General features: G+C 69.7%; 108 protein-coding genes, 1 pseudogene and 1 riboswitch (2 of these 110 only partly in view). Of the genes and pseudogenes, 70 read left to right on the top strand and 39 right to left on the bottom strand.

Annotated elements, in window-relative coordinates:
- Positions 1-553: the 3' portion of a pyridoxamine 5'-phosphate oxidase gene (gene pdxH / locus HDA39_RS23020; RefSeq protein WP_184806458.1), read on the top strand. It extends 71 nt beyond the left edge of the window; the window shows 553 of its 624 coding nt (coding positions 72-624); its start codon lies beyond the left edge, outside the window; its stop codon occupies positions 551-553.
- A gap of 12 nt (positions 554-565) precedes the next feature.
- On the opposite strand, the gene HDA39_RS23015 is transcribed toward pdxH, so the two are convergent.
- Together HDA39_RS23015 and HDA39_RS23010 are read right to left on the bottom strand one after the other, a co-directional pair.
- On the bottom strand, positions 566-1,435 hold the full coding sequence (locus tag HDA39_RS23015; RefSeq protein WP_184798284.1) for a poly(ethylene terephthalate) hydrolase family protein: 870 nt from the start codon (positions 1,433-1,435) through the stop codon (positions 566-568).
- A 115-nt stretch (positions 1,436-1,550) separates the two neighbouring features.
- Positions 1,551-3,716, bottom strand: coding sequence for an MMPL family transporter (locus tag HDA39_RS23010; protein ID WP_184798282.1), 2,166 nt, complete (start codon positions 3,714-3,716; stop codon positions 1,551-1,553).
- Between the two features lie 95 nt (positions 3,717-3,811).
- Here HDA39_RS23010 and HDA39_RS23005 point away from each other — a divergent pair, with 95 nt between their 5' ends.
- The 4 genes from HDA39_RS23005 (at position 3,812) to HDA39_RS22990 (ending at position 6,651) form a co-directional block, all read left to right on the top strand.
- Positions 3,812-4,516, top strand: a complete 705-nt coding sequence (locus HDA39_RS23005) for a TetR/AcrR family transcriptional regulator (protein ID WP_337925855.1) — start codon at positions 3,812-3,814, stop codon at positions 4,514-4,516.
- Positions 4,517-4,779: 263 nt separating this feature from the next.
- Positions 4,780-5,073 (top strand): hypothetical protein, encoded by a 294-nt coding sequence (locus HDA39_RS23000; RefSeq protein WP_184798278.1) that lies wholly within the window; start codon positions 4,780-4,782, stop codon positions 5,071-5,073.
- Entirely contained in the window at positions 5,073-6,023 is a 951-nt protein-coding gene (locus tag HDA39_RS22995) for an SPFH domain-containing protein (RefSeq protein ID WP_184798276.1), read from the top strand. Before HDA39_RS23000 ends, HDA39_RS22995 begins: the two co-directional genes overlap by 1 nt.
- A 4-nt stretch (positions 6,024-6,027) precedes the next feature.
- A complete protein-coding gene (locus tag HDA39_RS22990) occupies positions 6,028-6,651 on the top strand; it encodes a CGNR zinc finger domain-containing protein (protein ID WP_184798274.1) in 624 nt (207 codons plus the stop codon).
- On the opposite strand, the gene HDA39_RS22985 is transcribed toward HDA39_RS22990, so the two are convergent.
- The gene (locus HDA39_RS22985; protein ID WP_184798272.1) at positions 6,648-8,066 is read right to left on the bottom strand and encodes a dihydrolipoyl dehydrogenase family protein; all 1,419 of its coding nucleotides are present in this window, start codon (positions 8,064-8,066) and stop codon (positions 6,648-6,650) included. The two genes, HDA39_RS22990 and HDA39_RS22985, sit on opposite strands and share 4 nt — an antisense overlap.
- 126 nt (positions 8,067-8,192) lie before the next feature.
- On the opposite strand from HDA39_RS22985, the gene HDA39_RS22980 reads away from it, so the two are divergent.
- Positions 8,193-9,062, top strand: a complete 870-nt coding sequence (locus HDA39_RS22980) for a hypothetical protein (protein ID WP_184798270.1) — start codon at positions 8,193-8,195, stop codon at positions 9,060-9,062.
- Here HDA39_RS22980 and HDA39_RS22975 read toward each other — a convergent pair.
- On the bottom strand, positions 9,059-9,790 hold the full coding sequence (locus HDA39_RS22975; protein WP_184798268.1) for a hypothetical protein: 732 nt from the start codon (positions 9,788-9,790) through the stop codon (positions 9,059-9,061). The two genes, HDA39_RS22980 and HDA39_RS22975, sit on opposite strands and share 4 nt — an antisense overlap.
- A gap of 226 nt (positions 9,791-10,016) precedes the next feature.
- Between HDA39_RS22975 and HDA39_RS22970 the strand changes: the two genes are divergently transcribed.
- From HDA39_RS22970 to HDA39_RS22950, 5 genes are all read left to right on the top strand, one after another.
- Positions 10,017-10,646 (top strand): TetR family transcriptional regulator, encoded by a 630-nt coding sequence (locus HDA39_RS22970; RefSeq protein ID WP_184798266.1) that lies wholly within the window; start codon positions 10,017-10,019, stop codon positions 10,644-10,646.
- Positions 10,647-10,773: 127 nt separating this feature from the next.
- Entirely contained in the window at positions 10,774-11,727 is a 954-nt protein-coding gene (locus HDA39_RS22965; RefSeq protein ID WP_337925854.1) for an ROK family protein, read from the top strand.
- Positions 11,724-12,911, top strand: a complete 1,188-nt coding sequence (nagA, locus tag HDA39_RS22960) for an N-acetylglucosamine-6-phosphate deacetylase (protein WP_184798264.1) — start codon at positions 11,724-11,726, stop codon at positions 12,909-12,911. The genes HDA39_RS22965 and nagA overlap by 4 nt, the downstream gene beginning before the upstream one ends.
- Positions 12,908-13,816, top strand: coding sequence for a 1-phosphofructokinase family hexose kinase (locus HDA39_RS22955; protein WP_184798262.1), 909 nt, complete (start codon positions 12,908-12,910; stop codon positions 13,814-13,816). Before nagA ends, HDA39_RS22955 begins: the two co-directional genes overlap by 4 nt.
- 9 nt (positions 13,817-13,825) lie before the next feature.
- Entirely contained in the window at positions 13,826-14,662 is an 837-nt protein-coding gene (locus HDA39_RS22950; protein WP_184798260.1) for a class II fructose-bisphosphate aldolase, read from the top strand.
- On the opposite strand, the gene HDA39_RS22945 is transcribed toward HDA39_RS22950, so the two are convergent.
- The 4 genes from HDA39_RS22945 to HDA39_RS22930 form a co-directional block, all read right to left on the bottom strand.
- Positions 14,659-15,711 (bottom strand): ABC transporter permease, encoded by a 1,053-nt coding sequence (locus HDA39_RS22945; RefSeq protein ID WP_184798258.1) that lies wholly within the window; start codon positions 15,709-15,711, stop codon positions 14,659-14,661. The genes HDA39_RS22950 and HDA39_RS22945 overlap by 4 nt on opposite strands.
- Entirely contained in the window at positions 15,708-16,604 is an 897-nt protein-coding gene (locus HDA39_RS22940; protein ID WP_184798256.1) for an ABC transporter ATP-binding protein, read from the bottom strand. Before HDA39_RS22940 ends, HDA39_RS22945 begins: the two co-directional genes overlap by 4 nt.
- Positions 16,601-16,993 (bottom strand): GntR family transcriptional regulator, encoded by a 393-nt coding sequence (locus HDA39_RS22935; protein ID WP_184798254.1) that lies wholly within the window; start codon positions 16,991-16,993, stop codon positions 16,601-16,603. The genes HDA39_RS22940 and HDA39_RS22935 overlap by 4 nt, the downstream gene beginning before the upstream one ends.
- 71 nt (positions 16,994-17,064) lie before the next feature.
- The gene (locus tag HDA39_RS22930; RefSeq protein WP_202893102.1) at positions 17,065-18,378 is read right to left on the bottom strand and encodes a cryptochrome/photolyase family protein; all 1,314 of its coding nucleotides are present in this window, start codon (positions 18,376-18,378) and stop codon (positions 17,065-17,067) included.
- Between the two features lie 99 nt (positions 18,379-18,477).
- Here HDA39_RS22930 and HDA39_RS22925 point away from each other — a divergent pair, with 99 nt between their 5' ends.
- The 12 genes from HDA39_RS22925 (at position 18,478) to HDA39_RS22870 (ending at position 28,096) form a co-directional block, all read left to right on the top strand.
- Complete coding sequence (locus HDA39_RS22925; RefSeq protein WP_184798252.1) at positions 18,478-19,191, top strand: iron-dependent transcriptional repressor DtxR; 714 nt, start codon at positions 18,478-18,480, stop codon at positions 19,189-19,191.
- Positions 19,192-19,278: 87 nt separating this feature from the next.
- Complete coding sequence (locus HDA39_RS22920; protein WP_184798250.1) at positions 19,279-20,052, top strand: class I SAM-dependent methyltransferase; 774 nt, start codon at positions 19,279-19,281, stop codon at positions 20,050-20,052.
- Between the two features lie 42 nt (positions 20,053-20,094).
- A complete protein-coding gene (gene pabB, locus HDA39_RS22915) occupies positions 20,095-21,453 on the top strand; it encodes an aminodeoxychorismate synthase component I (RefSeq protein ID WP_184798248.1) in 1,359 nt (452 codons plus the stop codon).
- Positions 21,450-22,154, top strand: coding sequence for an aminotransferase class IV (locus HDA39_RS22910; RefSeq protein WP_184798246.1), 705 nt, complete (start codon positions 21,450-21,452; stop codon positions 22,152-22,154). The genes pabB and HDA39_RS22910 overlap by 4 nt, the downstream gene beginning before the upstream one ends.
- Positions 22,155-22,414: 260 nt before the next feature.
- A complete protein-coding gene (locus tag HDA39_RS22905; protein ID WP_238356126.1) occupies positions 22,415-23,332 on the top strand; it encodes an SPFH domain-containing protein in 918 nt (305 codons plus the stop codon).
- 5 nt (positions 23,333-23,337) lie between these two features.
- The gene (locus HDA39_RS22900) at positions 23,338-23,541 is read left to right on the top strand and encodes a type II toxin-antitoxin system antitoxin (RefSeq protein WP_184798244.1); all 204 of its coding nucleotides are present in this window, start codon (positions 23,338-23,340) and stop codon (positions 23,539-23,541) included.
- Positions 23,538-24,230 (top strand): GOLPH3/VPS74 family protein, encoded by a 693-nt coding sequence (locus HDA39_RS22895; protein WP_184798242.1) that lies wholly within the window; start codon positions 23,538-23,540, stop codon positions 24,228-24,230. Before HDA39_RS22900 ends, HDA39_RS22895 begins: the two co-directional genes overlap by 4 nt.
- Before the next feature lie 118 nt (positions 24,231-24,348).
- Positions 24,349-24,705: a GntR family transcriptional regulator gene (locus HDA39_RS22890; protein ID WP_184798240.1), complete on the top strand. Its 357-nt coding sequence runs from the start codon at positions 24,349-24,351 to the stop codon at positions 24,703-24,705.
- Positions 24,702-25,610, top strand: coding sequence for an ATP-binding cassette domain-containing protein (locus HDA39_RS22885; RefSeq protein WP_184798238.1), 909 nt, complete (start codon positions 24,702-24,704; stop codon positions 25,608-25,610). Before HDA39_RS22890 ends, HDA39_RS22885 begins: the two co-directional genes overlap by 4 nt.
- Positions 25,607-26,377 (top strand): hypothetical protein, encoded by a 771-nt coding sequence (locus HDA39_RS22880; protein WP_184798236.1) that lies wholly within the window; start codon positions 25,607-25,609, stop codon positions 26,375-26,377. The genes HDA39_RS22885 and HDA39_RS22880 overlap by 4 nt, the downstream gene beginning before the upstream one ends.
- Before the next feature lie 52 nt (positions 26,378-26,429).
- Complete coding sequence (locus HDA39_RS22875; RefSeq protein WP_184798234.1) at positions 26,430-27,365, top strand: ABC transporter ATP-binding protein; 936 nt, start codon at positions 26,430-26,432, stop codon at positions 27,363-27,365.
- Positions 27,365-28,096 (top strand): ABC transporter permease, encoded by a 732-nt coding sequence (locus tag HDA39_RS22870; RefSeq protein WP_184798232.1) that lies wholly within the window; start codon positions 27,365-27,367, stop codon positions 28,094-28,096. The genes HDA39_RS22875 and HDA39_RS22870 overlap by 1 nt, the downstream gene beginning before the upstream one ends.
- A 323-nt stretch (positions 28,097-28,419) precedes the next feature.
- Here HDA39_RS22870 and HDA39_RS22865 read toward each other — a convergent pair whose 3' ends face one another.
- From HDA39_RS22865 to HDA39_RS43795, 3 genes are all read right to left on the bottom strand, one after another.
- Positions 28,420-30,768: a glucosidase family protein gene (locus tag HDA39_RS22865; RefSeq protein WP_238356125.1), complete on the bottom strand. Its 2,349-nt coding sequence runs from the start codon at positions 30,766-30,768 to the stop codon at positions 28,420-28,422.
- A 415-nt stretch (positions 30,769-31,183) separates the two neighbouring features.
- On the bottom strand, positions 31,184-32,194 hold the full coding sequence (locus tag HDA39_RS22860; protein ID WP_184798228.1) for a substrate-binding domain-containing protein: 1,011 nt from the start codon (positions 32,192-32,194) through the stop codon (positions 31,184-31,186).
- Positions 32,195-32,282: 88 nt separating this feature from the next.
- Positions 32,283-32,837, bottom strand: coding sequence for an SbtR family transcriptional regulator (locus HDA39_RS43795; protein ID WP_184798226.1), 555 nt, complete (start codon positions 32,835-32,837; stop codon positions 32,283-32,285).
- A 93-nt stretch (positions 32,838-32,930) separates the two neighbouring features.
- On the opposite strand from HDA39_RS43795, the gene HDA39_RS22850 reads away from it, so the two are divergent.
- Positions 32,931-33,671, top strand: a complete 741-nt coding sequence (locus tag HDA39_RS22850; protein WP_184798224.1) for an SDR family oxidoreductase — start codon at positions 32,931-32,933, stop codon at positions 33,669-33,671.
- Between the two features lie 7 nt (positions 33,672-33,678).
- Here HDA39_RS22850 and HDA39_RS22845 read toward each other — a convergent pair whose 3' ends face one another.
- Genes HDA39_RS22845 through HDA39_RS22835 form a run of 3 tightly spaced genes read right to left on the bottom strand, consistent with a single transcriptional unit; the run spans position 33,679 to position 35,784 of the window.
- Complete coding sequence (locus tag HDA39_RS22845; protein ID WP_184798222.1) at positions 33,679-34,209, bottom strand: AAA family ATPase; 531 nt, start codon at positions 34,207-34,209, stop codon at positions 33,679-33,681.
- Position 34,210: 1 nt separating this feature from the next.
- The gene (locus HDA39_RS22840; protein WP_184798220.1) at positions 34,211-34,996 is read right to left on the bottom strand and encodes an LLM class flavin-dependent oxidoreductase; all 786 of its coding nucleotides are present in this window, start codon (positions 34,994-34,996) and stop codon (positions 34,211-34,213) included.
- A gap of 47 nt (positions 34,997-35,043) precedes the next feature.
- Entirely contained in the window at positions 35,044-35,784 is a 741-nt protein-coding gene (locus HDA39_RS22835) for an SDR family NAD(P)-dependent oxidoreductase (protein WP_184798218.1), read from the bottom strand.
- A gap of 198 nt (positions 35,785-35,982) precedes the next feature.
- On the opposite strand from HDA39_RS22835, the gene HDA39_RS22830 reads away from it, so the two are divergent.
- Genes HDA39_RS22830 through HDA39_RS22820 form a run of 3 tightly spaced genes read left to right on the top strand, consistent with a single transcriptional unit; the run spans position 35,983 to position 38,456 of the window.
- On the top strand, positions 35,983-37,431 hold the full coding sequence (locus tag HDA39_RS22830; RefSeq protein WP_337925852.1) for an AlkA N-terminal domain-containing protein: 1,449 nt from the start codon (positions 35,983-35,985) through the stop codon (positions 37,429-37,431).
- A 1-nt stretch (position 37,432) separates the two neighbouring features.
- Entirely contained in the window at positions 37,433-37,969 is a 537-nt protein-coding gene (locus HDA39_RS22825; RefSeq protein WP_184798214.1) for a GNAT family N-acetyltransferase, read from the top strand.
- A 1-nt stretch (position 37,970) separates the two neighbouring features.
- Entirely contained in the window at positions 37,971-38,456 is a 486-nt protein-coding gene (locus HDA39_RS22820; protein ID WP_184798212.1) for a methylated-DNA--[protein]-cysteine S-methyltransferase, read from the top strand.
- Here the strand turns inward: HDA39_RS22820 and HDA39_RS22815 are convergent.
- Entirely contained in the window at positions 38,453-39,094 is a 642-nt protein-coding gene (locus HDA39_RS22815; RefSeq protein ID WP_184798210.1) for a hypothetical protein, read from the bottom strand. The genes HDA39_RS22820 and HDA39_RS22815 overlap by 4 nt on opposite strands.
- Positions 39,095-39,185: 91 nt before the next feature.
- Between HDA39_RS22815 and HDA39_RS22810 the strand changes: the two genes are divergently transcribed.
- Complete coding sequence (locus HDA39_RS22810; protein ID WP_184798208.1) at positions 39,186-39,794, top strand: YdeI/OmpD-associated family protein; 609 nt, start codon at positions 39,186-39,188, stop codon at positions 39,792-39,794.
- Positions 39,795-39,873: 79 nt separating this feature from the next.
- Here the strand turns inward: HDA39_RS22810 and HDA39_RS22805 are convergent, their stop codons facing one another.
- Together HDA39_RS22805 and HDA39_RS22800 are read right to left on the bottom strand one after the other, a co-directional pair.
- Complete coding sequence (locus tag HDA39_RS22805; RefSeq protein WP_202894005.1) at positions 39,874-41,094, bottom strand: cation:proton antiporter; 1,221 nt, start codon at positions 41,092-41,094, stop codon at positions 39,874-39,876.
- Positions 41,095-41,104: 10 nt separating this feature from the next.
- The gene (locus HDA39_RS22800; protein ID WP_184798204.1) at positions 41,105-41,587 is read right to left on the bottom strand and encodes a cation:proton antiporter regulatory subunit; all 483 of its coding nucleotides are present in this window, start codon (positions 41,585-41,587) and stop codon (positions 41,105-41,107) included.
- 144 nt (positions 41,588-41,731) lie between these two features.
- On the opposite strand from HDA39_RS22800, the gene HDA39_RS22795 reads away from it, so the two are divergent.
- From HDA39_RS22795 to HDA39_RS22765, 8 genes are all read left to right on the top strand, one after another.
- The gene (locus HDA39_RS22795; protein WP_184798202.1) at positions 41,732-42,277 is read left to right on the top strand and encodes a PadR family transcriptional regulator; all 546 of its coding nucleotides are present in this window, start codon (positions 41,732-41,734) and stop codon (positions 42,275-42,277) included.
- The gene (locus HDA39_RS22790) at positions 42,274-44,298 is read left to right on the top strand and encodes an NADPH-dependent 2,4-dienoyl-CoA reductase (RefSeq protein WP_184798200.1); all 2,025 of its coding nucleotides are present in this window, start codon (positions 42,274-42,276) and stop codon (positions 44,296-44,298) included. Before HDA39_RS22795 ends, HDA39_RS22790 begins: the two co-directional genes overlap by 4 nt.
- Positions 44,299-44,451: 153 nt before the next feature.
- Positions 44,452-44,601, top strand: a complete 150-nt coding sequence (locus HDA39_RS41870; RefSeq protein ID WP_202893101.1) for a hypothetical protein — start codon at positions 44,452-44,454, stop codon at positions 44,599-44,601.
- Positions 44,602-44,735: 134 nt separating this feature from the next.
- Positions 44,736-45,080, top strand: a complete 345-nt coding sequence (locus HDA39_RS41865; protein WP_202893100.1) for a VOC family protein — start codon at positions 44,736-44,738, stop codon at positions 45,078-45,080.
- A 98-nt stretch (positions 45,081-45,178) separates the two neighbouring features.
- Positions 45,179-46,015, top strand: coding sequence for an ABC transporter ATP-binding protein (locus tag HDA39_RS22780; protein WP_184798198.1), 837 nt, complete (start codon positions 45,179-45,181; stop codon positions 46,013-46,015).
- 7 nt (positions 46,016-46,022) lie between these two features.
- On the top strand, positions 46,023-46,994 hold the full coding sequence (locus HDA39_RS22775) for an ABC transporter substrate-binding protein (protein ID WP_184798196.1): 972 nt from the start codon (positions 46,023-46,025) through the stop codon (positions 46,992-46,994).
- On the top strand, positions 46,991-49,081 hold the full coding sequence (locus HDA39_RS22770; RefSeq protein WP_184798193.1) for an iron ABC transporter permease: 2,091 nt from the start codon (positions 46,991-46,993) through the stop codon (positions 49,079-49,081). Before HDA39_RS22775 ends, HDA39_RS22770 begins: the two co-directional genes overlap by 4 nt.
- A 15-nt stretch (positions 49,082-49,096) precedes the next feature.
- Entirely contained in the window at positions 49,097-49,483 is a 387-nt protein-coding gene (locus HDA39_RS22765; RefSeq protein WP_184798191.1) for a hypothetical protein, read from the top strand.
- Positions 49,484-49,499: 16 nt separating this feature from the next.
- Here the strand turns inward: HDA39_RS22765 and HDA39_RS22760 are convergent, their stop codons facing one another.
- Entirely contained in the window at positions 49,500-50,066 is a 567-nt protein-coding gene (locus HDA39_RS22760; RefSeq protein WP_184798189.1) for an HhH-GPD-type base excision DNA repair protein, read from the bottom strand.
- An 802-nt stretch (positions 50,067-50,868) separates the two neighbouring features.
- Here HDA39_RS22760 and HDA39_RS22755 point away from each other — a divergent pair.
- The gene (locus HDA39_RS22755; protein ID WP_184798187.1) at positions 50,869-51,459 is read left to right on the top strand and encodes a TIGR03086 family metal-binding protein; all 591 of its coding nucleotides are present in this window, start codon (positions 50,869-50,871) and stop codon (positions 51,457-51,459) included.
- Here HDA39_RS22755 and HDA39_RS22750 read toward each other — a convergent pair.
- Entirely contained in the window at positions 51,445-52,671 is a 1,227-nt protein-coding gene (locus HDA39_RS22750) for an FAD-dependent monooxygenase (protein ID WP_184798185.1), read from the bottom strand. The genes HDA39_RS22755 and HDA39_RS22750 overlap by 15 nt on opposite strands.
- Positions 52,672-52,771: 100 nt before the next feature.
- On the opposite strand from HDA39_RS22750, the gene HDA39_RS22745 reads away from it, so the two are divergent.
- The 3 genes from HDA39_RS22745 to HDA39_RS22735 all read left to right on the top strand — a co-directional run bounded on the left by HDA39_RS22745 (position 52,772) and on the right by HDA39_RS22735 (position 55,329).
- On the top strand, positions 52,772-53,677 hold the full coding sequence (locus HDA39_RS22745) for a GntR family transcriptional regulator (protein ID WP_184798183.1): 906 nt from the start codon (positions 52,772-52,774) through the stop codon (positions 53,675-53,677).
- A gap of 27 nt (positions 53,678-53,704) precedes the next feature.
- Positions 53,705-54,580, top strand: coding sequence for a hypothetical protein (locus HDA39_RS22740; RefSeq protein ID WP_202893099.1), 876 nt, complete (start codon positions 53,705-53,707; stop codon positions 54,578-54,580).
- 74 nt (positions 54,581-54,654) lie between these two features.
- Positions 54,655-55,329, top strand: a complete 675-nt coding sequence (locus HDA39_RS22735) for an SDR family NAD(P)-dependent oxidoreductase (RefSeq protein WP_184798179.1) — start codon at positions 54,655-54,657, stop codon at positions 55,327-55,329.
- Here the strand turns inward: HDA39_RS22735 and HDA39_RS22730 are convergent.
- On the bottom strand, positions 55,326-56,090 hold the full coding sequence (locus tag HDA39_RS22730; RefSeq protein WP_184798177.1) for a TetR/AcrR family transcriptional regulator C-terminal domain-containing protein: 765 nt from the start codon (positions 56,088-56,090) through the stop codon (positions 55,326-55,328). The two genes, HDA39_RS22735 and HDA39_RS22730, sit on opposite strands and share 4 nt — an antisense overlap.
- A 101-nt stretch (positions 56,091-56,191) precedes the next feature.
- Here HDA39_RS22730 and HDA39_RS22725 point away from each other — a divergent pair, with 101 nt between their 5' ends.
- The 3 genes from HDA39_RS22725 (at position 56,192) to HDA39_RS22715 (ending at position 59,598) form a co-directional block, all read left to right on the top strand.
- Entirely contained in the window at positions 56,192-57,145 is a 954-nt protein-coding gene (locus HDA39_RS22725; protein WP_184798175.1) for an ATP-binding cassette domain-containing protein, read from the top strand.
- On the top strand, positions 57,142-57,924 hold the full coding sequence (locus HDA39_RS22720; RefSeq protein WP_184798173.1) for an ABC transporter permease: 783 nt from the start codon (positions 57,142-57,144) through the stop codon (positions 57,922-57,924). Before HDA39_RS22725 ends, HDA39_RS22720 begins: the two co-directional genes overlap by 4 nt.
- A gap of 210 nt (positions 57,925-58,134) precedes the next feature.
- Positions 58,135-59,598, top strand: a complete 1,464-nt coding sequence (locus HDA39_RS22715; protein ID WP_337925851.1) for an LCP family protein — start codon at positions 58,135-58,137, stop codon at positions 59,596-59,598.
- On the opposite strand, the gene HDA39_RS22710 is transcribed toward HDA39_RS22715, so the two are convergent.
- The gene (locus tag HDA39_RS22710; protein WP_184798169.1) at positions 59,595-60,179 is read right to left on the bottom strand and encodes a TetR/AcrR family transcriptional regulator; all 585 of its coding nucleotides are present in this window, start codon (positions 60,177-60,179) and stop codon (positions 59,595-59,597) included. The two genes, HDA39_RS22715 and HDA39_RS22710, sit on opposite strands and share 4 nt — an antisense overlap.
- A 103-nt stretch (positions 60,180-60,282) precedes the next feature.
- On the opposite strand from HDA39_RS22710, the gene HDA39_RS22705 reads away from it, so the two are divergent.
- A complete protein-coding gene (locus HDA39_RS22705) occupies positions 60,283-61,104 on the top strand; it encodes an SDR family NAD(P)-dependent oxidoreductase (RefSeq protein ID WP_184798167.1) in 822 nt (273 codons plus the stop codon).
- Between the two features lie 15 nt (positions 61,105-61,119).
- Here HDA39_RS22705 and HDA39_RS22700 read toward each other — a convergent pair whose 3' ends face one another.
- Positions 61,120-61,494: a YciI family protein gene (locus HDA39_RS22700; RefSeq protein WP_184798164.1), complete on the bottom strand. Its 375-nt coding sequence runs from the start codon at positions 61,492-61,494 to the stop codon at positions 61,120-61,122.
- 948 nt (positions 61,495-62,442) lie between these two features.
- On the opposite strand from HDA39_RS22700, the gene HDA39_RS22695 reads away from it, so the two are divergent.
- The 3 genes from HDA39_RS22695 to HDA39_RS22685 all read left to right on the top strand — a co-directional run bounded on the left by HDA39_RS22695 (position 62,443) and on the right by HDA39_RS22685 (position 65,013).
- Entirely contained in the window at positions 62,443-63,699 is a 1,257-nt protein-coding gene (locus HDA39_RS22695) for a sigma-70 family RNA polymerase sigma factor (protein WP_184798162.1), read from the top strand.
- A gap of 94 nt (positions 63,700-63,793) precedes the next feature.
- Complete coding sequence (locus HDA39_RS22690) at positions 63,794-64,570, top strand: alpha/beta fold hydrolase (RefSeq protein WP_184798160.1); 777 nt, start codon at positions 63,794-63,796, stop codon at positions 64,568-64,570.
- Positions 64,567-65,013 carry a YdeI/OmpD-associated family protein gene (locus HDA39_RS22685; RefSeq protein WP_184798158.1) on the top strand — a complete coding sequence of 149 codons (447 nt, stop codon included), beginning with the start codon at positions 64,567-64,569 and terminating at the stop codon, positions 65,011-65,013. Before HDA39_RS22690 ends, HDA39_RS22685 begins: the two co-directional genes overlap by 4 nt.
- Before the next feature lie 51 nt (positions 65,014-65,064).
- Here the strand turns inward: HDA39_RS22685 and HDA39_RS22680 are convergent, their stop codons facing one another.
- From HDA39_RS22680 to HDA39_RS22670, 3 genes are all read right to left on the bottom strand, one after another.
- Positions 65,065-65,691, bottom strand: a complete 627-nt coding sequence (locus HDA39_RS22680; protein WP_184798156.1) for a superoxide dismutase — start codon at positions 65,689-65,691, stop codon at positions 65,065-65,067.
- A gap of 176 nt (positions 65,692-65,867) precedes the next feature.
- The gene (locus HDA39_RS22675; RefSeq protein ID WP_184798155.1) at positions 65,868-67,181 is read right to left on the bottom strand and encodes an MFS transporter; all 1,314 of its coding nucleotides are present in this window, start codon (positions 67,179-67,181) and stop codon (positions 65,868-65,870) included.
- A gap of 516 nt (positions 67,182-67,697) precedes the next feature.
- Positions 67,698-68,711, bottom strand: coding sequence for a methyltransferase (locus HDA39_RS22670; protein ID WP_184798153.1), 1,014 nt, complete (start codon positions 68,709-68,711; stop codon positions 67,698-67,700).
- A 327-nt stretch (positions 68,712-69,038) separates the two neighbouring features.
- Here HDA39_RS22670 and HDA39_RS22665 point away from each other — a divergent pair, with 327 nt between their 5' ends.
- Entirely contained in the window at positions 69,039-72,017 is a 2,979-nt protein-coding gene (locus tag HDA39_RS22665) for a glycine--tRNA ligase (protein ID WP_202894003.1), read from the top strand.
- A 141-nt stretch (positions 72,018-72,158) separates the two neighbouring features.
- Here HDA39_RS22665 and HDA39_RS22660 read toward each other — a convergent pair whose 3' ends face one another.
- On the bottom strand, positions 72,159-73,121 hold the full coding sequence (locus HDA39_RS22660; protein WP_184798149.1) for a 2-dehydropantoate 2-reductase N-terminal domain-containing protein: 963 nt from the start codon (positions 73,119-73,121) through the stop codon (positions 72,159-72,161).
- A gap of 88 nt (positions 73,122-73,209) precedes the next feature.
- On the opposite strand from HDA39_RS22660, the gene HDA39_RS22655 reads away from it, so the two are divergent.
- Both HDA39_RS22655 and HDA39_RS22650 read left to right on the top strand, forming a co-directional pair.
- Complete coding sequence (locus HDA39_RS22655) at positions 73,210-73,779, top strand: TetR/AcrR family transcriptional regulator (protein WP_184798147.1); 570 nt, start codon at positions 73,210-73,212, stop codon at positions 73,777-73,779.
- 175 nt (positions 73,780-73,954) lie between these two features.
- Entirely contained in the window at positions 73,955-74,809 is an 855-nt protein-coding gene (locus HDA39_RS22650; protein WP_184798145.1) for an alpha/beta fold hydrolase, read from the top strand.
- Here the strand turns inward: HDA39_RS22650 and HDA39_RS22645 are convergent.
- Together HDA39_RS22645 and HDA39_RS22640 are read right to left on the bottom strand one after the other, a co-directional pair.
- Positions 74,793-75,791, bottom strand: coding sequence for a GDSL-type esterase/lipase family protein (locus HDA39_RS22645; protein WP_184798143.1), 999 nt, complete (start codon positions 75,789-75,791; stop codon positions 74,793-74,795). The two genes, HDA39_RS22650 and HDA39_RS22645, sit on opposite strands and share 17 nt — an antisense overlap.
- Positions 75,784-76,467: a GntR family transcriptional regulator gene (locus tag HDA39_RS22640; RefSeq protein ID WP_184798141.1), complete on the bottom strand. Its 684-nt coding sequence runs from the start codon at positions 76,465-76,467 to the stop codon at positions 75,784-75,786. The genes HDA39_RS22645 and HDA39_RS22640 overlap by 8 nt, the downstream gene beginning before the upstream one ends.
- Positions 76,468-76,644: 177 nt before the next feature.
- On the opposite strand from HDA39_RS22640, the gene HDA39_RS22635 reads away from it, so the two are divergent.
- The 9 genes from HDA39_RS22635 to HDA39_RS22595 all read left to right on the top strand — a co-directional run bounded on the left by HDA39_RS22635 (position 76,645) and on the right by HDA39_RS22595 (position 88,548).
- Positions 76,645-77,715, top strand: coding sequence for an isocitrate/isopropylmalate family dehydrogenase (locus HDA39_RS22635; protein ID WP_184798139.1), 1,071 nt, complete (start codon positions 76,645-76,647; stop codon positions 77,713-77,715).
- Positions 77,712-80,138 (top strand): aconitate hydratase, encoded by a 2,427-nt coding sequence (locus HDA39_RS22630; RefSeq protein WP_184798137.1) that lies wholly within the window; start codon positions 77,712-77,714, stop codon positions 80,136-80,138. The genes HDA39_RS22635 and HDA39_RS22630 overlap by 4 nt, the downstream gene beginning before the upstream one ends.
- A 1-nt stretch (position 80,139) precedes the next feature.
- A complete protein-coding gene (locus HDA39_RS22625; RefSeq protein WP_184798135.1) occupies positions 80,140-81,933 on the top strand; it encodes an aldehyde dehydrogenase family protein in 1,794 nt (597 codons plus the stop codon).
- 67 nt (positions 81,934-82,000) lie between these two features.
- On the top strand, positions 82,001-83,170 hold the full coding sequence (locus tag HDA39_RS22620) for a C45 family autoproteolytic acyltransferase/hydrolase (RefSeq protein ID WP_184798133.1): 1,170 nt from the start codon (positions 82,001-82,003) through the stop codon (positions 83,168-83,170).
- Between the two features lie 25 nt (positions 83,171-83,195).
- Positions 83,196-84,176 (top strand): threonine/serine dehydratase, encoded by a 981-nt coding sequence (locus HDA39_RS22615; RefSeq protein ID WP_184798130.1) that lies wholly within the window; start codon positions 83,196-83,198, stop codon positions 84,174-84,176.
- The gene (locus HDA39_RS22610) at positions 84,176-84,862 is read left to right on the top strand and encodes an MBL fold metallo-hydrolase (protein ID WP_184798128.1); all 687 of its coding nucleotides are present in this window, start codon (positions 84,176-84,178) and stop codon (positions 84,860-84,862) included. Before HDA39_RS22615 ends, HDA39_RS22610 begins: the two co-directional genes overlap by 1 nt.
- A gap of 2 nt (positions 84,863-84,864) precedes the next feature.
- Positions 84,865-87,153: an aminotransferase class III-fold pyridoxal phosphate-dependent enzyme gene (locus tag HDA39_RS22605; protein WP_184798126.1), complete on the top strand. Its 2,289-nt coding sequence runs from the start codon at positions 84,865-84,867 to the stop codon at positions 87,151-87,153.
- A gap of 4 nt (positions 87,154-87,157) precedes the next feature.
- Positions 87,158-88,066 carry a ribonuclease Z gene (locus HDA39_RS22600; protein WP_184798124.1) on the top strand — a complete coding sequence of 303 codons (909 nt, stop codon included), beginning with the start codon at positions 87,158-87,160 and terminating at the stop codon, positions 88,064-88,066.
- Between the two features lie 65 nt (positions 88,067-88,131).
- A complete protein-coding gene (locus tag HDA39_RS22595) occupies positions 88,132-88,548 on the top strand; it encodes a nitroreductase family deazaflavin-dependent oxidoreductase (protein ID WP_184798122.1) in 417 nt (138 codons plus the stop codon).
- Here HDA39_RS22595 and HDA39_RS22590 read toward each other — a convergent pair.
- Complete coding sequence (locus tag HDA39_RS22590; RefSeq protein ID WP_184798120.1) at positions 88,529-89,680, bottom strand: epoxide hydrolase family protein; 1,152 nt, start codon at positions 89,678-89,680, stop codon at positions 88,529-88,531. The two genes, HDA39_RS22595 and HDA39_RS22590, sit on opposite strands and share 20 nt — an antisense overlap.
- 63 nt (positions 89,681-89,743) lie before the next feature.
- Here HDA39_RS22590 and HDA39_RS22585 point away from each other — a divergent pair, with 63 nt between their 5' ends.
- Together HDA39_RS22585 and HDA39_RS22580 are read left to right on the top strand one after the other, a co-directional pair.
- Complete coding sequence (locus HDA39_RS22585; protein ID WP_184798118.1) at positions 89,744-90,670, top strand: helix-turn-helix transcriptional regulator; 927 nt, start codon at positions 89,744-89,746, stop codon at positions 90,668-90,670.
- 10 nt (positions 90,671-90,680) lie between these two features.
- Entirely contained in the window at positions 90,681-91,484 is an 804-nt protein-coding gene (locus HDA39_RS22580; protein ID WP_184798116.1) for an alpha/beta fold hydrolase, read from the top strand.
- A gap of 103 nt (positions 91,485-91,587) precedes the next feature.
- On the opposite strand, the pseudogene HDA39_RS42475 reads toward HDA39_RS22580, so the two are convergent.
- A pseudogene (locus HDA39_RS42475) lies at positions 91,588-91,710 on the bottom strand (hypothetical protein); the annotation flags it as partial.
- Between the two features lie 589 nt (positions 91,711-92,299).
- Between HDA39_RS42475 and HDA39_RS22565 the strand changes: the two are divergent.
- The gene (locus HDA39_RS22565; RefSeq protein ID WP_184798112.1) at positions 92,300-93,649 is read left to right on the top strand and encodes a S1C family serine protease; all 1,350 of its coding nucleotides are present in this window, start codon (positions 92,300-92,302) and stop codon (positions 93,647-93,649) included.
- 57 nt (positions 93,650-93,706) lie between these two features.
- On the opposite strand, the gene HDA39_RS22560 is transcribed toward HDA39_RS22565, so the two are convergent.
- Together HDA39_RS22560 and HDA39_RS22555 are read right to left on the bottom strand one after the other, a co-directional pair.
- The gene (locus HDA39_RS22560; protein WP_184798110.1) at positions 93,707-94,570 is read right to left on the bottom strand and encodes an NAD(P)H-binding protein; all 864 of its coding nucleotides are present in this window, start codon (positions 94,568-94,570) and stop codon (positions 93,707-93,709) included.
- 111 nt (positions 94,571-94,681) lie between these two features.
- Complete coding sequence (locus HDA39_RS22555) at positions 94,682-95,065, bottom strand: cupin domain-containing protein (RefSeq protein WP_337925850.1); 384 nt, start codon at positions 95,063-95,065, stop codon at positions 94,682-94,684.
- Positions 95,066-95,210: 145 nt separating this feature from the next.
- Here HDA39_RS22555 and HDA39_RS22550 point away from each other — a divergent pair, with 145 nt between their 5' ends.
- The 4 genes from HDA39_RS22550 (at position 95,211) to HDA39_RS22535 (ending at position 101,442) form a co-directional block, all read left to right on the top strand.
- Positions 95,211-96,635: an MFS transporter gene (locus HDA39_RS22550; RefSeq protein ID WP_202893096.1), complete on the top strand. Its 1,425-nt coding sequence runs from the start codon at positions 95,211-95,213 to the stop codon at positions 96,633-96,635.
- Positions 96,632-97,186 (top strand): TetR/AcrR family transcriptional regulator, encoded by a 555-nt coding sequence (locus HDA39_RS22545; protein ID WP_184798107.1) that lies wholly within the window; start codon positions 96,632-96,634, stop codon positions 97,184-97,186. The genes HDA39_RS22550 and HDA39_RS22545 overlap by 4 nt, the downstream gene beginning before the upstream one ends.
- A 50-nt stretch (positions 97,187-97,236) precedes the next feature.
- Positions 97,237-97,313: riboswitch (S-adenosyl-L-homocysteine riboswitch) on the top strand.
- Positions 97,314-97,330: 17 nt separating this feature from the next.
- Positions 97,331-100,933 carry a methionine synthase gene (metH, locus tag HDA39_RS22540; protein WP_184798105.1) on the top strand — a complete coding sequence of 1,201 codons (3,603 nt, stop codon included), beginning with the start codon at positions 97,331-97,333 and terminating at the stop codon, positions 100,931-100,933.
- A 17-nt stretch (positions 100,934-100,950) separates the two neighbouring features.
- Positions 100,951-101,442, top strand: coding sequence for a GNAT family N-acetyltransferase (locus HDA39_RS22535; RefSeq protein WP_184798103.1), 492 nt, complete (start codon positions 100,951-100,953; stop codon positions 101,440-101,442).
- On the opposite strand, the gene HDA39_RS22530 is transcribed toward HDA39_RS22535, so the two are convergent.
- From HDA39_RS22530 to HDA39_RS22520, 3 genes are all read right to left on the bottom strand, one after another.
- Complete coding sequence (locus HDA39_RS22530; protein WP_184798101.1) at positions 101,433-103,664, bottom strand: UvrD-helicase domain-containing protein; 2,232 nt, start codon at positions 103,662-103,664, stop codon at positions 101,433-101,435. The two genes, HDA39_RS22535 and HDA39_RS22530, sit on opposite strands and share 10 nt — an antisense overlap.
- A gap of 26 nt (positions 103,665-103,690) precedes the next feature.
- A complete protein-coding gene (locus tag HDA39_RS22525; protein ID WP_184798100.1) occupies positions 103,691-104,533 on the bottom strand; it encodes a hypothetical protein in 843 nt (280 codons plus the stop codon).
- 199 nt (positions 104,534-104,732) lie between these two features.
- Positions 104,733-105,962, bottom strand: a complete 1,230-nt coding sequence (locus tag HDA39_RS22520; protein WP_184798098.1) for an MFS transporter — start codon at positions 105,960-105,962, stop codon at positions 104,733-104,735.
- Positions 105,963-106,103: 141 nt separating this feature from the next.
- Between HDA39_RS22520 and HDA39_RS22515 the strand changes: the two genes are divergently transcribed.
- Positions 106,104-106,943 (top strand): HAD family acid phosphatase, encoded by an 840-nt coding sequence (locus HDA39_RS22515; RefSeq protein WP_184798096.1) that lies wholly within the window; start codon positions 106,104-106,106, stop codon positions 106,941-106,943.
- On the opposite strand, the gene HDA39_RS22510 is transcribed toward HDA39_RS22515, so the two are convergent.
- Positions 106,909-107,598 carry a TetR/AcrR family transcriptional regulator gene (locus HDA39_RS22510; RefSeq protein ID WP_184798094.1) on the bottom strand — a complete coding sequence of 230 codons (690 nt, stop codon included), beginning with the start codon at positions 107,596-107,598 and terminating at the stop codon, positions 106,909-106,911. The two genes, HDA39_RS22515 and HDA39_RS22510, sit on opposite strands and share 35 nt — an antisense overlap.
- 94 nt (positions 107,599-107,692) lie before the next feature.
- Here HDA39_RS22510 and HDA39_RS22505 point away from each other — a divergent pair, with 94 nt between their 5' ends.
- Both HDA39_RS22505 and HDA39_RS22500 read left to right on the top strand, forming a co-directional pair.
- Positions 107,693-108,616, top strand: coding sequence for an SDR family oxidoreductase (locus HDA39_RS22505; RefSeq protein ID WP_184798092.1), 924 nt, complete (start codon positions 107,693-107,695; stop codon positions 108,614-108,616).
- Between the two features lie 9 nt (positions 108,617-108,625).
- A complete protein-coding gene (locus HDA39_RS22500; protein ID WP_184798090.1) occupies positions 108,626-109,390 on the top strand; it encodes a class I SAM-dependent methyltransferase in 765 nt (254 codons plus the stop codon).
- On the opposite strand, the gene HDA39_RS22495 is transcribed toward HDA39_RS22500, so the two are convergent.
- Positions 109,380-109,910 (bottom strand): GNAT family N-acetyltransferase, encoded by a 531-nt coding sequence (locus HDA39_RS22495; RefSeq protein ID WP_184798088.1) that lies wholly within the window; start codon positions 109,908-109,910, stop codon positions 109,380-109,382. The two genes, HDA39_RS22500 and HDA39_RS22495, sit on opposite strands and share 11 nt — an antisense overlap.
- A gap of 74 nt (positions 109,911-109,984) precedes the next feature.
- On the opposite strand from HDA39_RS22495, the gene HDA39_RS22490 reads away from it, so the two are divergent.
- Positions 109,985-110,278, top strand: a complete 294-nt coding sequence (locus HDA39_RS22490; protein ID WP_184798086.1) for a YciI family protein — start codon at positions 109,985-109,987, stop codon at positions 110,276-110,278.
- On the opposite strand, the gene HDA39_RS22485 is transcribed toward HDA39_RS22490, so the two are convergent.
- A complete protein-coding gene (locus tag HDA39_RS22485) occupies positions 110,265-110,798 on the bottom strand; it encodes a dihydrofolate reductase family protein (protein ID WP_184798084.1) in 534 nt (177 codons plus the stop codon). The two genes, HDA39_RS22490 and HDA39_RS22485, sit on opposite strands and share 14 nt — an antisense overlap.
- A gap of 63 nt (positions 110,799-110,861) precedes the next feature.
- A protein-coding gene (locus HDA39_RS22480) for a polysaccharide lyase 6 family protein (RefSeq protein WP_184798081.1) crosses the window boundary here: on the bottom strand, positions 110,862-112,098 show its 3' portion. 191 nt of this gene lie beyond the right edge of the window; 1,237 of the gene's 1,428 nt are visible here — the last part of the coding sequence; its start codon lies off the right edge, out of view; the stop codon is at positions 110,862-110,864.

The following is a 112,098-nucleotide window of genomic DNA, read 5'->3' as shown; positions in this document are numbered from 1 at the left end:
GCTCTGGCTCGCGCAGGCGACCGAGGCCGGGCTGACCGAGCCCAACGCGATGGTGCTCGCCACCGTCGACGCCGACGGCAGACCCTCGGCCCGGACCGTGCTGCTGAAGGGCCTGGACGAGCGCGGCTTCGCCTTCTACACCAACCAGCAGTCCCGCAAGGCCGACGACCTCGCCGCCAACCCGGCGTGCGCGCTCGTCTTCCCGTGGCACGCGATGGAACGCCAGGTCCGCGTCGAGGGCACCGCGACCAAGCTCCCCACCGAAGAGGTCGACGCGTACTTCGCCAGCCGCCCGCGCGGCTCGCAGCTGGGTGCCTGGGCCTCGCAGCAGTCCCAGCCGGTCGAGTCCCGCGAGGAGCTGGACCTGCAGTACACGTCGTACGAACGGCAGTGGCCCGAGGGCACCGAGATCGCCACGCCGTACTTCTGGGGCGGCTACCGGATCGAGCCGACCGCCTTCGAGTTCTGGCAAGGCCGGACCGGTCGCCTGCACGACCGGCTGGCCTACCGCCGCGAGGGCCAGGACTGGAAGCTCGTCCGCCTCCAGCCCTGAGCTCCAAAGGGATCAGAACGGGCAGGTCGAGCGGTATTCCTCGACTGCGGTGCTCGGGCCCGGCCCGGGGCAGATGAACTGCTCGTAGCGGGTGTCGTTGTCGATGAAGCGCTTCAGCCAGGAAATGCTGTACTTCGCGACCGTCGTGTTGGGCGACGTCGGTGCGGAGTGGCTGGCGTTGTTCAGCTCCAGGTAGGCCTTGTCCAGCGTGGCCGGCAGGCTGGTGTAGAACGGCTCGGAGTGGCTGCTGACCGGCGCGATGGTGTCGCTCTCGGCGCCCACCACCAGAGTCGGCACGGAGACCTGGGACCAGTTCTTCGTCGTGTTGTAGCCGGCCAGCGGGACGATCGCCTGGAGCGCGGGCCGGTCCTTGGCCGCTTCGAGCGAGCCGCCGCCGCCCATCGAGTGGCCCATCGCACCGAGCCGGGAGGCGTCGATCCGGGTGCGGACCGAGCTGCTGGTGGTGAGGTAGTCCAGCGCGGCCAGCAACTGGTCACCGCGACTGGCCGGCGAGTCGTAGCGGGACAAGGTGTCGATGGTGATGATCACGAACCCCTGCGAGGCCAGCCGTGGTCCGAGCCAGGCGACACTCGACTGGGTCGCGGTGAAGCCGGGCGAGATGGCAACCGCTCCGAAGGTCCCTTCGCTGGTGCTGGTCGGGTAGTAGATGGTTCCGCCACCGAAGCCCCGGACAGCCGACGCCGGGACGGTCACCCGCGCGGTGGCGAAAGGTCCTTGCGGTGCTTCGACACTCGCGGTGGTCGGGGCCGGACCACGCTCGTACGGGTTGGCGGCGGCCTGGCTGGTGGCTGGGGTCAGTACGGCGGTGGCGAACAGCGTCGCCAGGAGGATCTGCAGCGGACGTCGACGAAAACCGCGCACGGCAACTCCTTGAGAGGGGGCGGGGAACCGGCCGAACCAACGTGGCTCAGCAGCTCAGGCCGCCAAAGTAATCGCTCCACTACGTTGCGTCAACGCCAGCTTCCTGCTTGGCCGACTACTGGTTGGCGAACTCCAGATGAACCGGCTCGACGGCTTCCTCCCGGAAGCCGTGGCGCTGCCACCACCTTGCCAGCGGTGCCGGCGCCCACCAGTTCGCCTTGCCCAGCAGGCGCATCGTCGCCGGCACCAGCAACGCCCGTACGACGGTAGCGTCCAGCAGGATCGCGATCACCAGCCCGACGCCGATCATCTTCACGAACACGATGCCCGACGTCGCGAACGCCCCGACCACGATGATCAGCAGCAACGCGGCGCTCGTGATGATCCCGCCGGTTCGCTGCAGCCCGAGCGCGACCGCCTGCGTGTTGTCGCCGGTCCGGTCGTACTCCTCGCGGATCCGGCTGAGCAGGAACACCTCGTAGTCCATCGACAACCCGAACAGTACGGCGAACAGCAGCACCGGGTTGGTCGCGTCGAGGAACCCGGCCGGGGTGAAGTCGAGCAGCCCCGACAGGTTGCCGTCCTGGAAGATCCAGACCATCGCCCCGAACGACGCCGACAGCGACAGCACGTTCATCAGCAGCGCCTTGGCCGGCAGCACCAAGGAGCCGAAGGCAACGAACAGCAGCACGAACGTGACCAGCACGATGAACCCGGCCATCCACGGCGCCCGTTCGGCCAGTACGTCGAGCAGATCCACCAGCGCGGCCGTCTCCCCACCGACCTCCACCGAGGTCCCGGCCGGCGCGGCCACAGCACGAACCCCGTGGACCACGTCCCGCGCCGGCAACTCCTGCGCCGTGTAGTGCGTGTGCACGACCACCGACGCGACCCCGTCCGCGTACCCGCCGACCCGGACGCTCTCCACAGCATCGACCCGCTGCAACGAGGCCACGTACCCGGCCAGAGCCGAAGCAGGATCAGCCGGCGGCGACGCGAACCGCACAGCCACCAGTACGTCGGACCCGCCCGCCCCCGCGAAGTCGCTCTGCAGCGTCTCCGTCACCTCGCGGCTCGACGCCCCGTCCGGCAGCGCCCGGTGATCCACCCCGCCCAGTTGCGCCTGCAGGAAGGGAATCCCGAGCACCAGCATCAACGGCACCAGCACCACGACGTACCGAACGGGACGCCGCATCACGTTCTGGGCCAGCCGGTACCAGGCGCCGTGATCCGATCCACTAAAACGACGACGGAAGACCGGCAGCCGCAGCTTGTTGACCCGGTGCCCGAGTACGCCGAGCAGAGCAGGCAACGCGGTGAGCGCGGCCAGCATCGCGACCGCGACGGCCGCCGCGCCGCCGTACGCCATCGAGCGCAGGAACATCACCGGGAACAGCACCAGGCTCGAGATCGCCACTCCCACGGTGATCCCGGAGAACGCGACCGTCCGCCCGGCCGTGCCCATCGTCCGGACCAGCGCGGCCTCGACGTCGTCGCCGGCCGCGAGCTGCTCGCGGAACCGCGTCACCACGAACAACGCGTAGTCGATCGCGAGCCCGAAGCCGATCATCGTCACGATGTTGATCGAGAACACCGACACGTCGGTGACCAGGCTCAGCCCGCGCAGTACGACGAACGCGCCGAGGATCGACAGCCCGCCGACGAACAGCGGCAGGCTCGCCGCGACCAGGCCGCCGAAGACCACTACGAGCAGCACCAGCACGATCGGCAGCGAGATGGTCTCGGCCTGGACGATGTCGTGCTCGGTCTGCGTGTTCACCTCGTCGAAGACCGCGGTCTCGCCGCCGACCTGCACCTCCAGCCCGGCCGGTGCCGTCCGGACCGCGTCGGCGATCGTGTGGAACGACTCCAGCCGCCGCTCGGGATCCGCCCCGGCCAGCGTCAGTACGGCGTACGTCGTGCGTTGGTCCGAAGCCACAAAGGCCGGCGAGCGAGTCGACCAGTACGTCGCACTGCTGACCACGTCCTCGCGCGGCAACCCGTTCAGGTGCTTCTCGACGCTCTCCCGGTACGCCGGATCGGCCACCGTCAGCTCAGAACTCCGGTAGAGCACGATCACGTCGGTCCCGGTCCGCCCGACGGTCTGCTCGATGGTCTTCACCGCCCGGGCGGCCTCGGTGTTCGGGGCCTCGAACCCGCCGTTGGCCAGCGCGCCGAAGACGCCGGTGCCCCAGACCAGGGCGGCCAGCACGAACACCCCGGTCAGGGCGAGGATCAGGCGGCGGCGCCGATACGTGAACCGTCCGAGCGTCTCGAACACAGGACCCCTCCCGAGGGCGTACATTGAACAGTGGTCGCGATGGTGAACACCGTTAACTGTTAACGGTGTTCACCGTGTTGTCAAGGAAGGTGAGTGTGGACACGAGACGGGATCGCCGGCGCGCCGCGACGGTCGCCGAGATCAAGGCGGCGGCCCGCAAGCTCCTGGTCGCCGGCGGCGCGAGCGCGGTCGGCCTGCGCGCGGTCGCGCGTGAGCTCGGCATCAGCGCGCCGGCCCTCTACCGCTACTTCGCCGGCCACGAGGACCTGATCTCCGCCGTCGTCGCCGACCTGTACGACGAACTGACGGCGTACCTGATCGCCGAACGCGACACGAGCGGCGACCTGGGCGAGCAGCTGTTCCTGGTCGCGGGCGGACTCCGGACCTGGGCGCTCGAGCACCCGGCCGAGTTCGGGCTGCTGTTCGGAGCGCCGGTCCCCAACCCGGGCGCCGACGACCACGAGCTGACGCCGAGCCATCAGGCGGCGATGCGGTTCGGGGCCGTGTTCAAGGACCTGGTCGCGAAGGTCTACCGGCAGCAGCCGTTCCCCAGTCCGTCCGAGGAGCTGCTCGGCCCCGAGCTGGTCGAGCAGCTGTGCCAGAAGTCGGAGTTCTTCGACGGGATGCCCCCGGGCGCGGTCTACCTGTCGCTGACCTACTGGACCAGGCTCTACGGCCTGATCTGCATGGAGGTCTTCGGCCAGCTGCACTGGGCCCTGGACGACGCGGGCGCGTACTTCGACGCGCAGCTGCGGGAGATCGGCGAAGCGCTGGGGCTCGACTGCCCGCCGGCAGAATAAAAAAGACCCGCAGACACTTCCAGCGACACGACCGGGTGGCCGAGCGATGGGCCAGGCGGACTTTCCTGGCTGCCTGCGGATCCGGTGGCAGGCGTTGAATTGCCTGACCACATAGCCCACGTGCTGCTAGTGGTTGACGGTCAGACCGCCGCCACCTCACGAGTCCGGTTGCACATCATGCAAGGACCACCTCCCTTCGCGTGTACTGAGAACCTACGTCGCGAAAGAGCACCGTTCAACCAGTTTTCGTGATCCCATAAGGCATGGTTCTCAGGCTCGGACTGCCGGTACTGATCCTGCTCGTCGGAACCGCCTGGTTCGCCTGGTCGTCGTACCGCCGGGCCACCCTCGCGGAGCGGTCCGTGATCGAGCTGACCGGCGAGACCAAGGCGCTGGTGCAGGAGGTCCGGACCCTCGAGAAGGCGGTCGCGGCGGCGGAGCAGGGCCTGCGTACGCTCAGCTCCCACCCGTCGGTGCCGCGCGATGTCGCGGTCACCGCAGACCTGACGCTCGCCGACATCCGGCGGCTGACCGAACGCAAGGAGCTCGACACCTGATGGCCAAGCTGGGGACCACCACCGTCGCGAAGAAGGGCGGCGTCGCGGGCAAGCTGATCGGCGGAGGCGTCGTCCTCGTGCTGCTGATCATCGTGCTGGCCAACCTGTTCAACTTCGCCGACACCGACGCGAACAAGATCGGCCTGCACTACGGCGGCGGCGTGGTCGAGGACAAGAAGTTCAAGTCGATCATCCCGCCGGGCGCGACGAACAAGCTGATCGGTCCCGGTGACACGGTCTACAGCTACCCGATCGACCAGCGCTCGTACATTATCGGCGGCGCCGGAGCCGACACCGACAACGCCGACGAGGTGACGGTGGTCAGCAAGGACAACGTCCGGCTCGGCGTCCGGGTCCAGGTCTACTTCACGCTGAACCGCCAGGAGGCCGTGCTGCAGTCGTTCCACGAGCGGATCGGCCTGAAGACCGAGGCGTACGAGGACCGCGGCTGGAACGACATGCTGCAGTCCTACTTCCGCCCGCAGATCGACCGGGCGCTGGCCGCGGTCGGGACGAACTACAACTGGGCCGAGCTCTACAACAACGAGGCGAAGAAGTCCGCCTTCCAGACCGCGGCGGCCAAGGAGTTCACCCGGCTGCTGCCGGCCGCTGTCGGTGGCGATTACTTCTGCGGCCCGTCGTACACCGGCAACAACGCGTGCGGCGAGCTGTCGTTCACGATCCAGAAGCCGAACCCGCTGGACAAGGGCATCATCGACGGGCTCGAGGCCAAGCAGCGCGCCGAGCTGGCCAAGCAGGCCCAGGAGCAGAAGAACCAGCAGGTCAACGTCGAGCTGCAGTCGGTCCGGCAGCAGGTCGCGATGCTCGGATCGAACGGTTACCTGCTGAAAACGGCGATCGAGTCGGGCAAGATCCAGTTCATGGTGATCCCGCAGAACGGCAACATCAGCCTCCCGGTGCCGACGCCGACCACGACCACCCCGCGCTGACCCGATGTCCGCGCTGCCGTCCCACCTCGAGCTCGTCCAGGGCGTCGTGCTGCCGAAACCGGTCGGCGCGGATCCCGTCCTGGACTTCCTCAACACCCGGTCGGACTGGACCGACCGCGGGCCGGCCCGCACGGAGTGGCTGACCAGCTTCGAGACGCTGGTGATCTGGACCGGGTACGTCGGCCTGCTCTCCGACGCCGGAGTCTTCCGGCTGATCGAGCAGGCCGCCGGCCGCCCGACCGACGCGGCCCGGCGGTTCGAGGCGGCGCTGGAGTTCAGGGCCGACCTGTACGACGTACTGACCGACTCCACCGCGACGTCGTCGTTCGCCGCGGTGGAGCGGGTGATCGCCCGCGCCACCGCGCACCGGCGGCTGCTGCCGATGCCGACCCTGCACGGCCTCAGCGCGAACTGGGACCTCCCGGAGGATCTCAACCTCCCGCTGGACCACCTGGCCCTGCTGGCCGCCGACCTGCTCACCGGCTCGTCGCGCGTCCACGTCCGGCGCTGCCCGGGCGACGCCTGCGGCTGGCTCTTCCTCGACGCCCGCGGTCGCCGTCGCTGGTGCTCGATGGCGACCTGCGGCAACCGCGCCAAGGTCCGGGCCCACGCCGCCCGCACCCGCTAGGGACGGCCGTAGGTCTCCAGCAGGCGCAGCCAGATCTCGTTCACCGTCGGGTACGCCGGGACGGCGTGCCACAGCCGGTCCAGCGGGATCTCGCCGACCACCGCGAGCGTCGCGGCCTGCAGCAGGTCGCTGACCTCGGGCCCGACGAACGTGACACCGAGGATCACCTTGCGGTCCTCGTCCACGATCATCCGTGCCTTGCCTTTGTACCCGTCCTGCCGGACGCTCGCGCCGGCCACGTTGCCGAGCTCGTAGTCGACGGTCCGCGTGTTGTAGCCGGCCTCGCGGGCGGTCTTCTCGGTGTGCCCGATCGAGGCGACCTCGGGATCGGTGAACGTCACCTGCGGCACGGCCTCGTGGTCGGCCGTCGCGACGTGCGTGCCCCACGGCTTGTCCGCCACCGGCTTGCCGTTCGCGCGAGCGGCGATCACGTCACCGGCCGCGCGGGCCTGGTACTTGCCCTGGTGCGTCAGCAGCGCCCGGTTCGTCACGTCGCCGACCGCGTAGAGCCAGTCGAACCCCTCGACCAGCATCGTGTCGTCGGTCGGCAGCCAGTCGCCGGGCGTCAGGCCGATCGTGTCGAGGCCCAGGTCGTCGGTCCGCGGCTTGCGGCCGGTCGCGACGACGATCTCGTCGGCCTCGATCGTCTGCCCGTCCGCGGTCTCCACCGACACCGTGCCGCCGGAGCGGGTGACCGTGGTGGTCGCGGTGTCGAGCAGCACGGTCGCGCCGAACTCCCGCAGCGACTCCACGACCAGCTCGCCCGCGAACGGCTCCAGCTGCGACAGCACCTTCCCGCGCACGATCACCGTCACCTCGGAGCCGAACCCGGCGTACGCCGTGGCCATCTCGACCGCGACCGTTCCGCCGCCGATGATCACCAGCCGGCCCGGTACCGACTTCGCGCTGGTGATCTCGCGGCTGGCCCACGGGTTCGCCTCGGCCAGACCCTCGATGCCCGGGATCACCGGGTCGGAGCCGGTCGCGACCGTGACCGCGTGCCGGGCCGTGAGCACCGTCGTACCGCCGTCCGGTCCGGTGACCGTGACCTGCTTCGGCCCGCTGAACCGCGCGTGGCCGCGGACCAGCGTGATGCCGGCGCCCTCGACCCACTTGACCTGCCCGGCGTCGTCCCAGTTGCTCGCGAACGAGTTCCGCCGGTCGAGCACGGCCTGGACGTCGAGCTTGCCGGTCACGGCCTGGGCCGCGCCCGCGACGTTCTGCGCGGCGCGCAACGCCTGGCCCGGCCGGAGCAGCGCCTTCGACGGCATGCAGGCCCAGTAAGAGCACTCGCCGCCGACCAGCTCGCTCTCGACCAGCGCGACCGTCAGCCCACCCTGCACGGCGCGGTCCGCCACGTTCTCGCCGACAGCTCCGGCGCCCAGCACGATCAGGTCGTAGTCCGTCGTCTCCATGCTCCCTTGCATATCACCCGTCCGCGGCGCCGATCGGTAACTTCCGCCTGCCCGCCCGCATCTAGTTCGTAACCGGTAATCAGTGGGAGGTGGGTCCTGTGCGCAGAGTCGCGCTGACAGTGGCGGGTGCGCCGAACCAGTCGACGACCGGTCTCCGAGTTCCTCGCGAGCACGTCGGTGCGGATGTCGGTGTACGTCACCTCGTCCGGAGCCTCGACCACCAGCCCGGCCGCGCTGTCCGCGCCCTTCGACACCCTGCAGCGCGGGGTGATCGCGATCGACCAGTTGGCCGCCGTACCGGGCAGCAAGACCTTCACGATGACCTGGCACTCCGGGCCCGACCCGGTCGACCCGAACCCGGGTGACGCGCTCGACCTCCCGGTAGGTCCGCACCGCTACCAGGTGTTCGCGAGCAAGCCGAACTACGTCGAGTGGACCGCCGTCTCCCAGACCGGACCGGCGACCACAGCGACCTTCACCACGCCGGACGCACCACCGATCAACGTCGGCGTCCGGGACTACAACGAGTGGTCCGGCGCACCGGCGTGGACCAGCCTCGACATCGACGGCGGAGCACTGCCCAGCGTCACGATCCCGGCCAGTACGACGTACGGGCAGGCGACGGTGATCAGCGGATCGTTCGTGCGGACCGGGCGCAGGTGCGACCTGGACGGCTGCTCGCCGGGGCCTGTCGGTCAGCAGCCCCGGCCGGTCGCGCTGCAGGCACGGGCGAACGCGGCGTCGCCCTGGTACGTCGTCGGTACGGTCCAGATCGCCGGTGCGTTCCGGTTCGCGCCGGTTGCGTGGGGGACCAGGGAGTACCGGGTCGTCGTACCGGATCGCTTCGCTGACGGCGGCCTCGGGCTGGGAGCGATCAGCAAGTCGGTGACGACGCTGACCCGGCCGCGGGTGGTCGCGTCGTTCGCGGCCCCGCTTCACGTACGCCGGCCGCCCGCTCGCCTGGCAGGTCTCACCGAACTTCGTGCTGACCGCTAGTTGAACAGGCTCGGGTCGACGGCGATCCAGGTGTGCCGGGCGCGGGCCAGGATGCGGCCGTCGGAGTCGTACAGCGTGGTGGCGGTGAAGGTCTTGCGGCCGGACTCGCCGAGGTTGCGGCCCATGATCACGCAGGGCTCGTCGACCTGCGGCCGGGCGTCGACGCAGGCGGTCATCTGGCCGAGCACCGAGGGCCGCCCGTCCAGGTCGATGCTCCAGCCGCCGGGGCAGTCGAGCGCCGCCCACAGATGGACCGGCGCGACCAGGTCACGCTTGCCGGCCAGCTCGGCCGCGGGCGTCCAGGTGCAGGCGGTCCGGGCGTCGCCGAGCAGTCCGGGCCGCAGGTGCAGGCCGTGTTTGTTGTCCGGGCCGCAGGCGTAGCAACCAGGGAAGGGGTGGTTCTGCAGACCCCGGTACGACGCTTCGGCGGCGAGCGCTTCGTCGTACTGGACCGGGTCGATCACCGCGTCGCCGAGGACGTCGGCGGGCACGAGCTCCGCCTCCGCGACCACGGTGTCGCCAGGTGCGCGCAGGAACGCGCTGTCCTCGGAGACGGTCAGGTCGAGGTCGGTCTTGAGCGGCGGCGGCATCCGCAGGGTCACCTGCGGGACGGTGTCGTCGGACGCGCCCAGGCGGGTCCCGACCAGACCGGCCGTGTAGCCGCCGTTCGCGGACTTGTCCGGCCCCCGGAACCGCCGTTCGATCCGCAGCACCTCGTGCGCACTCATGCCCACCGACCTTAATCGGATGTCCGATCTGTGGGACGGGCGGTCCCGGAACGGCCCGAATCCGGCCCGTGGATCTGCAAAGTGAAGGGTTTTCCCGCGTTCGGGAAGATTTACTGGTCCGACCACTCTCATTCAAACGTCCGTTTGAACTATGCTGACTGCAGGCTACGGCGCGTGAGCAGGTGGGGTGCCTGGGCGAGCGGTGGCCGGGGGGAAGGAGAACTCTGTGGACACACCACCCGTGGAATCGACCCGGGAACGGTTGCTCAACATCGCCGAGCAGCGGTTCGGCGAGGGCGGCTACGAAGGAACGTCACTGCGCGCGATCACGGTCGCCGCGGCGGCGAACATCGCGGCGGTGAACTACCACTTCGGCTCGAAGGAGGCCCTGCTGCGGGCCGCGGTGGCGCGCGCGATGGCACCGGTCAACACCGAACGGCGTCGCCGGCTCGACCAGCTGGAGGCGACCGGGCAGCCGTCCGCCGAGCAGCTGATCCGGGCCTTCATCGAACCCGGGCTGGACCTCGTCCTGCGCCGGGGGGAGCGCGGCGCGATCGTGGCCCGGTTCATCGGGCGGGTCGCGTTCGACCCGAGCCGGCGGATCCGGGAGCTGTACGCCGCGGAGGCGGACCCGGTCGAGGCCCGCTACCTGGCGGCCCTGCAGCAGGCGCTGCCGCGCGCGGCGCCGGAGTCGGTCGCGTTCGGCTACGTCAACATGCTCGGTCTGCTCGCGCTGCACCAGTCGCAGGCGCTGTCGCGGGCCCCGGGCACCGAGGACGTCGACGACGCCAGTAGGTTGGCCGAGAACCTGATCGCCTTCCTGGTGGCCGCCTTCGACCGCGGCCTGCGCGCCTGACCCGTACGACGGGCCCGTCGTAGCGCTGGAAAGCGGCGGGCCAGTAGGCCAAGTGGTCCGGCGAATACTGTCCATCAACTGCTCACGGATGTTCGAACCCCTGGGTAACGCTGCATAATGGCGCTCCGTGGAGCCCTGTGAAGTCGTGGTTGCCGTCGATCTCGGTGGAACCCGGATGAAGTGTGGCCTGGTCGCCGCCGACGGTGCCGTGCTGCACCGGGAGACCAGGACGACACCCCGGGACGCTGGTGCTCGTGCCGTGCTCGACGCGCTGCTGGAAACCGTCGTCGAGCTGAGCCAGAAGGCCGCCGCCGACGGGCACCACGTGCGCGCGGTCGGCGTCGTCGTACCGGGCATCATCGACGCCGGGCACGGCACGGTCAGCGCCGAGAACCTGCTCTGGGTGAACACCCCGGTCCGCGCCGAGATCCAGGCCGCGCTCGGGCCCGACCACCAGGTGCACCTCGCCCACGACGTCCGCGCCGGCGGCTACGCCGAGCTGCGCCAGGGCGCCCTCCGAGGCACCACGAACTCGCTCTTCCTCCCGCTCGGCACCGGCATTGCCGCCGCGATGGTCGTCGACGGCTCCCTGGTCAGCGGCGACGGGTACGCCGGTGAGCTCGGCCACACCCGGTTCGTGCACGGCGAGGCCGCCGAGCTGTGCGCCTGCGGCCAGTACGGCTGCCTGGAGACGGTCGCCTCGGCGGCCGCCCTCGCTCGCCGGTACGGCGCGCGCACGGGTCGCGTCGTCGACGGGGCCCGCGAGGTCCTGGAGCTCCTGGCCGATGGCGACGCCGACGCCGCGATCGTGTGGGCGGAGGCGCAGGCCGCGCTGATCGACGCGCTCGTGCTCTACACGACACTGGTGGCGCCGACCCGGATCGCGATCGGCGGCGGGCTGGTCGGAGCGGGCGAGACCCTGCTCGCGCCGCTGCGGGCCGGGGTGCACGAGCGGCTGACGTTCCAGCGCGAGCCGGAGATCGTCGCCGCGGAGCTCGGTGAAGAGGCCGGCTGCCTCGGTGCCGCGCTGCTGGCCTGGGACCGTGTGACTGTGGACGAGAGCGGAGAACCGACCGAATGACGACGTACAAGGTGGGCCGGCTGGTGACGCCGGACGACGTCCTGGAGAGTGCCTGGATCCAGATCGAGGACGGCGACATCCTCGCCTTCGGCCGCCGGTCCGAGGGGATGCCGGCCGACGGGCTGCGGCCGCAGGACCTCGGCGACACCACGGTCGTGCCGGGGTTCGTCGACATCCACACCCACGGTGGTGGCGGCTCGACGTACTCGACGACCGATCCGGAGCAGGCGCGCAAGGTCGCCGCCTACCACGCCGGGCACGGGACCACGACGACGATGGCCAGCCTGGTCACCGGCCCGCTCGACGAGCTCGTGTCGCAGACCGCCTGCCTGGCCGACCTGGTCACCGACGGCGTGATCGCGGGCGTTCACCTGGAGGGCCCGTTCCTGTCCGCGGCGCGTTGCGGCGCGCACGAGCCGACCCTGCTGCGCGACCCGGTCGAGGGTGACGTCGCCAAGGTGCTCAGCGACGCGGTGAAGATGGTGACGATCGCGCCGGAGCTGGAGCACGGGCTGGACGCGATCCGCCAGGTCGTCGACGCCGGTGTGGTCGCCGCGCTCGGGCACACCGACGCGACGTACGAGCAGATGATCGCCGGGGCGGACGCCGGGGCGACGGTCGCGACCCACCTGTTCAACGGGATGCGGCCGTTCCACCACCGCGACCCCGGACCGGTCGGTGCCGCGCTCAACGATCCGCGGCTGCTGCTCGAGGTGATCAACGACGGCATGCACCTGGATCCGCAGGTGGTCCGCGTCGCGCTGGCCGCGGCCGGGGTGAACCGGATCGCGCTGATCACCGACGCGATGGTCGCCACCGGCATGCCCAACGGGCGCTACCAGCTGGGCAGCCTCGAGGTCGACGTGAAGGACGGGCTGGCCACGCTGGCGCACGGCGCGCACTCGATCGCGGGCAGTACGCTGACGATGGACGTTGCCTACCACAACGCCGTGAACGCCGGGGTCTCGCTGGTGGACGCGTCGCGGATGGCGTCGACGACGCCGGCCGAGGCGTTCGGCTGGTACAACGTCGGCGGGATCGAGACCGGCAAGAACGCCGACCTGGTCGTGCTCGACGACGACTACGCCGTCCAGAAGGTGATGCGTCGCGGTGAGTGGCTCAACCGCGAGCCCGCGGACGCTTCCCGGCCCGCCGACGCCGGCGCGGCCGGCGAGACCGCATGATCGGGACCGTCACCCTCAACCTCGCGCTCGACGTCACGTACGCCGTCGACGAGCTCGTGGTCGGCGGCAGCCACCGCGTCGGCGACGTCCGGATGCGGGCCGGAGGCAAGGGTGTGAACGTGGCCCGCGTCGCCGCGGCGCTCGGCCACCAGGTGCTGGTGCTCGGCTTCGTCGGTGGAGTCACCGGGGAGCAGGTCGCCGAGGAACTCTTCGACGCCGGGCTGACCTCGCTGCTCACGCCGATCAAGGGCGAGACCCGGCGGACCGTTGCCATTGTCAACGGTGTCGACGGCGACGCCACGATCTTCAACGAGTCCGGGCCGTCGGTCGCCGCCGACGAGTGGCGGGCGCTGACCGAGCGGATGCCGTGGCAGCGCCTCGGCGTACTGGCGTGCTCGGGCAGCCTTCCGCCGGGGCTGCCGGCCAACGCGTACTCCGAGCTGGCCACGCTCGCCTGGCAACGCGACGTACGGACGGTCATCGACACCGGCGGCAAGGCCCTGCTCGCGGCGGCCGAGGCGGGCGCGGTCGTTCGCTCGAACGCGGCCGAGCTGCGCGAAGCCCTCGGCGACGACATGTCCGTAGAGGACGGCGCCCGCCGGCTGGTCGACTTCGGAGCCACCGCCGCCGTGATCACCGACGGCCCGCGCGGCATGGTCGCCGCGAGCCGGACCGGTGTCTGGCGGGCGGACCCGGTCGAGCGCGTGGCCGGAAACCCCACTGGTGCAGGGGATGCGTGCACCGCCGTCGTCGCCGCCGCGATCGCCGAGTCGGCCCAGCCCGACTGGCCGACGGTCCTCCAGTCCGCGGTGGCCGCGTCGGCCGCCGCCGTCCTCACACCGGTCGCCGGTGACCTCGACCTCGCGGCGTACCAGCGGTGGCAGCCGCGGGTCGTCGTCCGATAGGAGAAGCTCATGCCGTTGGTGTCCGGAGCCGAGGTCGTGCTGGCCGCGGCCCAAGCAGGCCGTGGAGTCGGCGCGTTCAACGTGATCCAGCTGGAGCACGCGACCGCGCTGATCGCCGGGGCCGAGCAGGTCGGTGCGCCGGTGATCCTGCAGATCAGCGAGAACGCCGTGAAGTACCACGGCGCGCTCAAGCCGATCGGGGTCGCCACCCTGGCCGCCGCGGCCGCGGCGAGCGTGCCGGTCGTCGTGCACCTCGACCACGCGATGGACCGCGACCTGGTCACCGAGGCGGTGTCGCTCGGCTTCACGTCGGTGATGTTCGACGCGTCCAAGCTCGAGTACGCCGACAACGTCGCCGCGACCAGCGAGGTGACGGCGTTCTGCCACGAGCACGGGGTGTTCGTCGAGGCCGAGATCGGTGAGGTCGGCGGCAAGGACGGCGTGCACGCGCCGGGCGCGCGGACGCGGCCGGACGAGGCGCTCGCCTTCGCCGAGGCGACCGGTGTCGACGCGCTCGCGGTGGCGGTCGGGTCGTCGCACGCGATGACCGAGCGGACCGCGGAGCTGGACTTCGCGCTGATCGGTGAGCTGCGGGCCGCCGTACCGGTTCCTCTGGTGCTGCACGGTTCGTCGGGCGTCGCGGACGGCGACCTGACCCGCGCGGTCGAGGCCGGGATGACGAAGGTCAACATCGCGACCCACCTGAACAACGTCTTCACCGGGGTCGTCCGCGAGATCCTGGCCGAGCAGCCGAAGCTCGTCGACACCCGCAAGTACCTCGGCCCCGCCCGCAGTGCGGTCGGAGCCGAGGTCGCTCGCTTGCTGACGGTCCTGAAGGCCGTCTAGGTCAGGTCACGCCGGATCCTCCAGAAGGAGAAGCCGGTCAGGCCGAGCGCGAGCAGCAGGAACAGGCCGAACTCCCGCCACTGCAGACCCCAGAAGTGGTTGGGCGGGTGGTAGCTGATCTGCTGCTTGTACCCGTCGTCGGCCAGCCGCTGGAAGCAGGCGCTCATCGGCTGCTGGTTCCTGGTCTCCTCGGCGGTCGCGTTCGGCCGGGGCGGGCCGCACTCGGCGACGTAGCCCGGCAAGGTCTTCTGGACCTGGCCGGCCGAGTTCACCGTGTTCTCGGACAGCTTCCAGTTGCCCTCGCCCGGGAGCTTCGCCTCGACCCGCAGCACGGTCGGGTTCACCTCCGGACCGGACAGCTGGAGCCCCCGCATGTTCTCGGCGGTCACCACGACGGTCGTGTCGACCGGCGTCATCAGGTGCGGCCGGATCAGGATCGGCGTCAGGATCTGGAGCGCGATCACGCCGGCCAGGGTGATCGCGATCGCGACCACACTGCGCCGGACGAGCAGCCCGACGGCGACCCCGAGCGCGAAGGCGAACGCCGCGTAGCCGATCGGCACGACCCCTCGCGCGCCGAAGACCGCGGGCAGCAGGCGGGGCACGTTGAAGATTCCGGCCGCCTGACCCGAGTCGATCGCGTCGTCGATCGGGTCGGACCACCAGGTCACCGCGAGGCTGAGCAGGCCGGTGACGACCATCGCGCCGAGTCCGGTGACGGCCAGCTTCGTGACCAGCCAGCGGGTCCGGGTGATGCTCTGGTTCCAGACCAGCCGGTGCGTTCCCGCCTCCAGCTCGCGGGCGATCAGGGGCGCGCCCCAGAAGGCGCCGATCACCGGGGGAGCGGCGTACACGAGCGCCTGTCCGGCGACGTACAGGTACTGGTTGATCCGGTCGAACTGGATCTGCTTGAGGAACTCCTCCGGCCGGAGCTTGTACGTGTCCAGCAGGCCGGGGCCGGTCACGGCCAGGAAGACGCCGAGCAGCACGATCGCGCCGACGACCACCAGCGCCTGCAGGCGGAACTGCCGCCAGGTCAGCCAGATCATCGCTGCACCTCCAGGACAGGCCGGTCGTTGGACTTGGGCTTCGTCGACGCCGAGCGGCCCATGTAGGCGAGCACGACGTCCTCGAGCGTGAGCTGCGAGACCGACCAGGCCGGGTCGAGCACCGGCTCGTCGGTACGGATCAGGAACGTGGACTGGCGGTCGGTGTGGCTGGCCGAGATCACGTACTGGTTCTGTGGCATCGACTTCTCGTCGCGCCGCGGGCCGACCAGCCGGTAGTGCGTCGCCAGCAGCGTCTCGATGTCACCGCTGATCTGGACCCGCGAGTCGACCAGGACGACCAGGTAGTCGCAGGACCGTTCGACGTCGGAGACCAGGTGCGAGGACAGGACGACGCTCAGCTCCTGCTCGGTGACGGCCTCCATCAGGTCCTGGAGGAACTCGCGCCGGGCGAGCGGGTCGAGCGCCGCGACGGGCTCGTCCAGGATCAGCAGCTCGGGCCGTTTCGCGACGCCCAGCGTCAGCGCGAGCTGCGCGCGCTGACCGCCGGACAGCCGGCCGGCGCGTTGCTTCGGGTCGAGACCGAGGCGCTGGATCCTTGCCTGGGCCAGGGAATCGTCCCAGCCCGGGTTGAGATGCGCGCCGAGCTTGAGGTGGTCGGCGACCGACAACCTGCTGTACGTCGGGGTGTCCTGCGCGACGAACCCGATCTTCGCGAGCTGCGGCCCGCCGGCCGGTGCGTCCAGGACCTCGATGCTGCCGCTGGTCGGCGTCAGCATGCCGACGGCCAGGTTCAGCAGGGTGCTCTTGCCGGCGCCGTTCGGGCCGACCAGGCCGACGACGCGGCCGGCCGGGAGGTCGAGCGTGCAGTCGGTCAGCGCCCAGCGCCGGCCGTACTTCTTGCCCAGTCCCTGGGCTCGGAGGGCGGCGGTCATGCTATGTCCTCCTGAGCGGCGGACCGAAACGTCGCCTTGAACAGCGCCTCGATGCTCTCGTCGTCCAGTCCCGCTTTACGGGCCTTGGACAACCATCGCCGCAGGTCCGCGCGCAGCGGTCCGTGCGCGGCGAGACTGTGGTCGGTCAGCGTCCGGGTCACGAACGTCCCGCGTCCCGGCCGCGCCGCCACCAGCCCTTCGTGCTCCAGCTCGCGGTAGGCCTTCAGCACCGTGTTCGGGTTGATGGCGAGGCTCGCCACCACGTCCTTCACGGTCGGCAGCTGATCGCCTTCGCGCAGCAGGCCGAGCCGCAACGCGTTGCGGACCTGCTGCACGACCTGCTGGTACGGCGAGACCCCCGACCGCCCGTCCAGGTGGAACTCAATCATCTGTCACCCCATTGATCTAGTTACCTAGTACTATAGGGGCAGAGAAGATCCCGCGGTCAAGGCCTGGTCGGCTACTTGATCGCGGCGTAGCGGCGCAGGGACTCCTGCCGGGCCTCGGCGTGGTCGACGATCGGCGCCGGGTAGTCCTCGGGCGGGTCGGGCAGCAGCCAGGGCTCGTGGACCTTCTTGCCGTCGAGGCCGGCCAGCTCCGGAACCCAGCGGCGGACGTAGGCGCCGTCGGGGTCGAACTTCTTGCCCTGCGTGATCGGGTTGAAGATCCGGAAGTACGGCGACGCGTCGGCGCCGCAGCCGGCGACCCACTGCCAGTTCAGGCTGTTCGAGGCCAGGTCGCCGTCCCGCAGCGTCTTCATGAACCACCGCGCGCCGTACTTCCAGTGGACGTGCAGATCCTTGACCAGGAAGGAAGCGACGACCATCCGGATCCGGTTGTGCATGAAGCCGGACTCGGCCAACTGGCGCATCCCCGCGTCGACGACCGGGTAGCCGGTCTTCCCTTCGCACCACGCGGTGAACGCGTCGTCCGGCTCGTCGTAGTCCATCTTCTCGAACTCGGACCGCAGCGGCTTCCACGCCGCGTGCGGGTTCCGGTGCAGCAGATCGGCGCAGAACTCGCGCCACGCCAGCTCGCGCCGGTACGCCTCGGCGCCCTTGCTGCGCAGGCGGGCGAGATCGGCGAGCATCGTGCGGGGATGGACTTCGCCGTACTTCAGCGGGACCGACATCCGCGACGTGCTGTCCAGGTCGGGCCGGTCGCGCTCGTCGTCGTAGTCCGCGACGGTCTCCAGCCAGTTCTGCCAGTGCGCGCGCGCCGCTCGCTCACCGGCGTCGTCCACCGGCTCGCTCTTCGGCAGCGCGTCGCCCTGTTTGCCGATCCACTCGACGTCGTCCGGTGCGTCGACGGGCTGCCGCCAGCCGTGCTCGAGCCAGGCGCGGAAGTACGGCGTGAACACCTGGTACGACCGGCCGGACCCGTTCAGCACTCGTCCGGGTGCGATCGCGTACGCCGAACCGGTGGTCACCAGCGGACAGTCGAGCGCCTTCTCCACCGCGTCGTCGCGGCGTCCGCCGTACGGGCCGTAGTCCGCAGCGATGTGCACACTGTCCGCGCCGAGATCGGCCGCCAGGTCGGGAACGATCTTCGCCGGATCGCCACGCCGGACCACGAGCTTGCCGTCCATCGAGTCCCGCAGGCTCTTCAGCGAGCTGATCAGGTGGTCGCGTCGCGGATCACCGGCCGCGTCCCAGAGGGCCGCGTCGAGCACGAAGAGCCCACACACCTGCCCGTTCCCGGCCCGCACCGCCTCCAGCAGAGCCGGGTTGTCCGTCAGCCTCAGATCACGCCTGAACCACATCAATGCAGTCATCAGGGCCAGTCTTGCCGATGAACAACTTTGAAGTGAGCTTGAACCTTCAATGACCGGATCCGCCCGCCGATTGGGTAAGGCTTGCCTGGGTAGGCGAGAATGGTTGTCGTGAGCGAGCTGATCGATACCACCGAGATGTACCTGCGGACCATCTACGAGCTGGAAGAAGAGGGCATCCTGCCCCTGCGCGCGCGGATCGCCGAGCGCCTGCACCAGTCCGGACCAACGGTCAGCCAGACGGTGGCGCGGATGGAGCGCGACGGTCTGGTCACGGTCGAGGGCGACCGGCACCTGGAGCTCACCGACGTGGGCCGCATGCAGGCCACCCGGGTGATGCGCAAGCACCGGCTGGCCGAGCGGCTGCTGGTCGACGTGATCGGCCTCGAGTGGGAGGACGTGCACGCCGAGGCCTGCCGCTGGGAGCACGTGATGAGCGACGCCGTCGAGCTCCGGCTGATGAAGATCCTCGACAACCCGACCGAGTCGCCGTACGGCAACCCGATCCCGGGCCTGGAGGAGCTGCACAAGGAGAGCCTCGCGACGCCGATCGGCGAGTTCCGCGACGGCGTCGAGCCGCTGGACAAGGTGCTCGACCAGGCGACCGGTGCGGCCGTCCGGGTGCTGGTCCGGCGGATCGCCGAGCCGGTGCAGACCGACGACTTCGCGATGGCCGTGCTGCGCCGGGCCGGCGCGCTGCCGGGCCGCGAGGTCGACTCGATGCTGGACGCCGAGGGTGTCCTGGTCGGCAGCCGGGACGCCGGCGGTGTGATCAGCGACGAGACCGCGGGGCACATCTTCGTCTCGCTGGTCTGAGTTCTGGTCAGTTCCGTGTCAAGAAAGTGGCCACTGCCTGCGCTCGATGATGTACAGGCTGTGGCCACGGGGTAACGTCTGTCCGCGATGTCAGAGAACCAGATCGACTGGCCCGGGTATCTGCGGGAGTTCCACTCCGCCACCCCGGGCAGTACGGAAGCCCTGCTGTCCCGGGCGGTAGCAGGCGACCACACGCCGTACCGCTGGCTCGTCCGCGCTGTGTCGGGGGAGGCCAGGCGGGTCCTGGACCTCGCCTGCGGCAACGGCCCGGTCGCCCGTGAGCTGTACGGGCGCTGGGTGGTGGGCGTCGACAGCAACGCGATCCAGCTCGACGGCGCACCCGGTCCGAAGGTGCAGGCGGACGCGCTGCACCTGCCGTTCGCGAACGAGGCCTTCGACGTCGTCACCTGCTCGATGGGCCTGATGGTGCTGCAGCCGCTGCCCGACGTACTGGCCGAGGCTGCGCGCGTGCTGCGGCGTGGGGGAGTGCTCGCCGCGACGATCCCGGCGGTGCGGCCGCTGCGCCGCGGTGACCTGCGGACGCTGACCGGACTGACGACCCGGCTGCGGTCGCGGCCGCAGTTCCCGGCCGGCGGGGAGATCACCGGGCTGAAGGAGCAACTGCGCGAGGCCGGCTTCATCGTGATGGAGAGCCAGCGCGAGCGGTACGTCTACACGGTCCGCAGCATCGACGACGCCCGGCGGATGGTCGGCGCGCTCTACCTGCCCGGTACGTCGCAGAAGCGGCGCGAGCAGACCGCGGCCTGGATGGCCCAGCGCGCCCACGACCGGGACGGTCTCGAGATCGCGATCCCGATCCGCCGCATCACCGCGATGCGGACCACGCTGGCTCTCGGCTGAGACCACTCACTGCTGGGCCTGACCAGTAGGTACCGTTCTGCTGTGCCCGCTCTGACCTGGTCCGTTCGCTCGGTCGATCACGCTTTCGGTGGCGAGTCGGTCTACCGGGAGCTGTTCGCCGCCGAGCCGGTCGCGTTCTGGCTCGACGGCAGCCTCACCGACCGGTCGCCGCGGCGGATCTCCGTGCTCGGGACGAGCGCCGGGCCGGACGCCGAGGTGATCGTCCGGGACGTCGCCGACGGGGACGTCTTCGCCGAGCTGCAGGCCCGCCTCGCCGACCGCCTGACCGACGGCCCGGCCGAGCTTTCCCAGGTCTTCAACGGTGGGTACGTCGGGTATTTCGGCTACGAGCTCAAGTCGCTGACCGGCGGCGTCGCGGCGTACGAAGCGCAGACTCCGGACGCCCTGTGGATCTGGGCCAACCGGTTCGTCGTCATCGACCACGACCGGGATCGCTCGTACCTGGTTGCGGTCCACGCGCCGGACGACGCCGCCGCTGTGGCCTGGCTCGATCAGGCTTCATCGGCCGCGGCCTCGTGGTGGATGGGCTGGGTCGACCCACCGGCGATCTCGCTGCTCGACGTCGAGCAGCACCTGGAGCAGGACCGCGCGACGTACCTGGCCGGGATCGACGCCTGCATGGCCGCGCTCGAGGCCGGCGAGACCTACGAGGTCTGCCTGACCAACCGCGTCCGCCTCCCACCCGTCCCCGAGCCGCTCGACTTCTACCTGTGGCAGCGCGCGACCAACCCGGCGCCGTACTCGGCCTTCCTCCGGTACGGCGAGCTCGCGATCGCCAGTTCGTCGCCGGAGCGGTTCCTCGCGGTCGACGGCGACGGGTGGGCCGAGTGCCGGCCGATCAAGGGCACCGCGCCCCGGTCGGACGACCCGGCGTACGACAAGCTGGTCGCGAAGGCGCTGGCCGAGGACGAGAAGACCCGCGCCGAGAACCTGATGATCGTCGACCTGATCCGCAACGACCTCGGCCGGGTCAGCGAACCGGGCACGGTCCAGGTCCCGCAGCTGATGGTTGTCGAGAGCTACCAAACCGTGCACCAGCTCGTCACCACCGTCCGCGGCAAGCTGCGCGACGGCGTGGACGCGGTGGCCGCCGTACGGGCCTGCTTCCCGCCGGGATCGATGACCGGGGCACCGAAGATCCGCACGATGGAGATCCTCGACGGGCTGGAGTCGAGTGCGCGCGGGGTGTACTCCGGCGCGCTCGGTTACCTGACCGTCGACGGGCGGGCCGACCTGAGCGTGGTGATCCGGACCGCCGTCCTGACCCCGCACGAGACCGTGATCGGCGCGGGCGGGGCGATCGTGCTCGACTCCGATCCGGCCGACGAGTACGACGAGATGGTGCTGAAAGCCGCCGCAACGCTGGGAAGGTCGGGGTGAACTCCGTGCTGGTCGCCGATTCGTTTCTCGTGCACAACGGGCAGGTCCGGGGACTGGACCTGCACCGCGAGCGGTTCGCCACGTCGTGTGCCGCGCTGGGGGAGTCCGGGGCGGGAGCGTTCTTCGACGACCAGGTCGGCCGGTTCCCCGCCTTCGGCCGGTGGTTCCCCCGCTTCGAGCTGTCCGCGGCGGGACTGGCCGTTCAGTTGCGTCCGGCCCCTACCCAGGGCGGCCGCATCCGGATCGCCGTCCACAGCGGCGCCGATCCGCGGACCCAGCCGTTGGTCAAAGGCCCCGACCTCGAAGCGCTCGGCGCCCTGAAGGCCGAGGCCGCCGCCGACTGCGGCGCCGACGAGGTCCTCCTGATGGACCCCGACGGCATCGCCGTCGAAGCGGCGTACTCCGCCCTTGCCTGGTGGGAAGGCGACACCCTCCACTTCCCGCCGTCCGACCGCCCGTTCCTCCCGTCGGTCACCGCCCACCTGGTCCGGGACCTGGCGATCGCTCGAGGCGTCGAGGTCGCCGAGACCGCCCGCCGCCCCGAGGACCTCGCCGAGGTCGACGAGCTCTGGCTCCTCAACGCCCTCCACGGCATCCGCCCCGTCCACGCCTGGCACGACGGCCCGATCGACCCGCTCCCCGCCTCCGCAGCCACCAACTGGCAACAAGCCCTCACCGCCCTGGCCCGCCCCATCAACTGACAGCCCATCAGCCACCCCCGGCTACCCCCCGAAGCCCACCAAATACCAGCCCCCGACCCCCTCCACCTTCTCCCCCATCCCCCCGCCCTCCCCTCCTTTCCTTCCCTGTCTTTCCCTTTGACCCATTCCCCCCCCGCCCTCCCCTCCTTTCCTTCCCTGTCCTTCCCTTAGACCCATTCCCCACCACCCCCCACCAGCCCCCTTCCAAAAACTGATATCACTATGCTACCTTCGAGACATCGAACCCCGGAGGAGTGTGGATGATGACTGCTGACGTCGACGTGATGGTGGAAATGCCCAAGCCCAAGGTGACCGAACGCTCAGCACGCGACCTGAACGGCTGGCCGGTCCTCGGCCTCTCGCTCGTGCTGGTGATCGCCGCGGTGGTGCTCTTCATCGTGGGGATCAGCGGAGAGAACCTGGCACTGATCATCGTGTCCTCCGTGCTGTTCGTGGCCGGCGTGATCCTGGCCGCCGGCCTGACACCGGTGTCGCCCGGCCGGGCGCGAGTGCTGCAGATCCTCGGCCGGTACGCCGGGACGATCCGCACCGACGGCCTGCGCTGGGTGAACCCGATCTCGGTCCGGCAGCCGGTCTCGACCCGGATCCGCAACCACGAGACGGCCGTTGCCAAGGTCAACGATGCCGACGGCAACCCGATCGAGATCGCCGCGGTGGTGGTCTGGCAGGTCGAGGACACCGCGCAGGCGCTGTTCGAGGTGGACGACTTCGTCGAGTTCGTCGCGATCCAGACCGAGACCGCGGTCCGGCACATCGCCAACTCCTACCCGTACGACGTGCACACCGAGGAAGGCGGCCTGTCGCTGCGCGACAGCACCGACGAGATCACCGAGACCTTGTCGACCGAGATCGGCGTCCGCGTCCAGGCGGCCGGCGTGCACGTGATCGAGTCCCGGATCACCCACCTGGCGTACGCGCCGGAGATCGCCCAGGCGATGCTGCGCCGCCAGCAGGCCGGCGCGATCGTGGCGGCCCGGGCCCGGATCGTCGAGGGCGCGGTCGGCATGGTCGAGCTCGCGCTGGACCGGCTGTCGGAGAACAACGTGGTCGACCTCGACGAGGAGCGCAAGGCGACCATGGTCAGCAACCTGCTGGTGGTGCTGTGCGGCGACCGTGATGCCCAGCCGGTCGTGAACACCGGCTCGCTGTACCAGTAGTCCCGATGGCGACCGAACGCAAGAAGATCCTGCTCCGGCTGGATCCTGTGGTGCACGACGCGCTGGCTCGTTGGGCCTCCGACGAGCTGCGCAGCACCAACGCCCAGATCGAGTTCCTGCTCCGGCGCGCACTCGCCGACGCCGGCCGGCTGCCCGGAGACGTCGGCACCATGCGCCGCCCAGGCCGCCCCCGCAAGGAGGAATCATGAACGCTCGTTCGATCCGTAAGCCGGAGCGTCCACAGCAAGTAGTTGCCACCGACAAGAGCACGCACCCCGCCCTCCCGGAACGCCTTTATCTGTTGGCGTTCAACCCGACCACCGCCAAGCTCACCAACAAGTCCCGCCTCGGCCTGATGCTCCGCGCCGCAGCCCTGATCGACCTCCACCTCGACGGCCGCCTCGCCGACCAGGACGGCCGGGCGGTCGCCACCCACGGAGCGACGGCCGATCCGCTCGCCGCCCACGTCCTCACCCAGATCGAGTCCGGCGGGCGCAAGCGCTGGAAGTACTGGGTCGAGCGCAAGGCCCGCCAGGCCGTGCCGATGGTTCGCGACGAGCTCGAGCGCCGTCACCTGATCAAGGTCGAGCACTATCGCCGCTTCGGTCTCTTCCCCGCCGAGCGGATCTCCCTCCGCCAGCCCCTCGTCCGCCGGCAGCTGCTGCAGTCGGCGACGGACACGCTGTGGCCCGCCCGCCTGGTCAGCCGCGTCGACCCGCGCGACGCGGCACTCGTCGTACTGGCGTCCACCGGCGAGCTCAAGCATGTGCTGTCCCGGGCGCAGCGCAAGCAGCACAAGGACCGCCTCGCCCAGCTCGCCGTCCTGGCGGGTCCGCCCGCCCCGGCCCTGCGGAAGGCGATCCAGGCGCAGAACGCGGCATCCGGCGGGGCCGGCTAGCAGAAGGGGCTTGACGTCCGGGGGTTCGTCGGTGCTACGGTTCATTAGTCAAGTAATGAACCTACGAACCACGCTACCCTGACGACGCCACGACCCGGAGAAAGAAGAGGCGACCACGATGTTCGACGATCGCAGCCCGATCTATCTCCAGATCGCGGAGCAGATCAAGAACGACATCGTCACGGGTGCTCTCGCCGAGGACGAGCAGGTCATGTCGACGAACCAGTACGCCGCCTTCTACCGGATCAACCCCGCCACCGCCGCCAAGGGCTTCGCCCAGCTGGTCGACGAGGGCGTGCTCTACAAGAAGCGCGGGATCGGGATGTTCGTCAGTCCGAACGCCCGCGACCTGCTGCGTGGCGGCCGCCGGGAGGCGTTCTTCTCCGGCGTGGTCGACCCGATGATCGCCGAGGCCAAGGCGATCGGCGTCCCGCTCACCGAGATCGTCCAGCACATCCAGAAGGAGGAGCAGTGAACGCCCTGGAAGTGCGGACCGAGAACCTGACCGTCCGGTTCGGCGGCGTCCCCGCCGTCGACGGACTCGACCTCCGGCTGGCGCCGGGCAAGATCCACGGCCTGCTGGGCCGCAACGGATCCGGCAAGAGCACGCTGGCCGCCCTCCTGGCCGGCTTCCGCAAACCCGACGAGGGCCGGGTCCTGATCGGCGGCGGCGACCTCGGAGCGGCGCGTACGCCGTACGAGGACGCGGTCGTGACCAGCCGGATCTGCCTGATCCGGGAGTCCGGCGACCTGTACGACCAGGCGCCGGTCAAGCGGGTCCTCGAGTACGCCGCGAGCCTGCGGCCGTACTGGGACCAGGATCTCGCCGGTGAGCTGCTCGACAAGTTCGAGGTGCCGACCGGTAAGAAGGTCCAGAAGCTCTCCCGGGGCAAGCGGTCCGCTCTGGGGGTGATCCTCGGGATGGCCGGCCGGGCGCCGCTGACGATCTTCGACGAGAGCTACCTGGGGATGGACGTCCCGTCCCGCGAGCTGTTCTACGACGTACTGCTGGCCGACTACACCGAGGTGCCGCGCACGATCCTGCTGTCCACTCACCTGGTCAGCGAGGTCAGCGCCCTGCTCGAAGAGGTCGTCATTCTCGACCAGGGCAAGCTCGTCACCCAGTCGCCGGTGGATGCGCTGCGCGGCCGGGGAGCCTCCCTGGTCGGACCGGCGGCCGCTGTCGACGAGCTGACCGCCGGCCTCGCCGTACTGGCCCAGCAGCGGCTCGGCGGGACCAAGTCGGTGACCGTGCTCGGCGACCTCGACGACGCCCTGCTGGCCAAGGCCCGCTCGGCCGGGCTCGAGGTCGGCCCGGTCGGCCTGCAGGAACTGTTCGTCCACCTGACCGCACCGTCCCCGAAGGAGGGGAACCGATGACCGCCACCACGACCAGCCCGGCCGCGACCTTGCCGAACGGCGTCACCTCGGGACAGCGGCTGCTGCGGGTGCTGCACGCGATGCGGGTCGGCATGACCCCGATGCTGGGCGGCTACTGGATCATCATGGTTCTGGCGTTCCTGGTGGTCGGCCTGTTCGTCCAGGTGGTCAGCGACGGCGACAGCCACTCGATCTGGGACTACGGCACCCAGTCGCCGAAGTACTTCTCGCTGGCGGTGGGCATCACCGTGGGCCCGGCGTTCTTCACGCTGATGGTCTCGCTCGGCATCACCCGCCGGATGTTCTCGGTGGCGGCGAGCATCTTCCTGGCCGGCGCGGCGGCCGGCACGGCGGTGCTCTGGGTGGTCATCTACCAGATCGAGCACGTGATCTACGCCTGGCAGGGCTGGACGCAGGCCCTGGCCAACCCGCACCTGTTCACCAAGACCTCGCAGGTCGGACTGATCTTCCTCGAGTTCTTCCTGCTGGTCCTGTCGCACGAGGTCGCCGGCTGGCTGACCGGCATCAGCTTCCTGCGCTTCGGTGTCTGGAAGGGTCTCCTGCTGCTGCCGGTGACCTTGGTCCCGGCCGCGGCGGCGGAGTTCCTGCTGGTTGCCCAGTGGCTGGCCGAGGCGATCGCCGACACCGGCTACCACCGGCCGTCGCTCGCGGTCGCCGTACCGGGTGTCCTGGCGGTCAGCGCCCTGGGCCTGTACTTCGGCTACCTGATGATCCGCTCGTTCGGCGTCCGGCCGACCAAGGGCTGATCCCCGCTCCACCCTTCACTTCACCTCCACCTGTCCGACGGAAGGCTTCGCCATGCCCGAAAACACCCTCGACGACCTGGTCGTCGTGAAGAACCTGCGCAAGACGTACGGCGCGACCGTCGCCGTCGACGACGTGTCGCTGACCGTCCACCCCGGTGAGATCTTCGGCATCCTCGGCCCGAACGGCGCCGGCAAGACCACCACGGTCGAGTCGATCGCCGGGCTGCGGACTCCCGACGGCGGCAGCGTCCGCGTCGCCGGCCTCGACCCGCACACCAGCCGCGGTGAGATCACCTCGCTGATCGGCGTCCAGCTGCAGTCGAGCGAGCTGCCCGACAAGATCAAGGCCCGCGAGGCGCTCGAGCTGTACGCGTCGTTCTACCCGGCACCGCGGGACCCGGAGGAGCTGCTCGCGGAGCTCGGCCTGACGAAGGTGCAGAACACCGCCTTCGCCAAACTGTCCGGCGGCCAGAAGCAGCGGCTGTCGATCGCGCTCGCGCTGGTCGGCAACCCGAAGGTCGCGATCCTCGACGAGCTCACCACCGGCCTCGACCCGCAGGCCCGGCGCGACACCTGGGAGCTGGTCCGCAAGATCCGCGACACCGGCGTGACGATCATCCTGGTCACGCACTTCATGGAGGAGGCCGAGCACCTCTGCGACCGGATCGCCATCATCGACGGCGGTCGCGTGGTCGCCCTGGACACCCCGGCCGGCCTGGTCGAGGCGGCCCGCTCCGAGCAGCGGATCAGCTTCCGGCTGCCCGCGCCGCTGGCCGACGACACCGTGCTGACCTCGCTGCCCGCGGTCAAGACCGTCGCCGTCGACCACGACCGGTTCGTTGTCACCGGCAACGACGACGTCCTGGTGGCCGTGGTCACCGAACTGGCCGCCCGCGGCCTGGCCCCGATCGACCTGCACACCGAACAGACCACGCTGGACGACGCCTTCCTGCTGCTCGCCGGCAAGAACTTCGAAGGAGCGAACTGATGAGCCAGACCCTGACCCTGACCCGGATCGAGACCAAGCTGTTCGTTCGCGACTGGGCGAGCCTGTTCTTCGTCTTCGTGCTGCCGCTCGGGCTGCTGACGATCTTCTCGCTGATCGGTGGTGACGACCCGACCGCCGAGGACGGGATCCCGGTCAGCTTCCTGCCCACGATGGCGATCGGGATCGGCATCGGCCTGCTCGGGTTCGCGACGCTGCCGATGATCCTGGCCGCCTACCGAGAGAAGGGCGTCCTGCGGCGGATGTCGACCACGCCGGTCAAGCCGGTCAAGCTCCTGGTCGCGCAACTGCTGCTGCACCTGGTCGCCGCGGCGCTGGTGATCGTGCTGATCCTCGGCGCCGGAGCGCTGTTCTTCGACGCCGCGCTGCCGAGTGCGCCGTTGCCCTTCGTGGTCGCCGCGCTGCTCTACTCGGTCGCTCAGTTGAGCATCGGACTGTTGATCGCCGGACTGATTCCGACCGCGAAGGCGGCGAGCATCGTCGGCAACCTGCTGCTCTTCCCGAGCATGTTCTTCGCCGGCGTCTGGACGCCCGGCGACCTGATGCCGGAGTCGATCCGCTGGCTGCGTGACGTCACGCCGATGGGCGCCGGGATGACCAGCATGCAGGACGCGTGGTCCGGGCAGTGGCCGGGCACGGTCAGCCTGATCGCTCTGCTGGTCGCGATCGTCGCCAGTGTCGCGGTGGCCGCCCGCTTCTTCCGCTGGGAGTGACTTATGCACAGGGGGTGTGCATAACCGCGACGGTTTCTGTGGACGGGCGAGCACACACTGTGGACGACACGCATGACCTTTCGGGAAAGGCTTGTGTGGCACGGGCTCCCGGCGGTAGAACAGACGACACGCTGTTCCAACCGGGACGGCGGGTCGAAGGGAAACCGAGCCCCCTTGCGGTGGGGATCCCCACCGAGTAGACCGGTGACGGGGTCTGCCGGGCGCAACGGCCTGCTTCGGGAAGCTGGAGACGTCACTGTCCCTTCAGCTGTGCTGGGCCCCTCCGACTCATACTCTGAGGGGCCCAGCGCTTCGTCCGCTCGCTACTTCAGCGTGATCCTCACACTGGTCGAGGATCCACGCGCCGCGGTGTGAACCTCGGTCCCGCGACTGGTCGTCACCAACTGGTACGAAGTGCTCCGGCCGTCGACCGAAACCTTCGCCACCTTCGCCCCGGCCGGCAGCACCGCACCGATCGTCACGGCGGCGCGCACGCCCTTGACCTTCACGTCGGTCCGCAACTCCTTGTTTTCAAGGCGTGCGGACACGTCGACCGCACCGCGACCGACCTTGATGTTGCTCCCGGCCACCTTGTGCTGACCGCCCGGGATCTGCGGTACGACGGCCAGTTGGCCGTGACCGAGATCCGGGTCGACACCGAGCTGCTGGTGCACGACCGGCCAGAGTACGCCGTACGCGCCCCACGCCTGCAGTGCCATCGAGCGGTCGGTGAACGGCCGGTCGATGTTCGCCGGCGCGTCCGGTGACGGGGCGATCTCCGGCATCGCTCCGGGGGTCTCCCAGACCTTCGGGTCGAGCTGGATCCGGGCGTTGCCGGTGGTGTAGACCTGCTGCTGGTTCTGGCCCAGCCGCCCGAAGTTGCCCTCGGCAACGGCCATGATGGAGGTGTTGAGCGAGAAGATCGCGCGCTCGCTCTTCACCGCCGAGACCACGCTGTCGCACGAGGCGCCGGGGTTGCCGGCCGCGTCCGCGGTCGGGCCGGTGCCGGTGTGGAACAGGCCGAACTCGCCGGTGTAGCAGGCCTTCTCGCGCTGGTCGAGCGCGATCTTCGCGTGCTCGGGCGAGGCCAGGGGAGCGTCCGGCTTGCCGGGGCGGGTGAGCACGGCCTCCATCGGGGTGACGCCGGTCCAGTGCCGCTGGAAGATCGGCTTGTTGTCGTTCGCGGGATCCGCCGGGTCGTCGACCGAGTCGGCGTACCCGAAGGCCTGCTGGACCCACCACTGGGTCTCGAAGCGCTTCTCCAGGTCGTCGGCCTTCGCGGTCGCCCACCGCTGGGTCTGCCGGTCGCGCTTCGAAGCGGCGAGATCGGCGAGGTCACGCAGTCCGCGGGCCAGGTACACCGTGCTGTCCAGCTTCTCGGAGCCCATGCCGTTGCGCTCGACGTTGGCCAGTCCTTCGAGCCAGCCGTCGTTGTCCTTGTCGAGCTCGCGGTACACGTACTTCAGGTTGCGTACGCTGAAGTCGTACAGCCGGTCGCGGAACCGGTCGTCGCCGGTCCAGCGCCACAGCAGCGCGACGATGCTCGGGAACTTCACCGTCTCGTCGGTGTTGCCCGCGCTCTGGTTGGAGCCGAAGTAGACGTCGCCGGTCGGCACGATCTCGTGCGCGACCTTGCCGCTGCGGTTGTTCAGCAGATCGCTGATCTCCTGCAGGGACTCGAGGTGCTCCTTGGCCGTGTCGAACTGACCGGCCGCGACCGCGGCGTACGACGTGTACTCGCCGTCGGTCGCGAAGATCCACGGGTAGTCGGGGAACCCGGCGCCGAACCAGCGGGCGCTGTCGACCGTGCCGGCCGGCTTCGGGTAGTCCTTGCCTTCGTTGACGTCGCGGATCTGCAGGTCGCGGGCCTCCTGCACGGAGTCGGCGAGGTTCTGCTTGCTCCACTCGACGCTCTGCTGCAGCAGCTTGTCGCCGGGCAGGTCGACCGCGGACTGCCGGGCGATCTGCTCCCGCGCGTTGGTCTTTGCCTTCAGCAACTTCTCGGGGTTGCCGATCGCCTTCCGGTACTCGCGCTCGGCGGCCGGCTTCCCTTCGTCCGACCCGGCCACGGCGAACCAGACCGTGGTCTCCTGGTTGGCCTTCAGCTTCACGCTGTACGTCAGGCGCCCGCCGGTGCCCTTGCCGACCGCCGAGTCGTCACAGTGCGCCGGGGGAGTGCCGTCCATCGGGCACACGACCGTCGGGTCCTGCGGGCCGCGATGATCGGCGCCCAGTGCGTGCCCGGTCGGACGCAGCGACGAGCCGACGACCGCGTTGTAGTCGTGCTTGGTCGCGTTGGTGATGGGCGAGGTCCCCTGATCGCGGAACCTCAGCACCCCGTCGCCGTACGAGCCGGTGTCCTGGAGGTTCGCCTGCCCGGCGCTGGGCGTGGTCCCACCCCACGGGTAAGCCGGCATCAGCTCGGAGTGCGCGTCGACATCGAGCTTGACGGTCTTGGCCTGCTTCGCCTTGAAGGTGAGCCCGACCACGGTCGCCCGGACCCCGTCCGGCACGAAGTCCGTCCGCTGAACCCCGTTGCCGTAGTCGATCCGCTGGTAGCCGTGGCCGCTGGTGTACTTGCTCGCCGGTACTTGCTTCCCGAGCCAGCCCCCGTCCACCCCGAACCAGATCCCGTCCAGAAGCTTGATGGGCTGAGACCAGATCCCACCCATCTCCCCCCGCGTGTGCCAACCGGTCGCGGGGTAAAGACCGGTCTCATCTCCCATCGCGTAGGCCCGATCCCCAACCACCAGAGACCGCCGGTCGGAAAGCCGAGTGGTTTCAGAGAGTTCAGCACCGGTGGCGCCCTGCGCGCCAGCGCGGCTCTCCGCCCCGCTTGCGGTGGCGTCGGGGGCGCCAGGCCCACCCGTCCCCTTCCCCGCGCTCTCCGCGCGCAGCGCGGAGAGCGCGGGGTCTGCGGTGGGTGGTGCGCCAGAGGCTTGCGTCGCCACAGTCACCAGGAGAGCTGCGGCGATCAGTCCGGCGCCCGCCGTACGGGTTCGGCGGCGACCGGGTGGTTGGGAGGTTGTCGGGCGGGGTGTCATGACAGGATTCCTCCTTCTCGCGGCACTCTCGCGCGCCGCGTCATCAGCCGGGGGCTGAGCTGCCCCTGACGATCAGTTCGGGTTGCAGCAGGCGTTCGACCGGCTCCTCGGACAGGTCCGGGCCGGTCAGGATGTCGATCAGTTCGTTGGCGATCAGGTCGATCGGCTGGCGCAACGTGGTCAGCGCCGGCGAGACGACCGACGCCAGCGGCGAGTCGTCGAACCCGGTCAGCGCGACCTCGGTCCCGGCGGCCAGCCCGCGCCGGTTGAGCTCGCGCAGCGCGCCCAGGGCCAGTACGTCGCTCAAGGCAACAATCGCGTCGACCGGTTCGGGTGCGTCGAGCAACGAAGCGGCACCCCGCGCACCCTCGTCGAAGGTGTCCTCGACGCAGTGCACCGCGAGTCCGTCCACCGGCAGCCCCAGCTCGACGCAGGCATCACGCCATCCGGCGAGCCGGTCCTCCGCCAGCCCCGACGACCGCGGCCACCCGAGGAACCCGATCCGCCGCCGCCCACCGTCGTACAGGTGCCGTGTCGCCATCGCGCACCCACCGGCACCGTCGACATCGACGTACGGCCCGGGCTGGGTCGACTCCTTCCACACCCGCCCGAACGACACGAACGGGATCCGCTGGTCCTTCAACCACCCGTGCCGCGGATCGTGCGTCTCGGTCTGCGACAGCACGAACCCGTCGACCAGCCGCCGCGCGTGCAGGTCGTCGTACACCGACATCCCGTCCGCACCGGCCGGTGCCGTGAACAACAAGATGTGCCGCCCGGTCGTCTCTGCCGCCGCGCACAACGCGTGCAGGAACTGGTCCATCACCAGGTGCGCCTGCCCACCGTGCCAGCTGGGCACGCAGTACCCGATCAGCTCGACCGCACTGGTCCGCAACGATCGGGCGTTACGATTGGGCCGGTAGTTGAGCAACTCGATCGACCGGGTCACGCGCTCGAGGGTGTCCGGCCGCAACCGGTGCGGAGCGTTCAGCGCATTGGAAACGGTCTGCACGGAAACATCGGCATGTGCCGCGACCTGCTTGAGCGTAGCCACCGAACCCCCTCACCAGCCGGGCGTTTGAACGTTAAAATTCCCCCGCAGTCTCACCCCCGGCAAGCTGCGTTGTCAACAGTCGGAGCGCCTACTGCTCTCTGTGACGAACCCCGTCGAGCACGATGCGCATCAGCGGGCGGGCGCGAGCGTCCCACTCCTCCTGGTCGAGGCGGCTGAGGTAGGCGATGAGCAGGATGACGTCCCGGGCGTCGACGTCCTGGCGGAAGTCCCCGGACCTCTTGCCGGCGTCGAGCAGCACGGTGAGGGCGTCGGCGATCGGGCCTTGACTGTGGTTGAAGAGGTCCTGGGAGGCGGCTGATTCGAGCGCGGCCAGGACTCCGCGCTTGACCTCGGCGTAGTCGACCACCCGGTCGAGCCAAGCGGCCAGTGCGCTCACCGGTTCGCGCTCGGCCAGCAGTGCCGGCGCGGCGGACACGAGTTCGTCCACGTCACGCCGATAGACCTCGGCGAGCAGCGCTTCGCGGGTCGGGAAGTGCCGGTAGAGCGTGCCCTGGCCGATCCCGGCGCGCTTGGCGATCGCGTTCAGCCGGACGTCGTCGGACTCCGCGAGCGCGGCCCGGGCGACCTCGATGATCCGGGCCCGGTTCGCGGTGGCGTCGGACCGGCGCGGGGTGGTGCTCACACACGGCTCCTGGCGGTTCGGGTTGTAAACGGACACGTGTCCGCTACGCTGGAGAAGAAACGGACACGTGTCCACTCTATCGGGAGGTCCTGAATGTCCACCCTCGACGGCACCGTCGTGGCCATCACCGGCGCGAGCAGCGGCATCGGCGAAGCGACTGCCCGGCTGCTCGCCGGCCGCGGCGCCGCGGTCGTGCTCGCGGCCCGGCGTACCGATCGCATCGACACGATCGCGCAGGAGATCCGGGACGCGGGCGGTCACGCGCTCAGCTGTCCGGTCGATGTCACGCGGGCCGAGGACCTGCACCGGCTGGTCGGTACGACGGTCGACGGGTTCGGCCGGCTCGACGTCCTGGTGAGCAACGCCGGGATCGCCCCGATCAGCCAGGTCGCCGACCTCGACACCGACGGCTGGACGGCGATGATCGACGTCAACCTCCGCGGTGTCCTGAACGGCATCGCCGCCGCGCTGCCGGTGTTCCGCGAACAGGGCCGAGGCCATCTGGTGACGACCGTCTCGACCGCCGGCCTGAAGATCACCCCCACGATGGCGGTCTACGCGGCGACGAAGAACGCCGTCCGTACGCTGCTCGAGGGCCTGCGCCAGGAGTCCACCGACGGCGTCCTGCGCACTACCGCGATCTCACCGGGGTACGTGCGCACCAACCTCGCGGACTCGATGCCGGATGCAACTATCCGCGAACGGATCCGTGACAACATGCGGGAGTCCGCCCTGCCTCCGGAGGCTGTCGCCCGCGCGATCGCCTTCGCCGTCGAGCAGCCTGACGACGTCGAGATCGGCGAGCTCAGCATCCGCCCGACCGCCCAGGGCTGACCTTCAGCTAGACGAAGCGGTCCGGGTCGAGGGCTTGTTGCGGAGCGGTGACCGGGCCGATCCCGTCGAGCAGTACGGCGAGGACCTCTGGTAAGCCGGGCGACCCGTCGACGGTGATCTCGCCCTCGACACCCAGCAGGTCGAGCCGGTGGTACCACTCGCGCAGCTTGCTCGCGGGGACCGTCATCGGTTTCAGCTCGTGCCGCCGCAGCGTCTCGTCCAGCGGAACGTCCAGGTAGAAGACGTGGGTCGTACCCGGGTGCTCCGCAAGCAACCTGCGCAGCATCGTGCCGTAGTGCGGGGAGTAGAGGATGCCTTCGAGGATCGTGGTGTAGCCGAGGCGGAGGCAGGAACGCACGGCGTCGGCGATGAAGGTGATGTTGTCGCCGTCGGGGACGTCGTGCTCGCGGAGGATCACCCGGCGGAGGTGGTCCTGGCCGACGTTCGCCGTACCGGGGCCGAGGGCGCGCTGGAGCTCCAGGGCGAGGGTGGACTTTCCGGAGGCGGAGTTGCCTCGGAGGATGATCAGGTCGGGCATGTCAGAGCTTCGGCGGGCCGGCTCGGAGGATCTGTTCGGCTTCGGCGCGAGGGCCGGGGGCGATCCAGCGGCCCCACCAAGTGGCGCCGGCTGCGGCGAAGGCGCTCGGGTCGCCGCCGCTGACTTTGAGGTCGAAGTCGTTGCCTCGTTCGGCTCTCAGGGCGCTGACGTCCTCGGGGAGGATCGGAAGGGAGGCCGTGGTCGGGCCTTTGTAGGCACAGGAGCCGTCCCACCGGAGGATTCGTCGGCGTACGGCGGGGACGAGCAGGTTGCCGCCGATCCAGATCGGGATGCGGGGGTGCTGGAGCGGGCGCGCGGTCAGTTGGGCGCCGTCGAGCTGGTAGTGCTTTCCCTGGTGGTGAACAGGCTCGCCGGACCACAGCGCGTCGATCACCGCCAGGCCCTCGTCGAGCATCTCCGCCAGCACGCGCGGATCGCTCACCCCGTCGAGGAACGGATCCGCCGGATCCCCGATCCCGACGCCGAGGATCATCCGCCCACCTGACAGGTGATCCAGCGCCACCGCCTCGGCCGCGACCTTCCACGGCCGCCGCCGCGGCAGCGGCGTCACCGTCGTACCCAACCGCACCGAGCTTGTCGCACACGCCATCGCCGCCAGACAGATCCACGGGTCGTACGTCGGCAGCGAGGTGTCGCCCTGGTACGCGAGATAGTCCTCCAGGAACACCCCGTCCCACCCCGACTCCTCGGCGATCCGGGCGAGCTCCGCCAGCCCGCGCGGATCCCGCCCGTCACCCACAGCCCCGAACGTCACCGAGAACTTCATCCGGTCACCGTAGAGGCCCCCACCGACAGTGGCGCCGCCCCGCCCACTCAGGCGGCGTGGCCGCCGTCGATCGTCAGCTCGGTGCCCGTGATGTACGCCGCGGTCGGCCCGGCGAGGTAGACGATCAGCGCCGCCACCTCGTCGGTCGTCCCGAAGCGGTCGAGGGCGAGCGCGCCGCGCTGCGCCTCGGCGTACGGGCCGTCGGCCGGGTTCATCGCCGTGTCGGTCGGCCCGGGCTGTACGACGTTCGACGTGATCCCCCGCGGACCGAGGTCCCGCGCGAGTCCCTTGCTCATCCCGACCACCGCCGACTTGCTCAGCGCGTACAGCGTCATCCCCGGTCCCGCGTTCCGTGAAGCGATCGTGCTGCCGACGTGGATCATCCGCCCACCGTCCGACAACCGCGCAGCGGCCGCCCGCGCAGCGACGTACGCCCCACGCACGTTCACCGCGAGAACCCGGTCGACCTCCTCCAACGCGACGTCCGAGATCATCCCGCTCGACCCGACGCCGGCGTTGTTGACCAGCACATCGAGCCCACCCAGCGCGTCGACCGCCCGTGCGACCGTCTCCTCCACGGCAGTCGCGTCGGCAGCATCCGCCTGGAACGCGAACCCCCGCCGCCCAGCCGCCTCGATCTGCTTCACCACCTGCGCCGCCTCGTCGGCCGCGCTCTGGTAGGTGATCGCCACATCGGCACCCGCCACTGCCAGCGCGATCGCGGAAGCGGCGCCGATGCCACGGCTCCCGCCGGTCACGAGTACCAGCTTGCCCGTAAGGTCGTTCATCATCATCAACTTCCTGGTTGTCCGTCGCTTCCCCTCCAGTTCAGCCGCCGCGGCACCCAGAAGCTGGCGGGTTCGCGCCGCCGGATCCTGCCGTCGTTTTCCTGCTACCCGACCGGTCACCTTGATGGCGCAAAACCGCTAGGAGTTGTCGGCGCGACCAGCGATGCTGGGGAGGTGTACGAATGTGTCGAGCGGTGCGTGCGAGCGGTCCAGTCCAAGGACGCGCGGTTCGACGGCTGGTTCTTCACCGCGGTCCTGACCACGAAGATCTACTGCCGGCCGAGCTGCCCGGTGGTCCCGCCGAAGGTCCAGAACATGCGGTTCTACCCGAGCGCGGCCGCGGCCCAGCAGGCCGGCTTCCGCGCCTGCAAACGCTGCCGCCCCGACGCCAGCCCGGGGTCCCCGGAGTGGAACGACCGCGCCGACCTGGTCGCCCGCGCGATGCGGCTGATCAGCGACGGCGTCGTCGACCGCGACGGCGTACCGGGCCTCGCGACCCAGCTGGGGTACAGCGTCCGCCAGGTCCAGCGCCAGCTCCACGCCGAGCTCGGCGCCGGCCCGCTCGCCCTCGCGCGGGCGCAGCGCGCGCAGACCGCGCGGATGCTGATCGAGACCAGCGACCTGCAGATGGCCGACGTCGCGTTCGCGTCCGGCTTCTCCAGCGTGCGTACGTTCAACGAGACCGTCCAGGAAGTCTTCGCACTCTCGCCGAGTGAGCTGCGCGGCCGGGCCAAGCGCGGCTCGCACCCGACCGCCCCCGGCACGATCTCGCTGCGGCTCCCGTTCCGCGCGCCGCTCACCCCGGACAACCTGTTCGGCCACCTGATCGCCACCGGCGTACCGGGTGTCGAGGAGTGGTACACCGGCGCCTACCGCCGCACCCTCCGGCTCCCGCACGGCCACGGCGTCGTCTCGCTGAGCCCGATGCCCGACCACATCGCCTGCCAGCTGTCGCTGACCGACCAGCGCGACCTCGCGATCGCGATCAGCCGCTGCCGCCGGATGCTCGACCTGGACGCCGACCCGATCGCCGTCGACGAGCTGCTCGCCGAGGACCCGTTCCTCGCACCGCTGATCGCGAAGGCGCCCGGCCGGCGCGTGCCGCGGACGGTCGACGGCGAGGAGTTCGCCGTCCGGGCCGTGCTCGGTCAGCAGGTGTCGACGGCCGCCGCGCGGACGCACGCGAGCCGTCTCGTCCAGGCGTACGGCGAACCGATCGACGACCCGGCCGGCGGGCTGACGCACCTGTTCCCGACGATGCAGGCGCTGGCCGGGCTCGATCCGGAGACGCTGGCGTTCCCGAAGTCCCGCCGTACGACGTTGACCACGCTGATCGCGACCCTCGCGGCCGGCGAGATCGACCTCGGCGCCGGCAGCGACTGGGACCAGGCCCGGGCACAGCTCGCCGAACTGCCCGGGATCGGCCCGTGGACGGTCGAGTCGATCGCGATGCGCGCGCTCGGCGACCCGGACGCCTTCGTGGCCAGCGATCTGGGCATCCGGTACGCCGCCCGCGACCTCGGGTTGCCCGAGGCCCCCAAACCGCTGATCGAGCACGCCCGGGCCTGGCGGCCGTGGCGTGCGTACGCCGTCCAGTACCTGTGGGCGACCGGAGACCATGCCATCAACAAGATCCCGACGGAGTGAGATGACCGAGTTGCGGACCGAGCGGCTGCTGCTGCGCCAGTGGACCGAGGCCGACAAGGAGCCGTTCGCGGCCCTGAACGCGGACCCGGCGGTGATGGAGCACTTCCCGGCGATGCTGACCCGCGAGCAGAGCGACGAGATGGTCGACCGGACCGCCCGGGCCGTCGTCGAGCGAGGGTTCGGCTGGTGGGCGGTGGAGGTGCTCGAGACGGGCCGGTTCATCGGCTTCACCGGGCTGTCGGTCGCGAGTTTCGAGGCGCCCTTCACCCCGGCCGTCGAGATCGGCTGGCGGCTCTCGAAGGATGCCTGGGGCAACGGCTATGCGACCGAGGGGGCCCGGGCCGCACTGGCGTACGGGTTCGGACCGCTCGGGCTGGACGAGATCGTCTCGTTCACCGCGACCACCAACCTGCCGTCCCAGCGCGTCATGCAACGCATCGGCATGACGCACGACGAGGCGGACGACTTCGACCACTCACGACTGGAGCCCGGCCACCGCCTGCGGCGTCACGTCCTCTACCGCATCGCCCGCCCCTGACATGCCGTACGCCGTACTCGAGAGCCCGATCGGCGATCTCACCCTCGTCGGCTCACCCGACGACGAACTGACCGGCCTCTACATGGAGCAGCACCGCCACCGCCCGCCCATCGAAGCCTTCGGCGCCCGCGACGACTCGATCCTGCCCAAGGTCGTCGACCAGCTGGCGGAGTACTTCGCCGGCGAGCGCACCACCTTCGACGTCCCGCTCGCGCCGGCCGGAACGCCATTCCAGCAAGAGGTCTGGACCGGCCTGCTCGCCATCCCGTACGGCACCACCACGACGTACGGCGAACTGGCCGTTGCCCTCGGCAAGCCACTGACCGCGTCGCGAGCCGTCGGCCTGGCCAACGGCAAGAACCCGATCAGCATCATCGTCCCGTGCCACCGGGTGATCGGCGCGTCCGGCAGTCTCACCGGGTACGGCGGCGGCCTGCCCCGCAAACAGCAACTCCTCGACCTGGAACGCGGCGACGCCCTGTTCTAGCCCCAGGACTCGCTGAACAACAGCGTTCCTTCGGGGACGGCGACCTCCTCGACGATTGCCTCGGGGGAGAAGCCGTCCTCGTCCTCGTCGCCCGGAATCGCGTAGTCCTCCGGTTCGACGTAGAGACGGGTCGCCGCCAGCAGGCCGGTCCCCGGCAGCTCGAGCCACGGCTCACCCGCCTCGTGCAGCAGCGCGTACACCGCCTGCGCCTCGTCGCCGATCGCGACGAGCGCGTCCGCCTCGCTCTCCTCCGGCTGAAGCCGCCGGTGCGCCGCCCGCCCGGCGTTCAGCAACTCGGCGGTGTCGCGCACGCCCAGATCGACCCGCGTCACCAGCGTCAGCACGCCGACGGGGCCGCCGTCCTCCTCGTCCTCCTCGTCAGCGAGAACGTCGTCGTCGTACCCGCCGGACGGCACCACGGTCCCGGTGTGGTCGAGCACGGCGTCGTCCCACGCACCGAGCAGTTTCCCGAGCGCTTCGTTCTCGGTGAACAGGTCCTCCCGCTCGGCGCTACCGCCGCGCAGACCGACCAGCACCTCGGCGTGCGCGCGCAGGCCCTCGATCAACTCGTCGGTACGCAGGCGGAGCGCCGCGCGGCTCTCGTCGGAGTACTGCTCGATGTCCGGTGTCTCGTCCATGAACCCGATCATCCTCCACAATAAGTGCTCATTGGGTGAGCACTTATCTGCGGGAGAGTGGGATCAGACGGCAAGCGAGAGGACCCCGGAGATGAGCAGCACGGTGGCGAAGACGGAGATGTCGGACGCGTTGGCGGTCCGGCCGGCGGATGTGGCGGAGTGGCGCGCCTGGCTCGCGGCCAACGGGGAGACCGAGCGGGCCGTGTGGCTGGTGGTGGGCCGAGGCGCCGAGGACGTCGTGGATTACGTCGCGGCGGTCGAGCACGCGTTGTGCTTCGGGTGGGTGGACAGCAAGACGATCCGGCGCGACGACTCCACGACGTACCAGTGCTTCACCCCGCGGAACCCGCGCAGCACCTGGAGCAAGGTGAACCGCGAGCGTGTCGCCCGGCTGACGGCCGATGGGCTGATGGCGCCGGCAGGGATCGCCGTGATCGAGCGGGCCCAGAAGACCGGAGTGTGGGACGTGCTCGCCGAGGCCCAGGACCTGATCGTCCCGGCCGACCTCCAGACGGAGCTCGACCGGAACGAGCAAGCAGGCCGGCACTTCGCGAAGTTCCCGCCGTCGTCCAAGCGCGTCATCCTCGAGTGGATCGCCCTCGCCAAGCGCCCCGAGACGCGCACCCGGCGAATCCAGCAGACGGTCGAGCTCGCCGAGGTCAACCAGCGAGCCAACCACCGGACGCCCACCACTCACTAACCTCCGCGAAGCCGCCGCGATCGCCTTGCTCTGAGCGTGAGCGACGACCGCGGCCGTGGGGTTAGTGAGTGGTGGGCGTTCAGCTCCCGGTGTTGGCCGGGTCGTCGAGGCGCTCCTCGGCGGGTCCGCCGGCGGGGAGTGCCGGGGGAGCGGTCTTGCGCAGCCCCGACAACTTCTTCGCGACCGGCTCCGTGTACCGCGCGGCGATCGGCCCGATGATCACCAGGATCAGCACGTACGCCGTCGCCAGCGGCCCCAGCCGCGGCTCGACGCCAACGGCCAACCCCGCGATCACGATCGAGAACTCCCCGCGCGCGACCAGCGTCCCACCGGCGCGCCACCGCCCGGCCGGCTTGATCCCCGCGCGCCTGGCGGCGTACCAGCCGGTGAGAATCTTCGTCAGTCCAGTGAACACCGCGAGCGCCAGCGCGACGCCGAGCACCGGCGGGATGTCGGCCGGATCCGTGCTCAGTCCGAAGAACACGAAGAACACCGCCGCGAACAGATCCCGCAACGGGCTCAGCAGGTTCCGCGCACCGTGCGCGACCTCGCCCGACAACGCGATCCCGACCAGGAACGCGCCGACCGCCGCCGACACCTGCAGCTTCGCCGCGATGCCCGCGACCAGCAGTGTCAGACCGAGGACAACGAGCAGCAGCATCTCCGGGTTGTCCGACGAGACGGCCCGGCTGATCACCCGCCCGTACCGGAGGGCGACGAACAGCACGATGCTCACCGTGCCCAGCGAGATCAGCAGCGTGATGCTCCCACCGGCCAGCCCGACGCCGGCCAGCAGCGCGGTCAGGATCGGCAGGTAGACCGCCATCGACAGGTCCTCGAGCACCAGGATCCCGAGGATCACGGGCGTCTCGCGGTTACCCAACCGCCCGAGATCCCCGACCACCTTCGCGATCACGCCCGACGACGAGATCCAGGTGACACCGGCCAGCGCGACCGCCGCGACCGGACCCCAACCGAGCATCAAGGCAACGGCCGCACCCGGCAGAGCGTTCAGGACGAAGTCGACGACACCGGACAGGTACTGCGTCTTCAGCGTGCTGACCAGGTCGGCCGCCGTGTACTCCAGCCCGAGCAGCAACAGCAGCAGGATGACGCCGATCTCGGCGCCGGTGGCAACGAACTCCTCGCTCGCGTCGAGCGGCAGCAGCCCGCCGTGCCCGAAGGCGAGCCCGGCCAGCAGGTACAGCGGGATCGGCGAGAAGCCGACCCGGCCGGCGATCCGGCCGAGGATGCCCAGGGCAAGGATCACCGCGCCGAGCTCGATCAGCAGCATCGTCATGTCGTGCACGTCAGCCTCCCGAGATCAGGTCGGCGACAGCGTCCACACCTTCGCGGGTACCGACCACGACCAGCGTGTCGCCGATCGTGAACCGGAAGTCCGGGGCCGGCGACGGCGTCGCGCCGGTCCGCCGCAGGACGGCCACGATCGAGGCGCCGGTCAGCGACCGGGCCTGGGTGTCGCCGAGCGTCCGGCCCGAGTACGGCGAACGGCTGGTGATCGGGATCTGCTCGGTGACCAGGTCGATCTCGAGGTCGTTGCGCAGCGGGTCGATCGGCGTCGGGACCAGCAGTTGGGCCAGCGCGCCGGCCTCGGCCGGGTCCAGGGGGACCGAGTTCGTGCAGTTGTCGTCGTCGTCGGGATCGTGAAAGCCCAGGAACCGGCGCCCGTCCTCGTGGACGACGATCGACACGTGCTTGCCGCCCTCGGTGACGAGGTCGTAGCGGGTGCCGATGCCGGGCAGCGTGGTCCGGGTCGGGTGGGCGTGGTCCATCGGAAGTCCTTCGGCTCGAAAACAGCAATCAGTTCCAGCAACCATTCTCCCGTACGGGGTGTTCCCTCGCTGTGACCTGTGATGCAATCAGGTGCACTGCAATCAGTTGCATAGGTACGCTGGCCGCATCAGGAGGTGGTCGTGATGGCGCTCGAGCACGCGTTGCTGGTCTCACTCAGTGAGCGGGAGGGATCGGGGTACGAGCTGGCCCGCCGGTTCGACCGGTCGATCGGGTTCTTCTGGGCGGCGACGCATCAGCAGATCTACCGAGTGCTGCGGCGGATGGAAGAGGCCGGCTGGGTCACCCACACCGACGTCGCGCAGGAGGGCCGGCCGGACAAGAAGGTCTACCGGGTCGCCGACGCGGGGCGTGCCGAACTCACCCGCTGGCTGGCCGAGCCGATCGAGCCGACCGTGCTGCGCGACGAGCTGGGCGTGAAGCTGCGCGGAGCGTCCCTCGGCGATCTCGACGCCGTACGGCGTGAGGTCGAGCGGCACCGCGACGAGCACGCCGCGCGGCTGGCGGCGTACCAGGCGATCGAGCACCGTGACTTCCCGAAGCCTTCGACGCTGTCGGGACGTGAACTGCACCAGTACCTCGTACTCCGCGGCGGCGTCCGCGCCGAGCAGTCGTTCACCGACTGGTGCGACGAGGTCCTCCAGGCCCTGCGACCGGAAGGCCCCCGATGACTTCCCCGTACCCGACCTTGCTTGCACCACTGGATCTCGGCCACGTCACGCTGCCCAACCGGGTGATCATGGGCTCGATGCACACCGGTCTCGAGGACCGGGCGCGCGACCTGCCGAAGCTCGCGGCGTACTTCGCCGAGCGCGCCCGCGGCGGCGTCGGCCTGATCGTCACCGGCGGCTACGCGCCGAACCGCACCGGCTGGCTCACGCCGTTCGGCTCCCGCCTCACCTCGCGCCGGCAAGCGCGGAAGCACCGGATCGTCACCGACGCCGTGCACGCCGAGGGCGGCCGGATCGCGCTACAGATCCTGCACGCCGGGCGGTACTCGTACCACCCCTTCAGTGTTTCGGCCTCGCGGCTGAAGGCGCCGATCAACCCGTTCCGCCCCCGCGCCCTGTCCGACCGAGGCGTCCGCCGGCAGATCGACGCGTACGTCGAGTGCGCCGCGCTCGCGCAGCAGGCCGGGTACGACGGCGTCGAGATCATGGGCTCCGAGGGCTACTTCATCAACCAGTTCCTTGCCGAGCGCACCAACCGCCGTACCGACCAGTGGGGCGGTACGCCGGAGAACCGCCGCCGCCTCGCCGTCGAGATCGTCCGCCGGACCCGCGAACGCGTCGGCCCGTCGTTCCTGATCATCTACCGGCTCTCGATGGCCGACCTCGTCGAAGGCGGCCAGACCTGGGACGAGGTGATTGCCCTAGGCAAGGAGATCGAAGCGGCCGGCGCGTCGATCATCAACACCGGCATCGGCTGGCACGAAGCGCGCGTCCCGACGATCGTCACGTCGGTCCCGCGCGCCGCCTTCACCTCCGTCACCGCCGCCTTCCGGCCGCACGTGAACATCCCCGTCGTCACCTCGAACCGGATCAACCTGCCCCAGGTCGCCGAGGAGGTCCTCGCCCGCGGCGACGCCGACCTGGTCAGCCTGGCGCGGCCGTTCCTGGCCGACCCCGAGTGGGTGCTCAAGGCAAGCGATGCGCGGGCCGACGAGATCAACGTCTGCATCGCCTGCAACCAGGCCTGCCTGGACCACGTCTTCGCGAAGAAGCCGGCCAGCTGCATGGTCAACCCCCGCGCCGCCCGCGAGACCGAACTGGTGCTGCTGCCCACCCGCCGTACGAAGAAGGTCGCGGTCGTCGGCGCCGGCCCCGCCGGACTGTCCGCCGCGGTCACGGCCGCCGAGCGCGGCCACGAGGTCGAACTCTTCGAGGCCGACCAGGAGATCGGCGGCCAGTTCGGCATCGCCCGCCGGATCCCCGGCAAGGAGGAGTTCGCCGAGACGATCCGCTACTACCGCCGCCGCCTCGACCTGACCGGCGTCAAACTCCACCTCGGCCACCGCGCCACACCCGAGGACCTGACGGCGTTCGACGAGGTCATCATCGCCACCGGCGTGGTCCCGCGCATCCCGTCCATCCCCGGGATCGACCACCCGAGCGTCCTCTCGTACGCCGAACTCGTCCGCGACTCGCGCCCGGTCGGCCGCGCGGTCGCCGTCATCGGCGCCGGCGGCATCGGCGTCGACGTCACCGAGTACCTCACCACCGCCGCGTCACCCACCCTCGACCTGGCGCTGTGGAAATCCGAATGGGGCGTAGGCAACCCGGTCGAAGACCGTGCCGGCCTGGTCGAACCCCACCCCGACCCCTCCCCGCGAGAGGTCTACCTCCTCCAACGCAAACCGGGCAAGATCGGCAGCGACCTGGGCAAAACCACCGGCTGGGTCCACCGAGCCGCCCTCAAGAACAAGCAGGTCACCCAACTCCGCTCCGTCAACTACGAACGCATCGACGACCAGGGCCTCCACCTCACCTTCGGCCCCAGCCACGAGAACCCCCGCACCCTCGAAGTCGACAACGTCATCATCTGCGCCGGCCAGGAGCCCGTGAACGACCTCGCCGAAACCCTCCGCGCCCAAGGCCAATCAGTCCACGTCATCGGCGGCGCCGACGTAGCCGCCGAACTCGACGCCAAACGAGCCATAGCCCAAGGCACCCGCCTGGCCGCCGAACTGTAGAAGGGCAAACGTGCTCTGGTTTCTCCTGGCCGGCAAAGGGCGTTGTGATAATCTCGGCGTCGCAGGCGCGGGTTCGAACCCGGTCGTAGGGCGCAACGGCACAGCAGCCGAAAGGGCGAGGCCCACCTACTTCATGAACGAAGAGGGAGCGCCATGCCCAAGCTCGAAACGTACAAGAAGCAGGCGAAACTGCTCGTTCGCTGGCACCGCGACGGGAACTTCTCGATCGGCGGCCGCATCCGGCAGCTCGCGCGGTATCGCACGTTGTCCGACCGCGAAGCACTCGCGCTGAAGTTCCCCTGACCGAAGCCCAGGAGATCATCGCCCTCGAAGCGGGCTGCGCCAGCTGGGCCGAACTCAAGGCGAGGACGGAAGCGGCGCCGCCGACCAGTGAGCAGCCGGAGTCTCAGGACACGGCAGTCGCGAGTGCCAAGCCGGTGTTGTACGTCGCCGACGTCGACGCCTCGGCCACGTTCTACCGGGACCGGCTCGGCTTCCGGATCGGCTTCTTGCACGGCAACCCGCCGTTCTACGGATCGGTGTCGCGCGACGGCGCGACCTTGCACCTGAAGCTGGTGCACGAGCCGGTGTTCGCGGCCGGTGTCGTGGAACGGGAAGGGCTCATCATGGCGTTCGTCGAGACGCCGGACGTCCGCGAGCTCTACACGGAGTATCTGGCCGCTGAGGCCGAGATCGTGCAGAAGCTGACCAAACAGGCGTGGGGTGGCACCGACTTCATCGTGCGCGACCTGGACGGCAACGCGATCGCGTTCGTCGGCTGAGGATGATCGGTGGCCGTCAGTCGACGCGCCTTGCTGTGAAGGGATGATCACCGTCTGCGAAGCTGACATGGGTGGTTAGGTAAGGCTATCCTGCGGCCATGCGAGAGTCGGTGGGGCTGACGGGCGCCGGGTTGCGGCTGGGGTACCACGGGCGGTTGGTCGTGGACGAGGCCGGGCTGGGGATCGAGCCGGCGGGGGTGACCGCGCTGGTCGGGCCCAACGGGAGCGGGAAGTCGACGCTGCTGCGGGCGATGGCGCGGTTGCACAAGCCGGACGCGGGGACCGTGTGCTTCGCCGACGGCGAGGACGCGCTGGCGCTGTCGCAGAAGGACTTCGCACGGAAGGTGACCTTGCTCTCGCAGTCGCGCCCGACGCCGAACGGCGTGAGCGTGCGGGACGTGGTCGGCTACGGCCGGCACCCGTACCGCGGGCGCTGGCGCAACGACGACCCGGACGGCAACGCCGCGATCGAGCACGCGATGGACGTCACCGGCGTCACGAGCATGGCCGAGCGGGCCGTCGACGAACTGTCCGGTGGTGAGCTGCAGCGCGTCTGGCTGGCCACCTGTCTGGCGCAGGACACCGGCGTCCTGCTGCTCGACGAGCCGACCACCTTCCTCGACCTGCGCTACCAGATCGAGATCCTCGACCTGATGCGCGACCTGGCCGACGAGCACGGCGTTGCCGTCGGCGTCGTACTGCACGACCTGAACCAGGCGGCCGACGTGGCCGACCGGATCGTCCTGCTCGACCAAGGGCGGGTCCGGTCCACCGGTACGCCGGGCGAGGTCCTGCAGGCGGACGCGTTGACCGAGACCTACGGGATCCGGATCGACGTCAGCACCGACCCGGTCACCGGGCGGATCAGCACCCAGCCGGTCGGCAGGCACCTGCACCGGCACGTCCTTCAAAACCACTGCCTTCAAGACATCTGAGGACCCGATGAGAAGAGTCACCGTCCTGGCCGCGAGCCTCCTGCTCGCGCTGACCGCCTGCGGCACCAGCGAGCCGACCGAGCCGCAGGCGAACGAGTCCGCCGCCGCCCAGCCGGTCTCCGTCACCGACGCGCGCAACAAGAAGGTCGATCTGCCCAAGCCCGCGACCAAGGTCGTCGGCCTGGAGTGGGGCGTGATCGAGAACCTGATCACCCTCGGCGTCCAGCCGGTCGGCGTCGCCGACGTGAAGGGCTACACCACCTGGGTGACCGCGGCGAAACTCGATGCCGGGGTCAAGGACGTCGGTACCCGCGGCGAGGCCAGTGTCGACGCGATCGTTGCCCTGAACCCCGATCTGATCATCACCACCACCGACGAGGCCGCGAACACGATCACGCAGCTGGAGAAGGCCGCGCCGGTGCTCGTCGTCCGGGGTGCGGACGCGAAGAACGCGATCCCGCAGATGAAGAAGAACCTGGAGCTGGTCGGCGCCGCGATCGGCAAGTCGAAGGAGGCCACCGAGGCGAACGCCGCGTTCGACCAGGCCGTTGCCGATGGCAAGAAGAAGATCGCCGACGCGGGCAAGGCCGGCGAGGGCTTCACGATGGCCGACGGGTACAAGGAAGGCAGCACGATCTCGATCCGGATGTTCACCAGCGGCTCGCTGCTCGGTGCGGTCGCCGGCGAGCTCGGCCTGAAGAACAACTGGACCGGCGCGGGCGACCCCGACTACGGCCTGGCGCAGACCGACATCGAGGGCCTGACCAAGCTCGGCGACGGCAGCTTCCTGTACATCGCCTCGACGGCCGACGGCGGTGACGTGTTCGGCGGCGACCTGTCGAAGAACGCGATCTGGAAGAACCTGCCGTTCGTGAAGGCCGGCAGCGTGCACCGCCTGTCCGACGGGATCTGGATGTTCGGCGGACCGAAGTCGACCGAGCAGTTCATCGACGCCACGGTGCAGGCAGTCACCTCTTGACCCAGGTCACCGCCGAGCGGCCCCAGGTCGCCGAGGCCCTCCAGCCGGTACGGCGGATCCGCGTCGCCGGGGTGTTCGTGATCACCCTGGCCGCGGTCGTCGTCCTGGCCGGCGTACACCTGACGCAGGGGACCTCGTCGGTCGGCGCCGGGGACCTGCTCCGGCTGGTGATCGGCCAGGGCACCGACAACTCGGCCAACATCCTGGTCGCGTCGCGGCTGCCGCGGCTGCTCGCCGGCGTACTGGTCGGCCTCGCGCTCGGCGTCGCCGGCGCGGGGCTGCAGTCGCTCGCGCGCAACCCGCTCGCGTCGCCGGACACGCTCGGCGTCAACGCGGGCGCGTACCTGGCCGTCGTGGTCGTCGCCGCGTTCGGGATCAACCTGCCGGTGCTGCCGGCGGGCGGGGTCGCGTTCGCGGGCGGGCTGGCGGCCGCCGTACTGGTGCTGGCGTTGTCGGCTGGTGGGACGTCGGGCCCGACCCGGTTGATCCTCGCCGGATCCGCGGTGGCGATGGCGTTGTCCGGCGTGACGACGTTGCTGATGCTGCTGCGGCGCGAGGAGACGGTCGGGACCTTCGCGTGGGGGAGCGGGACGCTCGTCCAGACCGATCTCGACGCCGTCGGTCAGATGGCGCCGATCGTCGCGATCAGTCTGGTCGCGGCGTTGTGGCTCGCGTCGCGGCTCGACATCCTCTCGCTGGGCGACGACACCGCGGCGGTCCTCGGCGTGCGCGTACGGCGTACGCGGGTGCTCATCACGCTCGTCACGGTGATGCTGTCCGCGGCCGCTGTGACGGTGGCCGGGCCGGTCGGGTTCGTGGGGCTGGTGGCGCCGGTGCTCGTTCGGCTGGTGGCGCCGTTGGTGCCGGGGCTGATGCGGCACCGCGTGCTGCTGCCGCTGTCCGGGCTGTCGGGCATCCTCGTGGTGCTCGCGGCGGACGTCGTACTGCGGGCTGTGCTCGGTGGGCAGGCCGGCGTGGAGATTCCGACCGGCATCATGACGATGCTCGTCGGCGCGATCGTGCTGGTGTGGCTGGCGCGGCGCTACCGCGACTCAGGACCGAGCCGTACGCCGTCCGGCGCGTCGTCCGGGCTGCGGAGCCTGCGGACGTTCTGGATCGTCGTGGGTGTGCTCGGTGTACTGCTGGTCGGTGCGCTGGTGTTCGCGATGCTGGCCGGGGACGCGTTCCTTCGGACCGGCGACATCGCGAACTGGGTCAACGGGCAGTCCGGGCGGGCGATCACGTACGTCCTGGACCAGCGCTTCCCGCGGGTGCTGTCGGCCGTGTTGTGTGGTGCGGCGCTGGCGATCGCCGGCGCGACCGTTCAGGCCGTGTGCCGCAATCCCCTTGCTGAGCCGGGCATTCTCGGCATCACCGGCGGTGCCGGCGTCGGTGCCGTCGTCACGCTGATGCTGGCGCCCGCGGCCGGCATCTGGCTCCTGTCCGGCGTCGCCTCCGCGGCCGCGCTGGGCACCTTCGCGCTGGTCTACCTGGTCTCCTGGAGGGGTGGGCTCAGTTCGGACCGGCTGGTGCTGATCGGGGTCGGCGTCAGCTCGGCGACGACCGCGATCATCACCTTCGTCATCGTCTACACCAACCCGTGGAACATCACGATGGCGATGACGTGGCTCTCCGGCAGTACGTACGGACGGACGCTGCCGCAGGTCATCCCGGTCACCGCGGCGCTCCTCGTGCTGACTCCGGTCGTCGTACTGGCCCGGCGCGAACTCGACCTGCTGTCGCTGGACGACGACGTACCGCGCATCCTCGGCGTACGCCTCGAACGCACGCGTTTGCTGGCGTTGGCAGCCTCCGCGCTGCTCACCTCGGCCGCGGTCTCGGCCATCGGTGTCGTCGGCTTCGTGGGCCTGGTCGCTCCGCATGCTGCCCGGGCTCTGGTCGGCGGGCGCCACTCGCGTCTGCTTCCCGTGGCTGCTCTGCTGGGCGCCGTGCTGGTCTCGGTCGCCGACAGCCTGGGGCGCACGCTGCTGGCTCCCGCCCAGATCCCGGCCGGTCTGCTCACCGCGATGATCGGCGCGCCGTACTTCGTGTACCTGCTGTGGCGGACCCGTACGACGAAGCTCTGAACCTAGAGTGACGGCGTGGAGATTTCTCTGGCGGATGCGTTGGGGCTGGTGGTTCGGGACCTGGAGCGGACGGGTGGGTTGACGCTGCGGGTCCTGGACGAGCCGGTGGACAACTCGTACGACTACGAATCGGTATGGATGATGTCGGCAGCCGCGCCTGGGCGGACCGGGCTGATGGCGCCACGCTGGTTCGGGGACGCCGAGCGGGTGGTGCATGTGGCAGACCAGGTGCAGGAGTTCATCCTGGAGGAGCTGTGGGGTCTGGGACGGTCCGCTACCTGGCCTGAGTGCGCGGAGCATCCGGGATCGCACCCGCTGGAGGCTCGACTCACCGACGACGGGCCCGGGTGGGTGTGCCCGAAGTCAGGGCGCACCGGTGCGAGGATCGGCGAACTCGGGTGAGCGACGTACGAGCAGATCAGCCAGCGGCTTTGGCGGCGGCCTTCTTGGCCTGCTTGTACTCGCGGACCTTCAGCAGGGAGTCGGCGTCGATGACGTCGGCGACCGAGCGGTAGCCGTCGAGGGCGTAGTCGCCCGCGGCGGCCTCCCAGCCCTGCGGCTTGACGCCGAGTTGCTTGGCGAGCAGGGCCACAAAGATCTGGGCCTTCTGCTTACCGAAGCCTGGGAGCTCCTGGACTCGTTTGAGCAGTTCCTTGCCGGTGTCGGGCTCGGTCCACAGACGGGTGACGTCGCCGTCGTACTTGGACTCGACCAGAGCCGCCAGTTCCTGGAGGCGCGCGGACATGGAGCCCGGGAAGCGGTGGATCGCGGGCGGCGTACTGCAGAGCGCCTTGAACTCGTCGGGCTCAGCAGCGGCGATCGCGGCCGGATCGAGGTTGCCGAACCGGCTCAGCACCTTCCAGCCCCCGCGGAACGCGTGCTCCATGCCGTACTGCTGGTCCAGCATCATCCCGACGAGCACGGCGAACGGGTACTGGTCGAGGACACGGTCGGCCTCGGGTTCGTTGGCGATCTGGAAGCCCATGGGGACCATCGTAGAACCTCTCCCGGGTGGACCCGATCCGCCTCGAGGACACCGTCACTTCCGTCCCAGGCACGCCCACCGCCGACCCGGACGGCGGCCGCAACATAGACCAGGACCTCGCCGTGGGCGTCCGCGACCTGGGCTGAGTTTTCTGTACGGCGTACTCGCGCGTCGTACGGGGGGCGTGCCCCCTGGAGGTCGGCGGTGATGCGGCCGGGGAGGTTGCTGGGGGCTGGGACCGCTGCGGCCGGAAGTGCGTGGGGTGTGGTTCGCGGTGTTCGCGGGTGGTGGGGCGAGCAACGGCGTGGTGCCGGGAGGTCGGCCGGCGGCGCTCGGCGAGAGGTCGGGCGGTAGCGGTTGGTGTTGGTGGTCGGCGAGCGGGGCGTGGTGCGGGTGGCAGCTCGGGCGGCGGCGTGCTGATGGGAGGTCGGCGGTGATGCGGCCGGGGAGGTCGCTGGGAGCTGAGGTCGCTGCGGCCGGAAATGGGTGGGGTGTGATCGCGGTGGAAGCGGCTGGTGAGGCGAGCGGGGCGTGGTGCGGGTGGCAGCTCGGGCGGCGGCGTGCTGATGGGAGGTCGGCGGTGATGCGGCCGGGGAGGTTGCTGGGGGCTGGGCCGCTGCGGCCGGAAGTGCATTGGAGTGGATCGCCGGGCGGAGGGGGCGGGGAGCGGAGGTTCCGCGTCGGCGGGTGTTGCGGTGGCGTGGTGTGTGCGGGTTATCCCGTGGATCCGTGTCGGGTTTCTCGCGGGGGTGTGGGGGCGGGCCTATGCTCGGGCAAGGCGGGTCGACTGGAGGGAGCGCGGATGGACATCCGGGATCTGGATCGGCGGGCCGGGGCGGTGCTCGGCGAGGTGGTGATGCAGGTTCGGGCGGAGCACATGTGGTTTCCGACGCCTTGCCCGGACTGGACGGTGCGGGGGCTTCTGCGGCACATCGTGAGTGACAACGAGGGGTTCGCGGCCGCGGCGGCGAACGGGTCGGCTCCTGTGCAGACCTGGAACGGTGGGCGGCTGGGGGACAACCCGGCGGGTGCCTACCGGCGGTCCAACGTGAAGGTCGCGGAGGCGTTCGCCGATGGTGGCGCGCTGGACCGGCCGATCGAGGTGCGCGAGTTCGGGACGTTTCCGCGGCGGGTCGCGCTGACCTTCCACCAGCTCGACTGCGTGGTGCACGCGTGGGACCTGGCGCGGGCGATCGACGTACCGTACGAGCCGCCGATCGACATGGTCGAGATGGCGCTCAGCCTGGCCCGCCGGATCCCCGACACCGAGAGCAGCCGCGGCCCGGGGGCCGCCTTCGAACGCTCGGTCAAGGTCCCCGGCGACGCCGACGACTTCGAAACCCTGCTCGCCCTCCTCGGCCGCAGCCCCGACTGGGTCTCACCACTCGACTGACCTCAGGGAGACACTCCGCTGGTGCGGAAGCCCGGCGTAGTCCTCGAGTTCGATCGCATCCGGCTGGGCCGCGGCGGCTTTCGCCAGTACGCCGCGGAGCGGCCTGGACGTCATGGTCGCGGTCATCAGGTCCCGCGCCCGGATGCCGATCGCCGTCCGGGGCATCGCCAGCTTGATCCCGCCCGGCGGCAGGGCGCTGCGCTGGACGACGTACTCCCGCATCACCCGCTGGTACGCCGCGAACGCGCGCCGATGGTCGCCGGAGGCAACCAACTCTCCAGCCAGGACGTACGCCCCGACCAGCGACATCGCCGTTCCGTAGCCGGCCAACGGCGACGCGCAGTACCCCGCGTCCCCGAGCAGCACGACCCGTCCGCGCGACCACTCCGGTACGACGACCCGGCTGGTGCTGTCGAAGTAGAAGTCGTCAGCGGCAACCATCCCGTCGAGGATCTCCCGCGTGTGCCAGCCGACACCCCGGAACGTCCTGCGCAGCAAGGCCTTCTGCTCAGACACGTCCCGCCGGTTGTAGCGGATCACGGGAGAGCGAAAGCTCAACAACCCCCGAGCGAAGCGCGGATCATGATCAGGCCGCAGGCCGACCCACCGGCCGCCGGGCGCGGTGTGGATCTTCATCCAGCCGTCGAGCTCCTCGGGCGCCGGGATCGTGAAATACGACCCGTAGCCCCCGAGGTGGTGCACGAACTCCGACTCCGGCCCGAAGGCGAGCGCGCGAACCCGTGAGTGCACGCCGTCGGCGCCGACGACGAGATCGAACTCCCGCGTCGTACCGCCCGCGAACGAAACCCACACCCCCTCGTCGCTCTGGGACAAAGCGCTGATCGAGTCCCCGTACAGGTACTCGACGTCCGGCGTCGCCGCGAGCAGCACCTCCGACAGGTCGCCGCGCAGGATCTCGATCTCGGCGACCGGCCCGGCGCCGTCGAGCAGTTCGGCGGGCAACGCGGCCGCGCGCTTGCCGTTGGCGCGCACGTACGCGAGCCCTTTCTCGTGCAGCTGCCGAGCCTTGATCGCCGGCATCACGCCCATCCGCTCGACGACGTCCCGCGCGACGCCGCGGATATCGACGGTCTGCCCGCCGGGCCGAGGCCCCGGCGCCAACTCGACGACGGTCGGAGTGAAGCCCGCGCGCTGCAGCCAGTACGCGAGCGCCGGTCCGGCGATGCCGGCTCCGCTGATCAGGACCTTCATGGTGATCTCCCAAGGGGTAGTGCGCTGTACGGTGTACGCAGCACGATGCCTGAGCAGCTCGACCCCAGTCCACGTGCACTAGGGCACCCAGGGAGGCCGCATGACAGCGCCGTACCAGCAGATCGCCGCCGGGATCCGGGCGCGGATCAGCACCGGTGAGCTCGGTCAGGGCGAACGCGTGCCGTCGACGCGTGAGCTGATGCGCGAGTACGGCGTCGCGATGGCGACCGCGACGAAGGCCCTGACGACCCTGCAGCAGGAGGGCCTCGTGCACTCGCGGCCCGGGGTCGGCACGGTCGTCGGTCCTGCTCGCCGTACGCCGGTCCGGGACGGCGAGCCGGCGCTCGGCCGGGACGAGGTGGTCCGGGTCGCGATCGCGCTCGCCGACGCGGAAGGGCTGGCCGCGCTGTCGATGCGGCGGATCGCCAGCGAGCTGGGGGTGTCGACGATGGGCCTCTACCGGCACGTCGGCGGCAAGGACGCGCTGGTGCTGCAGATGGTCGACCGGGCGATCGCGGACTTCCCGTTCCCGCCGGACGAACCGGCCGGCTGGCGCGAGGGGATCGAGACCGCCGCGCGCCTGCAGTGGGCGGCGTACCGGCGGCACCTGTGGTTGCCGGGCGCGGTCACGATCGGGCGGCCGCAGCTGCTGCCGAGTCTGCTGTCGCACACGGACGCCGTACTGCGGGCGGTCGGTCGCTTCGGCGTCGATCCGAGTACGGCGATGTACGCGGCGATCACGGTGTTCGGATACGTGCGCGGCGTCGCGCTCAACCTCGAGTCGGAGGCACTGGCCGAGCAGGACACCGGGATGACCGCCGACGAGTGGGCCGGCGAGCAGGCGGACCGGCTCGCCGTCCTGGCCGGCGAGCTGCCGGGGTTCCGCGGGCTGGGGGAGGGGTTCGATTTCGACTTCGACCTGGACCAGTTGTTCGAGTTCGGGTTGCAACTGGTACTCGACGGGCTGGGTGTCCGCCTCGAACCGGTGCGCTCGCGGCTACGCTGAGTTCCGTCCGAAGGCTGGGAGGTGGCGATGGATCCGGTGTTCGCGCCGGGTGTGCCGAACGAGGTACGCCGGTTGTTCGAGCGCAGGCCCGAGCTGTTCGTGCCCGCCGGTCAGGCGCGGCCGAAGCGGCGGACGTCGTGGTCGGAGGCGCCCGGCAACACCTTCGGCACGATGCTGGTCTGGCTCGCGGTCTGCGTCGGCGGGTGGATCCTCGCGGTGATCGTCATGGCGATCACGTTGCCGACCGCGGTCGCGGCGTGGGCGGCGGTCGCGCTGGCCGTGGTCGCGGTGGTCGCGACCGGTGGGATCGCGGTCCGGTCGGCGGTCGAGGACCGTGGGCGCAAACTGGTCCGGATGCAGCACGGGAAGTACCTGCTGGCCGAGGACTTCGACGAGCCGTCCGGGAAGCTGCTGGGCCGGGCGCAGCGCGCGGTGAAAACGGTGCTTGAGGCAACAGTTACCCGGCGTGGGCTGCTCGACGAGATGCAGAACGAGCTGGTCCTGCCCGAGCAGTTGTGGGACATCGGTCAGGTCCTGCACGAGCAGTCGGTGCTCCGGGCGCGTCAGCAGGAGGTCGCGCGCGGGATGGCGACGGCCGAGCTGGACGCCGTACTGGGTCCCCAGCGGCGTGCGCTGTCCCGCTCGGTCGACGCGATCCGGCGGAAGGTCGAGCTGCTCGAGCAGTACGCCGACCGCGTGCGCTCCGCCGACGCCGCTCTCCGCGCGGAGGCGGCGCTGGAGGACGGCGACCGCTACATCGAGCTGCTCGCTCGCACTGAGCCGGCCGGTGATACCGCGGTGGTCCAGGGCTTCGCCGACGAGGCCGCGGCGCTCAAGGACACCTTCACCAGATCCATCAAGGCAGCCCGAGACGCCGGTCGCACACTCGCGCTGCCGGAGTAACGGCCCGCCCTCCAAGTCCCCGCCCCGATCGGCCGTGAACGGCGCGACCGGGGTGCGCGTACTACGCTGCTGTGGTGAAGCAGACCGTGATTGTTGCCGGGGGCACCGGTGGGTTGGGTGGAGCTGTCACTGCCGAGCTGCTCGAAGGTGGCTGGCGGGTCGTCGTACCAGGTCGCAGCGAGGAGTCACTGGCCGCGCTCGGCGCTCACGAGTCCTTGGCGCCGGTGCTCGCCGATCTGTCCGATCCGGCGGGAGCCGCGGACGTCGTCGCCTTGGCGACGTCCGACGACAGCGCTCCGCTGCACGCGCTCGTGAACCTCGTCGGCGGCTTCGACGCCGGCGGGCGGGTCCACGAGACGCCGGTCGAGGACTTCGAGCGGCAGCTGTCGATCAACCTCCGCCCGCTCTACCTGATCACCCAGGCAGCACTCCCGCACCTGATCGCCAACGGCGGCGGCGCGATCGTCTGTACGTCGAGCCAGACCGCGCTCAAACCGTTCCCTGGTGCGGCCGGTTACATCACGTCGAAGGCCGGCGTGATCGCCTTCGCCGACGCCCTCGCCGTCGAGTACGCCGCCGACCACATCCGGGTCAACACGATCCTCCCCGGCACCATCGACACCCCCACCAACCGCCAGGCCCGGCCGAACGCCGACACCACCCACTGGACCCCACCGGCCAGGATCGCCACCGCCATCCGCTTCCTGATCGACTCCGACGCCATCACCGGAGCCCACCTGCCGGTTTAACGCTGGTCCATCAACAGTTGGATCCCGTCCAGGATCCGGTCCAGCCCAAAGCGGAACGAGTGGTCGGCGTCCATCGCCGCCTGGAACTGCTCGCCCGCCGCCGTCCCCACGCGCCCGGCCACCGGGAACCGATCAGCCAGCCCGGCCATGTACCGATCGAGTAGCGGGCCCGTCGTGAGCCACCACTCCTGATCCGTCAGCCCGCTCTCGCGCTGGGTCCGCAGGTGCTCGGCCGCCGCCCGCGCGGTCCCCAGCACATGGGTCAGGATCAGCGCGAGCGCCGAGTCCATCTCCACGTCGCTCAGTCCACGCCCGTCCAGCGGCCGCAGCTCCGCCTCGTACTTGAGCGTGACGTTCGGCCCGAGCGCGCTCCGCACCGCCGGCACTTCGTGGATCCAGGGGTGCGCCATCAGCACCTCCCAGTTCCGCCGGGCGACGAACTCCATCCCGGCCCGCCACCCGTCCTGCCGCGCCGGCTCGTCCACGTCGGCGTACAGCTCGGCGTACACGGTGTCGAACATCAGGTCGGTCAGCTCGCCCTTGCCTGGGACGTGCGTGTAGAGCGACATCGTCCCCGCCTTCAGTTGCTCCGCGATCTGGCGCATCGAGACCGACTCCAGCCCGTCGGCGTCGGCGAGCTGGATCGCCGTGTCGACGATCGCCCGGACGGTCAGCCCGGAGCGGCCGGGCTTGCTGTGACTGCCCCAGAGCAGGGCCAGACTGCGCGCCGGATCGGGCGCCGCGGACTTCTTTCCACTCACCGGGAACAAACTCCAACCGCTCGTCGTTGACCCGATCGTACCCGAATCGTACGGTGTACGGTACGCCGTACCGAACCAACGGAACGAAGAACGAGGTGGAAGTGACTGCAGAACGCGTGATCGTCGCGGACGACGTGCGCAAGAACTACCCCGGCGGCACCGAGGGGGCGGGCCTGAACGGGTTCGACCTCGAGGTGGCGGCCGGGTCGGTGGTGGGACTGCTCGGCCCGAACGGCGCCGGTAAGACCACCGCGGTCCGGATCCTGTCCACCCTGCTCGACCTGGACTCCGGCCGGGCGAGCGTCGCGGGGTACGACGTCAGCCGGCAGGGCCAGGAGGTGAGGAAGCGGATCGGGCTGGTCGGCCAGTACGCCGCGGTCGACGAGATCCTCACCGGCCGGCAGAACCTGGTGCTGTTCGGCCGGCTCAACCACCTGCCGCGCAAGGCGGCCCAGAGCCGCGCCGACGAGCTGCTCGAACGGTTCTCCCTGCACGGCGCCGCAGACCAGGCGGCGAGCAAGTACTCCGGAGGCATGCGCCGAAGGCTGGATCTGGCCGCCAGCCTGATCGTTGCCCCGGCACTGCTGTTCGTCGACGAACCGACCACCGGGCTGGATCCCGCGGGCCGGCGCGAGGTCTGGTCCGCGGTCCGCGACCTCGTGAAGTCCGGTACGACGGTGCTGCTGACCACGCAGTACCTGGAAGAAGCCGACCAGCTCGCCGACCGGATCTCGATGCTCAAGGAGGGCCGAGTCGTTGCCGAAGGCACCCCTGACCAGCTGAAGGCGCGGCTCGGCGGCGACTGGCTGGACCTCGTCCTGGCCGACCCGGCCGACGTACCGAAGGTCCAGGCGCTGGTCGAGCGGTACGCCGACGGCGAGGTCCGGGTCGAGGACCTGACCGTCAGCGTCCCGGTCCGGGACCGCACGAAGGCGCTGGTGGAAGTCGCCACCGCGCTGCACGACGTACAGATCGAACCGGAGGACATCACGCTGAGACGACCGACGCTGGACGAAGTGTTCCTGCACCTGACCGGATCGGGGGTGGCCGCATGAGGTGGGCCCTGGTCGACGGCTGGACGATCGCGCAGCGCACGTTGCTGCACTGGCGGATGCAGCCCGGTTTGGTGATCTTCGGGTGGTTGTTCCCGGTGCTGATGCTGCTGATGTTCGGGGCGCTGCTCGGCGGAGCGATGGAGATGCCGGGCGGGACGTCGTACTACGAACTGCTGGTGCCGGGGATCTTCGCGCTGTCGATGCTCTTCGGGCTGGAGGGCACGATGACCGCGATCACGACCGACGCGGCGAAGGGGGTGACGGACCGGTTCCGGTCGCTGCCGATGAGCTCGGCGGCGGTCGTCCTGGGCCGGTGCATCGCGGACATGCTCGACTCGGTGGTCACGCTGGTCGTGCTGGCCGCGACCGGGCTCGCGCTCGGCTGGCGGTGGCACGGGTCGCTGCTGGAGGCGCTGGCGGCGTTCGGGCTGCTCCTGCTGCTCCGGTTCGCGCTGCTCTGGGTCGGGATCTTCATCGGGTTGTCGGTCCGCAACGCGCAGTCGGTGACCGTGATCCAGGTGGCGATCTGGCCGATCGGGTTCCTGTCGAGCGCGTTCGTGAACACCTCGACGATGCCGGACTGGCTCGGCGCGGTCGCGCAGTGGAACCCGATGTCGTCGACGGCGACCGCGGCCCGGGCGCTGTTCGGCAACCCGGGCGGATCGGCGGGGTCGTGGATCGGTGAGCACGCCCTGGCCGGAGCGGTGATCTGGCCGCTACTCATGGTGGTCGTCTTCCTGCCTTTGTCGGCCCGCAGGTTCCGAAACCTGTCCCGCTAGAACCGGCGCGATTGGCGCGTGAACGAGTAGACTTTCCACCGAGGTAAACCGATCGATCCCGCCCAGCGTCTGACAAGTGTGCGGCCTGGGTACCGGCTTTCCAGGCCACAGGGCATCGACAGGGGAACCATGGGTCGTCGTTCACGCGCCACCCGCGCGGAGGGGACAGGAACCGGCACGCCGGACAGGCGGCACAGCCGGGCCAGAACCGTGCCGCAATCACTCGGTCTGACCCTGATCAGCGCCCTCCTGCCCGGAAGCGGGCTGATTCTCGGCGGACGCCGCCGGATCGGTGCGGTCGTGCTCACGCTCACCCTCGGGCTGATCGGCTTCGGCCTGTACGTCGGGTTCTGGCGCCGCGACGACGTCGTCCAGTCCAGCGTCGTGCCGAACCGGCTGGTCGGGGTCGCGATCGCGATCGGCGCGCTGGCCCTCGGCTGGGTGATCGTCGTTGTCGCCTCGCACCGGTTGTTGCGCCCGGCAACGGGTGGGCCCGGCGGGCGGGCGGCCGGCGCGGTCTTCGTCGGGCTGCTCTGCTTCGCGATCAGCGCGCCGGCGGCGGTCGGCGTCCAGAGTGTGCTCGCGCAGCGCGACCTGGTCACCAACGTGTTCGTCTCGCAGGGCGAGAGCAAGAGCGCGACCCGGCCGCAGACGGTGAACGTGAAGGACCCGTGGGAGGACAAGCCGCGGGTCAACCTCCTGCTGCTCGGCGGGGACGACGGCAAGGGACGGATCGGCGTCCGGACCGACACCGTGATCGTCGCGAGCATCGACACCAAGACCGGGGACACCGCGCTGATCTCGCTGCCGCGGCAGCTGATGTTCATGCCGTTCCCGAAGGAATCGCCGCTGCACAAGATCTACCCGAACGGTTTCGGCAAGGAAGGGCTCAGCCTGACCGGCCGGCTGGAGTGGATGCTGACGGCGATGTACCAGAACATCCCCGCGGCGCACCCCGGCATCCTCGGCCCGTCCGACAACGAGGGCGCCGACGTCCTCAAGCAGTCCGTCGGCGAGGCGACCGGGCTGCCCATCGACTACTACCTCCAGGTCAACCTGCAGGGCTTCGACCAGATCGTCGACGCGCTCGGCGGCATCACCGTGAACGTCAACGAGCGGGTCGCGATGGGCGGCATCAGCAGCTCGCACATTCCACCCGGCCAGTGGATCGAGCCCGGCCCGAACCAGCACCTGGACGGCTTCAAGGCGCTGTGGTTCGCCCGCGGCCGGTACGGCGCCGACGACGACCAGCGCCAGATCCGCCAGCGCTGCGCGATCAAGGGCATCGTCGACGCGGCCGACCCGAAGACCCTGGCCACGAAGTACCAGGCGATCGCACGGGCCGGCAAGAACCTGCTCCGCACCGACATCCCGCAGGAGATCCTCCCGGCGCTCGTCCAGCTCGCGCTGAGGGTGAAGTCGGGCACGGTCTCCAACGTCGCCCTGGACCAGTCGAAGCTGAAGCTGAAGTACCTGCACCCCGACTACGACGGTCTGCGCGAAACCATCGAGAAGGCCCTCGACCACGAGCCGGTCACCACGACGCAGGCCCCGCCGACGACACCGCCTCCCGGCAAACTCAACCGTCCGGGGCAGCCGACCACGCCGCCCGCCGGTCCGACCGAAGATCTTCGCGACGCCTGCGCGTATCAGCCGCCGGGTGAGACGCCTTAATCCTCGGCAGGGACCGGGATCGGGCGGCCGAAGAGGGCCTCGCCGACGGTGGCCAGGTGGGGCATCAGGTCCTGCTCGGTGGCCTTGGTGAGGGTGGGGGTGCCGACGGCGGTGCGGAGGATGCCGATGCCGAGCAGCCAGGCCGCGAACAGCTCGGTGCGGAGGTCGGCGTCGTCGTTGCCGTCGGCAAGCTCTTTCAGGACGCCGAGATAGCCGTTGCAGACCTGTTCGCGGACGCGGTCGCGCATGTCCTCGTGGCCGGCTGAGCGGAGCATCGCGATGAGCGGGTGCTCGCCGGCGTACTCGGCCCAGTCCTCGAAGACGAGGTCGCGCAGGAGCTTCGCGGGGAGTTTGTCGAGCGGGCCGTCGGGCAGGACGACGGGTTCGCTCGAGGTGGCCATCGCCTCGGTGAACAGCTGCGACTTCGAGCCGAAGTAGCGGAACACCAGTGCCGGGTCGACGCCGACGTCCCCGGCGACGTCGCGCACGCTCGCGCCGTCGTACCCGTCTCTGGCGAAGCGGACGCGAGCGCAGTCCAGCAGCCGCGCGCGGGTCGCCTCGCGATCGCGTTTGTGCGCCATCCGGTCCTCCCGTGGGTCAAGTCATCGATCGTTGACATGGTAGCGCGGCGATGCTTAGTCTCTAAGTAAGTCATCGATCGATGACTTAGGGACGGAGGCTGGGATGAAGAACGTCGTGGTGGCCGGTGGTACGACCGGGATGGGCCGGGTGATCGCGCTGTACCACCTGCGGCAGGGCGCCCGGGTGACGGTGATCGGCAGTACGCCGGCGCGCGGCGAGCAGTTCCTCGCCGACGCGGCCGCGCTCGGTGCGGGGGAGCGGGCCGGCTTCGTACGCGCGGACCTGCGTTCGGTCGCGGAGAACCACCGGGTCGTCGCCGAGATCGAGGCGCGGCACGAGGCGCTGGACGGTTTGGTGCTGACGCAGCTGATGCCGTTCGTGAAGCGGTACGAGACGGTCGACGGGTTCGAGGGGGTCTTCTCGCTGTACTACGTGAGCCGGTTCGTCCTGAGCTATCGGTTGACCGGTCTGCTCGAACGCGGTGACATGCCGCTCGTGGTCAGCGTCGGTGCGACCGGCATCACGAAGGGGGCGGTGAACTGGGGAGATCCGCAGTTCGCTGCGTCGTACGGGATGGTGAAGGCGATGGTCAGCGCCGGGCGGGCGAATGATCTGCTGGGGGTGCATTACGTGCAGAACCATCCGGACGGGCGGACGAAGTATCTGCAGTTGCGGCCGTGGTACACCGACAGCGGCACCAACCATTTGCCGCAGCCTCATCGGACGGTGGCTCGTGCGTTGGGGAAGGTGTTCGCGAAGTCCCCCGAGGAGAGCATCCGCGGGACCATCGCTTTGATGGACGACCAGCCCGCCGAGCGCCTGATCCTGCGAGCCCTCGACAAGCCGGTCGATCCTTCGCTGCGGACGTTCAACCCCGCGGACGCCCAGCGGCTCTACGAGTTGACCAAGGGAGTCCTCAGGTGAGCGCCCGGCAGACCTTCAGTTGAACAGGTCGGAGTCCGGGCCGAAGTCGGCCTCGTCGACGACCCGGCGGACCTCGACCTCCTGGTCCAGCGCCTCGGCCAGCCGCGCGGCCCACTCGATCGCCTCGTCGGCGTTGCGGACCTCGACGACGATGATCCCGCCGATCAGCTCCTTGGTCTCGGCGAACGGCCCATCGGTCACGGTCCGCTTGCCGTTGGACACCTTCACCCGAGCACCCAGCGCACTCCGGTGCACCCCCTCGGCCACCAGCAGCACACCAGCCTTCGACAGATCGTCGACCAGCGCCCCGACGTTCGCCGCGACCTCGTCACTCACCTGCACCCCAGCCTCGGTCGCCTCATCGGCCTTGTTGATGATCATGTAACGCATCTGCTGCCCACTCCCTCGCTCATCGGTCGATCACTTACTCTCACGTCGACCGGCTAACTACCAGATCGACACACCCCCAAAGATTTCTCGGTACGCCGGTACGCCCGCCGCCGCCGGCCGCCCGCCGCCGCCGGCCGCCCGCCGCCGCCGGCCGCACGCCGCTGCCGCCCGGCGATCCGGCACGCCGCCATCCATCCATCCATCGCGGACCTACTCCAACTACTTCCCGGCCGCAGCGACCTCACCCCCGCCGACCTTCCCGGCCGCATCGCCGCCGACCTCAGCCGGACGCGGCACCCGCCGCCCACCCCTCCCGCGGCCCACGCATCCGGCACCCGCCGCCATCCGCCCGCCCGGCGCCCACCCGCCACCGATCCGGCACGCCGCCATCCATCCATCGCGGACCTACTCCACCTACTTCCCGGCCGCAGCGACCTCACCCCCGCCGACCTCCCCGGCCGCGTCGCCGACCACCCCAGCCGGGATGCGGGTTACCGGGGAGGGCACCCGGGGGGAGGGCGAGTCCGCCGGCGAGTCCGGCCAACGGGGAGGGGTGCCGGTCTGCGTCCAGGCCGGAAGCCGACCGCTCGCCTGGCGAGGCTTCTGCCGACCGCCCCGGCGGCATCGCCGACCACCCGACCGGGATGCGGAGTCACCGGGGGAGTCACGCGGGGCACCCGGGCACAGGCCGGCGACGTACAGCGTTTGCCGGTCCGCGGTCCCCGGGGCGGAGAGCCCGATCGGTAGCACGGCTGGGGCCGGTCCAGAGACGGCCGGTAGGGCGGGAGCCGGTACAGAGACGGCCGGCAGGGCGGGAGCCGGTTCGGAGACGGCTGGTACGGCGGGCGCCCTCGCCACGAACCGCCTCCCCGTCGTACCGGCTCCCCATCCCCCCACTCCCGTCGTACCAGCTTGCTCTGACCCCGTGTGTGCTGTTCTATCGGTCGGGTGACGGTGACGGACACGCACGGGGCGATCGACGCGGTCTGGCGGATCGAGTCGGCCAGGATCGTGGCCGGGGTGGCGCGGATCGTCCGCGACGTCGGCCTTGCCGAGGAACTCGCACAGGACGCCCTGGTCGCGGCGCTCGAGCAGTGGCCGGAGTCCGGCGTCCCAAGGAATCCCGGCGCCTGGCTGATGGCGATCGCCAAGCGGCGGGCGATCGACCTGATCCGGCGCAAGGAGACCTACCAGCGCAAGCTCGCCGAGATGGGGCACGAGCTGGAGATCGACGGGGACTCGGTCGAGGACGACGTCCAGGCGATCCTCGAGGACACCATCGAGGACGATCTCCTGCGGCTCGTGTTCACCGCGTGCCATCCGGTGATCACCACCGACGCGCGGGTCAGCCTGACGCTGAGGCTGCTCGGTGGGCTGAAGACCGACGAGATCGCCCGCGCGTTCCTGGCGCCCGAGGCAACGATCGCGCAGCGGATCGTCCGCGCGAAGAAGAACCTCGCGAAGGCCGAGGTCGGCTTCGAGGTCCCGACCGGGGACGAGCTGCTGAGTCGCCTCGGGTCGGTGCTCGAGGTCGTCTACCTGATCTACAACGAGGGCTACTCGGCGACCGCGGGCGACGACTGGATGCGCCCGACGCTCTGCAACGAGGCGATCCGGCTCGGCCGCCTGCTCGCCCAGCTGATGCCGCAGGAGCCCGAGGTGCACGGCCTGCTCGCGCTGATGGAGCTGCAGTCGTCGCGCGCGAAGGCCCGGGTCGGCCCGACGGGCGAGCCGGTGCTGCTGCTCGACCAGGACCGCCGCCGCTGGGATCGCCTGCTGATCCGCCGCGGTCTCGAGAGCATCGACCGCGCCTGGGCGCTGGAGGGTGAGCCCGGTCCGTACCTGCTGCAGGCCGCCATCGCCGCGTGTCACGCGCGAGCGGCCGAGGCCGACGACACCGATTGGGCGCGGATCGCAGGCCTGTACGCCGTACTGGCTGCTGTCGTGCCCTCGCCGGTGGTCGAGTTGAACCGCGCGGTCGCGATCTCGATGGCGTTCGGCCCGGAGAACGGGCTGGTCGCGGTCGACGCACTGCTCGAGGAGCCGGCGCTGAAGGACTACCACCTGCTGCCGAGCGTCCGGGGCGATCTGCTGTTCAAGCTCGGACGGCTGGACGAAGCGCGCGCGGAGTTCGAGCGCGCCGCTTCACTCACCCGTAACGAGCGGGAACGAGCGCTGCTCTTGGACCGCGCTGCCGCCTGCTGAAACTTTCTCCCCAGCGGTGTCGATCCACGGCCGAGGTGTTCGACGCAGTGGTGTGAGGCCGGGATCGCGGCCCCTGAACGCTAGGAGAACACCCATGGACAAGGTCACCTCGGCCGACGGTACGACGATCGCCTACGACCGGCTCGGCGCGGGACCCGCCGTCGTCCTGGTCTGCGGCGGCTCGGTCGACCGGATGTCGAACGCGCCGCTGGCCGCGCTGCTGGCGGAGCACTTCACCGTCTACAACTACGACCGCCGCGGCCGCGGCGACTCCGGCGACGCCGCCGAGTACGCCGTCGAGCGGGAGTTCGAGGACCTCGACGCGATCTTCGCGGCGGCCGGCGGATCGGCCTGCTTGTACGGTACGTCGTCCGGCGCGGCGCTGGCGTTGCTCGCGACGGCGTCCGGGCGGCCCGTCTCGCGCCTGGCGCTCTGGGAGCCGCCGTACATCCTGGACGGCGGCCGGCCGCGGCCGCCGGCGAACACGGCCGACATCTTCCGGGACTTCGTCGCGGCCGGCCGGCGGGACGCGGCGGCGGAGTACTTCATGGCGGAGGTCGTGGGGCTGCCGCCGGAGTTCGTCGCGATGGCGAAGGCCTCGCCGTGGTGGCCGGCGCAGGAGGCGATCGCGCACACGCTTGCGTACGACGCGACGGTGATGGGCGACTACTCGGTACCGGTCGATGCCGTCGGCAAGGTGAGCGTGCCGACCCGGGTGCTCACCGGCGGCGCGTCGTGGCAGTGGATGGTCGACGGGAACCAGGCGGTCGTCGCCGGGCTGTCCGACGGGAGTCACCGTACGCTCGACGGCCAGGAGCACAACGTCGACCCGGCCGTGATGGCCGCCGCGCTGAAGGAGTTCTTCGGATGAAGTTCCGGACCGTCCTGATCGGGACGACGAAGGTCGGCTTCGAGGTGCCGCCGGAGATCGTCGAGTCCTTCGGCGCCGGCAAGAAGCCCGCCGTACGAGTGACCATCGGCAGCCACACCTACCGCAGTACGGTCGCGGTGATGGGCGGGGTCTTCATGGTCGGCGTCAGCGCGGAGAATCGCGCGGCCGCCGGTGTCGCGGGAGGCGACGAGGTCGAGATCACGCTCGAACTCGACACGGCGCCGCGGGAGGTCGCCGTACCAGCTGACTTCGCTGAGGCCCTGGCAGCCAACTCCACAGCGAAGGACTTCTACGAGACCCTCTCCTACAGTCAGCGCCGCTGGTTCGTCCTGGGCATCGAAGAGGCGAAGAAGCCCGAGACCCGCAGGAACCGGATCGAGAAGGCAGTCGAAAGACTGGCCTCAGGCCGCGGCCAGCGCTGACGACCTGCGGTGCGTCCGGAGCGAGTGCTCCGGACGCTGCAGGTACTTCTACTAACCGACGGTGATCAGACCGCCGGCGTTGGTGCGGGCGGCGTCGAAGCGGGCCTGGGCGTCGGCCCAGTTCACCACGTTCCACCACGCCTTGACGTAGTCCGGCTTGACGTTCTTGTACTGCAGGTAGAAGGCGTGCTCCCACATGTCCAGCATCACCAGCGGGATCTGGCCGGCCGGCAGCTGGCCCTGCTGGTCGTACAGCTGGTGGATCAGCAGTCCGCCGCCCAGCGCGTCCCAGCCGAGGATGGCCCAGCCGGACCCCTGGATGGTGGTCGCCGCCGCGGTGAAGTGCGCCTGGAACGCGTCGAACGAGCCGAACGACTCGTCGATCGCGGCCGCCAGCTCACCGTCGGGCTTGTCGCCACCCTCCGGGGACAGGTTCTTCCAGAAGATCGAGTGGTTGACGTGCCCGCCCAGGTTGAAGGCGAGGGTCTTCTCCAGCCCGACGATCGAACCGAAGTCGCCGCTCTCGCGGGCCGCGGCCAGCTTCTCGAGCGTGTCGTTGAGACCCTTCACGTAGGTGGCGTGGTGCTTGGAGTGGTGCAGCTCCATGATCTCCCCGGCGATGTGCGGCGCCAGTGCGCCGTAGTCGTAGGAAAGCTCGGGAAGCGTGTACGTGGTCAACTCTGCTCCTTCGTCAGGGCCCGCGCGGGGGCCGGTATCTCCGATGTCCTGTCTCAGCTACACCAGCTTGAAACTTCAACCACGGTTGAGGTCAAGTCACCCCGCGGGGCGGCGTGGTTCCTAACCTGTTCCCGGTCCGTCGCCGTTCACACAGGACGCGCCGGTCGCCTCCAGCTTCACATACTCCGGCCCCGCACCCACGCCGGAGGTCTCCCAGTCTCATCACAGCCCTCCGCGTCAGAGCCGCCACCTCTCGAACCACCCTCCGCAGCCCGGTCCCCGGCTACCAGACACCGAGCCAGTACGACGGGAGCCGCGCCCGCCACCACCACCGCGAGCACCCCCGGGATCAGCAAGGCCACCGGAAGCCCCGCCTGCCCGGCGACGGCCCCGATCAGCGCCGGCCCGACCAGCCCACCGCCGTAGCTGATCGTCGTCACCATCGACAGCCGCCGCCCGGACGCCCCGGAGGCCCCGAGCGCGCTCACGACCACCGGCCACACGACGGCCATCCCCGCACCGGCCAGGATCCACCCGGCCATCGCCGTACCGACGCGGGCCGTCTCGATCACACTCGACAACAGCACCAGTCCGTACCCGGCGGTCGCCGTCGCCCCGGCGTACCGGATGGTCGCTGTTGCCCCGAGCCGCGCCCGCACCGGATCCCCGACGAACCGGACGACCGTCATCGCGACGAAGAACGCGGTGTAGACGAGCGACCCGACCGCCGGATCCGCGCCCAGCACCCGGGTCGCATGGACACCGGCCCAGTCGGTCGCAGCCCCCTCGGTCAGAAACGCCGCCGCCCCGACGAGGCCCAGCCCCACGACCAGTCCCATTTGCCGCTCGTCGCCGGACGGCTGCCAGCCGGGCCGAGCCCCGGCCGACGGATCCCCGCCGGGCCGCTCTCCGCTGTCGGCGCCCGCCCCGTGCCTGTCCGCGCCGTGCTGATCGGCCGGGGTCGGAAGGTTCCTGGTGATCGCAAACCCCGCGACCACCAGCACGCCCGCGAAGAGCACCAGCACCAACTGCACCCCCAGACCCAACCGCAGCCCCGCCGTGGCCAGCGCCCCACCCAGCACCGCCCCCAACGTCCACGTCCCGTGCATCCCACCCATCACCGGCCGCCCAAGCGCCCGCTCGACCGCCACCGCCTGCAAACTCAGCGCCACGTTCAGCCCACCCGACAGCACCCCGAACCCCATCGCGGCAGCTATCAGCACCTCACCCGAAGGTGCCAGCGCCACCAAAAGCGGCGCGGGCGCCGCCGCCCGCAGCGTCCACCCGAGCAACCGCCGCCCATCCCACCGATCAGCCACCCGCCCGGCAATCGGCATCGCCACCAGCGCCCCGACGGCCAGCGCCATCAGCAGTACGCCGAGCCGCCCAACCCCCAGATCGAGCCGGGCGTCCGTCGCCGGCAACGTCGCACCCCACACGGCATTCAGCACGCCGGTCAGCCCGTAACAGATCGCGATGTGAACTCTCATACCCCGACCATCAGCCACCCCAGGCCCCGGACTCCAACACCTGTTCGGTGCTCATTCACGCACCCACGGTGTTAGTCGATCGCACCGAGCACCAACCAGGCGCCCCTTGACGAAGCCGCCGAATCTCCACCACTCACTAACCTCGTCACAGACCGACCTGCCACGCTCGCTCCCACCCGAAAAACAGCCGATCGACCTCGTTGATGAGTGGTGCGCGTCCGCCCTCTGCCCCAACGGACGCCACCGCAAGCCGCCAAGCCGCCGACCTCGCCGAGCTGCCGAGCCCCTGAGCCACCCCCAGCCGCCCCCGAGCCACCGAGCGGCGTCGCTCGTGCCGGGCACCGCGCGCCGTCGCCGGGCTGGTCGGCTCGTGCTCCCGCTGGGGCCGAGCTCCAGCTCAACGAGGTGGCACCAACGTGCACCACTGATCAACACGACCGCCGGCTGCCCGGCCACGCTCAGCCCCGGCCCCGAACACGGCGAATCGTCCCGTTGATCAGTGGTGCACGTCGGTTCTCAGGTCCCGACGAGTCGCCAGAGCGTGGTGACCTCCTTGGCGCGAGCATCCGCCAGCGGATCCGACAAGCCTCGCCGGGCTGCTTGAGCCCTCGGCTGCGCTGGTACGACGTCCGCCCCGCCGGCGATCTCCAGGCCGGCCCGGCCGATCAGCTCCGGCAGGTCCGCCCGAGAGCGCAGACCAAGGTGCTCAGCCAGGTCGGACAGGATCAGCCAGATCTCGCCGCGGGGCTGCAGGTGCTTCCGCGCGCCCAGCAGGAACCGGCTCAGCAGCTCGCCGTCCTCGTCGTATACCGCGTGATCGAGCGTGGTGATCGGCCGGGCCGGGATCCATGGTGGGTTGCAGACGATCAAGTCGGCCCGCCCGGGCGGGAACAGGTCCGCGCGGAGGACCTCGACGGGCAGGCCGAGCCGCGCCAGGTTGTCGCGCGCGCAGACCACCGCACTAGGGCTGATGTCGGTGGCGGTGACTGCGAGTCCACGCCGGGCGATTACGGCTGCCAGCACTCCGGTGCCGGTACCGATGTCGAAGGCTGTTCGACCCGGCAGGGGTGCGTCGGCCACCAGGTCGACGTACTCGGAGCGCGTCGGGGCGAAGACTCCGTAGTACGGATGGATCCGGGCGTCCAACGCCGGGATGAACACCCCGCGGCGACGGAGCTGGTGAGCCCCGATCACGCCCAGGAGTTCCTGCAGCGGCACCAACCGATCGGTGGACGGTTCGCCGTACGCCTGCAAACACGCCTGATGGACGTCGGGCGCTCGCCGGGCTCCGATCGAGTAGGTGGAGTCGAGGGGGACGAGCACGGCGTTGACCGCCTGGACCTGCCGGGCGCGTTGTCGGCGGTAGGTCTCGAAGTCGGAACCACCCGGTCTGAGGCGCCGCTTGATCGCGGCAATCACCTGCCTGCCGTTGTGCCAGTCGCCCTGCCAGAGCAGGTGGGAGCCTTGGTCGATCGCTCGGAGTACACGCGACGCGGACCACGCGTCGTCGATGACGAGAAGTGTGTTCATCAGCCGTTCCTGCTGCGGAGAAGGTGTCCAGAGGGCAGCGCGGCTCACCCGGCCGCCGAACGGCGCCGGGGAGCGGAACGGATCGATCAGTGAACGACAGGCGCGTGCACAGGTCTGGTCACCCCGCCACGCTAATCCACCCCGTCGAAGCGCCCCGAGCAGCCCCAGCCCACCCGCCCGGATTGGCCCCCGAGCACCCCGTCAGCGACGGGTGGCGCGAGCACTCGGTGGGGGCTAATAGACTTCGGAGGTCGATCCCGGTGGCTTGCCCGGCTGTCAGGGTCTTGAGATCCCCATACCGAACCCGAGGTTGTTGTCGTGCTCACCATGCAGGACGCGCTGCTCGCGCTGACGAAGTACTGGACCGACCGGGGCTGCATGGTGGTGCAGCCGTTCAACACCGAGGTGGGTGCCGGCACGCTGAACCCGGCCACCATCCTGCGGGTGCTGGGTCCCGAGCCGTGGCGGGTCGCGTACGTCGAGCCGAGTGTGCGCCCCGACGACAGCCGCTACGGCGAGAACCCGAACCGGCTGCAGACGCACACCCAGTTCCAGGTGGTGCTCAAGCCGGACCCGGGCAACCCGCAGGAACTGTTCCTGGCCAGCCTGGAAGTGCTCGGCATCGACATCCACGCCCACGACGTGCGCTTCGTCGAGGACAACTGGGCCAACCCCGCGACCGGTTCCTGGGGACTCGGCTGGGAGGTCTGGCTGGACGGGCTGGAGATCACCCAGTTCACCTACTTCCAGCAGGCCGGCGGCATGACGCTCGACCCGGTGTCGGTGGAGATCACCTACGGCATCGAGCGGATCATGATGGCGCTGCAGGGCGTCTCGCACTTCAAGGACATCGCGTACGCGCCGGGCATCTCGTACGGCGAGGCGTTCGGCCAGGCCGAGTACGAGATGAGCCGGTACTACCTCGACGACGCCGACGTGGAGAGCCAGAAGCGGCTCTTCGAGGAGTACGCCGCCGAGGCGCGCCGGATGCTGGACGCGCGCCTGCCGGTCCCGGCGCACGTCAACGTGCTGCGCTGCTCGCACACCTTCAACGTGCTCGACTCCCGCGGCGCGGTCAGTACGACGGAACGCGCGAAGGCGTTCGGCCGGATGCGCACGCTGGCTCGTGAGGTCGCGCAGCTGTGGGCCGAGCGGCGGACCGAGCTGGAGTACCCGCTGGGCAAGGCCGAGCTGCCGCCCGCGGCGCCGGAGCCGACCGAGTTCCCGAAGGTCAGTGGGACCCGTCAGCTGCTGTTCGAGATCGGTACCGAGGAGATGCCGCCGTCGGAGGTCGCGAAGACCGCCGAGTCGGTGCGCAAGGCCCTCACCGAGAAGCTGGCCGCGACGCGGCTCGGCCACGGCAAGGTGACGACGTACGCGACCCCGCGCCGGGTGGTTGCCTTCGTCACCGAGGTGCAGGCGTTCGAGCCGGACGCGGAGAAGGTTGCCCGAGGCCCCAAGAAGGCCGCGGCGTTCGATGCCGACGGCAACATCACGAAGGCCGCCGCCGGGTTCGCCCGCGGTCAGGGTGTCGACCCGTCCGAGCTGCACGACCTGGACGTCGGCGGTGTGGTCCATGTCGCGGTGACCAAGCCCGACCCGGGGCGCGGTGCCGCCGAGGTGCTGAGCGGCGTACTGAGCGAGATCGTCACCGGCCTGCGCTCGGACAAGAACATGCGCTGGAACGACGCCAAGCTGTCCTTCACCCGCCCGGTGCGCTGGCTGGTCGCGCTGCTCGGTGACCAGGTCGTCCCGGTCGCCGCGTCGACGCTGACCGCCGGCCGGATCACCCGCGTGCACCGGACGGCGGCCCAGCCGACCGTCGAGATCGCGGCCGCCGAGGGGTACCTCGACCTGCTCCGGATCCACGGCATCGAGGCCGACCCGGCCAAGCGTCGTACACAGATCGTCGAAGCGGCGCAGGAGCTGGCGGCCACGGTCGGCGGCAGCGTCGACGTCGAGGGCGAGTCCGCGCTGATCGACCAGATCGTCAACCTGGTCGAGGAACCGACCGCGATCCTGGGTGGCTTCGAGCCGGCGTACCTGGACCTGCCGGGCGAGATCCTGACCACGGTGATGCGCAAGCACCAGCGGTACCTGCCGGTGCGTTCAGCGGACGGGAAGCTGCTTCCGCACTTCGTTGCCGTGGCCAACGGTGCGGTCAAGCCGGACGTCGTCCGTGGCGGCAACGAGGGCGTGCTGCGGGCGCGGTACGAGGATGCCAGCTTCTTCTGGCGGGCCGATCTGCAGACCTCGCCGGAGACGATGAAGGGCGAGCTGGACAAACTGGCCTTCGAGCAGAAGCTCGGCTCGATGGCCCAGCGGGCCGGCCGGATCGGGCGGATCGCGCAGTCGCTCGGCAAGACCGTCGACCTCGACGGCGACGACCTGACCACGCTGAACCGGGCCGCCGAGCTGGCGAAGTTCGACCTCGGTTCGCAGATGGTCGTCGAGCTGACCAGCCTGGCCGGGACGATGGCGCGCGAGTACGCGCGTCGCGCCGGCGAGACCGAAGCGGTCGCCCAGGCCCTGTTCGACATGGAGCTGCCGCGCTCGGCCGGCGATCCGGTGCCGGCGACGATCCCGGGCGCGCTGCTCGCGCTGGCCGACCGGTTCGATCTGCTCGCCGGGCTGTTCGCGATCGGCGCGAAGCCGACCGGTTCGTCGGATCCGTTCGCCCTGCGGCGGGCCGCGGCTGGTGTGGTCGCGATCCTGCGCGAGCACCCGTCGTTGCGGGCGATCACGCTCCCCGTCGGCCTCGCCGCGGCCGCCGAGCAGATCGGTGCCCAGGGCATCGACGTACCGGCCGAGTCGCTGGCCGAGGTGTCCGAGTTCTCCGTACGCCGCTACGAGCAGCAGCTGATCGACCGCGGCGACGACCACCTCCAGGTGGCGGCGGTCCTCCCGCTCGCCGAGGCCCCGGCCCTCGCCGACGAGACCCTGGCCGAGCTCCAGCGCCAGGTCGAGACGGACGGCTTCGCCGAGCTCGTCGCCGTACTCCAGCGCGCCCGCCGGATCGTCCCGCCGGACACCGCCCCGACGTACGACGCCAGCAAGCTGACCGAGCCCGCCGAGGTCGTCCTCCACGAGGCCGTCCAGAAGGTCACCCCCGCACCGACGACCCTCGCCGAGTTCGTCCCCGCGGCATCGGTCCTGGTCGAGCCCATCACCACGTTCTTCGAGGAGATCCTGGTCATGGCCGAAGACCCGGAGGTCAAGGCCGCCCGCCTGGGCCTGCTCGCCACCATCCGCGACCTGGCCGCCCCGGTCCTCGACTGGCAGGCCCTCGGCACCAGCCTGAACTGACAAGCATCAACCACCTGCGAATGGGGTGTCCCGCCACACGGCGAGACACCCCATTCGCACGAGAACAGAGAGAAGAACAGCTCGATGGTTGCGATGGGTTGTTCTGGCTGAGGAGAGCCGCGGCCGACAACCTCGGTGGATTCAGACTCGGCCCGTGCCCTCCCGGGCGAAGTGTGGTTCCGCCGCTTCCAAGCGCGGTACCGAGACGCCCAACCTCCGCGCTTCGGCCAGGGTGTCCCGGCAGACCTCACGCGGCTCCTCGGCGTCGGGGTCGGAGTGCGCCGTGAGACTCACGCGCGCGAGCGCGAAGTGAGCGGTCAGCCAGGCGAGAACGGGGGCCGTCAGCCAGGGCGTCCGGAACGGCAGCACGGCGACGCGGTGACGGCGCAGGTCGAGGCCACGCGCCTCGAGAAGCGGCAGCAGTTCGCGGCCGGTCAGCAGCCCCTCCCGCAGGGCGGTCGTCGAGCCGGCCAGCCGGGACAGGGATCCCCGCCGCAGCCCCTGGGAGAGAAGACCCGCGTCCGACACGAAATGGACCCACAGCCAGCCGCGGAAGTCGGTCCGCTCCTTGATCCGGAGCCCGGCTTCGCGAAACGCCTGGCGCACGGCCCGCTCCCGGTCGGTCGGGGGCTGGCCGAGAGTGCCGAAGACGACCGAGGGCAGCAGCATCCCGCGGAGCACGCCGTCCGCGTCGAAGCCGCCACCGGCCTGGGGAAAGCCCCAGGCGATCCGGTCGAGGGGAAGTGCGCCGATCGCGGCTGTCGGCTCGGTCCAGAGGTTGCCGAAGACCAGCACCGTGGCCTGGCCGACGCGCGGGGCCAGGAAGGCCGCCGCCTCGGTGAGGCGGTGGTGCGGCACGCTGAGCACGATCAGGTCGAAGCCGTGGTCCGGCTCCAGCGCCTCGCGGTAGCGCACCGGCCACTTCTCGACGACGCGCTGCCCCCACACCCGGCGCCGCGTATCGAGCAGGTCGAGATCCACCGTGTCCCCGTACGTCGCCGCGCGGCCCGGCCGGACGGAGAACTCGACGTCGTGGCCCGCCTGGTGCAGGGCCCAGCCGTAAATGGTGGCGATCACGCCTCGGCCGACCATCAGGATCTTCACGCAGCACCTCGTGGGGTAGCATCGATCTGGAGATCATCTCCACTTTCAAGATATGGAGATCATCTCCATTTGTCAACGGAGGGAGCGCATGACCGCCGACAAGCCACTGCGGGCTGACGCCCAGCGCAAGCGCGAGGCCCTGCTCGCCACAGCCCGGGAGGTCTTCGACGCCGGAGGCTTCTTCGACCTGCGCTTCGATGACTTCGCCCGCCTGGCCGGGGTGGGCACCGGCACGCTGTACCGCCACTTCCCCACCCGGGAGGCACTGGCCGAGGCGGTCTACCACGGGGAGGTCGCCACGCTGTGCGACCGCGCCCGCCAGCTACAGGCCACGCTGCCCGCGGCGGAGGCTTTGGCGACTTTCCTGCGCGGCATGGTCGACCACATCGATGCCCACGAAGGCCTGGCCCGGACGCTGGCCACGCTCATGACCACCCGCTCGGGTGCCCTCACCGAAGGCAGCCGGGCGCTGGAGCAGGCTGTCACCGACCTGGTGGCCGCCGCCGTACAGGACGGCACCGTTCGCGACGACGTGGATGCCGGGGCCGTGATGATGGCGCTGCACGGCATCGGCGCGGCCCATGACCGCCCCCACTGGCGAGCCGAAGCCGACGATGTCATCACCCTCGTGCTGGACGGGCTGCGCCGCCCGCGATGACTCGGCGCTGCGCTGAACCGAGGCCGTCAGATCCTGGAACCCCTGTCTGCCTGGACTTGCCTTGCTGGGTCTGGGGTTCCCTCGTGGTGCGAGAAGTTGATGACGAGCCGCGCACGGTGGCGAGCGCAAGAAGGTGGACGCGGCTTCGACTGGGGAGTGTTCGAGTGTCCTAGGTGTGGAGGTTGTCGTGCGGAGTGATGTGTTGGCGGTTCCCGGCGCGCAGTTGTACTACGAGGTGCGTGGCGCGGGGCCTGTGCTGTTGTTGATCTGTGGGGGCGTGTACGACGCTGAGGCCTATGCGCCGTTGGCCGAGGCGTTTGCCGGGCGGTACACGGTGGTGACTTATGACCGGCGGGGGAACTCCCGGAGTCCGTTGGAGGGGGAGCCCTCGGCGCAGGAGATCTCGACGCATGCTGAGGATGCTCGGCGGTTGTTGGAGGTGGTGTCTCCGGGGGCGCCGGCTGAGGTGTTCGGGAACAGTTCGGGGGCGATCATCGCGCTGGAGCTGGCGGCTCGGTGTCCGGAGGTGGTGGGGACTGTGGTGGCGCATGAGCCGCCGTTGTTTCACCTGTTGCCGGATCGGGCTCACTGGAGCCAGTTGATGGATGACGTGGAGGAGACGTTCCGGGCGGGTGGGCCTTGGGCTGCGTTGGAGGTGTTCAACGCGGGGTTCGCCGGGGGCGAGGAGGCTGAGGCGCCTGCTGGGGAGGACGAGCTGGGGCCGGGGTCCATTCCTGAGCCGAGTGGTGAGGTTCAGGAGCGGATGCAGCGGAACTTCGGGTTCTTCATCGGGTACGAGGTGCCGTCGTTCGGGCGGTACCGGGTGGAGTTGGAGCAGTTGGACGGCGTGCGGGTGGTGGCGGGGGTGGGGGAGCTGTCCGCCGAGGAGCCGCCGGGGCGGGCGGCGAGTGCTTTGGCTGAAGGGATGGGGCAGACGGCCTCCGTGTTCCCGGGGGACCACGGAGGATTCGGGAGTGCGGCCGAGGGGTTTGCGGTGGTGCTGGACCGGGTGCTCAGAGAGGGAGCGTGAGCAGCGGGGCGAGGCGGTCGGCGATCAGGCGGTAGCCGTCGGGGCCGGGGTGGAGGTCGTCGGCGTACAGGGCCTTGGCTTCTTCGGGGGTGAGGATCGTGCGGCCGTCGATGAGTTGGAGGTCGGGGTCGGCGAGTGAGCGGGCGCCGAGCTCGATGCAGGCGCGGACGTCGTCGAGGGTGAGGCCGACCTCGTTGGGCTTGCCCTCGTGCTCCGGCGCGACGAGCGGGGTGATCAGGACGATCGGCGTGTGCGGGTGGCCGTCGCGGACCGTGTGCAGGAAGGACTCGACCTGGCCGGGGAGCGTGCGGCCGCTGAAGGTGGCGCCGCCGTAGATGTTGATGCCCAGGCAGAGGGAGATGAGTCTGGCCGGGGTGTCGCGGATCGTCCGGGCGGCGATGGGGTCGAGGTGGCACTCGCCGGAGAAGCCCATGGCGGTGAGGTCCCAGCCGTGGCGGCGGGCAACGAGGGCCGGCCAGGTTTCGGACGGGCCGTAGGCGCCGGTGCACTGGGTGATCGAGCTGCCGTACGTGAGCCAGCGGGGGCCGGTCGGTGGGGAGGGGATCGCGTCGCCGGTGAAACTCGTCGTTCGTACGGCGATCGCGCCGGCCTGGGGGAGCCAGATGGTCAGGTCGACGTCGTCGCCGGGGAGGTCGACGACGAGTTGCTGCTCGCCGATCTCCAGCTCGTGTCGCCGGTAGAGCTCGCCGTTGACGAGGAAGTCGACGGGCGCGAGCTTGGTGTAGATGTCGAGGGCGGCGCGGAGCTCGAGGCGTACTTCGGTGGCTGTCGTGCGCCAGGAGGCTCGTACGCCGGCCGGCGTTGCGGCCCGGGACCAGAGGCGATGGCCGGGACGGTCGGCGCGTCCGTGCCAATCGTGGAGGCCGGTCGCCTGGCCGCGGGGGTCGAGGCGCCAGAAGGTCGACCAGCCGTCGGCGTCGACCTCGCGGAAGCGGTAGCCGGTCCAGAGGGCATCAGGCATGAGCGTTGTCGCCTTCGTGCAGGTGGGTGGCGGCTCGGGCGCCGAGGCTGGCGTTAACGTGGGCGAGCATGACGGCGGCCGCGGTTTCGCTGTCGCGGGTGGCGATGGCTTCGACCAAGGCCAGGTGGTCCGCGCGGGTGCGTTCCAAGTCTTCCTCCGAGCGGCCGGTCTCCAGCGCGAGGCGGCGGTAGCGGTCGGCCTTGTCCCACAGGGCGTCGAGCGACTGGATCAGCAGGTGGTTGTGGGACGCCTGGTAGATCGCGGAGTGAAAGCGGCGGTGCGTGGCCAGCTCGTACGACGCCGGGTCGGCGCGCAGGGGGAGCAGCTCGGTCGCGGTGGCTCGGATCGTGTCCAGCTCGGCCCGCGTACGGCGCTCGGCGGCTAGGCCTGCGGCCAATGGGTCGAGTGAGCGACGGATCTCCAGCAGGTCGCGCGCTTCCTCGGCGGTCAGTGAGGTCACCCGGGCGTCGCGATGGGCGTCCAGCTCGACGAGGCCGTCGCTCATCAAGCGGCGCAGCGCCTCGCGCAGGGGCGTCGTACTGATGCCCAGGTCGCGGGCCAGCGGGCCTTGCTGGATCACCGCGCCGGCGACCAGTTCGCCGCTCAGGATCCGGGCGCGGACCAGCCCGTACGCCGCCTCCGCCTTGGTCGGGCGGTTCCCGTTCTGCTCGTCCATCGCACCTCCCTCCGGCCGGGGCTCAAACTTATCGCAAGCCCGATGCTTCAGTGCGTTATAACCATGAATTTGAGGATAACTGCTGATTTCAACGCGTGAGACCGTGAGGCGAGACCACTTGACGCATCAGGTTATAACGAAGCACAGTAGTCGCCACCACCCCGGAGAGGAACCAGCGTGAACCCCACCCCCCGCAGCTACCGGCTCGGCATCCTGCTCGGCGACGGCATCGGCCCGGAGATCGTCCCGGCCGCGGTCGAGGTGATGGACGCGGCCGTCGTCGCGGCCGGTGCGGCGCCGATCGAGTGGGTCCCGCTGCCGCTGGGCGCCGCGGCGATCGAGACGCACGGCAGCGCGCTGCCGGCCGCGACGCTGGAGACGCTCGGTGAGCTCGATGGTTGGCTGCTCGGCCCGCACGACAGCGCGGCGTACCCGGAACCGCATCGCTCGGAGCTCAATCCGAGTGGCGCGATCCGCAAGCACTTCGACCTGTACGCGAACATCCGGCCGGCTCGGTCCTTCGACGATCGCGGGACCGATCTGGTGGTGGTGCGGGAGAACACCGAGGGGTTCTACGCCGACCGGAACACGTTCGCCGGCACGGGGGAGTACATGCCGACGAAGGACGTCGCGATCGCGATGGGCGTGTTCACGCGCCCGGCGATCGAGCGGATCGCGCGGGAGGCGTTCGAGCTGGCCAGGCGGCGGCGCAGGCACCTGACGGTCGTGCACAAGGCGAACGTGCTGCGGGTGTCGACCGGGATGTTCCTGGCGATCTGCCGGGAGATCGCCGCGGACTATCCCGAGGTCGAGGTCGACGACTTCCACATCGACGCGATGACCGTGCACCTGGTACGCCGGGCCGCCGACTTCGACGTCGTGGTGACGGAGAACATGTTCGGCGACATCCTGTCCGATCTGGCGGGTGAGCTGGCCGGGTCGCTCGGGATCGCGCCGTCGGTGAACGCGTCGGCCGAGCGGGCGATGGCACAGGCGGCGCATGGTTCGGCGCCGGACATCGCGGGGCGCGACCTGGCGAACCCGACGGCGATGATCGGCTCCGGTGGGATGCTGCTGGATTGGCTGGGGCGCCGGTGCGATGACCCGGCAGCGAGCAAGGCGGCCCAGTTGGTCGACGACGCGTTGTTCGCGACGATCCGCGCGGGGGTCAGCACGAGGGACCTGGGCGGCACGGCCGGTACGGCGGAGTTCGGTTCCGCTGTAGCCAAGGCGATTGCGTCGGCATGATCGGACCTGACTACCAACCTCTGCGGTGGATTGCTCCTGAGCATCTGCCCCGGACGTTGCGGATCTTGCTGGAGAACGCTCTGAGGCACGGGACAGCGAGCGACGTACTGGCGAATTGGGTGCCCGGGGCAACGGGTGAGATCGAGGTGTACCCGTCGCGGGTGTTTCTGCACGACACCAACGGCGTACCGGTGCTGGCTGATCTGGCGGCGATGCGAGACGCGATGGTCGAGCTGGGCGGGGATCCGGCGCGGGTCGATCCGTTGGTGCCGGCGGAGCTGGTGGTCGATCACTCGGTGATTGCCGATGTGTTCGGGCGGCCCGACGCCATGCAGCGGAACGTCGAGCTGGAGTACCGGCGGAACGGGGAACGCTACAGGTTCCTGCGCTGGGGGCAGCAGGCGTTCGAGCAGTTGAAGGTGGTGCCGCCGGGGGCGGGGATCATGCATCAGGTCAACCTGGAGAAGCTCGCGCGGGTGGTCGAGGTGCGCGACGGGAAGGCGTTCCCGGATCTTTGTCTGGGGACGGACTCGCACACGACGATGGTGAACGGGCTCGGCGTACTGGGCTGGGGGATCGGCGGGATCGAGGCCGAGGCCGCGCTGCTCGGGCAGTCGGTCTCGATGGTGATCCCGAAGGTGGTCGGCGTCCGGCTGGTCGGTGCGCTGCCGGCTGGGTCGACGGCGACGGATCTGGTGCTGACGATCACCGAGCGGCTGCGGGCGCACGGGGTGGTCGGGAAGCTCGTGGAGTTCCACGGTCCGGCGCTGGCCGACCTGCCGGTGCCCGATCGCGCGACGATCGCGAACATGAGCCCGGAATTCGGGTCGACGGTGGCGTGGTTCCCGATCGACGAGCGGACGCTGGACTACCTGCGCTTCACCGGGCGGGACCACGTCGACCTGGTCGAGAACTACGCCAAAGAACAAGGTCTCTGGCACGACACCACGAAGATCCTGTACGACGAGGAGCTGGTGATCGACCTGGCGGAGGTGGTCCCGTCGATCGCAGGGCCGAACCGGCCGAACCAACGTATCGCGCTGACGGAGGTGGCCCACGACAAGTCTTCAGGAGAAGGACTTTCTGATGACTCTGTGGTGATCGCGGCGATCACATCCTGTACTAACACCTCCAACCCCAGCGTGATGGTCGCCGCCGGGCTGGTGGCGAAGAAGGCGGTCGAGCTCGGGCTGGAGACCAAGCCCTGGGTGAAGACGACGCTCTCGCCCGGCTCGAAAGTGGTGATGGACTACTACGCCGCGGCCGGGCTCACGCCGTACCTGGAGAAGCTCGGGTTCCATCTGGCCGGCTTCGGGTGCATGACGTGCATCGGGGCGTCCGGCGGGCTGGCCGACGGGGTTACTGAAGTTGTCAAAAGCAACAACTTGTCCGTGGCCGCAGTGCTGTCCGGGAACAGGAACTTCGAGAGCCGGATCCAGCCTGACGTGCGGCAGAACTACCTGGCCTCGCCGCCGCTGGTGGTCGCGTACGCGCTGGCCGGGCGGCTCGGGATCGATCTGACCGCGGAGCCGATCGCCGACGGCGTTTACCTGAAGGACCTCTGGCCGACCCAGGCCGAGATTGACGCAGTGATCCAGAGCGCGCTCAGGCCGGAGATGTTCACCGCAGCGTACGCCGACGTGTTCGCCGGGGACGCGCGGTGGCGAGGGCTCGAGGTCGACGACAGCACCACCTACCCGTGGGAAGACGACTCGACCTACCTGCGGCGGCCGCCATACCTGGAAGCGAAAGTGCCGAGCGATCTGAAGAACGCACGGGCCCTCGTGCGGCTGGGGGACTCGGTGACCACCGATCATCTGTCGCCGGCCGGGGCGATCCCGCCGGACAGCATGGCCGGGCGGTACCTGCGCGAGTTGGGTGTGAAGGAGCTCAACACGTATGCATCTCGGCGGGGGAACCACTTGGTGATGATGCGGGGTGCGTTCGCCAATCTGAGGCTCCGCAATCAGCTGGTCGACAGAGAGGGCGGATACACGACCAAGGACGGGGAACTGATGTCGGTGTACGACGCCGCCGAGGCCTACAAGTCACAGAACACTCCGGTGGTTGTTGTTGCGGGCAAGGACTACGGGACCGGCTCGTCGAGGGACTGGGCGGCCAAAGGCCCCGCGCTACTCGGCGTACGGGCCGTGCTCGCGCAGTCGTTCGAGCGGATCCACCGCTCCAACCTGGTCGGCATGGGCATCCTCCCGCTGGAGTTCGCGGCCAGTGAGGGCGACGACCTGACCGGCGAGCACCCGATCGACATCACCCTTGGCGACGACGGGTTCGCGACCGTCGAGTCCGGCGGCCGCCGCTACCGGCTGCGGATCCGCCTGGACACCCCGCGGGAGTCCGAGTACTACCGGCACGGCGGCGTCCTGCCCTACGTGCTGCAGCGTCTGAAGGCAGGAGACCTCTGAGATGATCCGTTCCGTCAACCCGGCCACCGGCGAGCAGTTGGCCACGTTCGAGCCCGACTCCGAGCAGTCGGTCGACGAGCGCCTGACCGCGGCCGTCGAAGCACAGCAGAGATACCGCGGGACCGCGCCGAGCGAGCGCACCGCCTTGCTCCGCCGCATCGCGACGACCCTGCGGGACAAGGCCGACGACCTCGCCCTGCTGATCTCCCAGGAGATGGGCAAGCCGCTGACCGAGGCGCGCGCCGAGATCGAGAAGTGCGCGATCACCTGCGAGTACTACGCAACGAACGCGATCGGCTTCCTGGCCGACGAGCCGGTCCGCAGCAACGCCAGCCAGAGCCGGATCGTCTACGACCCGCTCGGCGTCGTGCTCGCGGTGATGCCGTGGAACTACCCGTTCTGGCAGTTCTTCCGGTTCGCCGCCCCGGCCCTTGCTGCAGGCAACGGAATCGTGCTCAAGCACGCCAACTCCGTCCCGCGGTCCGCGCTCGCGATCGCCGCCGTGATCCACGCCGCCGGTACGCCGGAAGGCCTGGTCCAGGTCCTCCTGATCGAGACGCCGAAGGTCGCCGAGTTGATCGCCGACGACCGAATCGCCGCCGTCACCTTCACCGGGTCGACCGAGGTCGGCACGATCATCGCGTCCCAGGCCGGCGCCGCGCTGAAGAAGCAGGTGCTCGAGCTGGGCGGCTCCGACCCGTTCGTCGTCCTGGCGGACGCCGATGTGCAGGCTGCGGCCGAGACCGCGGTCAAGGCGCGGTTCACCAACGTCGGGCAGAGTTGCGTCAACGCGAAGCGGTTCATCGTCGAGGAGCCGGTCGCGGACGAGTTCGTCGCCGCGTTCTGCGCGGCGACCGATCGCCTGGTCGTCGGCGATCCACTCGACGCCACCACCACCATCGGCCCACTGGCGCGCGCGGACCTGCGCGTCACCCTGCACGAGCAGACCCGCCGGTCGGTCGAGGCCGGAGCCAAGCTGCTGCGCGGCGGCGAACCGGTCGACCGCGAGGGCTATTACTACCAGCCGACAGTGCTCGACCACGTCGTACCGGGGATGGCCGCGTTCGACGAGGAGACGTTCGGTCCGCTCGCGGCGATCACACGCGCGGCGACCGCCGACGAGGCGATCCGGCTCGCGAACCGGACCGAGTTCGGCCTCGGCGCCGCACTGTGGACCAGCGATCCGGCCAAGGCCGAGCAGTGCAGCCGGCAGCTCGACGCGGGTGCGGTGTTCGTCAACGGGATGGTTGCCTCGGACCCCCGGTTGCCGTTCGGCGGGATCAAGCGCTCCGGGTACGGCCGGGAGCTCGGCCCGCACGGGATGCGCGAGTTCATGAACACCAAGACCGTCTGGGTCGGCCCCGCGACCACGCCGGAGTCGGAGTGCCTCGTGATCAGGCCGGACGAAACAGACCTCTTCGACCGCGGCAACGGAGTCGTCACCACGCCGTACGTCGGAAGCTGGAACAGCACCCACAACGGCGTCACCACCGGCACGACCACCTTCAAGGCCGGCACGCAGATCCCGTTGCACTCCCACAACGTGGAGGAGTCGGTGCTGATCCTGCGCGGTAGCGCGGTCGCGGTGATCGGCGGTGAACGGGTCGAGCTGAAGGCCGGCGACGCGACCTGGGTGCCGGCCGGCGTACCGCACCACTTCATCAACGTCGGCGAGGACGAGCTGACCATCTACTGGGTGTACGGCGGCCGCGCGGTGACCCGGACGCTGACCGAGACCGGCGTGACCGTCGCGCACCTGTCCGACGGCGACCGCGGAGCCGTGGCCAGTCGGTAGGCCATTGCCAGGTGCTGTAATAGATACTACGGTGATCCCAGATTCTGTAACGAATGGAGTCAATCGCGTGACGCAGTTGCTGACCATCGACCTCACCGCGGCCGGCCCGCGGGAACGGGGCACGCAGTACGGCGAGGCCGCCCGCGCGCCGATCGAGCGCTCGCTCGCCTTCTACTCCGCGTCGGTGGCGCGCAAGACCGGCCTGCCCTGGGCGGAGGTCGTGGCCCGGTCGAGGCAGTGGCTGCCGCTGATCGAGGGCTTCGCGCCCGACCTGCTGGAGGAGATGCGCGGGATCGCGCTCGGCGCGAACCGCAGCCTCGAGGAGATCCTCACGCTGAACGTGCGCGGCGAGCTGCTGCGCGGCGACGTGTTCGGGACCGAGACCGACGACGGCTGTACGTCGTTCGCGCTGCTGCCGGCCGCCAACCCGCTCGGTCACGTGTACGCCGGCCAGAACTGGGATCTGTACTCCGGCGTCGCCGACACGGTCGTCGTTCTGCGGATCACGCAGCCCGGCAAGCCCACGATCATCGGTCACGTCGAGGCCGGCCAGGTCGCCCGCCACGGCGCGAACTCGGCCGGGATCGCCCTCAACGCCAACGGGCTCGGCGCCGGGTTCGGCCCGGGCGCGGGCATCCCGGGCACGGTCGTCCGTCGTACGGTGCTGGAGTGCTGGGACTTCCACGACGCGCTGCAGGTGATCTTCGACGCGCAGCAGAGCCTGTCCAGCAACCTGCTGCTCACGCACCGGGACGGCTTCGCGATCGACATCGAGACGACGCCGGGCCGCAACGGCTGGTTGTACCCGACCGACGGACTGCTGGTGCACGGCAACCATTTCCAGTCGTTCGTCCCCGAGCAGATCAACGACAGCTACAAGCCGTTCTCGATCGACTCGCTGTACCGGTTGCCGCGGGTCGAGGAGGGGCTGGCGCAGCTCCGCATCGACGGCACCAGCGAGGAAGCGGTCGCGCGGATCGTCCAGTCGACGATGAGCGACCACTTCGGTCACCCGAACGCCGTCTGCGAGCACTCCGATCCGCGTCGGCACGAGCTCGACCGCAACGAGACGATCGTGTCCAGCCTGGTCGACCTGACCACCGGCAGCTACCAGCTGACACCGGGCCTACCGTGCAGCAACAGCTACCAGCCGGTGCCCTGGAACCTGTACGACGGCCCGGGGCCCGAGGACCGGCCGGACGTCCCGACGCCGACCGCCGTACTCGCCGGCCGCTGACCACCTTCCAGACAGGGGAATCCGAATGACCGAAGCACCGACACCGGCCGAGATCGCGGCCCGGTCCGAGCGGGTCGCGCCGAAGGTGCGCGAGCACCTGCCGGTCACGCCACTGGTGCGCTACGAGGCGTTCAGCGAGGAGCTCGGCGCGGAGGTGCTGGTCAAGTGCGAGCACCAGCAGCGCACCGGGTCGTTCAAGGCGCGAGGGTCGATGGCGAAGATCCTCACCCTCACCGACGAGCAGCGCGAGCGCGGTGTGGTGACGGCGTCGACCGGTAACCACGGGCTCGGCGTCGGCAACGCGCTGGCGACGCTGGGCGGCCGCGGCATCGTCTACCTGCCGGAGAACGCGGCCGCGGGCAAGGTCGCCGCGCTGCGCCGGTTCGGGCTGGAGCTGCGGGCCGAGGGCTTCGACTCCGGCGTACTGGAGCCGAAGGCCCGGGCGTACGCCGCTGAGCACGATCTCGTCTACGTCTCGCCGTACAACGACCCGGACACGATCGCCGGGCAGGGCACGGTCGGGGTGGAGATCCTCGAGCAGCTGGCCGGTCAGCAGCTGGACGCGGTGGTCGTCGCGGTCGGCGGCGGGGGACTGGTCAGCGGGATCGCGTCGGTGCTGAAGAAGCACCGGCCGGGCCTCCAGGTGATCGGTGCGTCGCCGGTGCGCGAGGCGCCGATGGCGGCCTCGATGGCGGCCGGCGAGATCGTGCAGGTCGAGCCGCAGGAGAGCCTGTCCGACGGTACGGCGGGCAGCGTCGAACCGGGCAGCATCACGTTCCCGCTGTGCCGGCAGCTGGTCGACGACTGGGTGCTGGTCAGCGAGGACGCGATCGCCGCCGCGCTGCGGATGGTGATCGACACCGAGCACCAGCTGATCGAAGGCTCGGCCGCGATGGCGTTCGCGGCCGCGCGGGCGCGGCGTACCGAGCTGGAGGGCAAGCGCGTCGCGGTCGTGTCCTGCGGCGGCAACATCTCGGCGAGCACGCTCGTGTCGGCCCTGGCCTGATGCCTACCGTCACGTCCCTGCTGAACGGCTACTCGTTGTCGACCGATCAGGGCAGTCCGGCGTTCTGCTCGATCGTGCTGGTCGAGAGCGAGGGGCGGCGCCTGGTGTTCGACTTCGGGCACGTCGGCCGGCGCCGGGCCCTGCGCCGGGTGCTGGCCGAACGCGACCTCGAGCCCGCCGACATCGACACCGTCGTGCTGTCGCACGGTCACTGGGACCACATCCAGAACGTCGACCTGTTCCACCAGAGCCGGGTGCTGGTGCATCCCGCGGAGCTGACGTTCCTGGCGCACCCGGCCGGGCCGCACACACCGAGCTGGACGAGCTCGGTGCTGGCCGGGCTGACGATCACCGAGACCGCCGAGGGTGAGGAAGTGCTGCCCGGCGTACGAGTGATCGAGGTGCCGGGACACACGCCCGGATCGATCGGTCTCACCGTGGCGACCGACGACGGGACCGTCGTGCTGACCGGCGACGCCGTCCCGACGCTGAACGTGCTGCGGTCCGGTCGGGCGTCCGGGCAGCCGACCGATCGGGACCAGGCGAACGCGTCGATCGCGCGGGTCGCCGCTCTGGCGGACTTCGTCCAGCCGGGACACGATCAGTTGCTCCGGCGGACCGCCGGCGGAGACTTCGAGACAGCACGGGCCCGGACGCCGTTGGTGTTCGAAGGCGTGGAGGAGTGAGCGTGGAGCCAGCGGCCGGTCAGACGCCGAGCATGATCGAGGACCCGCCCGAGGTCGGCCTCGCCGCGGCGACCGAGCTGCTGCGGTCGGCGTACGGGATCACGGCCGAGCTGCGGATGCTGCGCAGCGAGCGCGACCGCAACTTCCTCGCCGTGGCCGGCGACGGCCGCGAGCTGGTGCTGAAGATCTCCAACACCGGCGACGACCCGGCGCAGATCGCGATGGAGAGCGCGGCGATGCGGCACGTCGAGATGACCGATCCCGGTCTGCCGATCCCGCGGTTGCTCACGGCGCTCGACGGCAGCTCGGTGGTCCTGGCCGAGGCCGAGGACGGCCGCCGGCACCTGACGCGGCTGATGACGGTGATGCCCGGTCAGGTCGGTGACCTGGTGCGGCTGCCGAGCTGGTTCGCGGCGTCGTTCGGCACGATCTGCGCCCGGCTGGTCAAGGCCCTGCAGGGCTTCGGGGACCCGGCCGCGCATCGCCGGCTGGACTGGGATCCGCGCATCGTTTCGTCGCTGCGCCCGTACGCCGAGCGCCTGCCCGAGGAACGCCGGCGCGCTCCGATGCAGAAGTTGCTGGACCGCTTCGAGTCCTTGCCTGCGGCAACAGGTAGGCTGCCCGGCTTCGTCCTGCACGGTGACGTGACGTTGAGCAACGTGCTGCTCGGGGCCGACGGCATCGACGGGGTGATCGACTTCGGCGACATGCACCACACCGCGCGGGTCGCGGACCTGGCGATCAGCCTGGCCTCGTTGCTGCGTGAGTCCGACGACCTGTGGCCGGCCGCGCGGGAGTTCCTGGACGCGTACCAGCGAGTGCTGCCGCTGGAGCCGGAGGAGGTGGAGCTGATCGGGGAGCTGGTGCTTGCGCGGTGTGCGGCGAGCACGTTGATCTCGGCCTGGCGGGCGCCGCTGTATCCGGGGAACGAGGAGTACCTGACCAGCCTCGTCGCCGGTAGTTGGAATGTGCTGGATTCGTGGGCTGACTTGGATCCTCGGGAATTGGCGGATCGGTTCCACCGGATCTGTGGCACGTCGCGGGTTGCTGTGACGGGGGATGCGGGCCTGCTCGGGCGCCGGGACTTGGTGTTCGGGGGGAGGACGTTGTCGCCGTTGTTCTACCGGCGGCCGTTGCAGGTGGTCCGGGCTGAAGGCGCCTGGATCGAAGGGGCCGACGGCAAGCGGTATCTCGATGCCTACAACAACGTTCCGGTGGTCGGGCACGCGCACCCGGCGGTGGTGCAGGCGATCGCGCGGCAGTCCGCCGTACTGAACGTGCACTCGCGATACCTGCACCCGCACGCGATCGAGCTGGCCGAGCGGCTGACCGCGTCGATGTCGGACGGTCTGGACACCTGCGTCTTCATGAACTCCGGCAGCGAGGCGAACGACCTGGCCTGGCGGATGGCGCGAATCGTCACCGGGAGGTCCGGCGCGATGGCCGCGGATCTCGCCTACCACGGGGTGAGCGAGGCGACGACGGCGTTCTCGACCAACACCTATCCGTCGTCCGCGCGCCCGGCGCACGTCGGGACGTTCGAGGCGCCGCGCACCGACGCCGACGGTCGCCAGCCGACCGAGGAGGACGCCAGGCAACGGGTTCGCGCCGGACGTTCGGAAATGCGGGGACATGACGTCGCGCTGCTCGCCGTCGACTCGGTGTTCAGCAGCGCGGGCATCCTGACGCCGACCGGCGAGTTCATGCGCGGGCTGCAGGACGAGGTCCGCGCGGCCGGCGGGCTGTTCCTGGCCGACGAGGTGCAGGCCGGGTTCGGTCGCGGCGGTCGGCACCTGTGGCGGTTCGAGGACTACGGGCTGACGCCGGACTTCGTCACGCTGGGCAAGCCGATGGGCAACGGGCACCCGGTGGCCGCGCTGATCACCCGGCGCGAGATCGCCGCGCAGTTCGCCGATGTCGACGAGTTCTTCAGCACCTTCGGCGGCAACCCGGTCTCCTGCGTCGCGGCCAACACGGTGCTCGACGTGATCGAGGAGTCGGACCTGGTCGCGCGCTCGGGCGAGGTCGGTGCGCAGCTCGCCGCGGGGCTGGCCGAGCTGGCGCCCTCGATCCACCCGGCCGTTCGGGTGCGAGGTCAGGGGTTGATGGTCGGTGTCGAGATCCCCGACGAGGCCGGGGTCACCGCGGCCGACCTGGCCGAGCGGCTGCGCGACCTCGGCGTACTGGTCGGCACGACCGGTCCTGGTGGTCAGGTGCTCAAGGTTCGGCCGCCGTTGATCTGGCAGACCCAGCACGTCGAGATCTTCCTGAAGGCGTTCGCACTACTGTGAGGGCGTGCGCGAACTAGTTGTGCTGGGCACCGGGAGCCAGGTGGCCTCCCGGCAGCGGAACCAGAACGGCTACTTCCTGCGCTGGGACTCCGAGGGGTTCCTGTTCGACCCGGGCGAGGGTACCCAGCGGCAGATGCTGTACGCCGGGGTCGCGGCCGGCGCGATCACGCGGCTGTGCGTCACGCACTTCCACGGTGACCACTGCCTCGGCGTACCGGGGGTGGTGCAGCGGCTGTCGCTCGACGGCGTGCCGCATCCCGTGCACGCGCACTACCCGGCGTCCGGGCAGGAGTACTTCACCCGCCTGCGGTACGCCGCGTCGTTCTTCGAGCGGGCCGAGCTGCGCGAGGAGCCGATCGACGAGGAAGGGCTGCTGTCCGTCGGCTCGTTCGGACAGCTCTGGGTACGACGGCTCGAGCACCCGGTCGAGGCCTTCGGGTACCAGCTGATCGAGCCCGACGGCCGGCGGATGCTGCCGGACCAGTTGGCGGCGTACGGCGTGAGTGGGCCCGCGGTCGGACGGCTGCAGGCGGCCGGGTCGCTGGTGGTGGACGGCCGGACGGTGACCGTCGAGCAGGTCAGCGAGCCGCGACGCGGGCAGCGGTTCGCGTTCGTGATGGACACGCGGTTGTGCGAGGGCGTGTTCCGGCTGGCCGACGGCGCGGACCTGCTGGTGATCGAGTCGACGTACCTGTCCTCGGAGGCGACGCTGGCTCGTAACTTCGGACATCTCACGGCGCGTCAGGCTGCTCGCGTCGCGCGGGAGTGCGGCGTACGGACGTTGGTGCTGACGCACTTCTCGCAGCGCTACACGGACATGAAGCTGTTCGAGGAGGAGGCGCGGGCGGAGTTCGACGGCGAGGTCGTGATCGCCGCGGACCTGATGCGGGTGCCGGTGCCGCCGCGCCGCTGAGCGCGGGAATCTTCACTGGAGGCATATGGTTGTGCGCGTTATACCCGCGTAAGCAAGGAGATGGCATGGCTGAGCAGCTGTACGGCGCCGATCACGTGAAGGCGTACGAGGACACCGACGGTGCGACCGGCTACGACTGGGGCGACCACGGCGCGACGATCCTGGTCCTGACCACGATCGGCGCCAAGTCCGGCGAGGAGCGCAAGAACGCGCTGATCTACCGCCAGGTCGACGAGGGCTACGCGATCGTGGCGTCCAAGGGCGGCGCGCCCGTGCACCCGGGCTGGTTCCACAACCTGGAGGCGAACCCGGACGTGAAGGCGCAGATCAAGGGCGACCGGTTCGCCGCGCGCGCCCGGGTCGCGAACCCGGACGAGCGGGCGAAGATCTGGCCGCAGATGGTCGAGGTCTGGCCGGACTACGACACCTACACGACCAAGACCGACCGCGAGATCCCGGTCGTCATCCTCGAACGGTCCTGAAGAACGCCCGGACGTCGGCGAGCAGGAGCTCCGGCTCCTCCAGGGCGGCGAAGTGGCCGCCCTGGTCGACGTCGGTCCAGCGCACGATGGTGTTCTCCTCCTCGGCGTACCGGCGGATGCCGACGTCGTGGGCGAAGACGATCGCCGCGGTCGGGACGCCGGAGTTGCCCAGCTTGGCGCCCCAGGCGCCGCCCTGCGCGTACCCGACGTACGCCGAACTGCCGGCCGAGCCGGTCAGCCAGTAGATCATCACGTTCGTGAGCAGGGTGTCGCGGCCGATGATCTCGTCCGGCAGCGTCGCCCGCGGGTGAGTCCACTCGCGGAACTTGTCCATGATCCAGGCCAGCTGCCCGACCGGTGAGTCGACCAGCCCGTACGCCAGTGCCTGCGGCCGGGTCGACTGGATCGCGATGTAGCCGAACTCCTCCTGCATGAACGCGCCGACCCGCGCGACCCGGTCCTGCTCCAGCGGCGTCAGCGTCGCGAGTTCCTCGTCGGGCAGCGGGTACGGCGGAATCGCGGGCCCGCCGTTCACGTGCACGCCGACGACACGTTCTCTGTCGGCCCGCGCGACCTCCGGCGACACCGAGCCGCCGATGTCGCCGCCCTGGACGCCGTACCGCTCGTAGCCGAGCCGGCTCATCAGCTCGGCCCAGGCCCGGCCGATCCGCTCGGTCGTCCATCCCTCGCTCGCGACCGGCGTCGAGAACCCGAAGCCGGGCAGCGACGGGATCACCACGTGGAAGGCGTCGCTCGCCTCGCCGCCGTGCGCGACCGGGTCCGTCAGCGGCCCGATCAGGTCGACGAACTCGATGAACGAACCAGGCCAGCCGTGCGTGAGCAGCAGCGGCAACGCGTCCGCCTCGGCCGACCGGACGTGCAGGAAGTGGATCTGCTGCCCGTCGATCTCGGTCGTGTACTGCGGGAACTGGTTGAGCTGCTGCTCGACCTTGCGCCAGTCGTACTCGGTGCGCCAGTAGTCGACCAGGTCGCTCAGCCAGCTGACCGGGACGCCGGTGTCCCAGCCGTCGCCCGGCAGCTTGGCCGGGAGCCGAGCGTCGGTGAGCCGGCGCTGCAGGTCGTCGAGCGTGGTCTGCGGGATGTCGATGCGGAACGGAGTGATCGTGGTCATGTCTTCGACTGTTTCATCTGGTTAGGACAGCTTCAGTCCTAGCTTGGTGGCAGAGTTGCGGACATGTTGGAAACCTCGGCGCGGCTGCTCAAGCTGCTCTCCCTGCTGCAGACTCCGCGCGACTGGTCGGGCACGACGCTGGCCGAAGAGCTGGGCGTTGGGGTGCGGACGGTCCGGCGGGACGTCGACAAGCTGCGCAACCTCGGCTACCCGGTCGAGGCTGTGCCGGGTGTTGCGGGCTACCGACTGGGCGCCGGGGCGTCGCTGCCGCCGTTGCTGCTGGACGACGAGGAGGCCGTCGCCGTCGCGATCGGGCTGCGCGGCTCGGCGGCCGGGGGAGTGGCCGGGCTGGAGGAGTCGTCGGTGCGCGCGCTGACCAAGCTGGAGCAGGTGCTGCCGTCGCGGCTGCGACATCGGGTTCGCCTGCTGCAGTCGGTCGCCGTACCGGCTGCTCAGGGGGCTGTGGTCGACCCGGAGGTGTTGCTGGCCGTCGCAGCGGTCTGCCGGGACCATCAGCGGCTGCGGTTCGACTACTCCTCCCACGACGGTACGGCGAGTGTGCGAACGACGGAGCCGCATCGGCTCGTCCACACCGGGCGGCGCTGGTACCTGACGGCGTGGGACCTGGATCGGGAGGACTGGCGGACGTATCGGCTCGACCGGATGGTGTTGAGGATTCCGGTCGGCCCGCGGTTCACGCCGCGTGCGCTGCCTTCGGAGGTTTTCGAGGGCATCGCCTCTGGTGGTTACAAGTACCAGGCGGTCTTCCGCGTCCACGCTTCCGCTTTTGCGGTCGGCGACCGCCTGTCGTCGACGGTGGCCGCGGTGGAGGCCGTCGACGAGTCGACCTGCCTGGTGCGGACCGGCTCGAACTCCTTGGACGAGCTCGTGCTCTACATGGGCCTGTTGGGGTTCGCTTTCGAGGTCGTCTCGCCACCCGAAGTCGCCGAGCATGCCCGCACAGTAGCGGCGCGGCTCGCCGGGGCTTAAGGTCCCGCTCATGGAAGACCAGTACGCCGAGACGGTGCTCGGGCGGATCCGGCTTCGGGTCGGGGGCGACGGGCCGGCGATGGTGTGCTGGCCGAGTCTGCTGATGGACGGGACGCTGTGGGACGCGCAGGCGGCGTACTTCGCGGACCGGTTCCGCGTCGTCCTGGTGGACCCGCCGGGGCACGGTGGGAGCAGCCCGCTGACCCGGCCGTTCGAGTTCGTGGAGTGCGCGCGGGTCGTCGTACAGATTCTCGATGCCCTCGGCATCGACCGGGCGCACCTGGTCGGCAACTCGTGGGGCGGGATGATCGGTGGGACCTTCGCCGCGCTGCATCCTGACCGGATCGATCGCGCGGTGCTGATGAACGCGACGGCTTCGCCGGCAGGGCTGCGGCAGAGGATCGAGTATCCGGCGCTGGTCGTTGCCGCGCGACTGCTGGGTGGGATGCGTGGGCCGTTGGTGGGGCCGGTGCGGGATGCGTTCCTCGGGCCGACCAGCAAGCGGGACCGGCCGTCGGTCGTTGCCTATGTCAACGATATGGCGTCGCGGGCGGACGTCGAGTCGGTGCGGCACGCGGTCACGAGTGTGGTCCCGCGCCGGCCCGACCAGCGGCAGCTGTTCGCGTCGATCAAGGCCCCGGTGCTGGTCGTGGCCGGACGCGAGGACGCGACGTTCCCGGTCGCGGAGACGCAGGCGATGGCCGACGCGATCCCGGGCGCTGCTTTCGCCGTACTGGAGAGGACTGCGCATCTCGCCGCGCTGGAGAACCCGACCGAGGTGAACGCCTTGCTGGAAGACTTCCTGGTTCAGTAGTCGGTCGACGTGCTGACGTGGGCCCACTGCTCGGCCTCGTCGCCACGCTGTTCGCGTACCCGGCGTTGTTCGCCACCACGTCGAGCCCGCCGAACGCGGTCAACGCCACCTGAACAGCGTCCCGCGCCGCCGCCGCGTCGGTCACGTCGAGCGCCACCGCCCGCACGCGATCGCCGTACCTGGTCACCAAGTCCTCGAGCTGCTCCGGCGTGCGAGCCGTCGTCACCACCCGATCCCCGGCCTCGAGCGCCGCCTCTGCCAGTTACGGCGATGATCTACGCCTACTTCGGGAACAAGGACGGGCTCTTCGACGCGGTGTTCACGGCGTACGTCGAGCACTACCTGGCGGAGGTCGGGTCCGTCGTCCCGTGGTGCGTTGACTGACGCGTTGCTTCACGACTGCCGCGTAGTTCGATGACTGACGCGGTGTACCGCGCCAGTGGCGAAATTCGGCTGCAGTCGTCCTGGGCGGCGGCAGTGAGCGCGGTGGTGAGTGGTTGCGCGGGGTGGTCGAGGCGACTTTGGGCACGGTTCAGCCGGATTCGTGGCGAAACGGCGGCTGAGGGGTGTTCAAGTGCGAACTCGCGGGTGGGGTGGGGACGTGCTCGGGCTTGGGTGGGGCGGTGTGACGGCAGGGGTTGTGGTGGTGGTCGGGCTCAGTCGGCGGTCGTGCGACTGTGGAAGTAGTTGCCTTAGGCGTGTGTTCTGCGGCACACCGGATTCTCAGGTGATTCCTCTGTTGGTCCGATGGGGTTCTCAGGTGCGCGAGGTCTACTCGATCTCAGGAAGGAACAGCCTGAGGAGGCGCAGGGACGATGGACCAGCAGGGGCAACAGAATCAGCAGCAGCCGGGGTATCCGCCGCACGGCTACGTGTCGTACGGGTACCCGCAGCCGGGGCCGTGGCAGCCGCCGTACCAGCCGCAGCCGCCGAAGCGGCGCCGCCGGGTGCCGGCGCTGATCGGCGCGTTCGGTCTGGCCGCCGCGCTCGTGGCCGGGTCGGTGGCGTGGGGCATCGACCAGCACGCGACGAACTCCTCGCAGTTGGCCCAGGTGCTCAGCCCGTCCGACGTCGCCGCGAAGGTGTCGCCCGGACTGGTGAACATCAACACCGTGCTCGGGTACGAGGGAGGGCGCGCCGCCGGCACCGGGATCGTGCTGACGCCGGACGGTGAGGTGCTCACCAACCACCACGTGATCGAGGGCGCGACGCAGATCAGCGTGGTGAACGTCGGTAATGGGAAGACCTACCAGGCCAGCGTTGTCGGGTACGACGACAACCACGACATCGCCGTACTGAAGCTCAAGGACGCTTCCGGGCTGGAGACGGCCAAGATCGGCGACTCCTCGACGGTGAAGGTCGGGGACGACGTGGTCGGCATCGGCAACGCCGGTGGCAAGGGCGGTACGCCGAGCTACGCGCCCGGCGAGGTGACCGCGCTGAACCAGGCGATCACCGCGACCGACGAGTCCGGGCAGGACCCGGAGAACCTGACCGGCCTGATCGCGACCGACGCGAACATCCAGGCCGGTGACTCCGGCGGCCCGCTGGCGAACTCGGCCGGTGAGGTGATCGGCGTCGACACCGCCGGCTCGGGCGGCAACCAGCAGAGCCCCGGCCAGACGGCGTTCGATCCTGGCAACCCCGCCTTCGGCAACGGCAACGGGTTCGGCGACGGCGGCTTCGGCGACGGCCAGCAAGGCGATGGTCAGCAGGGTCAGGAGCAGCCGGGCCAGGGCCAGGAGCAGCCGGGCCAAGGCCAGGGCGATGGCCCGGGCGACCAGGGCAACGGCGCCGGCCAGACCCAGGGCTTCGCGATCCCGATCAACCAGGCGATGGCGATCGCCGACCAGATCGAGGCCGGTCAGTCCTCGGCGGACGTCCACATCGGCGACTCCCCGATGCTCGGCGTCACCGTCCTGACCAACGGCGCCCAGGGCGCGGTCGTCAACGACGTGGTTGCCGACGGCAAGGCGTCCGAGGCGGGCCTGTCGGCCGGCGACGTGATCACCGCGCTCGGCGGTACGACGGTCGACTCGCCCGAGGCGTTGGCCACGGTGCTCAACCAGCACCAGCCGGGCGACAAGGTTTCCGTCACCTGGACCGACCAGACCGGTCAGAAGCACACCGCCGATATCGAACTGACCACAGGACCGGTCCGCTGACGCCTCCCCACACAGCGGACCGAACAAACCGGGCCCGGCTCGGCGCCTCCCTCCCCCTCAGGCGCCCCCGGGCCCGGCTGCTGTCTGCGCGAACCCTTCACGCCACGAGGGGTACGCCGGAGTCCACCCCAAGTCCTTGCGGGCAAGGGAGTTGTCGGCCCCACGGGCCCAGCCGGTCCGGTTGCCGTCGACCACCTCGGGCACCGGAGCGCCGACCGCTCGCGCGAACGCGGGCGCCCATTCGCTGGCAGGAGCCGGTACGTCGTCGACGACGTTGACCACGCCGGTCGGCCACTCCAATGCCTCGACTGCGGCGTCGGCGGCGTCCTCTACGTGCAGGAAGCTGCTGATATCGGCGTTGGCGACCAGCTTCTCGGTCATCAACCCACCAGGTGAGTACCAAGTCCCGGGGCCGTACAAGGTGCCGTACCGAAGCACCACCCACTCGGGGAGCTTCGCCGCGAGCTCCTCCATCGTCCTCACCGCGTCGACCGTGCCTCGCCGGGTCTCCGACTCCGCGGCCCGATCGAGCGGTGTCGCTTCCGAAGCGGGCGAGTCGCCAGGTTCGTAGACCCACGCGATGCTCTGCACCACCATCCGCCGAGCTCCCGCGGCCAGCGCCGCGTCGACGAGGTTCCGCGTCCCGGCCTTCCGGATCCGCGCGTTCGCCGCGAAGTCCAGCCCGCTCAGGTCGGTGAGCTGATGCATCACGACCTCGGGCGCAGCCGCGGCGACCGCCGTACGCAGTCCGTCCGCGTCGAACACGTTTCCGACGACGGCGTCCACGCCCTGGGTCCGCAACGACACAGCGTCCGCCGTACGACGAGTCAGCGCGGTCACCTCGTGCCCGCCCGCGACCAGCCGCGGGAGCAGCAACCGCCCGACGACGCCGGTCGCACCGGCCAGGAAGATCCGGCTCACCGCGCGCCCCGCCGCGCCGCGAGTTCCTGCTCGCTCACCGCGCCCCGCCGATCCCGCCGGGCCTCGAGTTCAACCCGCCGCCCCCTCGAACCGCCGACACCTCAACCTCGGTCACCGCGCGCCCCGCCGGTCCCGCCGTGCCTCGAGCTCTTCCTCGCTCACCAGCGTCAGCATCGGCTCGCCCGGTACGCCGACCATCACCACCACGAACCGCGTCCACCGGTCCGCGAGGTGGTTGGCCGCCTGGTAGTGGATGACGTCGCCGCCCGGCTCCCAGAACGCTTCGCCGGCGGTGATCACCCGCGGGTCCTCACCCTCCAGCTCGAAGAGCAGCTCGCCCTCCAGCAGGTAGCCGAAGACCGGGCCGCTGTGCCGGTGTGGCGGCGTGCCCGGGCCACCGGGCGGGACCTCGATCGTCGCCGTCATCACCTCCGCGTCCGGCGGCAGTGACGGGGGAGTGATGTGCATCAGGCTGGTCAGTCGGGTCTCGGTCACCTCATCACACTAAGTTCCGGTCGGCCCAGAGACACGGGCCATTTCGAGCGTGCTTCGGTGGGCCAACCGGCCGCCAGACGGATTCGGCTCGCGCCGGGGTGAACAATTGTTTACCCTGGACCTCTGCCCCCAGTGAGGAATCCGAGTGACCGTCCGGCCCGCCGCCCATCCCCGCCTGATCCTGTCCGCGCTCGCGTCGTGCGGTGTGCTCGTCTCGGTGATGCAGACCATCGTCGTACCGCTGCTGCCCGCGCTGCCCGGCCTGACGCACAGCAAGCCCGCTGATGTCAGTTGGCTGGTGACGGTCGCGTTGCTGACCGGTGCCGTGTTCACGCCGCTGCTCGGGCGGGCCGGCGACATGTACGGCAAGCGCCGGGTGCTGCTGATCGCCCTGGTCTCGATGGTCGCCGGGTCATTGCTTTGTGCAACGAGTTCGCTGTTGCCGGTGCTGGTGGCCGGGCGCGCGTTCCAGGGCGCCGCGGTGGCGGTCGTGCCGCTGGGCATCAGCATCCTGCGGGACGAGCTGCCGGCCGAGCGGGTGATCCCGTCGATCGCGATCATGAGCTCGACCCTCGGGGTCGGCGCCGCGTTCGGGATCCCGGCCGCGACGCTGGTGGTCGAGTACGCCAACTGGCACACGATGTTCTGGATCTGCGCCGGTCTCGGCCTGCTCGACATCGCCGTCGTGCTGCTGATCGTGCCCGAGTCGAAGCTGCGGACCAGCGGGCGGTTCGACGTACTGGGCGCTCTGGGGTTGAGCGGGTTCCTGGTCTGCCTGCTGCTCGCGGTGTCGAAGGGCAGCGCGTGGGGGTGGGGGTCGGCCGCCACTGTCGGGACGTTCGCCGGAGCGGCTCTGATCGTTCCGCTGTGGGTGGTGTTCGAGCTTCGGACGAAGAGTCCGCTGGTCGATCTCCGCGTGTCCGCGCGTCCCGCGGTCCTGTTCACCAACCTGGCGGCGCTACTGATCGGCTTCGCCTTCTACGCCAACTCGTTGTCCACCGCGCAGCTCGTCCAGGAGCCCGTCTCGACCGGCTACGGGCTCGGTGCGTCGATCGTGGTCAGCGGTTTGTGCCTGCTGCCCGGTGGGGTCGCGATGGTTCTGCTGTCGCCGGTGTCGGCGCGGATCTCGGCCGCCCGCGGGCCGCGCTTCACGCTCGCCTTCGCGTCGGGGCTGATGGCTCTCGGGTACGTCGTACGCCTGTTCACCAGCGAGAACCTGTTCGCGATCGTTGCCGGAGCGACCGTGGTGTCGGCCGGGACCGCGGTCGCGTATTCGGCGTTGCCCGCTCTGATCATGCATGCTGTGCCGGTGACCGAAACGGCCGCGGCGAACGGCCTCAACACGTTGATGCGCACGATCGGCCAGGCAGTCTGCAGCGCGATCGTGGCGACGGTGCTGACCGCGGTGGTGGCCACGAACGCCGGCCACATCGCCCCGAAGCTCGGCGCGTACCTAATCGTCTTCGCGATCGCCGGCACGGCAGCCGCCGTCGCCCTGGGTCTCACGCTGCTGATCCCACATCGTCGTACTGCGGTTCCGGTACTTGCCGAAGCAGGTCGTACGTCGTGACCGACGCCGGTCGCCAGGCCATCCTCCGGGCCGCCTGGCGGGCGTTTGCCCGGCAGCCGTACGCCGCTGTCACGCTGCGGGGGATCGCTGCCGACGCCGGGGTGAGCGCGTCGCTGATCGTCAAGCACTTCGGGGGCAAGGACCAGCTGTTCGACGTGGTCGCCGACTTCAGTGACGCGGGTGAGCTGCTGGTGGCGGCCCCGAACGAGTCGCTCGGGCGGCACGCCGTACTGACCCTGATCCGCTGGCGTCGCCAGAACGACAGCGATCTCCTGGTCCGGGTCGTCTTCGCGGCCGGTGACGGTGACGAGCGGGCCCGGATGCGCGACCAGTTCCGCGAGCAGGTCGTCCGGGCGTTCGCCGATCGCCTCGACGGTGACGACAGCGAGCTGCGGGCCGAGCTGATCGTCGCCCACCTGCTCGGGCTCGGCGCGATGCTCGCCCTGCAGAAGACCGGGCCGGCCGCGACCGCCGATCCGGAGCTGGTCGCCGACCTCTACGGGCCCGCGCTGCAGCACCTGATCGACCAGAATGGACACCAGTCTCATTAACTGGACATTTGGTGCTGATTTGAGCGCGGTCGGCCAGTACGATCGTTGCTTGGGCCGAGAGGCGCTGCAACGGGCCGGAGGCCCGCCACGCTCGTCCTGATCACTACTGCAAGGGCGCCTCCGGGAATCTTCTGGAGGCAAAGGGTGACCACAAGCTCGTTGCGAGACCTGCTCGACCAGCGCATCGCCGTGCTGGACGGCGCGTGGGGCACGATGCTGCAGGGCGCGAAGCTGACCCCCGAGGACTACAAGGGCGACCGGTTCGCCGACCACACCCACGACGTGACCGGTGACCCGGACCTGCTGAACATCATGCGGCCCGACGTCATCCTCGACGTGCACCGGCAGTACCTGAACGCCGGCGCCGACATCACCACCACCAACACCTTCACCGCGACCAGCATCGGCCAGGCCGACTACGGCCTGGAGTCCCTGGTCCGCGACATGAACCTGGAAGGCGCCCGGCTGGCCCGCCAGGCCGCCGACGAGGCGGGCGGCAAGTTCGTGGCCGGCTCGATCGGCCCGCTGAACGTCACGCTCTCGCTGTCGCCGCGGGTCGAGGACCCGTCGTACCGGGCCGTGACGTTCGAGCAGGTCAAGGACGCGTACGCCGAACAGATCGCCGCGCTGCGCGACGGCGGCGTCGACCTGCTGCTGATCGAGACGATCTTCGACACCCTGAACTGCAAGGCCGCGATCGCGGCCGCCCGCGAGGTCGCCCCCGAGCTGCCGCTGTGGATCTCGGTGACGATCGTCGACCTGAGCGGGCGGACGCTGTCCGGCCAGACCGTCGAGGCGTTCTGGAGCTCGATCGAGCACGCCAAGCCGCTGGTCGTCGGTGTCAACTGCTCGCTCGGCGCGCACGAGATGCGCCCGCACGTCGCCGACCTGGCCCGGTTCGCCGACACCTACGTCGCCTCGCACCCGAACGCCGGCCTGCCGAACGCCTTCGGCGGGTACGACGAGACGCCGGAGGAGACCGCCGGGATGATCGGCGAGTTCGCCGGCTCCGGCCTGGTCAACATCGTCGGCGGCTGCTGCGGTACGACGCCCGCGCACATCGCCAAGATCGCCGAGGCGGTCAAGGGCCAGCCGCCGCGCCCGCTGGCGCCGGCCGAGACGCGGACCCGGTTCAGCGGCCTGGAGCCGTTCAAGATCAGCGCCGACACCGGCTTCGTGATGATCGGCGAGCGGACCAACGTGACCGGCTCGGCGAAGTTCCGCCGGCTGATCGAGTCCGACAACCACCAGGCCGCGGTCGACGTGGCGCTGGAGCAGGTCCGCGGTGGCGCGAACCTGCTGGACGTGAACATGGACGCCGACCTGCTCGACAGCGAGCAGGCGATGACCACGTTCCTGAACCTGATCGCGACCGAGCCCGAGGTGGCCCGGATCCCGATCATGATCGACAGCTCGAAGTGGACCGTGCTCGAGGCCGGCCTGAAGTGCGTGCAGGGCAAGGGCGTGGTCAACTCGATCAGCCTGAAGGAGGGCGAGGAGGAGTTCCTCGACCGGGCCCGCCGGATCATGGACTTCGGCGCCGGCGCGGTGGTGATGGCCTTCGACGAGCAGGGCCAGGCCGACACCGTCGAGCGCAAGGTCGCGATCTGCGGCCGGGCGTACGACCTGCTGACCGGGATCGGCTTCCCCGCCGAGGACATCATCTTCGACCCGAACGTGCTGGCCGTCGCGACCGGCATGTCCGAGCACAACGGCTACGCGCTGAACTTCATCGACGCGCTGCCGCTGATCAAGGAACGCTGTCCGGGCGTCCACATCAGCGGCGGGATCTCGAACCTGTCGTTCTCGTTCCGCGGCAACGACATCGTGCGCGAGGCGATGCACTCGTCGTTCCTGTACCACGCGGGCAAGGTCGGCCTGGACATGGGCATCGTGAACGCCGGCCAGTTGGCGGTCTACGAGGACATCCCGAAGGACCTGCTGGAGCTGGTCGAGGACGTCATCTTCAACCGCCGCGACGACGCCACCGACCGCCTGGTCAGCTTCGCCGAGGGTGTGAAGGGCAAGGGCACCAAGCGCGAGGTCGACCTGACCTGGCGCGAGGGCACCGTCCAGGAGCGGCTGTCGCACGCGCTCGTGCACGGCATCGTCGACTTCATCGAGGACGACACCGAGGAGGCCCGGGTGCAGTACCCGCGGCCGCTGCAGGTGATCGAGGGCCCGCTGATGGACGGGATGAAGATCGTCGGCGACCTGTTCGGGGCCGGCAAGATGTTCCTGCCGCAGGTGGTGAAGAGCGCCCGGGTGATGAAGCGCTCGGTCGCCTACCTCGAGCCGTACATGGAGGCCGAGAAGGAGCTGGCCCGCCAGGAGGGCCGGGCCGAGGACGTCCGCGACCAGGGCAAGGTCGTGCTGGCCACGGTCAAGGGCGACGTGCACGACATCGGCAAGAACATCGTCGGCGTGGTGCTCGGCTGCAACAACTACGAGGTGATCGACCTCGGCGTGATGGTGCCGGCCGCCAAGATCCTCGACACCGCGATCGCCGAGGGCGCCGACGCGGTCGGCCTGTCCGGGCTGATCACGCCGTCGCTGGACGAGATGGTCTCGGTCGCCGAGGAGATGCAGCGCCGCGGGCTGAAGCTGCCGCTGCTGGTCGGTGGCGCGACGACGTCCAAGCAGCACACCGCCGTCCGGATCGCACCGGCGTACGACCAGACGACCGTGCACGTGCTGGACGCGTCGCGGGTGGTCGGGGTGGTCTCCGACCTGCTCGACACGGACCGTTCCGCGGCCCTTGCCATCAGCAACCGTGAGGACCAGGACCGGCTGCGCGAGCAGCACGCGAACAAGCAGCGCGCACCGTTGCTGACCGTCGAGCAGGCCCGCGCCAACGCCGAACCGGTCGAGTACGGCGAACTGCCGGTGCCCTCGTTCACCGGGCTGCGGGTCGAGACGCCGAGCCTGGAAACCCTGCGGGAGATGATCGACTGGCAGTTCCTGTTCCTGGCCTGGGAGCTGAAGGGCAAGTACCCGGCGATCCTGGAGAACGAGGTCGCGCGCGAGCTGTTCGACGACGCGAACACGATGCTCGACCAGATCATCGCGGACCGGTCGTTCACCGCGAAGGGCGCGTACGGGTTCTGGCCCGCGCACCGCGAGGGCGACGACATCGTGCTGGACGACCGCGGCATCTCGTTCCCGATGCTGCGCCAGCAGACCGAGAAGCCGGCCGGCCGGCACAACCGCTGCCTGGCCGACTACATCGCGCCCGCCGGTGACCACCTCGGCGGCTTCGGCGTCGCGATCCACGGTGCCGAGGAGCTGGCGGCGACGTACGAGGCGAACAACGACGACTACCGGGCGATCATGGTCAAGGCGCTGGCCGACCGGCTGGCCGAGGCGTTCGCCGAGTGGATCCACCTGGAGGCCCGCAAGGCCTGGTTCGAGCCGGACGTCGAGCCGGTGCTGTCGGACCTGCACGCCGAGCGGTTCCGCGGGATCCGGCCGGCGCTGGGGTACCCGGCGAGCCCGGACCACAGTGAGAAGAAGGAACTGTTCGAGCTGATCGAGGCCGACCGGCTGGGCCTCGGCCTGACCGAGTCGTACGCGATGACGCCGGCGGCCGCGGTCTCCGGGCTGATCTTCGCCAGCGAGTCCGCGCGGTACTTCAGCATCGGCCGGCTCGGCCGCGACCAGGTCGAGGACTACGCCAAGCGCCGCGGCCTGGAGCTGGACGAGATGGAGCGCTGGCTCCGGCCGAACCTGGCGTACGACCCGCAGTAAGTGGCACGGTGGGGCGCATGCGAGTGCGCCCCGCCATCCCTGCCGACGCCGACGCCGTGGCCGCGATCTGGCACACCGGCTGGCACGACGGCCACGACGGCAACGTCCCGGAGGAACTGACGGCTGTCCGCACGAAGGACACCTTCTGGACCAGAGCGGCAGAGAGAACTTCAGAAACCACGGTTGCCACCGTTGACCAAGTAGTCGCCGGGTTTGTGATCGTCTCCGGTGACGAGGTCGAGCAGGTCTATGTCTCTTCCAACCACCGCGGCTCCGGCATCGCCGGACTGTTGCTGACCGAGGGCGAGCGGCAAGTAGCTCAGGCAGGCCACCCCGCCGCCTGGTTGGCAGTTGCCACCGGCAACAGTCGCGCCCGCCGCTTCTACGAACGCTCCGGCTGGACCGACGACGGCCCCTTCGACTACCAGGCCGCCGTCGACGGCGGCACGATCCCCGTCCCGTGCCACCGCTACGTCAAGACGTTCGCGGTCCAGAACATTCAGACCTGAGACCCCTCGATATAGTCGAGCAGTTCCTGGTCTTTGGCCTTCGCCAGAACCTCGGGTACTCCGCCGTGATCGTCATTGACAAAGATGTGAACGTCGCGCGAAGCGCGCGTCACGGCAAGGTAGAGCAACGACAAGAACTGCCGGCGACGATAACTTTGGTTTGCCTGACCGTTGCCGATCTCCGGCAGACCGGCAACGAACACCGCATCGAACTGGAGACCGGCGAGATACTCCGCTGGGCCGATGACCAAGCCGCGGCGACGGTACTGCAGTACCTCGATGTCTTCCCTACTCTCGATGATCGTGACCTTTTTCGTGGCAGACTGCAATCCGTCCGCGACATTTTTGTAGGCCAGGAACTGGTCTGGGTGAACGATGGCAAGAGCTACCTGCCAGCGATTCGAGTCACCGTTCCGCAGTGCTCTGAGAGCTTGGTAGATCTCGACTATCTCCGCCTGCTGCGAACCGCTCCGGATGAGTTTCGGGAGAGCGCCGTGCTCGGCTGACGAGTTGACGTGGGTAAAGTCGACATCCCAGTTGCTGCCGAGGTCGAGGTTGGGGAATTCCCAATGCAGGTGTTTCACGAGATCGAGGATCTCGGGAGAGAAGCGATGCACGGTCGGGAGGTCCACAGAAGAAACGGTTCCGAACTCGTCGTCGGACTTTGACGGTGTAGAGCTTGGAGTGGCTCCGTTGAACTCGGTATACACCTCCCAAGGAGACTGGCGTGGATCCAAGGCCATAAGAATCCGCGGGTAGGCGGACGCCGAACGGGCCAGGTAACGCAGCAGCTGCCGTTCCTGGACGTTGAACAGGTGAAACTCATCGACAAAGATCAAGTCGTACCCTTGCTTTCCCCGGCGGACGTTCCACATGAATGTCTCTAGGTAATTGAGGAAGTCGTTGACGAGTTGGTCCGAGGTCAGGCGGCCTGACTCCAAGAGCTGAGTGATGTATGTTTCGTACAGGTGGTAGATGAGCTTCCGATCTATGTCGTTCTCCAGAGGTATCATCCAGGGATCTCGCGACAGCTTTAGATAACGCGCCTCAGAATTCATGCCTGGGAAGATTCCGTCCGCGCCCAGGACGCATCCGAACTCGATTAGGCAGTCCCATGCGAAGGCGCGAAGATCGGCCTCGTCGCTCGACAGGAGCCTCTCACGTAATCCTGGTCCGACATCGTCGCTGAAGGTTATCCAGTCGCCCCGTTTGAAGTTGTCGATGATCTCCTCGATCTCATCGAGCTGCGCCATCTTTCCGCTGTAGCTGTCCTCGCCGATGAGCGTCAGGCCGCTGTCCCACCGCTCGGCCGGTAGTAGGTCCTCGGCCACAGCGAGCAACGGCAGCACGGTGATTTCATCCAAGGGGCCCCACTCGCTCAGTCTTCTGATGTTGTCGTCGACCTCTGCGGCCAACGCCCAACTGTGTGTTACGAAGAGAACCTGGATTGACTCCCCTCGCTCCCGAGCCTCGACAACTTCCCGAATTGCCTTCAGGACGAGAGTCAGCGTCTTTCCGCTGCCGGCGGGGCCCCTGAGACGGATGGAGTGATTGGGAGGCTGATGGATGAAGGTGTGCTGCTGTCCAGTGATTCTCGTCATCCACCCGCTGTATGACAGATCCTGAACGACGTCGGAGAATGCGGAACTTGTCAGATCCATCTCGGCAACGTCCTGCACGGTGGGTTTTGCGCTGGCTCGAGCTGTCTTCATCATGTCCACGGCCGTAGCCCAGTTCTGTTCCACCGACATCTGTAGTCCAGGAACGGGAGCGAAGTCCTCGAGAGTGACCTTCTTGGAGCTGCTTGTGAGCAACCACATGTACACATCAGGGTCGAGTCCTGTCGGTACCTGAGCGATCCAGCGTGGCGCGTCGATGATCAAATCGCGGCGACAGGCAAAGAATGCAATGAAGTCGTTGTGTTTGTACTGGCTCCATTGGCTGGGGAGAAGGAGGGGGGTGTGCTGACTGCGCTCCACGAATGCGATGACCCTCTCGAGCACCTGCTGCTCATGAGTCGGTGAAACCCCAGCAGCATGGAAGGTCTCAGGGAGATCGCCGGCGAACACGACGCGACGAGATTCCAGAGTGTCCTGGTGGTGAATCAAGTAGGTCACCCCGGAGATCTTGGTGGTCACGATCTCGGGGTGATTGTCGAGGATCTGAGTTCCCGCTTCTGAGATCTGCAGGCCGCAGATCTGGAAGGTCCTGAGAGAGTTCATTGTGAATACGATTGTCATGCCCGTGCCTAACTCGCGTCAGTGTTACCGATCAGAAGAGAGCCGCACTCGTCGCGAGATGCCTCGTACTCCTCGGGGAGACCGATGGCGCTGAACACGTTGCCGAGCCGCTGTGTAAGGGCGTAGATGTACGGTGGCGACAGTCGGGCCCACCGTTCGTGCGTAATCTCGTAGGACATTTGGGATGCCTTGATGGCGACGCGCTCGTCACGGATCTCTCTGATGATCCTCAGATAGGCGATGTACCCGGTATCAGATCCGTCGCTGGTCTGATGGCGGAGAAAGAGAGCGTCGCCGGGGAGGTCTCGCAGATGTGCGGCGATGTCGTTCGAGAGTCGAGTCCGCAGCTTCGCGGACTCTCCGCGGCCCAAGGCGTGCTCCGACTCGCAGATGCGTGCCACTTGATCATCGAAGGACTGATCGGCCGAGGCAGTCAGTCGTTTGGCCTGATCAGCCAAGGCGACGAAGCTTTCGACCTGTTCGTCCGGAATTGCAAGCCGCCGGCAGATCGCAAGCGGCTCGGTGCTGAGAAGCCAGTGCTTCGCCCGTTTTGGGCTGATCGCCACGGCGTCCGGTCCGAGCAACGCGATCTGATTCTGGCGCATAATGGCTAGAAGCTTTTCGTAGATCGCAATCTCGATGCGACTTATCCGCTTCGGAAGGAAGCTTATCGCCAGATAGCTGCTAACCGGTATGAGTGGTACGCAACTCAGGCGGCCGGCGTGCTTGTCGCGCGCGATGTCGCAGTCGGCGGTGACGATCACCGCTACCTGGTCCCAGATGTCGTCGGTCCGTGACGTTCGACGGATGATGTCGCCTTGCCCCAGCGGGCTGGTGTCAACGATTGCCACACTTTCAGAAAAGCCCACAGATGTCCCTCCCCGGTATCACTTCACGGGGTCGTGGCATGCCGGTAAATCTGCTGGCCCCCCAGCCGGAACACGCCTGATATCCCGCCCCCTGCTGTTCATATCGAGTTTGCCTTTCGATCGTTACAGAGAATCACTGCTGGACCGAGTTCTTGCCCACACTTGGCGCGACCCGGTGTGATCAACGTGGGTGACGAGGTCGCGGCACCTCCAGCCGCCGAGTAGCCGGTACGACGATCAGCAGCGCCGCGCAGAACAGCCCGAGTGCCGTCGCGAACACCATCAACGGCACCTCGCCCGTGACTCCCGCCAGCGGCCCCGCGACGGTCCGCCCGAGGGCCATCGTGACGAGCGACCCGGCGACGTCGTACGCGTAGACGCGGTTGAGCAGCTCCGGCGGGACCTGGGTCTGTACGGTCGTCGACCAGAGCACCGACCAGAACGCGATGCCCGCGCCCGCGATCGACCAGCCGATCATCAGGACCGTCAGGTTCGGGTGCAGCGCCGGGACCAACGGGTAGATCGCGAACAGCGCCCAGCCGATCGAGCCGACCGCCAGGGGACGGCGCGGGCGGAAGCGGATCGCGATCGTGCCGCCGATCGCTCCACCGGCGCCGAACGCGGCCAGCCCGAGTCCGAGCGCGGTCGAGTCGAGGTGGCTGATCACCAGCTCGGCACCGATCGGCAACGAGGTGCCGACCACGAAGCAGCCGTACAGGCCGAAGATCGCGATCACCGACCAGAGCCAGGTGCGCGCCCGGAACGCCTGCCAGCCCTCGACCAGCTCGGTGACGAACGACGTGCCGCCCGTGCCTTTGGCCGTCTCCAGCTTCAGCCCGAGCAGGCACAAGCCGCTGATCGCGTACGTCGCCGCGTAGATCGCGAACACCACGGCCGGTCCCGACACACTCACCAGTACTCCGGCCAGCGCCGGCCCGAGCACCCCCGCCATCGACTCGGCGATCCGCAGTGTCCCGTTGGCCTTCTGGACGTCGTTCGCGACCTGCGGCACCAGGCTCGCCACACCCGGCTGGAACATCGCGGTCGCCGCACCGCTCAGGAACTGCAGCACCACGATCAGCACCAACGACGGCGTACCGACGGCGAAGGCGACCGCGGTCATCGCCTGCAGCGCGAACCGCGCGAAGTCGGCCAGCACCATCATCCGCCGGGCGGTGAACCGGTCGGCCAGCACGCCGCCGAACAACCTGCACAGCGCGACGGCCGCCAGCCAGGCCCCCAGCGCGTAGCCCACGCCCGTCGCGCCGTACCCCGCGGCCAGGACACCGACCGACAGCGCGACCGGGATCATCGCGTCCCCCAGCAAGGAGGTCGTCCGCGCCGCGAAGTACAACCGGAAGTTGGCCGGCCGCAAGGCCCGCGCCGGAGCGACCTCAGCAACGCGCGTCATCAGCCATCCTTAAGAAGACTCCTGTCGGAAGCTGAAATCTAAACCGCTTCCCGGTGAATCGATCCGGTGTCTCAGTGACTGGATGGCGCTTCCGGGGTTAGTTTGCATTGGTTAGCTATCTTTTTTCGGGAGAGGGTCATCATGTTCAAGCGTTCCTGGCGCCGGCCGATGCTGATCGGTGCCGCGACTGTTGCCATCGCGTCCATCGCCGGTGGGGTCGCCTACTCGGCCGGGGTCGCGGCGCAGCAGCCGGCGATCCAGACCTCGACGCCGCGCACCGAGCGGCAGGTCACCAACATCGACGTCCTGCGGCAGCAGTTGCGCAACTACTACGGCGACCCGCTCGGCAGTGGCACGTTCGCGGCGGACAGCAACTACGCCAAGGAGGCGCGGGGGGTCGCCTCCGACGGCAGGCGCTGGATCTCGTCGCGGCACCACGTCCGCGGGACGAAGGCGATCCTGCTCGACGTCGACGACACCGCGCTGGCCACCTGGAACTACGAGATCGCCAGCAACTGGGCGTTCAACCCGACCACCAACGGGCAGTTCGTGACCGACCAGAAGTTGCCCGCCGTCCCGGGCATGGTCGAGTTGGTGAGGACGGCCGAGCGGGAGGGGTACGCGGTCTTCTTCCTGACCGGCCGCGGCGCCGCGCAGGAGCAGGCGACGCTCGGCAACCTGACCGCGGACGGCGTCGGCATCGACGCGGGCTACCCGAAGCCGACCACGCTGCGCGGCGGCGAGGACGGGCTGTTCACCAAGCCGGCCGTCGCCGACTACCCGGCGTACCTGAAGAAGGCCTGCGCGGCCGATCCGAACGGTGCCTGCACGACGATCCACTACAAGTCGGCGACCCGTGCGCACATCGAGTCGCTCGGCTACAACATCGTCGCGAACTTCGGCGACCAGTTCAGTGACCTCAAGGGCGGGTACGCCGACCGCACCTTCAAGCTCCCGAACCCGAACTACTACTTGCCGTAGGCAACAGTCCGAACAGCAGGCCGTCCAGGGCGCTCCGCAGTGCGGGCTCGAACTCGACCCGCATGGCGGAGAGCTCCGGCGCGGCCGCGTACGCCGCCAGGATTGCCGCCGACGGCCGGGAGTGCGTCCAGATCGCCCCGGCCAGCAGGGCCGCGGCCGCGATGAAACGCGCGGCGCCCTGCTCGCCCAGTTCCGGTACGGCGGCCGCGATCATCGCGACCATCCGCTGGTAGTCCGCGACGGCCGACCGCTTGTAGTTCAGCGCGATCTCGGTCGAGATGTTGTGCTCGAGTACGGCGGCCTGCGCGCTGTTCAGCTCGCACAGCATCGGTCGCGCGGTCATCGTGTCCACCACCGCCGCGGCGAGTGCCTCCGCGCGCTCGGTCGCCGGAAGCCCCCGGTCGATCGCGCCCAGCGCGGCGTCCAGATCGTCCAGCCAGGCGGACGCCTCGCTGCTCATCAGCTCCAGCAGCACGGCTTCGCGCGACTCGAAGTAGTTCAGCACGTTCGACTTCGCCAGGCCGACGCGGCGGGCCAGCTCGTTCAGCGTGAGCTGGGCGACCGGCTGCTCGGCCAGCATCGCGGTCGCGGTCGTGAGGATCGCCCGGCGGCGTTCGGCCCGCTGCTCGTCGCTGCGGGCGCGCTGGAAAGTCATCCTCCCAGTCTACAGACCGCTGGTCTGTTGTCATCAGACCGATGGTCTGTTAACGTCGAAGACAACAGACCGGCAGTCTTTTAAGAAGCGCGACATGTACAACGTCCCCGATCAGACCGGCAAGTACGCCGTCGTCACCGGCGCCAACAGCGGGACCGGCAAGGAGACCACGCGCAGGCTGGCCGCGGCCGGCGCCCGCGTGGTGATGGCCGTGCGCACAGTCGCCAAGGGCGAGGCGGCGCGGGCCGAGATCCTGGCTCAGCACCCCGGCGCGCTGCTCGACGTTCGGCGGGTCGATCTGGCCGACCTCGAGTCCGTGCGGGAGTTCGCCGACGGGCTGATCGCGGACGGCGTACCGCTGGATCTGCTGGTCAACAACGCCGGCGTGATGGTGCCGCCGGAGCGGATGACCACGGCCGACGGGTTCGAGCTGCAGTTCGGCAGCAACTTCCTCGGCCCGTTCGCGCTGACCGTGCGGCTGCTGCCGTTGCTGCTGAAGGCTCCGGCGCCGCGGGTCGCGACGATGAGCAGCGGGGTCGCCACCCGCGGGAAGATCAACTTCGACGACCTGAACTGGGAACGGCGCTACCGCCCGGCGGCGGCGTACGCGCAGTCGAAGCTGGCCGACCTGATGATGGGCCGGCACCTCGCGACGATCGCCGCCGAGCGCGGCTGGCCGTTGCTGAGCACGATCGCCCACCCCGGCTACACCCGGACGAACCTGCAGACCGCCGGCCCGAGCCTTGGCCGGGAGAAGCCGTCGCCGGCGGCCCGGCTGCTCGTGCGGGTGCCGCTGCCCTCGCAGGGCGTCGAGCAGGGCGCGGAGCCGTTGCTGGTCGCGGCGGTCAGCGCGGAGGCCAAGCCCCGCGAGTACTACGGGCCGTCGGAGTGGTTCGGACTGGTCGGCCCGGCCAAGCTCGCCAAGACACCACGAAGCGCGCTCGACGACGAGGTCGCGGCCCGCCTGTGGACGACGGCTGAACAACTGACAGGGGTCAGACTGCCTGCTGTCGTTTAGCCTGCAGGGATGGAGCGATGGGCCAGCGGGGAGCAGTACGAGCCGTACGTCGGGCGCTGGAGCCGGCTGGTCGCGACGGAGTTCGTCGCCTGGCTCGACCAGCCGGACGGGCTCCGGTGGCTCGATGTCGGGTGCGGGACGGGTGCTCTGACGAGCACGATCGTCCGGGACGCCCAGCCCGCCTCGGTGCTGGGAGTCGATCGCTCGGAAGGCTTTCTGGAGTACGCGCGCAGGACCGTGCCGTCGGCGTCGTTCGAGGTGCGGGATGCCGCGGACCTTCCGGACGGCTCGTTCGAGGTCGTGGTCTCCGGGCTGGTGCTGAACTTCGTGCCGGATCGCGACGCGCTGCTGCGGCGGCTCGGTGAGCTCGGCGCCGTCGTCGCGGCGTACGTATGGGACTACGCCGAAGGCATGCAGCTGATGAAGTACTTCTGGGAGGTCGCGGGGGAGGTCGATCCTTCGGGGCGTGACCTGGACGAAGGGACGCGGTTCTCGTTCTGCACCGCGGCCGGGCTGGAGGAGCTGTTCTCGACCGCCGGGTTCGGGGAGATCGCGAGCCGCGGGATCGTCGTACCGACCGAGTTCGCGTCGTTCGACGACTACTGGACGCCGTTCCTCGGCGGGCAGGGCGCGGCGCCGGCGTACCTGAGCACGGTTGACGACGCGACCCGCGACCGGATCCGGGACGCCTTGCGGGAAAGGCTTCCGGTCGAGTCCGACGGCACGATCGCGTTGACGGCTCGGGCGTGGGCCGTGCGGGGGACTACGGTTTAGGCCAGTCCGGGTGCAGGCGGCCGAAGAGCAGGTCGTCGGTCCACTCGCCCTTCCACCAGCTCGCGGCGCGGCGCAGTCCTTCGCGCTCGAAGCCGAGTCGCTCCAGCAGTCGCGCCGAGGCGACGTTCCGGGCGTCGCACTCGGCTGAGACGCGATGCAGGTTCTTGGTGAGGAAGAGGTGGTCGAGCAACGCGCCGACCGCTTCGGCGGCGTACCCCTGACCTTGGTACGCCGGCGCGAGCGTGAAGCCGAGGTCGGCCTGCTGGAGGTTGTCGGCGAGGTTGAGCCCGATGTCGCCGATCAGTACGTCGTCCAGGTCGATCGCGTACTGGAACCAGCCGGCCTGCTCGGGATCGCCCTCGGCGAAGGACCGCACGGTCTCGGTCGCCTGCTCCAGCGAGTACGGCGCGTCCCACGACTGGTAGCGCGCGACCTCTGGCACGGACCGGTACGCCGCCAGCGCGGGCGCGTCGTCGGCGCGGAATCTCCGCAGTACCAACCGCTCGGTCGACAAGTTCATGGCCCGATGATGTCAAAATCCGCGGCTCGGCACCGTCTGGTTGGTGACACCACCTGACGATCGGAGCCGCGCCCATGAAGTACCTGGTGATCCTGCATGCCGCCGACCAGCTCCAGCCGTTCGACCACACGGCCTTCCGTCGTACCGCCCAGGACGCGGGCGAACTCGTCGACAGTCAACTCCTCGCCGACCCGTCCCTCGGCACCCGGTTCGGCACGTGTGGCGCTCCGATCCATGCCTACTACCTGATCGACGTCGACTCCTCGGCTCGCGCCGTCGAGCTCGCGCAGTTGCTGCCCGAGGCCACGCAGGACGGCGCCGGCGTCGATGTCCGCCCGGTGATGTTCTCGGCGGCTAGCGACTACTGACCTTGAACCAGAGGTTGTTCGCCTGCGGTACGGCGCTGTGGTGGATGCGTTCGAGTTGGACCGTCCGGCCGCGGAAGAGGGGAGTGCCGTCGCCGAGGAGGACCGGCACGACGATGGTGAGGATCTCGTCGAGGCGGCCGGCTTCGAGGACCTGGCGGGCGATGTCGGCGCCCATGATGTTGACGTACTTGTCGCCGGCGGCGGCCTCGGCGGCGTCGAGACCGGTGGCGACGTCGGGGACGAAGAACAGGTTGTCGCTGTCGCGGCCCGGGTGGTGCGTGACGACGTACTGCGGTCCGTCCCAGCCGCCGCCGAATGCCTTGCCGGCGCCCTCGTCGTCCTTGTGCGGATCGTCGCCGCCGTACGTCGTCGCGCCGACCAGCAGGGCGCCGATGTCGCCGAGCAGCTCACCGACCAGCGGGTTCGGGCCCAGGTGGTCGGTGAGCCAGGACATGTCGCCGCCGGGGCCGGCGATGTAGCCGTCGAGCGACATGGAGACGGAGTAGAGGGTCTTGGCCATGGGGTTCCTTCCGGGTTGCCGTTGTCTGTAGTTGAGACGAGACAACCCGGAAGAACTCATCGGTCAGGGCGCGGACGGGCCCACATCGGCCGGCGTGAGCGGACGGTTGAGCGGTACGGCGGTGCTGTACTCGTCGGCGCCGACGTCGGCCTTGCCGGAGCGCGGGTGACCATCGAGGTCGCGGTTCACCGACGGGTAGGAACGGCTGGCCGCGTTGATCGCCGGACTGCCCGCGGTCAGCCGCCGTACGCCGGAGGTCGTCAGCCGGGGATCGACCCGGCGATAGCCGCCCGACGGAATGTTGCCGTTGCCCGCCGCGCCCCAGAGCAGGTTGCCCGACCAGGTGATGCCCTGCTGGTACGGCATCGCGACGAGGTCCCCGGAGTCGCCCACCAGGAGGTTGTCCGAGATCGTGCAGCCCAGCGGCGGCAGGGTCCGCTGGCTCTCGCCGCTGATCGCCGAGCCGGACGACAGCACAGTGTTCAGCGCGATCGTCACCCGGTCCGGTGCGTCGTTGCCGCGGCGGCTCTCCGGCGAGTCCGAGGCCAGATGGTCGCGGACCGAGCCGCTGCCCAGCACGATCCCGGCGCCGGCCACCCGCTCGACGTAGTTGTTCACGATCAGGTGGTCGTTGCCGTAGACCCGGATACCGTTGCTTCCGGCAAGGATGAAGTTGCCTTCCACCCGGGTCCGATTGCCGTGCCGGAGCACGATCCCGCCGAGGCTGTTGCGAATGGTGTTGTCGCGGATCGTGTTCCCGCTGGACTTGACCGAGATCGCCTCCGGGTCGCCGTTCGCGCGCTCGAACAGGTTCTGCTCGATCAGCGCGCCCGCGTCGGCCAGCGACCGGCCGCTGAGGCCGAGCCGGATCGGCTCGCCGCCGTTGTCGCCGGTGAAGGTGTGGTCGGAGAAGTAGTTGCGCAGGATGTGCAGCCCGCGGGCCATCCCGTCACCGCCCGGGCCCTCGACGCCGACGAACACGCCGAGCGTCGCCTTGCCGTGGAAGTGGTTCCGGTCGAGCTTGGTGTGGTCGGCCTTGACGAGCAGCCAGTTCAGCCCGTCCGAGTCGGTCAGCCGGACGTCGTTGCGGGTGAGCCGCAGGTGGTGGCAGCTGAGCGGCAGCTCCAGCGTCGCGCGCTGCCTGAAGACGAACCCGTTCACGGTCACGTACGACGAGTCGGCGATGGTGAAGCCGCGCTGGCCGGTCAGCACCGCCTTGCCGCGGTGCTCGGCCGCGATGGTGATCGGCGCGTCCGCCGTACCGCGCCGGCCGTTGACGGCGAGCGGGCGATCGGCCGGT

Origin of the sequence: Kribbella italica, assembly GCF_014205135.1 — a bacterium.
GTDB classification, from domain to species: Bacteria; Actinomycetota; Actinomycetes; order Propionibacteriales; family Kribbellaceae; genus Kribbella; species Kribbella italica.
This window is presented reverse-complemented; position numbering and strand designations above follow the sequence as displayed.

Coding starts and splice junctions, on each gene's coding strand:
- HDA39_RS23000 (WP_184798278.1), top strand. CDS start 4,780: ATGGTTCTCAGGCTCGGACTGCCGGTACTGATCCTGCTCGTCGGAACC.
- HDA39_RS22995 (WP_184798276.1), top strand. CDS start 5,073: ATGGCCAAGCTGGGGACCACCACCGTCGCGAAGAAGGGCGGCGTCGCG.
- HDA39_RS22990 (WP_184798274.1), top strand. CDS start 6,028: ATGTCCGCGCTGCCGTCCCACCTCGAGCTCGTCCAGGGCGTCGTGCTG.
- HDA39_RS22985 (WP_184798272.1), bottom strand. CDS start 8,066: ATGGAGACGACGGACTACGACCTGATCGTGCTGGGCGCCGGAGCTGTC.
- HDA39_RS22975 (WP_184798268.1), bottom strand. CDS start 9,790: ATGAGTGCGCACGAGGTGCTGCGGATCGAACGGCGGTTCCGGGGGCCG.
- nagA (WP_184798264.1), top strand. CDS start 11,724: ATGACGACGTACAAGGTGGGCCGGCTGGTGACGCCGGACGACGTCCTG.
- HDA39_RS22955 (WP_184798262.1), top strand. CDS start 12,908: ATGATCGGGACCGTCACCCTCAACCTCGCGCTCGACGTCACGTACGCC.
- HDA39_RS22950 (WP_184798260.1), top strand. CDS start 13,826: ATGCCGTTGGTGTCCGGAGCCGAGGTCGTGCTGGCCGCGGCCCAAGCA.
- HDA39_RS22945 (WP_184798258.1), bottom strand. CDS start 15,711: ATGATCTGGCTGACCTGGCGGCAGTTCCGCCTGCAGGCGCTGGTGGTC.
- HDA39_RS22940 (WP_184798256.1), bottom strand. CDS start 16,604: ATGACCGCCGCCCTCCGAGCCCAGGGACTGGGCAAGAAGTACGGCCGG.
- HDA39_RS22935 (WP_184798254.1), bottom strand. CDS start 16,993: ATGATTGAGTTCCACCTGGACGGGCGGTCGGGGGTCTCGCCGTACCAG.
- HDA39_RS22930 (WP_202893102.1), bottom strand. CDS start 18,378: ATGACTGCATTGATGTGGTTCAGGCGTGATCTGAGGCTGACGGACAAC.
- HDA39_RS22925 (WP_184798252.1), top strand. CDS start 18,478: ATGGTTGTCGTGAGCGAGCTGATCGATACCACCGAGATGTACCTGCGG.
- HDA39_RS22920 (WP_184798250.1), top strand. CDS start 19,279: ATGTCAGAGAACCAGATCGACTGGCCCGGGTATCTGCGGGAGTTCCAC.
- HDA39_RS22905 (WP_238356126.1), top strand. CDS start 22,415: ATGATGACTGCTGACGTCGACGTGATGGTGGAAATGCCCAAGCCCAAG.
- HDA39_RS22900 (WP_184798244.1), top strand. CDS start 23,338: ATGGCGACCGAACGCAAGAAGATCCTGCTCCGGCTGGATCCTGTGGTG.
- HDA39_RS22895 (WP_184798242.1), top strand. CDS start 23,538: ATGAACGCTCGTTCGATCCGTAAGCCGGAGCGTCCACAGCAAGTAGTT.
- HDA39_RS22890 (WP_184798240.1), top strand. CDS start 24,349: ATGTTCGACGATCGCAGCCCGATCTATCTCCAGATCGCGGAGCAGATC.
- HDA39_RS22880 (WP_184798236.1), top strand. CDS start 25,607: ATGACCGCCACCACGACCAGCCCGGCCGCGACCTTGCCGAACGGCGTC.
- HDA39_RS22875 (WP_184798234.1), top strand. CDS start 26,430: ATGCCCGAAAACACCCTCGACGACCTGGTCGTCGTGAAGAACCTGCGC.
- HDA39_RS22870 (WP_184798232.1), top strand. CDS start 27,365: ATGAGCCAGACCCTGACCCTGACCCGGATCGAGACCAAGCTGTTCGTT.
- HDA39_RS22865 (WP_238356125.1), bottom strand. CDS start 30,768: ATGGGTGGGATCTGGTCTCAGCCCATCAAGCTTCTGGACGGGATCTGG.
- HDA39_RS22850 (WP_184798224.1), top strand. CDS start 32,931: ATGTCCACCCTCGACGGCACCGTCGTGGCCATCACCGGCGCGAGCAGC.
- HDA39_RS22845 (WP_184798222.1), bottom strand. CDS start 34,209: ATGCCCGACCTGATCATCCTCCGAGGCAACTCCGCCTCCGGAAAGTCC.
- HDA39_RS22840 (WP_184798220.1), bottom strand. CDS start 34,996: ATGAAGTTCTCGGTGACGTTCGGGGCTGTGGGTGACGGGCGGGATCCG.
- HDA39_RS22835 (WP_184798218.1), bottom strand. CDS start 35,784: ATGAACGACCTTACGGGCAAGCTGGTACTCGTGACCGGCGGGAGCCGT.
- HDA39_RS22825 (WP_184798214.1), top strand. CDS start 37,433: ATGACCGAGTTGCGGACCGAGCGGCTGCTGCTGCGCCAGTGGACCGAG.
- HDA39_RS22820 (WP_184798212.1), top strand. CDS start 37,971: ATGCCGTACGCCGTACTCGAGAGCCCGATCGGCGATCTCACCCTCGTC.
- HDA39_RS22815 (WP_184798210.1), bottom strand. CDS start 39,094: ATGGACGAGACACCGGACATCGAGCAGTACTCCGACGAGAGCCGCGCG.
- HDA39_RS22810 (WP_184798208.1), top strand. CDS start 39,186: ATGAGCAGCACGGTGGCGAAGACGGAGATGTCGGACGCGTTGGCGGTC.
- HDA39_RS22805 (WP_202894005.1), bottom strand. CDS start 41,094: ATGACGATGCTGCTGATCGAGCTCGGCGCGGTGATCCTTGCCCTGGGC.
- HDA39_RS22800 (WP_184798204.1), bottom strand. CDS start 41,587: ATGGACCACGCCCACCCGACCCGGACCACGCTGCCCGGCATCGGCACC.
- HDA39_RS22795 (WP_184798202.1), top strand. CDS start 41,732: ATGGCGCTCGAGCACGCGTTGCTGGTCTCACTCAGTGAGCGGGAGGGA.
- HDA39_RS22790 (WP_184798200.1), top strand. CDS start 42,274: ATGACTTCCCCGTACCCGACCTTGCTTGCACCACTGGATCTCGGCCAC.
- HDA39_RS41870 (WP_202893101.1), top strand. CDS start 44,452: ATGCCCAAGCTCGAAACGTACAAGAAGCAGGCGAAACTGCTCGTTCGC.
- HDA39_RS22780 (WP_184798198.1), top strand. CDS start 45,179: ATGCGAGAGTCGGTGGGGCTGACGGGCGCCGGGTTGCGGCTGGGGTAC.
- HDA39_RS22775 (WP_184798196.1), top strand. CDS start 46,023: ATGAGAAGAGTCACCGTCCTGGCCGCGAGCCTCCTGCTCGCGCTGACC.
- HDA39_RS22760 (WP_184798189.1), bottom strand. CDS start 50,066: ATGGGCTTCCAGATCGCCAACGAACCCGAGGCCGACCGTGTCCTCGAC.
- HDA39_RS22755 (WP_184798187.1), top strand. CDS start 50,869: ATGGACATCCGGGATCTGGATCGGCGGGCCGGGGCGGTGCTCGGCGAG.
- HDA39_RS22750 (WP_184798185.1), bottom strand. CDS start 52,671: ATGAAGGTCCTGATCAGCGGAGCCGGCATCGCCGGACCGGCGCTCGCG.
- HDA39_RS22745 (WP_184798183.1), top strand. CDS start 52,772: ATGACAGCGCCGTACCAGCAGATCGCCGCCGGGATCCGGGCGCGGATC.
- HDA39_RS22740 (WP_202893099.1), top strand. CDS start 53,705: ATGGATCCGGTGTTCGCGCCGGGTGTGCCGAACGAGGTACGCCGGTTG.
- HDA39_RS22720 (WP_184798173.1), top strand. CDS start 57,142: ATGAGGTGGGCCCTGGTCGACGGCTGGACGATCGCGCAGCGCACGTTG.
- HDA39_RS22710 (WP_184798169.1), bottom strand. CDS start 60,179: ATGGCGCACAAACGCGATCGCGAGGCGACCCGCGCGCGGCTGCTGGAC.
- HDA39_RS22705 (WP_184798167.1), top strand. CDS start 60,283: ATGAAGAACGTCGTGGTGGCCGGTGGTACGACCGGGATGGGCCGGGTG.
- HDA39_RS22700 (WP_184798164.1), bottom strand. CDS start 61,494: ATGCGTTACATGATCATCAACAAGGCCGATGAGGCGACCGAGGCTGGG.
- HDA39_RS22690 (WP_184798160.1), top strand. CDS start 63,794: ATGGACAAGGTCACCTCGGCCGACGGTACGACGATCGCCTACGACCGG.
- HDA39_RS22685 (WP_184798158.1), top strand. CDS start 64,567: ATGAAGTTCCGGACCGTCCTGATCGGGACGACGAAGGTCGGCTTCGAG.
- HDA39_RS22675 (WP_184798155.1), bottom strand. CDS start 67,181: ATGAGAGTTCACATCGCGATCTGTTACGGGCTGACCGGCGTGCTGAAT.
- HDA39_RS22670 (WP_184798153.1), bottom strand. CDS start 68,711: ATGAACACACTTCTCGTCATCGACGACGCGTGGTCCGCGTCGCGTGTA.
- HDA39_RS22665 (WP_202894003.1), top strand. CDS start 69,039: ATGCAGGACGCGCTGCTCGCGCTGACGAAGTACTGGACCGACCGGGGC.
- HDA39_RS22655 (WP_184798147.1), top strand. CDS start 73,210: ATGACCGCCGACAAGCCACTGCGGGCTGACGCCCAGCGCAAGCGCGAG.
- HDA39_RS22645 (WP_184798143.1), bottom strand. CDS start 75,791: ATGCCTGATGCCCTCTGGACCGGCTACCGCTTCCGCGAGGTCGACGCC.
- HDA39_RS22640 (WP_184798141.1), bottom strand. CDS start 76,467: ATGGACGAGCAGAACGGGAACCGCCCGACCAAGGCGGAGGCGGCGTAC.
- HDA39_RS22630 (WP_184798137.1), top strand. CDS start 77,712: ATGATCGGACCTGACTACCAACCTCTGCGGTGGATTGCTCCTGAGCAT.
- HDA39_RS22625 (WP_184798135.1), top strand. CDS start 80,140: ATGATCCGTTCCGTCAACCCGGCCACCGGCGAGCAGTTGGCCACGTTC.
- HDA39_RS22615 (WP_184798130.1), top strand. CDS start 83,196: ATGACCGAAGCACCGACACCGGCCGAGATCGCGGCCCGGTCCGAGCGG.
- HDA39_RS22610 (WP_184798128.1), top strand. CDS start 84,176: ATGCCTACCGTCACGTCCCTGCTGAACGGCTACTCGTTGTCGACCGAT.
- HDA39_RS22595 (WP_184798122.1), top strand. CDS start 88,132: ATGGCTGAGCAGCTGTACGGCGCCGATCACGTGAAGGCGTACGAGGAC.
- HDA39_RS22590 (WP_184798120.1), bottom strand. CDS start 89,680: ATGACCACGATCACTCCGTTCCGCATCGACATCCCGCAGACCACGCTC.
- HDA39_RS22585 (WP_184798118.1), top strand. CDS start 89,744: ATGTTGGAAACCTCGGCGCGGCTGCTCAAGCTGCTCTCCCTGCTGCAG.
- HDA39_RS22580 (WP_184798116.1), top strand. CDS start 90,681: ATGGAAGACCAGTACGCCGAGACGGTGCTCGGGCGGATCCGGCTTCGG.
- HDA39_RS22565 (WP_184798112.1), top strand. CDS start 92,300: ATGGACCAGCAGGGGCAACAGAATCAGCAGCAGCCGGGGTATCCGCCG.
- HDA39_RS22535 (WP_184798103.1), top strand. CDS start 100,951: ATGCGAGTGCGCCCCGCCATCCCTGCCGACGCCGACGCCGTGGCCGCG.
- HDA39_RS22530 (WP_184798101.1), bottom strand. CDS start 103,664: ATGAACTCTCTCAGGACCTTCCAGATCTGCGGCCTGCAGATCTCAGAA.
- HDA39_RS22520 (WP_184798098.1), bottom strand. CDS start 105,962: ATGACGCGCGTTGCTGAGGTCGCTCCGGCGCGGGCCTTGCGGCCGGCC.
- HDA39_RS22515 (WP_184798096.1), top strand. CDS start 106,104: ATGTTCAAGCGTTCCTGGCGCCGGCCGATGCTGATCGGTGCCGCGACT.
- HDA39_RS22510 (WP_184798094.1), bottom strand. CDS start 107,598: ATGACTTTCCAGCGCGCCCGCAGCGACGAGCAGCGGGCCGAACGCCGC.
- HDA39_RS22505 (WP_184798092.1), top strand. CDS start 107,693: ATGTACAACGTCCCCGATCAGACCGGCAAGTACGCCGTCGTCACCGGC.
- HDA39_RS22500 (WP_184798090.1), top strand. CDS start 108,626: ATGGAGCGATGGGCCAGCGGGGAGCAGTACGAGCCGTACGTCGGGCGC.
- HDA39_RS22495 (WP_184798088.1), bottom strand. CDS start 109,910: ATGAACTTGTCGACCGAGCGGTTGGTACTGCGGAGATTCCGCGCCGAC.
- HDA39_RS22490 (WP_184798086.1), top strand. CDS start 109,985: ATGAAGTACCTGGTGATCCTGCATGCCGCCGACCAGCTCCAGCCGTTC.
- HDA39_RS22485 (WP_184798084.1), bottom strand. CDS start 110,798: ATGGCCAAGACCCTCTACTCCGTCTCCATGTCGCTCGACGGCTACATC.